Origin of the sequence: Xaviernesmea rhizosphaerae, from assembly GCF_001938945.1 — a bacterium.
GTDB lineage: Bacteria > Pseudomonadota > Alphaproteobacteria > Rhizobiales > Rhizobiaceae > Xaviernesmea > Xaviernesmea rhizosphaerae.
Genome location: NZ_MKIO01000017.1, coordinates 1 through 115343, shown reverse-complemented (window position 1 = coordinate 115343; position 115343 = coordinate 1). Strand labels below are relative to the sequence as shown.

93 protein-coding genes, 3 pseudogenes and 1 CRISPR repeat array (1 of these 97 running past the window's edge) are annotated in these 115343 nt (G+C 65.0%); of the genes and pseudogenes, 46 read left to right on the top strand and 50 right to left on the bottom strand.

All coding sequences use genetic code 11. The features are described from left to right. Positions 1-527, bottom strand: partial view of a bifunctional DNA-formamidopyrimidine glycosylase/DNA-(apurinic or apyrimidinic site) lyase gene (gene mutM / locus BJF92_RS01445; protein WP_075632983.1) — the 5' portion only. Its footprint begins 391 nt before the window's first position; the window shows 527 of its 918 coding nt (coding positions 1-527); its start codon is at positions 525-527; the stop codon falls past the left edge of the window. A 281-nt stretch (positions 528-808) separates the two neighbouring features. Here mutM and ubiE point away from each other — a divergent pair, with 281 nt between their 5' ends. The 7 genes from ubiE (at position 809) to coaBC (ending at position 11652) form a co-directional block, all read left to right on the top strand. Then, positions 809-1585, top strand: coding sequence for a bifunctional demethylmenaquinone methyltransferase/2-methoxy-6-polyprenyl-1,4-benzoquinol methylase UbiE (ubiE, locus tag BJF92_RS01440; RefSeq protein WP_075632982.1), 777 nt, complete (start codon positions 809-811; stop codon positions 1583-1585). Between the two features lie 127 nt (positions 1586-1712). Continuing rightward, on the top strand, positions 1713-3287 hold the full coding sequence (gene ubiB, locus BJF92_RS01435) for a 2-polyprenylphenol 6-hydroxylase (protein ID WP_075632981.1): 1575 nt from the start codon (positions 1713-1715) through the stop codon (positions 3285-3287). 223 nt (positions 3288-3510) lie between these two features. Beyond that, positions 3511-4779, top strand: a complete 1269-nt coding sequence (macA, locus tag BJF92_RS01430) for a macrolide transporter subunit MacA (RefSeq protein ID WP_075632980.1) — start codon at positions 3511-3513, stop codon at positions 4777-4779. A 16-nt stretch (positions 4780-4795) separates the two neighbouring features. Next, positions 4796-6742 carry a MacB family efflux pump subunit gene (locus BJF92_RS01425; protein WP_075632979.1) on the top strand — a complete coding sequence of 649 codons (1947 nt, stop codon included), beginning with the start codon at positions 4796-4798 and terminating at the stop codon, positions 6740-6742. A gap of 446 nt (positions 6743-7188) precedes the next feature. Then, positions 7189-7779, top strand: coding sequence for a biliverdin-producing heme oxygenase (locus tag BJF92_RS01420; RefSeq protein ID WP_075632978.1), 591 nt, complete (start codon positions 7189-7191; stop codon positions 7777-7779). Further along, positions 7769-10309, top strand: a complete 2541-nt coding sequence (locus tag BJF92_RS01415; RefSeq protein ID WP_075632977.1) for an HWE histidine kinase domain-containing protein — start codon at positions 7769-7771, stop codon at positions 10307-10309. Before BJF92_RS01420 ends, BJF92_RS01415 begins: the two co-directional genes overlap by 11 nt. Positions 10310-10359: 50 nt before the next feature. Next, positions 10360-11652, top strand: a complete 1293-nt coding sequence (gene coaBC / locus BJF92_RS01410; protein ID WP_075632976.1) for a bifunctional phosphopantothenoylcysteine decarboxylase/phosphopantothenate--cysteine ligase CoaBC — start codon at positions 10360-10362, stop codon at positions 11650-11652. 43 nt (positions 11653-11695) lie between these two features. Here the strand turns inward: coaBC and BJF92_RS01405 are convergent, their stop codons facing one another. Beyond that, positions 11696-12445 (bottom strand): sulfate transporter family protein, encoded by a 750-nt coding sequence (locus BJF92_RS01405; protein WP_075632975.1) that lies wholly within the window; start codon positions 12443-12445, stop codon positions 11696-11698. 273 nt (positions 12446-12718) lie between these two features. Here BJF92_RS01405 and BJF92_RS01400 point away from each other — a divergent pair, with 273 nt between their 5' ends. Beyond that, the gene (locus tag BJF92_RS01400) at positions 12719-14074 is read left to right on the top strand and encodes an amidase (protein WP_075632974.1); all 1356 of its coding nucleotides are present in this window, start codon (positions 12719-12721) and stop codon (positions 14072-14074) included. 110 nt (positions 14075-14184) lie between these two features. Here BJF92_RS01400 and nagA read toward each other — a convergent pair whose 3' ends face one another. The 4 genes from nagA to BJF92_RS01380 all read right to left on the bottom strand — a co-directional run bounded on the left by nagA (position 14185) and on the right by BJF92_RS01380 (position 18153). Further along, positions 14185-15345 carry an N-acetylglucosamine-6-phosphate deacetylase gene (gene nagA, locus BJF92_RS01395; RefSeq protein WP_075632973.1) on the bottom strand — a complete coding sequence of 387 codons (1161 nt, stop codon included), beginning with the start codon at positions 15343-15345 and terminating at the stop codon, positions 14185-14187. Beyond that, complete coding sequence (locus BJF92_RS01390; protein WP_075632972.1) at positions 15342-16367, bottom strand: SIS domain-containing protein; 1026 nt, start codon at positions 16365-16367, stop codon at positions 15342-15344. The genes nagA and BJF92_RS01390 overlap by 4 nt, the downstream gene beginning before the upstream one ends. Positions 16368-16492: 125 nt before the next feature. Then, the gene (locus BJF92_RS01385; RefSeq protein ID WP_075632971.1) at positions 16493-17260 is read right to left on the bottom strand and encodes a GntR family transcriptional regulator; all 768 of its coding nucleotides are present in this window, start codon (positions 17258-17260) and stop codon (positions 16493-16495) included. Between the two features lie 5 nt (positions 17261-17265). Next, positions 17266-18153 (bottom strand): glucosamine kinase nucleotide-binding domain-containing protein, encoded by an 888-nt coding sequence (locus BJF92_RS01380; protein WP_075632970.1) that lies wholly within the window; start codon positions 18151-18153, stop codon positions 17266-17268. Between the two features lie 310 nt (positions 18154-18463). Between BJF92_RS01380 and BJF92_RS01375 the strand changes: the two genes are divergently transcribed. From BJF92_RS01375 to BJF92_RS01365, 3 genes are read left to right on the top strand one after another with little or no spacing between them, the layout of a single operon-like run. Beyond that, the gene (locus BJF92_RS01375) at positions 18464-19888 is read left to right on the top strand and encodes an efflux RND transporter periplasmic adaptor subunit (protein WP_078057788.1); all 1425 of its coding nucleotides are present in this window, start codon (positions 18464-18466) and stop codon (positions 19886-19888) included. A 12-nt stretch (positions 19889-19900) separates the two neighbouring features. Beyond that, entirely contained in the window at positions 19901-23047 is a 3147-nt protein-coding gene (locus BJF92_RS01370; RefSeq protein ID WP_075632969.1) for an efflux RND transporter permease subunit, read from the top strand. A 4-nt stretch (positions 23048-23051) separates the two neighbouring features. Then, a complete protein-coding gene (locus BJF92_RS01365) occupies positions 23052-23672 on the top strand; it encodes a TetR family transcriptional regulator (RefSeq protein WP_075632968.1) in 621 nt (206 codons plus the stop codon). A 4-nt stretch (positions 23673-23676) separates the two neighbouring features. Here the strand turns inward: BJF92_RS01365 and BJF92_RS01360 are convergent, their stop codons facing one another. After that, positions 23677-24657, bottom strand: coding sequence for an isopenicillin N synthase family dioxygenase (locus tag BJF92_RS01360; RefSeq protein WP_075632967.1), 981 nt, complete (start codon positions 24655-24657; stop codon positions 23677-23679). A 291-nt stretch (positions 24658-24948) separates the two neighbouring features. Then, positions 24949-27972, bottom strand: a complete 3024-nt coding sequence (polA, locus tag BJF92_RS01355) for a DNA polymerase I (protein ID WP_075632966.1) — start codon at positions 27970-27972, stop codon at positions 24949-24951. Between the two features lie 166 nt (positions 27973-28138). Here polA and BJF92_RS01350 point away from each other — a divergent pair, with 166 nt between their 5' ends. From BJF92_RS01350 to BJF92_RS01320, 7 genes are all read left to right on the top strand, one after another. Then, positions 28139-28513 carry a hypothetical protein gene (locus tag BJF92_RS01350; RefSeq protein WP_075632965.1) on the top strand — a complete coding sequence of 125 codons (375 nt, stop codon included), beginning with the start codon at positions 28139-28141 and terminating at the stop codon, positions 28511-28513. 1096 nt (positions 28514-29609) lie between these two features. Continuing rightward, on the top strand, positions 29610-30041 hold the full coding sequence (locus BJF92_RS01345) for a MarR family winged helix-turn-helix transcriptional regulator (RefSeq protein ID WP_075632964.1): 432 nt from the start codon (positions 29610-29612) through the stop codon (positions 30039-30041). A gap of 160 nt (positions 30042-30201) precedes the next feature. Then, positions 30202-31590, top strand: a complete 1389-nt coding sequence (locus tag BJF92_RS01340) for a dipeptidase (protein WP_075632963.1) — start codon at positions 30202-30204, stop codon at positions 31588-31590. Between the two features lie 282 nt (positions 31591-31872). Continuing rightward, entirely contained in the window at positions 31873-32817 is a 945-nt protein-coding gene (locus BJF92_RS01335) for a lysylphosphatidylglycerol synthase domain-containing protein (RefSeq protein ID WP_075633019.1), read from the top strand. Between the two features lie 115 nt (positions 32818-32932). Further along, positions 32933-33124: a hypothetical protein gene (locus BJF92_RS01330; protein ID WP_075632962.1), complete on the top strand. Its 192-nt coding sequence runs from the start codon at positions 32933-32935 to the stop codon at positions 33122-33124. A gap of 235 nt (positions 33125-33359) precedes the next feature. Then, the gene (gene gshB / locus BJF92_RS01325) at positions 33360-34307 is read left to right on the top strand and encodes a glutathione synthase (RefSeq protein WP_075632961.1); all 948 of its coding nucleotides are present in this window, start codon (positions 33360-33362) and stop codon (positions 34305-34307) included. 285 nt (positions 34308-34592) lie between these two features. Further along, the gene (locus BJF92_RS01320) at positions 34593-36125 is read left to right on the top strand and encodes a YifB family Mg chelatase-like AAA ATPase (protein WP_075632960.1); all 1533 of its coding nucleotides are present in this window, start codon (positions 34593-34595) and stop codon (positions 36123-36125) included. A 38-nt stretch (positions 36126-36163) separates the two neighbouring features. Here the strand turns inward: BJF92_RS01320 and BJF92_RS01315 are convergent, their stop codons facing one another. The 4 genes from BJF92_RS01315 to dut all read right to left on the bottom strand — a co-directional run bounded on the left by BJF92_RS01315 (position 36164) and on the right by dut (position 39028). Further along, positions 36164-36556 carry a VOC family protein gene (locus tag BJF92_RS01315; protein ID WP_075632959.1) on the bottom strand — a complete coding sequence of 131 codons (393 nt, stop codon included), beginning with the start codon at positions 36554-36556 and terminating at the stop codon, positions 36164-36166. 101 nt (positions 36557-36657) lie between these two features. After that, positions 36658-37653: a cysteine synthase A gene (cysK, locus tag BJF92_RS01310; protein WP_075632958.1), complete on the bottom strand. Its 996-nt coding sequence runs from the start codon at positions 37651-37653 to the stop codon at positions 36658-36660. A gap of 198 nt (positions 37654-37851) precedes the next feature. Next, positions 37852-38463 (bottom strand): LysE family translocator, encoded by a 612-nt coding sequence (locus BJF92_RS01305; protein WP_075632957.1) that lies wholly within the window; start codon positions 38461-38463, stop codon positions 37852-37854. A 106-nt stretch (positions 38464-38569) separates the two neighbouring features. Next, entirely contained in the window at positions 38570-39028 is a 459-nt protein-coding gene (dut, locus tag BJF92_RS01300; protein ID WP_075632956.1) for a dUTP diphosphatase, read from the bottom strand. A gap of 108 nt (positions 39029-39136) precedes the next feature. Between dut and BJF92_RS01295 the strand changes: the two genes are divergently transcribed. Then, complete coding sequence (locus tag BJF92_RS01295; RefSeq protein WP_075632955.1) at positions 39137-40720, top strand: peptide chain release factor 3; 1584 nt, start codon at positions 39137-39139, stop codon at positions 40718-40720. A gap of 12 nt (positions 40721-40732) precedes the next feature. On the opposite strand, the gene otsA is transcribed toward BJF92_RS01295, so the two are convergent. From otsA to BJF92_RS01235, 12 genes are all read right to left on the bottom strand, one after another. Further along, positions 40733-42118: an alpha,alpha-trehalose-phosphate synthase (UDP-forming) gene (gene otsA / locus BJF92_RS01290; protein ID WP_075632954.1), complete on the bottom strand. Its 1386-nt coding sequence runs from the start codon at positions 42116-42118 to the stop codon at positions 40733-40735. 269 nt (positions 42119-42387) lie between these two features. Beyond that, positions 42388-43191, bottom strand: a complete 804-nt coding sequence (otsB, locus tag BJF92_RS01285) for a trehalose-phosphatase (RefSeq protein ID WP_075632953.1) — start codon at positions 43189-43191, stop codon at positions 42388-42390. Positions 43192-43307: 116 nt separating this feature from the next. Then, entirely contained in the window at positions 43308-43988 is a 681-nt protein-coding gene (locus tag BJF92_RS01280) for an HAD family hydrolase (RefSeq protein ID WP_075632952.1), read from the bottom strand. A gap of 187 nt (positions 43989-44175) precedes the next feature. After that, positions 44176-44787 (bottom strand): LysE family translocator, encoded by a 612-nt coding sequence (locus BJF92_RS01275; RefSeq protein WP_075633018.1) that lies wholly within the window; start codon positions 44785-44787, stop codon positions 44176-44178. Between the two features lie 170 nt (positions 44788-44957). After that, a complete protein-coding gene (locus BJF92_RS01270; RefSeq protein WP_075633017.1) occupies positions 44958-45767 on the bottom strand; it encodes an AraC family transcriptional regulator in 810 nt (269 codons plus the stop codon). A 44-nt stretch (positions 45768-45811) separates the two neighbouring features. Further along, the gene (locus BJF92_RS01265; RefSeq protein ID WP_075632951.1) at positions 45812-46216 is read right to left on the bottom strand and encodes a GFA family protein; all 405 of its coding nucleotides are present in this window, start codon (positions 46214-46216) and stop codon (positions 45812-45814) included. A 116-nt stretch (positions 46217-46332) separates the two neighbouring features. Further along, entirely contained in the window at positions 46333-47688 is a 1356-nt protein-coding gene (locus BJF92_RS01260) for a metallophosphoesterase (RefSeq protein WP_075632950.1), read from the bottom strand. Between the two features lie 158 nt (positions 47689-47846). Next, a complete protein-coding gene (gene iolB, locus BJF92_RS01255) occupies positions 47847-48659 on the bottom strand; it encodes a 5-deoxy-glucuronate isomerase (RefSeq protein ID WP_075632949.1) in 813 nt (270 codons plus the stop codon). 217 nt (positions 48660-48876) lie between these two features. Beyond that, a complete protein-coding gene (iolE, locus tag BJF92_RS01250) occupies positions 48877-49779 on the bottom strand; it encodes a myo-inosose-2 dehydratase (RefSeq protein WP_075632948.1) in 903 nt (300 codons plus the stop codon). A 59-nt stretch (positions 49780-49838) separates the two neighbouring features. Beyond that, positions 49839-51692, bottom strand: coding sequence for a 3D-(3,5/4)-trihydroxycyclohexane-1,2-dione acylhydrolase (decyclizing) (gene iolD / locus BJF92_RS01245; protein ID WP_075633016.1), 1854 nt, complete (start codon positions 51690-51692; stop codon positions 49839-49841). Between the two features lie 216 nt (positions 51693-51908). Beyond that, positions 51909-53846: a bifunctional 5-dehydro-2-deoxygluconokinase/5-dehydro-2-deoxyphosphogluconate aldolase gene (locus BJF92_RS01240; protein ID WP_075632947.1), complete on the bottom strand. Its 1938-nt coding sequence runs from the start codon at positions 53844-53846 to the stop codon at positions 51909-51911. 122 nt (positions 53847-53968) lie between these two features. Beyond that, positions 53969-54829: a MurR/RpiR family transcriptional regulator gene (locus BJF92_RS01235; protein WP_075632946.1), complete on the bottom strand. Its 861-nt coding sequence runs from the start codon at positions 54827-54829 to the stop codon at positions 53969-53971. Between the two features lie 435 nt (positions 54830-55264). Between BJF92_RS01235 and BJF92_RS01230 the strand changes: the two genes are divergently transcribed. After that, positions 55265-56074 carry a class II glutamine amidotransferase gene (locus BJF92_RS01230; RefSeq protein WP_075632945.1) on the top strand — a complete coding sequence of 270 codons (810 nt, stop codon included), beginning with the start codon at positions 55265-55267 and terminating at the stop codon, positions 56072-56074. A 9-nt stretch (positions 56075-56083) separates the two neighbouring features. Here the strand turns inward: BJF92_RS01230 and BJF92_RS01225 are convergent, their stop codons facing one another. From BJF92_RS01225 to melA (BJF92_RS01195), 7 genes are all read right to left on the bottom strand, one after another. Beyond that, positions 56084-58510, bottom strand: a complete 2427-nt coding sequence (locus BJF92_RS01225) for a membrane-bound PQQ-dependent dehydrogenase, glucose/quinate/shikimate family (RefSeq protein WP_245294625.1) — start codon at positions 58508-58510, stop codon at positions 56084-56086. 477 nt (positions 58511-58987) lie between these two features. Next, positions 58988-60361, bottom strand: a complete 1374-nt coding sequence (gene melA / locus BJF92_RS01220; protein ID WP_075632943.1) for an alpha-glucosidase/alpha-galactosidase — start codon at positions 60359-60361, stop codon at positions 58988-58990. Between the two features lie 56 nt (positions 60362-60417). Further along, positions 60418-62082: an ABC transporter ATP-binding protein gene (locus tag BJF92_RS01215; protein WP_075633014.1), complete on the bottom strand. Its 1665-nt coding sequence runs from the start codon at positions 62080-62082 to the stop codon at positions 60418-60420. A 41-nt stretch (positions 62083-62123) separates the two neighbouring features. Continuing rightward, positions 62124-63260 carry an ABC transporter permease gene (locus BJF92_RS01210; RefSeq protein WP_078057783.1) on the bottom strand — a complete coding sequence of 379 codons (1137 nt, stop codon included), beginning with the start codon at positions 63258-63260 and terminating at the stop codon, positions 62124-62126. After that, positions 63257-64267 (bottom strand): ABC transporter permease, encoded by a 1011-nt coding sequence (locus BJF92_RS01205; RefSeq protein WP_075632942.1) that lies wholly within the window; start codon positions 64265-64267, stop codon positions 63257-63259. The genes BJF92_RS01210 and BJF92_RS01205 overlap by 4 nt, the downstream gene beginning before the upstream one ends. A 133-nt stretch (positions 64268-64400) precedes the next feature. Next, entirely contained in the window at positions 64401-66482 is a 2082-nt protein-coding gene (locus BJF92_RS01200) for an ABC transporter substrate-binding protein (protein WP_075632941.1), read from the bottom strand. Positions 66483-66615: 133 nt separating this feature from the next. Further along, positions 66616-68070, bottom strand: a complete 1455-nt coding sequence (gene melA / locus BJF92_RS01195) for an alpha-glucosidase/alpha-galactosidase (RefSeq protein WP_075632940.1) — start codon at positions 68068-68070, stop codon at positions 66616-66618. Between the two features lie 209 nt (positions 68071-68279). Here melA (BJF92_RS01195) and BJF92_RS01190 point away from each other — a divergent pair, with 209 nt between their 5' ends. Continuing rightward, complete coding sequence (locus BJF92_RS01190) at positions 68280-69224, top strand: helix-turn-helix transcriptional regulator (RefSeq protein WP_075632939.1); 945 nt, start codon at positions 68280-68282, stop codon at positions 69222-69224. Positions 69225-69469: 245 nt separating this feature from the next. Then, positions 69470-69844, top strand: a complete 375-nt coding sequence (locus BJF92_RS01185; protein WP_075632938.1) for a response regulator — start codon at positions 69470-69472, stop codon at positions 69842-69844. A 42-nt stretch (positions 69845-69886) separates the two neighbouring features. On the opposite strand, the gene BJF92_RS01180 is transcribed toward BJF92_RS01185, so the two are convergent. Genes BJF92_RS01180 through BJF92_RS01170 form a run of 3 tightly spaced genes read right to left on the bottom strand, consistent with a single transcriptional unit; the run spans position 69887 to position 73596 of the window. Then, positions 69887-70960, bottom strand: coding sequence for a sensor histidine kinase (locus BJF92_RS01180; protein ID WP_075632937.1), 1074 nt, complete (start codon positions 70958-70960; stop codon positions 69887-69889). Further along, positions 70947-71405 (bottom strand): response regulator, encoded by a 459-nt coding sequence (locus tag BJF92_RS01175; RefSeq protein ID WP_075632936.1) that lies wholly within the window; start codon positions 71403-71405, stop codon positions 70947-70949. Before BJF92_RS01175 ends, BJF92_RS01180 begins: the two co-directional genes overlap by 14 nt. Further along, positions 71398-73596: an ATP-binding protein gene (locus tag BJF92_RS01170; protein WP_075632935.1), complete on the bottom strand. Its 2199-nt coding sequence runs from the start codon at positions 73594-73596 to the stop codon at positions 71398-71400. The genes BJF92_RS01175 and BJF92_RS01170 overlap by 8 nt, the downstream gene beginning before the upstream one ends. A gap of 357 nt (positions 73597-73953) precedes the next feature. Here BJF92_RS01170 and BJF92_RS01165 point away from each other — a divergent pair, with 357 nt between their 5' ends. Next, positions 73954-74958, top strand: a complete 1005-nt coding sequence (locus tag BJF92_RS01165; RefSeq protein WP_158032174.1) for a sensor histidine kinase — start codon at positions 73954-73956, stop codon at positions 74956-74958. Between the two features lie 169 nt (positions 74959-75127). Next, positions 75128-76267 (top strand): M24 family metallopeptidase, encoded by a 1140-nt coding sequence (locus tag BJF92_RS01160; protein WP_075632933.1) that lies wholly within the window; start codon positions 75128-75130, stop codon positions 76265-76267. A gap of 71 nt (positions 76268-76338) precedes the next feature. Here the strand turns inward: BJF92_RS01160 and phnF are convergent, their stop codons facing one another. Then, on the bottom strand, positions 76339-77100 hold the full coding sequence (gene phnF / locus BJF92_RS01155; protein ID WP_245294624.1) for a phosphonate metabolism transcriptional regulator PhnF: 762 nt from the start codon (positions 77098-77100) through the stop codon (positions 76339-76341). 150 nt (positions 77101-77250) lie between these two features. On the opposite strand from phnF, the gene phnG reads away from it, so the two are divergent. The 13 genes from phnG to phnN all read left to right on the top strand — a co-directional run bounded on the left by phnG (position 77251) and on the right by phnN (position 88880). Further along, on the top strand, positions 77251-77712 hold the full coding sequence (phnG, locus tag BJF92_RS01150; RefSeq protein WP_280938369.1) for a phosphonate C-P lyase system protein PhnG: 462 nt from the start codon (positions 77251-77253) through the stop codon (positions 77710-77712). Continuing rightward, on the top strand, positions 77712-78317 hold the full coding sequence (gene phnH / locus BJF92_RS01145; protein ID WP_075632932.1) for a phosphonate C-P lyase system protein PhnH: 606 nt from the start codon (positions 77712-77714) through the stop codon (positions 78315-78317). The genes phnG and phnH overlap by 1 nt, the downstream gene beginning before the upstream one ends. A gap of 157 nt (positions 78318-78474) precedes the next feature. Beyond that, positions 78475-79599 carry a carbon-phosphorus lyase complex subunit gene (locus tag BJF92_RS01140; RefSeq protein ID WP_075632931.1) on the top strand — a complete coding sequence of 375 codons (1125 nt, stop codon included), beginning with the start codon at positions 78475-78477 and terminating at the stop codon, positions 79597-79599. After that, positions 79596-80471, top strand: coding sequence for an alpha-D-ribose 1-methylphosphonate 5-phosphate C-P-lyase PhnJ (locus BJF92_RS01135; RefSeq protein WP_075632930.1), 876 nt, complete (start codon positions 79596-79598; stop codon positions 80469-80471). Before BJF92_RS01140 ends, BJF92_RS01135 begins: the two co-directional genes overlap by 4 nt. 37 nt (positions 80472-80508) lie before the next feature. Then, positions 80509-81288 carry a phosphonate C-P lyase system protein PhnK gene (gene phnK, locus BJF92_RS01130; protein ID WP_075633011.1) on the top strand — a complete coding sequence of 260 codons (780 nt, stop codon included), beginning with the start codon at positions 80509-80511 and terminating at the stop codon, positions 81286-81288. Between the two features lie 24 nt (positions 81289-81312). Further along, entirely contained in the window at positions 81313-82023 is a 711-nt protein-coding gene (gene phnL / locus BJF92_RS01125) for a phosphonate C-P lyase system protein PhnL (RefSeq protein ID WP_075632929.1), read from the top strand. Further along, positions 82020-82634, top strand: coding sequence for a DapH/DapD/GlmU-related protein (locus tag BJF92_RS01120; RefSeq protein ID WP_075632928.1), 615 nt, complete (start codon positions 82020-82022; stop codon positions 82632-82634). Before phnL ends, BJF92_RS01120 begins: the two co-directional genes overlap by 4 nt. Positions 82635-82745: 111 nt before the next feature. Continuing rightward, positions 82746-83597: a phosphonate ABC transporter ATP-binding protein gene (gene phnC / locus BJF92_RS01115; protein WP_075632927.1), complete on the top strand. Its 852-nt coding sequence runs from the start codon at positions 82746-82748 to the stop codon at positions 83595-83597. A 98-nt stretch (positions 83598-83695) separates the two neighbouring features. Continuing rightward, positions 83696-84601, top strand: a complete 906-nt coding sequence (gene phnD / locus BJF92_RS01110; RefSeq protein ID WP_075632926.1) for a phosphonate ABC transporter substrate-binding protein — start codon at positions 83696-83698, stop codon at positions 84599-84601. A gap of 68 nt (positions 84602-84669) precedes the next feature. Further along, positions 84670-85629 (top strand): phosphonate ABC transporter, permease protein PhnE, encoded by a 960-nt coding sequence (gene phnE / locus BJF92_RS01105; RefSeq protein WP_075632925.1) that lies wholly within the window; start codon positions 84670-84672, stop codon positions 85627-85629. A gap of 5 nt (positions 85630-85634) precedes the next feature. Then, positions 85635-86972 carry a phosphonate ABC transporter, permease protein PhnE gene (gene phnE / locus BJF92_RS01100; protein WP_075632924.1) on the top strand — a complete coding sequence of 446 codons (1338 nt, stop codon included), beginning with the start codon at positions 85635-85637 and terminating at the stop codon, positions 86970-86972. Positions 86973-87099: 127 nt separating this feature from the next. Further along, positions 87100-88236: an alpha-D-ribose 1-methylphosphonate 5-triphosphate diphosphatase gene (locus BJF92_RS01095; protein WP_075632923.1), complete on the top strand. Its 1137-nt coding sequence runs from the start codon at positions 87100-87102 to the stop codon at positions 88234-88236. Beyond that, entirely contained in the window at positions 88233-88880 is a 648-nt protein-coding gene (gene phnN, locus BJF92_RS01090; RefSeq protein WP_078057782.1) for a phosphonate metabolism protein/1,5-bisphosphokinase (PRPP-forming) PhnN, read from the top strand. The genes BJF92_RS01095 and phnN overlap by 4 nt, the downstream gene beginning before the upstream one ends. A gap of 124 nt (positions 88881-89004) precedes the next feature. On the opposite strand, the gene BJF92_RS01085 is transcribed toward phnN, so the two are convergent. Further along, the gene (locus BJF92_RS01085) at positions 89005-89907 is read right to left on the bottom strand and encodes a proline iminopeptidase-family hydrolase (protein WP_075632922.1); all 903 of its coding nucleotides are present in this window, start codon (positions 89905-89907) and stop codon (positions 89005-89007) included. Positions 89908-90054: 147 nt separating this feature from the next. Continuing rightward, the gene (locus BJF92_RS01080) at positions 90055-90819 is read right to left on the bottom strand and encodes a helix-turn-helix transcriptional regulator (protein ID WP_075633009.1); all 765 of its coding nucleotides are present in this window, start codon (positions 90817-90819) and stop codon (positions 90055-90057) included. 144 nt (positions 90820-90963) lie between these two features. On the opposite strand from BJF92_RS01080, the gene BJF92_RS01075 reads away from it, so the two are divergent. The 6 genes from BJF92_RS01075 to BJF92_RS01045 all read left to right on the top strand — a co-directional run bounded on the left by BJF92_RS01075 (position 90964) and on the right by BJF92_RS01045 (position 99601). Next, positions 90964-91854, top strand: coding sequence for a proline iminopeptidase-family hydrolase (locus tag BJF92_RS01075; protein WP_075632921.1), 891 nt, complete (start codon positions 90964-90966; stop codon positions 91852-91854). 2 nt (positions 91855-91856) lie between these two features. After that, complete coding sequence (locus BJF92_RS01070) at positions 91857-92795, top strand: ABC transporter permease (protein ID WP_075632920.1); 939 nt, start codon at positions 91857-91859, stop codon at positions 92793-92795. Further along, positions 92792-93613 (top strand): ABC transporter permease, encoded by an 822-nt coding sequence (locus tag BJF92_RS01065; RefSeq protein ID WP_075632919.1) that lies wholly within the window; start codon positions 92792-92794, stop codon positions 93611-93613. Before BJF92_RS01070 ends, BJF92_RS01065 begins: the two co-directional genes overlap by 4 nt. Next, positions 93610-95304 carry a dipeptide ABC transporter ATP-binding protein gene (locus tag BJF92_RS01060; protein ID WP_075632918.1) on the top strand — a complete coding sequence of 565 codons (1695 nt, stop codon included), beginning with the start codon at positions 93610-93612 and terminating at the stop codon, positions 95302-95304. Before BJF92_RS01065 ends, BJF92_RS01060 begins: the two co-directional genes overlap by 4 nt. Continuing rightward, complete coding sequence (locus tag BJF92_RS01055) at positions 95301-96812, top strand: ABC transporter substrate-binding protein (RefSeq protein WP_075632917.1); 1512 nt, start codon at positions 95301-95303, stop codon at positions 96810-96812. The genes BJF92_RS01060 and BJF92_RS01055 overlap by 4 nt, the downstream gene beginning before the upstream one ends. Before the next feature lie 749 nt (positions 96813-97561). After that, positions 97562-99601, top strand: a complete 2040-nt coding sequence (locus BJF92_RS01045) for a putative bifunctional diguanylate cyclase/phosphodiesterase (RefSeq protein WP_075632915.1) — start codon at positions 97562-97564, stop codon at positions 99599-99601. An 18-nt stretch (positions 99602-99619) separates the two neighbouring features. On the opposite strand, the pseudogene BJF92_RS25915 reads toward BJF92_RS01045, so the two are convergent. The 3 genes and pseudogenes from BJF92_RS25915 to BJF92_RS01030 form a co-directional block, all read right to left on the bottom strand. Then, positions 99620-99877, bottom strand: a pseudogene (locus tag BJF92_RS25915) (DUF6429 family protein). A 710-nt stretch (positions 99878-100587) separates the two neighbouring features. Continuing rightward, entirely contained in the window at positions 100588-101352 is a 765-nt protein-coding gene (locus tag BJF92_RS01035; RefSeq protein ID WP_075632914.1) for an SDR family oxidoreductase, read from the bottom strand. 37 nt (positions 101353-101389) lie between these two features. After that, positions 101390-102184 (bottom strand): SDR family NAD(P)-dependent oxidoreductase, encoded by a 795-nt coding sequence (locus BJF92_RS01030; protein WP_075632913.1) that lies wholly within the window; start codon positions 102182-102184, stop codon positions 101390-101392. 122 nt (positions 102185-102306) lie between these two features. On the opposite strand from BJF92_RS01030, the gene BJF92_RS01025 reads away from it, so the two are divergent. The 3 genes from BJF92_RS01025 to BJF92_RS25905 all read left to right on the top strand — a co-directional run bounded on the left by BJF92_RS01025 (position 102307) and on the right by BJF92_RS25905 (position 103892). Beyond that, a complete protein-coding gene (locus tag BJF92_RS01025; protein WP_075632912.1) occupies positions 102307-103248 on the top strand; it encodes a GlxA family transcriptional regulator in 942 nt (313 codons plus the stop codon). Positions 103249-103379: 131 nt separating this feature from the next. Beyond that, complete coding sequence (locus tag BJF92_RS25910) at positions 103380-103541, top strand: helix-turn-helix domain-containing protein (RefSeq protein WP_245294623.1); 162 nt, start codon at positions 103380-103382, stop codon at positions 103539-103541. A 72-nt stretch (positions 103542-103613) separates the two neighbouring features. Beyond that, positions 103614-103892 (top strand): hypothetical protein, encoded by a 279-nt coding sequence (locus BJF92_RS25905; protein ID WP_075632911.1) that lies wholly within the window; start codon positions 103614-103616, stop codon positions 103890-103892. Between the two features lie 78 nt (positions 103893-103970). Here the strand turns inward: BJF92_RS25905 and BJF92_RS25690 are convergent. The 10 genes and pseudogenes from BJF92_RS25690 to BJF92_RS00960 all read right to left on the bottom strand — a co-directional run. Then, positions 103971-104509: pseudogene (locus BJF92_RS25690) on the bottom strand (IS3 family transposase); the annotation flags it as partial. Between the two features lie 89 nt (positions 104510-104598). Continuing rightward, positions 104599-105488: a CRISPR direct-repeat array (repeat unit 32 nt; unit sequence GTTTCGATCCACGCCTCCGCGAGGGAGGCGAC). 216 nt (positions 105489-105704) lie between these two features. Then, on the bottom strand, positions 105705-105995 hold the full coding sequence (gene cas2, locus BJF92_RS01000; RefSeq protein ID WP_075632910.1) for a CRISPR-associated endonuclease Cas2: 291 nt from the start codon (positions 105993-105995) through the stop codon (positions 105705-105707). A 9-nt stretch (positions 105996-106004) separates the two neighbouring features. Then, a complete protein-coding gene (gene cas1c, locus BJF92_RS00995; RefSeq protein ID WP_075632909.1) occupies positions 106005-107039 on the bottom strand; it encodes a type I-C CRISPR-associated endonuclease Cas1c in 1035 nt (344 codons plus the stop codon). After that, positions 107036-107686 carry a CRISPR-associated protein Cas4 gene (cas4, locus tag BJF92_RS00990; protein WP_075633008.1) on the bottom strand — a complete coding sequence of 217 codons (651 nt, stop codon included), beginning with the start codon at positions 107684-107686 and terminating at the stop codon, positions 107036-107038. The genes cas1c and cas4 overlap by 4 nt, the downstream gene beginning before the upstream one ends. 25 nt (positions 107687-107711) lie before the next feature. Continuing rightward, positions 107712-108662 (bottom strand): type I-C CRISPR-associated protein Cas7/Csd2, encoded by a 951-nt coding sequence (gene cas7c / locus BJF92_RS00985; RefSeq protein ID WP_075632908.1) that lies wholly within the window; start codon positions 108660-108662, stop codon positions 107712-107714. A 5-nt stretch (positions 108663-108667) separates the two neighbouring features. Further along, on the bottom strand, positions 108668-110440 hold the full coding sequence (gene cas8c / locus BJF92_RS00980; RefSeq protein WP_075632907.1) for a type I-C CRISPR-associated protein Cas8c/Csd1: 1773 nt from the start codon (positions 110438-110440) through the stop codon (positions 108668-108670). Further along, a complete protein-coding gene (gene cas5c, locus BJF92_RS00975) occupies positions 110437-111105 on the bottom strand; it encodes a type I-C CRISPR-associated protein Cas5c (RefSeq protein ID WP_075632906.1) in 669 nt (222 codons plus the stop codon). Before cas5c ends, cas8c begins: the two co-directional genes overlap by 4 nt. A 139-nt stretch (positions 111106-111244) precedes the next feature. Then, the gene (locus BJF92_RS00970) at positions 111245-113515 is read right to left on the bottom strand and encodes a CRISPR-associated helicase/endonuclease Cas3 (RefSeq protein WP_075633007.1); all 2271 of its coding nucleotides are present in this window, start codon (positions 113513-113515) and stop codon (positions 111245-111247) included. 74 nt (positions 113516-113589) lie between these two features. Further along, a pseudogene (locus BJF92_RS00965) lies at positions 113590-113958 on the bottom strand (helix-turn-helix domain-containing protein); the annotation flags it as partial. A 124-nt stretch (positions 113959-114082) separates the two neighbouring features. Continuing rightward, a protein-coding gene (locus BJF92_RS00960; protein WP_143523850.1) for an IS3 family transposase occupies positions 114083-115182 on the bottom strand; the annotation gives its coding sequence in 2 pieces (ribosomal slippage) (positions 114083-114930 and positions 114930-115182; 1101 coding nt in all). Positions 115183-115343 lie beyond the last annotated feature (161 nt).

Below are 115343 nucleotides of genomic sequence, written 5' to 3'. Positions count from 1 at the left end.
TTGAAACGGGCCGCGAGATAGTCGGGGCTCAGGCCGTTGCCGGTCGGCTCCTCGCCGAGGCCGCGGAAAAAGGGATGCGCATCCAGCGCCGTGCCCTCGGCCAGATCCATGAAACCGAATCGCCGGGGGTCATTATAGACCACCTGCAGGATGCGGCCCTCGCGCTCCAGGTGGAAGACGACATGGTCGTGGCGGGCATCCTTGCCGCGCGGGAGATAGAAGAGACCGGGAGTATCGCCCGTCTCGCCCGGCAGCGCATCGGCGAGCGCCGCCGGCTCCTCCACCCGGAAGGAGCCGGACATGCCCAGATGGGCGAGGATCGCCGCGCCGTCCGAGAGGTCGATCACCAGATATTTCGCCCGGCGCTTGAGGCCGAGAATGCGCCGGCCCTCCACCCGCGCGGCAAAGCCTTCGGGCAAGGGAAAGCGCAGATCCGGCCGGCGCAGCTCGGCGCGCGCGATGACAGCCCCTTCCATGGCCGGCGCCAGCCCGCGCCTGACCGTCTCGACCTCAGGCAATTCCGGCATAGTTCTTTCCTTTCCAACGCCCGCGACCGCAGAAGGCGCGACGGGTCGGCACTTTGTCCATCCGCTGGATTTCTCCCCATGCCGGCGCGCCGCAAAAGCCGTCGCAGCGGCGCTTTGCCGCGGTGTCGTCAGCACCGCGCGCAAAACCGGGCTTGAAGAACCGAGGGGAAAAGACCTAAGTGCGGCCATGCGCCTGAGATAGCGTGCCCGGAGGGCTTTCGCTATAGGATCGGCCGAACGGCCGCCCGAAGGCACAGGAAGAATGAAGAGCGAGGTGACGCATGACACGTGAGCGCGTTTCGGCCGAAGGCGGCATGGAAACCTCCTATGGCTTCCGCCAGGTCGGCGAGAGCGAAAAGCAGGTGCTCGTCAACGACGTGTTCCACCGCGTCGCCAAGCGCTACGACATCATGAACGACGTGATGTCGCTCGGCCTGCACCGCGCCTGGAAGGATGCGATGATCGCCGCCCTGAACCCGGCCAAGCGGACGGATTACCGCACGCTCGACGTTGCCGGCGGCACCGGCGATATCGCCATGCGCATCGTGGAAGCCTCCGGCCGACAGGCGCACGCCACCGTGCTCGACATCAACGGCTCCATGCTGGCCGTCGGCACCGAGCGGGCGAAGAAGGCGGGGCTTGCCGATCATCTCGATTTCGTCGAGGCCAATGCCGAGGAGCTGCCTTTCGAGCCGAATTCCTTCGATGCCTATACGATCGCCTTCGGCATCCGCAACGTGCCGCATATCGATGTGGCGCTGAAGGAGGCCTATCGCGTGCTCAAGCGCGGCGGGCGGCTGCTGGTGCTGGAATTTTCCGCCGTCGACCAGCCCTTCCTCGAAAAGATCTATGACGCATGGTCGTTCAACGCCATTCCGCGCTTCGGCAAGATGGTCACGGGCGATGGCGAGCCCTATCAGTATCTGGTGGAATCGATCCGCAAGTTCCCCAACCAGCGCGACTTCGCCACCATGATCGAGAAGGCCGGCTTCTCGCGGGTGAGCTTCACCAATTATACCGGCGGCATCGCGGCCCTGCATTCGGCCTGGAAGATCTGATGCGGATTTCCAGCGCCTGCGGCGCGCGCCTGCCTGATGCTGTCCGCCCGGCCCGCCGGATGCTGTCCCGCTTTGCCCGGAAGGCCCTCTTGACGCAGAAGGGCCTCTTGACCCAGAAGGGCTTGGCATGAGCACGCCCGCGACCTATGCCCGCCTGATCCGCATCGGCTGGGTTCTCCTGCGCGAGGGCGTGATCAGCGCCATTCCCAGCGAGAACCTGCCGCCGGCCGCGCGGCTTGCCCAATCCGCGGCCAAGCTGTTTGAGCGCCGCCATGCGCAGAACGAGGAGCGCAGCCAGCGCCTGTCGCGCGCGGTGGCGCGGCTGGGGCCGTCCTATGTCAAGATCGGCCAGTTCCTGGCCACAAGGCCGGATGTCGTCGGCGCCGAGCTTGCCGCCGATCTCGCCTTCCTTCAGGACCGGATGAGCACCTTCTCCCCGGCCGAGGCCCATCAGGCGGTAGAGGCCTCGCTCGGGCGCAGCGTCACGGAGCTGTTCGAGAATTTCGGCGAACCGATCGCCGCCGCCTCCATGGCCCAGGTCCATCCCGGCCTGGTGCGCAAGGGCGATGCGCTGGCCAAGGTGGCGATCAAGGTGATCCGCCCCGGCATCCGCCAGCGCTTCACCCGGGATCTCGAGGCCATGTATCTGGTGGCGCGGATGCAGGAGCGCTTCCTGCCGCATATGCGCCGCCTGCGCCCCGTCGAGGTGACGAAGACGCTGGAACAGACCACCAAGGTGGAGATGGACCTGCGCCTGGAAGCCGCCGCGCTCTCCGAAATCGCCGAGAACACGAAGGACGATCCGGGCTTTCGCGTGCCGGCGGTCGATTGGGAGCGCACAGGGCGCGATGTCGTCACCATGGAATGGATCGAGGGCACGCGCATGGCCGATGTGGCGGCGCTGAAAGCCGCCGGTCACGATCTCGAACGGCTGGCCACCACGCTGATCCAGTCCTTCCTGCGCCATACGCTGCGCGACGGCTTCTTCCATGCCGACATGCACCAGGGCAATCTCTTGGTGGAGGCCGACGGCACCATCGTCGCCGTCGATTTCGGCATTGTCGGCCGGCTGGGCAAGAAGGAGCGCCGCTTCCTGGCCGAGATCCTCTTCGGCTTCATCACCCGCGACTATCTGCGCGTGGCCGATGTGCATTTCGAAGCAGGCTATGTTCCGGCCCATCACGATATGGCGAGCTTCGCCCAGGCGATCCGTGCCATCGGCGAGCCGATCCACGGACAGCCGGCCGAAACTATCTCCATGGCCAAGCTCTTGACGCTGCTCTTCGAGGTCACCGAGCTCTTCGACATGGAGACCCGGCCGGAGCTGGTGATGCTGCAGAAGACCATGGTCGTGGTCGAGGGCGTGGCCCGCACGCTCGATCCGCGCTTCAACATGTGGAAGGCGGCCGAACCGGTGGTGGGCGACTGGATCCGCACCAATCTCGGCCCGAAGCGCGTCATGGCGGATCTGCGCGACGGGCTGCATGCGGCCATCCGCGTGGCCGAAGCCGCGCCCGAGATCGCGCTGAAGACCGAGCGCCTCTCGCGCGACATCACCGCCATGGCGGAAAAGGGCCTGCGCTTCGACCCCGAAACCGCCGAGGCCATCGGCCGGGCCGAAGCCCGTCACGCCCGCTCCGGCCGCGTGGCGCTCTGGGTCATCGCGATCACCTTGATCGTGATCGCCTGGGAGCTGTTGTAAGCCCTCCCGGTGCAGGCCTCACGCGCCCCTGCATCTTTACTGATACGGGCAGTTTTTATACGGGCAGTTTTTACGGATCGGGCGCGGCTGACGGCCGCGTTTCTCGAAAGCTTACGAAGAATTCATGCTGGCGCCCTGCCTTCGCCGTGAAGGACTCCCCATATGCGTCCGGGGATATCGTGCATGTCGCGCGCCGGTCCATCCCCGGAGGATGCGTGAGTACATGGCAGAGGCCTACCCCAAGATCGTCGAGAACCAGCCGGAGCCGCCGGCACAGGAAGCGGCGCGCCCAAGCACCGGCAGGCGCCCTGCCCGGCAGCGGCGGCGGCCGGGGCGACTGATCGCGGGACTGGTGATCCTGGCCCTGATCGGGGTGGGCGGGGCGTATGGTCTGCAGCGCTACCGTTCCCTGGAAAAAACGGAGGCCGTGGTCACCCAGGCGGTCGCGCGCGGCGATATCGAAAACAGCGTTACGGCGACGGGGCTTCTGACCCCGATCCGCGATGTCGATGTCGGCGCGCAGGTTTCCGGCCAGCTGAAGAGCGTGCGGGTCGAGATCGGCGATCAGGTGAAGGAGGGCGACCTCGTGGCCGAGATCGATTCGGCCTCGATCGAGACCCAGATCGAGATCGCCGAGGCCGAGATCGCCAATCTGGCGGCGCAGATGCTGGACAAGCGCGCGCAGGTGGTTCTGGCCAAGGCCAATCTCGCCCGGCAGCAGACGCTGGTGGCCGGCAACACCGCCGCCCGCTCGGCACTGGACGAGGCGGTGGCGGCGCTGGCCACGGCAGAAGCGAATGTGGCGGCGCTGGAGGCGCAGACGCGCAAGCAGCAGGCCTCGCTGAAGGATGCCCGCATCAGCCTGGGCCACACCAAGATCTTTTCGCCGCTCTCCGGCACGGTCGTGGACATCGCCGCCAAGGAAGGCCAGACGCTGAACGCCAACCAGTCGACCCCGACGATCGCCACGGTCGCCGACCTCTCGACCATGACGGTGGAGGCGGAGGTGTCCGAGGCCGATATCGGCAAGCTGACCCCGGGGATGGAGGCCTATTTCACCCTGCTCGGCCAGCCGGGCAAGCGCTATGAAGGCAGGCTGCGGCAGATCAAGCCGACGCCGCAGACCGAAAACAACGTCATTCTCTATTACGCCCTGTTCGACGTGCCCAATCCGGAAGGAAGGCTGATGATGAACATGACGGCGCAGGTCTTCTTCGTGCGCGATCATGTCGAGAACGTGCTGACCGTGCCGGTCGCCGCGCTGAAAGGAAAGCCCGATGGCGGCGAGGCTAGGGTGACAGTCGTCAAGCCCGATGGCAGCCGCGAGATGCGCGAGGTCACGGTCGGCGTGCGCAACCGCGTGGTTGCGGAGATCAAGAGCGGGCTTGCGGAAGGCGAAACCGTGGTGGTGGGCACCGGCACGGGCGGGGCCTCCCCCGCCTCGGCGCGCGGCAATGGCGGCCGGCGCGGCATGCCGCCGCCGCCCTTCTGATTGCGGGAGACGCGTCATGGCTCTGCTGATCTCGCTGAAATCCATCCGCAAGACCTTCACGTCAGGCGAAGTCCCTGTCCATGCGCTGAAGGATGTCTCGCTCGATATCGAGGAAGGCGATTTCGTCGCCATCATCGGCCAGTCGGGCTCGGGCAAATCGACGCTGATGACCATTCTCGGCTGTCTCGACCGGCCGACCTCAGGGCAATATCTGCTGGATGGCGAGGATGTCTCCGATTTCTCGCCGGACGAGCTGGCCGAGCGGCGCCGGCGCATGTTCGGCTTCGTGTTCCAGTCCTACAATCTCGTGCCGACGGCGAGCGCCGAGGAGAATGTCGAGATCCCCGCGATCTATGCCGGCATGCCGGCCGAGGAGCGGCGCGACCGGGCGGAGGCCCTGCTGGAGCGGCTCGGCCTTGGCGACCGGCTCGACCATCTGCCGAATCAGCTCTCCGGCGGGCAGCAGCAGCGTGTGTCGATCGCCCGCGCGCTGATGAATGGCGGCCAGATCATCCTGGCCGACGAACCGACGGGTGCGCTCGACAGCAAGAGCGGCCGCGACGTTCTGGCCACGCTGCGGCAGATGCATGCCGAGGGCCACACCATCATCATCATCACCCATGCGCCGGAGCTGGCCGAATCCGCCGACCGGGTGATCGAGATCCGCGACGGGCAGATCGTCGCCGACCGGCGCCTGCGGCCCCTGCCGAAGGCCCGTCAGACCACGCCGCAGGCTCTGGCACCGGCGCAAGCCTCGGCCGCCGTCGCGGCCGATGTCCTCGAGGCCATGCGCATGTCGATGCGGGCGCTCAGGGCCAATCTCTTCCGTACCGTGCTGACGCTGCTCGGCATCGTCATCGGCGTCGCCTCCGTCGTGGCGATGCTGGCGATCGGCAATGGCGCGCAGCAATCGGTCTTGAGCCGCATCGCCGCCATGGGGTCGGATCTTCTGATCGTCCGGCCGAACATGGCCAATTTTCGCGGCGGCGAAGGCGGCAGCATCGTCTCGCTGATCCCTTCGGATGCGGATGCGATCCTGGAGCTGCCGAATGTCGCCTTCGCCGTGCCGGAAATGTCGAGCACCATGACGGTGCGCGCCGGCAACCGCGACACGCAGACGACGGTCAATGGCACGGTGCCGCAATTTCCCGCCGCCAAATCCTGGGAGGTCGGCACCGGCACCTTCCTGAGCGCCGCCGACATGACCAGCTATGCCCCCGTGGCCGTGATCGGACAGACAGTGGCCGACACGCTGTTTCCAGAGGGTGAACAGGCGCTCGGCCAATATATCCTGATCAAGAACATTCCCTTCCAGGTGATCGGCATCATGGCCCGCAAGGGCGCGACTGCCGGCGGGCAGGACCAGGACGACGCGGTTCTGGTGCCGCTGTCGACGGGAAATCTGCGCCTGTTCGGCGCGCGCAATGTCCGCTCCATCACCGTTCAGGTGCAGGATGACAGCGCCATCAACGTCACCCAGGACCAGATCCAGGCGCTGCTCGACGCGCGCCACAAACGCCAGGACACGCAGATCACCAATATGGCGGCGATCCGCGAGACCTTCACCGAGACCTCCAACGTCCTGAAGATCTTCCTGGGCTCGATCGCCGCCATCTCGCTCATCGTCGGCGGCATCGGGGTGATGAACATCATGCTGGTGAGCGTGACCGAACGCACCCGCGAAATCGGCATCCGCATGGCAACCGGGGCGCGTGCGCGCGACATCCTCACCCAGTTCATCGTCGAGGCGCTGGTGGTCTCGGCGCTTGGCGGCGTGATCGGCATCGCGCTCGGCCTGTCGATCGGCGGCGTGGCCCAGGCCTTGGGCGTGCCGGTCAGCTTCGCGCCCGGCCCGGTGGTGCTCGCCTTCGGCAGCGCCTTCCTGACCGGTCTCGTCTTCGGCTACCTTCCCGCCCGCAACGCCTCGCGGCTGCAGCCGGCCGTCGCCTTGTCCTCGACCTGACGAAGCCGCCGGCCTTTTGAAGCAGCGGAAGACGGGTGCGGGCCATCGTCCGGACGATGCGCTGCGAAAGTCCGCAGCAAGTCCGATCAAGACCATCGCCTCGGGACAGACAAAAATTCGTCGCCGCCCGATTTCCGCCGTGAAGATTATCCTTTAAAGGCAGCGCGACAGACGTCGGCAACGTTGCCGCACGGATATCATGACATGCCGATGCTTTGTGTCCCCATCGCGCCTGCGATGGAACGCTAAATTTCTTCCTTCTGAAGTCCCTTTGATAAAAAAGGGGGGAGAACTGCCGGAAACCGTGAGGGTCCACGGCATCTCTTTTGTGTTTTCACGGATGTGCCGTCATGCCGGAAGCACGCACAAGAACGCAGGAGGACGGAACAAAAGTCGCGGCATCGCATTTTTAAACATTTGGCAGTGCTGTGGATAATTGCTGACCTGTGTCCCGATCTTCTTCTCAAGCCGGCTCGAGCCGGCGTTTCCTCCTGCGCGAACGCACGGCCGAGGCCCATGAGGCTCTCGACCGGATGATCGGTCCATTCGACAGTCTCGATGCCTATAAGCGGTATCTGGTCGGTATCGGCGCCTTTCGCGCGCCAATCGAAGCACGATTGCGCCAGGCCTTGTGGCCTGCGGCACTCGAAACCTTTCCGCTGCAGGAATTCAGCCTGCTGATCCAGCGCGACCAGGAAGATCTCGGCATCGTGCTGCCCGTCTCCCCGGCCGTCGCAGATACGGCCTCAGACGGCCAAGAGCACTCTGCCGCCACGCTTCTGGGCACGCTGTACGTTCTGGAAGGCTCCGCGCTTGGCGCCCGCCTGCTCTATCAGCGCGCCCAGGCGTTGGGGCTCAGCGAGGTCTATGGCGCACGCCATCTGGCCGTGCAGGCCATGCGCAGCGATCGCTGGTCGCGTTTTCTCCACACACTCGAAGCCGCCGACGCGATCGAAATCGACGAGGTCGCGCTGGCGTCCCGCGCCGCCTTCGCCGAAGCGCGAGAAGCCTTCAGGCAGGCCCTTCATGGCGCATGACACCGTCGATCTGACCAATTGCGACCGGGAACCCATCCATATTCCCGGCAACATCCAGCCACATGGCTGCCTGATGGCGCTCGATGCGCGCGCCGGGCAGATCCTGCGCCATTCGGCCAATCTTTCCGCGCTCACGGGCATCGAAGGTTCGGTCAATGGCCGGATGCTCGAAGACGTTCTCGGCGACGACGCCGCACACACATTGCGCAATGTCGTGGCCGCACTCCGGGAGGGCGCGCGGCCAGCCCTGCTGCAGGGACTTCAGACGCGCTGCGGCCCGTTCGACATCGCCGTCCATCTCTACAAATCGGTGGTGACCATCGAGCTCGAGCCGGAAACGGTCGGCCAGCCGCTGCAGATGGCACGCATGCTGATCGGCCGGATCGGCGAGATTACCGACACCGATCTCCTGGTGCGCCAGGCGTCGCGCCTCGTGCGCGGCATGCTCGGCTATGACCGGGTGATGGTCTATCGATTCGAGGAGGACGGCGCCGGCCGCGTGGTGGCCGAAGCCCGGCGCGGCGATCTCGAAAGCTTCCTCGGACAATATTTCCCCGCCGGCGACATTCCACGCCAGGCGCGCGAGCTCTATGTCCGCAACACCATCCGCATCATCGGCGATGTCGATGCGGCGCGCGTGCCGATCGAGCCCGTCATCGACATTTCGGGCGAGCCGCTGGATCTGTCCTATGCGCATCTGCGCAGCGTGTCGCCGGTGCATTGCGAATATCTGCGCAATATGGGCGTCTCCGCCTCCATGTCGATCTCCATCATCATAGATGGCAAGCTATGGGGATTGATCGCCTGCCATCATTATCGTCCTCTGGTGCTCGGCATGGCGCACCGTGTGGCGGCGGAGATGTTCGGCGAATTCTTCTCCCTGCATCTTCAGTCGCTGAAGCAGAAGGAAAAGCTGAAGACCGCCAGCCACGCCCGCGCCTCGCTCGACCGCTTCCTGCGCATCGCGTCGCACCACAGCGATATCGGCGCGCTTCTGAAGGAGAGCCTGGCCGATTTCGCCACCCTCATGCCCTGCGACGGCGTGGGCCTTTGGTTGAACGGGAGCTGGACCGTCTTCGGCACAGTGCCGCCCGCCTCCGCTGTGCCCGGCCTGCTCCGGATGATGGGAACGGTGGCGGAAGGCCGGGTCTGGGCCACCCACAGCCTGGCGCAGCGCCTCTCCGAGGCGGAAACCTATAGCGCGCAGGCGGCGGGCGTTCTCGCCGTGCCGCTGACGCAGATCCACCGCGACTATCTGTTCTTCTTCCGGCGGGAGTTCATCCAGACGCTCGACTGGGCCGGCGATCCTACCAAGACCTATCAGAGCGGCCCGCTCGGCGACCGGCTGACGCCGCGCAAGAGCTTTGCCATCTGGAAGGAGACGGTGCATCTCCAGGCGCAACCCTGGACCGAGGCCGAGCGCGAAATCGCAGAGGTCACGCGTTCGGCGCTGGTCGAGATCGGCCTTCGCCATAGCGAACTCATGGCCGAAGAACGCAGCCGCGCCGATGTGCGCCAGCGCATGCTCAACGAGGAACTGAACCACCGGGTCAAGAATATCCTCGCGCTGATCAAGTCGCTGGTCAGCCAGCCCGTTGGCCAGGATCGTGGCTTGGAGGATTATGTGCGCTCGCTCAAGGGCCGAATCCAGGCTCTGTCCTTCGCCCATGATCAGGTCGTGCGCGGCGATGGCGGCGGCATCCTGCTGGACCTTCTCGACGCGGAACTGACGCCTTACCGCCAGAATGCCGATTCTATTCTGCTGGGCGGGCCCAAGGTGCTGCTCGATTCCCGCGCCTTTTCGGTCATGGCGCTGGTGCTGCACGAGCTGTCGACCAATGCCGCGAAATATGGCGCGCTCTCGAAACAGGGCGGCCATCTCTCGGTCACCTGGCATGAAGACGAGCAGGGCGATTGCGTGATCGACTGGCGCGAAAGCGGCGGCCCGCCCGTTCTGCCGCCGACGCGCACGGGCTTCGGCACCGCGCTGATCGACCGCAGCCTGCCCTATGACCTCGGCGGCAAGAGCCGCGTGCTCTATGCCCGCAGCGGTGTGGAAGCGCAGTTCAGCATTCCGGCCCGCCATGTGACGATCACCGCGCCAGTTGTTGCGGGCGAGCAGAGCCTCGGCAACGCGATGGACGCCGCGACCCGGCTCGATCCCGGCATTCGCGTGCTGCTGGTCGAAGACCAGATGCTGATCGCCATGGATGTCGAGGGGATGCTGGCCGATCAGGGGGTCGATCAGGTGGTCACGGCCGCCTCGGTGGTGGATGCCATCGCCAAGCTGGCGGATTTCCGGCCTGATGTGGCGATTCTCGATGTCAATCTCGGCGCGGGAACCTCGATCGAGCTGGCGGAGATCCTGATCCGCAACGGCACCCCCTTCCTTTTCGCCACCGGATACGGCAATAGCACGATGATCCCGAGCGCCTTCGCAAGGGTGCCGGTGGTGCGCAAGCCCTATGACAGCCTATCGCTGACGGGCGCCATCGCGGCGGCCGTCGCGGCGGGCAAGCCGGAGAGCTGAGACGGATCAGGGTCAGGCGCCGGCATCGGGCGTGGGGCAGAGGAGAAGGCATGGACGGCTTCGCGGAACAGGATCTGGGCAGCCTTTCCGGCCGAAGGATTCTCTTGATCATCGCCGGCGGCATCGCCGCCTATAAGAGCCTCGACCTCATCCGCCGCCTGCGCGCCGCTGGCGCTGAGGTGCGGCCGATCATGACGGCGGGCGCGCAGGCCTTCGTCACGCCGCTCGCCGTCGGCGCTCTCGCCGCAGACAAGGTCTTTACCGATCTCTTCTCCCGCGAGGACGAGCAGGATGTGGGCCATATTCGCCTGGCGCGGGACTGCGATCTGGTGCTGGTTGCGCCCGTTACCGCCGATCTCATGGCCAAGATGGCCCATGGCCTGGCCGACGACCTCGCCTCCACCGTGCTTCTGGCCACCAACCGGCCGGTGCTGATCGCCCCGGCGATGAACCCGGTGATGTGGGCCAAGGCGCCGACCCGGCGCAATCTGATGCAGCTGAAGGCTGACGGCATCCATGTCGTCGGTCCCGGCATCGGCGAAATGGCGGAAGCCGGCGAGCGCGGCGAAGGCCGCATGAGCGAGCCGGCGGAGATCGCCGCCGCGGCAGCAGCACTGCTTCGTCCTGCGGGAGCGGGTGACGCGCGGCGCGACCGGCCGCTGGCGGGCCGGCGGGCCATCGTTACCTCAGGCCCGACGCATGAGCCGATCGACCCCGTGCGCTATATCGCCAACCGCTCCTCAGGCCGGCAGGGGCATGCGATCGCGGCGGCCCTGGCAGAACTCGGGGCGGATGTCACCCTCGTCTCCGGTCCGGTAACGCTGGCCGATCCCGCAGGCGTGACCGTGCATCATGTGGAAACGGCGCGCGAGATGCTGGATGCCGTGCTCGCCGCCCTGCCGGCCGATATCGCCGTGATGGTGGCGGCGGTGGCCGACTGGCGGGTCGATACGGCTGCCGGCGAGAAGATCAAGAAGAAGGCAGGCGAAGGCGCACCCCTGCTCAGCCTCACCGAAAATCCCGATATCCTGAAGACCATCGGCCATCATGCCCAGCGCCCCGCCATGGTCGTCGGCTTTGCCGCCGAAACCCAGTCTGTGCTCGACAATGGCCGGGCCAAACTCGCCAGCAAGGGCGCGGATCTCATCGTCGCCAATGATGTCTCGCCCGGGACCGGGATCATGGGCGGCCCGCGCAATCAGGTGGCGATCCTCTCCGCAGCCGGCGTGGAGCACTGGCCCGAGCTGGACAAATCCGCCGTGGCCGACCGCCTTGCCCTGCTGATCGCGCAGCGGCTTTCGCCTGCTCCGGGGCAAGAGGCCTCTGCGGCACAAGACGCCTGACACGCCGGCTTCGCGCGATCCGAACTCACCGGCCAGGCCCGCCTCAGGCCGGCGGGTTGAGGCTGCCCGCCGCGGTGGCCTGAGCCAGCCTTGCACCATCGCGCGCCGTCAGCGCCTTGTGCAGATGCACCATCATGCCAGCGGCAAAGAGCGGCGTCAGCAGATTGAGCAGGGGGACGGCCAGGAAGGCGGCCAGCACCAGGCCGGCCAGGAAGACCGTGGTGCCGTGGCGAGCGCGGAAAAGCCGCGCCTCTTGCGGGCTGCGATAGCGCATGGCCGCGAATTCGAAAAATTCCCGGCCGAGAAGATAGCCATTCACCAAAAAAAACGCGACAAGGTTGATGCCCGGCAGAAGCAGAAGCAGGAGCGCGACGATGTTGCCCAGGATGACCACGCCGAAAAAAGCGATCGTGCCACGGATGGCCGTTCCGAGCGGAAGGGCTTGGCCCACGGGTTCGCCCGGATAATCCCGCCGCTCGATCTGTTCGGCGATGTCATCGAGAAAGAAGCCGGCGACGAGCGCGGTGGCAGGTGCAATCATCACGGCAAGCGCCAGCGCGAGACCAAGACTGGCCAGGATGGCGACGACGAAGATCAGCCATCCTTCCCAGCCGGCCATGCCAGGCAGCCACTGCTCCAAGAGCGGCGTTGCGTAAGCCACGAATAACTCGCGCAGGAGGAACCATAAGGCGACGAGAATTAGAATTGTCAGACCAATAACTTTCCAAAACACCGCGCGCGTTTCCGGCGCAAGCAGATTTGTAAAAGAAAGCCGTGCCGATTGGAGAATCATTTTTTGTTTCCATTGATGGTATAGCAACTATCCGGACGCTGAGGACTTTGAAGTTATGTAATAATGTGGCAGATACAAGTGTGCGGCATCGCATAAGAATTTTTTATTAGAAAAATATAATTCGAAATTGTGTTTTCCATTGGTGATCCAGGAGATGCCATCGTGATCAAGCCCTCGGACGTCAGCGCTCTTCTCCCGCGCACGTCTGGCCCGTTTGAAAAATTCGGTTCTGCTGCGACGCACAAGTCCCGATCGGAGAGGACCGAGCATGAGATGATGGCGGGCTCCTCGCTGTGCAGTCTCGCCTTTCTGCTGCAGATGGGCGCATTATGCCCGGTGGACCTTGTCGAGTCGATCTATGATCGGATCGACCGCGAAGACATGGACGGGGTTTTCGTGACCCTGACACGAGAGCGCGCGCTGGCGGAGGCGCATGCGGCCCGGCTGCGCCTGCGCGAGGGACGCTCGCATGGATTGCTCGACGGCGTTCCGATCGGCTGGAAAGACCTGTTCGACATGCACGCCTCGGTAACGACGGCGGGCTCGACGGTGCTTGCCGACCAGCCGAAGGCGCGGATCGATGCCGATGTGGTGGCCACGCTGGCCGACGCCGGCATGGTCAGCATCGGCCGGACCAATATGAGCGAATTCGCCTTTTCGGGCCTGGGCATCAATCCGCATTACGGCACGCCGATTAATCCCCATTCGATCGACGAGCCGCTGATCCCCGGCGGCTCCTCTTCCGGCTCCGGCGTCGCCGTGGCCACGGGCCTGCTTGCGGTGGCCATGGGCAGCGATACCGGCGGCTCGGTGCGCATCCCCGCCGCCCTGACCGGCATTGTCGGCTACAAGGCAACCCGCGGACGCTATTCGATGCGCGGCGTGTTTCCGCTGGCCATCAGCCTGGATTCGCTCGGGCCGCTGACGCGCAGCGTGCGCGACACCGTGATGATCGATGCCGGTCTGCGCGGCTGTCTCCTGGCCCTGCCGGTGCGCCGTGCCTGCCCCACGCGCCTGGTCGTGCCGACCAACATCGTCTTCGACAATTGCGAGCCGGCTGTGGTCCATGCCTTCGATGCGGCCATCGGGCGGATCGCGGACAGCGGCATCCCGGTCGAGCGCCGTCCCATGTCCTGTTTCTCGACCATCTTCGAGCTGATGGGTCGCCATGGCGCGCTCGCCTCCGCCCAGGCCTTTGTTCTGCATCGCGAGCGCCTGTCGAGCCCGAATGTGGTGGAAATGGACCGGCGCATGGTGGCGCGGGCGCGCCAGGGCGAGCGGATGGCGCTCAGCGACTACATGACGCTGCAGGCCGAGCGGGAAAGGCTGATCACCGAGTTCAACAGCCTTCTCGCCCCGGGCGAACTCCTGGCCCATCCAACGGTGCCGCAGCTGGCGCCGCCGCTCGTTCCGCTTCTGCTTGACGACGATCTGTTCAACCACACCAATGCGCTGATGCTGCGCAACACGCTGATCGGCAATTTCCTTGATATGTGCGCGATCTCAATTCCCTGCGGCCCGGAAGGCAGCCTGCCGATCGGCTTCCAGCTGGCCGCGCCGCGCAACGAGGACGACCGGCTGCTGAGGGTCGCGATGGAACTGGAGCAGCTGATTCGTGCGGCCGGATGAGAGCCCCGTCGGATCTCCCCGCGCTTGGCAGAGGAAGCGTTTGACAAACGGCCGGGAGCTGCCTTCTTCTGAATGCCGGCACCCGACGGGCGCGCGTGCCGGCTCTTTTCTCAGGCGCGGTAGACCTCGCGGCCGCCGATCACGGTGGCGACCATCTCCAGCTCCGGCGTCAAAAGGACGAAGTCCGCATCGAGACCGGGCAGCAGCCGGCCCTTGCGCGCCGAGATCCCCATGACATCGGCCGGATAGCTCGCAGCCATGCGCAGCACCTCGTCCAGCGCCACGCCGACCTCGTCATGCAGGAACTGGATGGAGGAGAGCATGTCGATATCGGCGCCCGCCAGAGTGCCGTTCTCCAGCGTCAGCCGGCCATCCTTGCGGAAGATCTCGCGGCCGTTGAGCAGGAAGCCGGACATGTCGGAGCCGATGGTCGACATGGCGTCGGTCACCAGGAAGACCCGGCCAGGTCCGACCTTGGCGCGCAGCGCGATGCCGATCGCGACGGGATCGACATGGAAGCCATCGGCGATCAGGCCGGCGGAGAGGCGGCCATCGGCAAGGGCAGCGCCGACCATGCCCGGCTGTCGATGGCCGAGCGGGCTCATGGCATTGTAGAGATGGGTCACTGTCGTGGCGCCGGCCTCGGCATAGCGCAGCACCGTCGCATAATCGGCATCCGTATGGCCGAGGCTGACTATGATGCCGGCCTCGCGCATGCGGCGGACCTGGTCGGTGGTGACGTTCTCCGCCGCAACGGTCACCATCAGATGCTCGACCAGATGGGCGCAACCGAGCATGGCGTCGAGATCCGCCTCGCTCATGGGCCGGATCAGGCTGGCATCATGCACCCCCTTGCGGGCGATGGACAGATGCGGCCCTTCCAGATGCAGGCCGAGAAAGCCCGGCACATGGGCGAGGCGAGCCTGATGGCCGGCCTCGATCGCGCGGGCGCGCACCTCCAACCCGTCGGTGATCAGCGTGGCCAGCAGCGCCGTGGTGCCGAAACGGGCATGGGCGGCGCAGATCCGCTCGATCGCGTCGATCTCCGGCAGGTCGTTGAAGAGCACGCCGCCGCCGCCATTGACCTGCAGATCGATGAAGCCCGGCACCAGGAGCGCGCCTGCCGCATCCACCCGCCGCGCGGCGGGCGGCACCTCCTCCGGCAGAACGATGCCGGAGACCTGGCCGTCCTTGACGACCAGCACGGCCTCCTCATGCCAGGACTGCCCGTCGAAAATGCGGGCGCCGGCGATTGCCTTGATGTCGCTCATCGTGTCTCCGTCACTTTCTTCAGCGCGACCGGCTGATCGGGGTTGAAACCGCAGGCCCGGGACCAGGACTCCACGAAGCCATAGAAGGGCACGACCAGCGCCAGCGCATCGGTGAGCGGATGCCCCGTTTCGACATAGGGCAGCTTGACCGCCCCGGCAGCCCGGCCCGACGTGGCAAAGGCGCGTGCGCCTTTGGCCTGCAGGCCGTCGAGAATCTCCACCACCGACCCCTCCGCCGCATCGCGCGCCACCAGGCCGATGACGGGGAAGGCGCCTTCCACCAGCGCCACCGGTCCATGCAGCACCTCGGCCGAAGAATAGGCCTCGGCATGCAGGCCGGAGGTCTCCTTGAACTTCAGCGCCGCCTCGTTGGCGATCGCGAGTGCCGGTCCGCGTCCCAGCATATAGAGCGAGCCGGCATCCTTCAGCGGCGCGGCCAGCCGGCTCCAGTCGAGCGAGACCGCCTCGTCCAGATGCTGCGGCAGCGCGGCCAACGCACGCTCCAGCGCCTGATCCTGCGTCCACGCCGCCAGGATGGCGAGACCGGCGACGATGGAACTGACATAGGACTTGGTGGCCGCCACCGCCAGTTCCGGGCCGGCGGCAATATCGATCGCATGGCCCATGGCCGTGGCGATCGGCGAGGGCAGCGTGTTGGTCAGCGCGATGCCCAGCGCGCCGCTGTCGGTGGCGGCCTGCGCCAGCGCGACGATGTCGGGGCTCTTGCCGGACTGGGAGATGGCGATTGCCGCGCCGCCGGCCAGATTGAGCCGGGCGCCATAGATCGAGGCGAGCGACGGGCCGATTGAGGCGACCGGCCGTCCGGCCGTCAGCTCGATGGCATATTTCAGGAACAGGGATGCATGGTCGGAGGAGCCGCGGGCAATGGTGACGAGAAAGGCCGGATCCTTCTCGCGCAGGGCCGCGCCGGCAGCCGCGACGGCCGGGCCGGACTGATCGAGAAAGCGCTGCACGGCCTCAGGGATCTCGTTGATCTCTCGGCGCATATGGGTCTGGGTCATGATGCTGTCCTTCGGGTCGGGCCTTGCATGGCCGCGGTTTGGCAAAATTGCGGTTCAGTGTGCGCGAAGGCTGGCGGCGGATCTCAGCCGCGCGCTTCCCCTCGCAATGTGTGCGGACGCCGTCATCACGCCGTCTCCGGCAGCGTCAGTTCCGCCACGAAATCATAGGCATCGCCGCGATAGATCGACCGGGTGAACTCCACCACCCGGCCGGAGGCGAGATAGGCCACCCGCTCGATCACCAGGCTGGCGGAGCCGGGCGCGACCTGCAGAAGGGCGGCATCCGCCTCTTTCATCCCCTGCGCGAACATGCGCTGTACGGCTCGAACCGGCCGCGCGCCGATACGGGTCAGCTCCGCATAGAGCGAGCCGGTCACCTGCATCGGATCGGGAAGGAATTCGGCGGCGATGCTCGCCCATTCCAGGGCCAGCGGCACGTCATCGGCGATGCGCAGACGCGACAGGCGCGCGACCTGAGCATCCGCCGCCAGCCCCAGCACCATCATCTCGTCGGGCGAGGGCGGAAAAAGGCCGCGCTCCAGCCATTCCTGCCGGCTGATCAGCCCGCGCCGGGCCATGTCCTCGGTAAAGGAGGTGAGCCGCGAGACGGGTTTGCCCACCGGCGTGGCGCGGCGGGCGACGAAGGTGCCGGAGCCCTGGCGCCGCTCGAAAAGGCCCTGGCGAACCAGTTCGTCCACCGCCTTGCGCAGGGTGACGCGGCTGAGGCCGACAGCCTCCGCCAGATCGCGCTCCGGCGGCAGCGCATCGCCGGGGGCAAGCGCGCCGGTGGCGACGGCCTGCTCCAGCACATGGCGCAGGCGGCGATAGAGCGGGCCCGGACCGGCCGCGTCCAGCGCTTGCGGCGAGAGGATCGTCGTCAGGCCCGCGCGCATCCTGGTTAAATCCCCGCCGGATCCGACAGGCCGCGCTGCCAGGCCACGCAGAGCGATACCGCTCCGCTCAGCGCATCGGCGCGGGCGGGCGCAAGGCGAAAGCGGTGACGCTCGGCCAGATGGGGCTGATAGGCCTGCGACAAGCCGCCAAGCAGGCAGATGGGCGCTGCGCCCTCGCCGGCTGCGGCATCGAGCGCCTGATCGATCTGCCGCGCGCCCGCGGCCACAAGATCGGCGGCCACGGCGTCCCCCTCCTCCAGTGCGGCGAAGATGCGCGGGGCAAAGCGGCCGTAATCGGCCGGCTGGGCGGCGCGGGCGAAGGTGACGATGGCGCCGGGGTCATCGCCGAAGTCGGAGAGTACGGCGGCGGTCAGCGGCGAGCCCGGCCGCATGCCGTCGAAGGCGAGCAGGCTTTCCTGCAGGAGGGCATGGCCGAGCCGCGCGCCGCTGCCCTGGTCCCCCAGCTGAAAGCCCCACCCGCCGAGCGTGCGCACGGCGCCGGCGCGGCGGGTGAGATAGACCGTGCCGGTTCCCAGGATCGCCATGGTGCCGTCCTCAGGACCCAGCGCGCCTTCCAGCGCGATCAGGCCGTCGGAGACGATCTCGCTTTCGCGGAACGGCAGCGCGGCCGCCATGTCACGGGCGACGGTGCCGACATTGGCGCCGGCCAGGCCGAGAAGAGCGGGCATTGAAGAGAGCACCGCCGGGTCGAGACCGGCCTCACGGCAGGCCGCCTCGGCCGCGGCGAGGATGTGGCGGCGCGCGGTCGGCGAATCGCTGAGAATATTGGCGGCACCGCTCAAGCCGCGCCCGACGATCTGCCCCTGTAATGTCGCCACCGCCGCGCGGCAGCTGGTTCCGCCGCCGTCGATGCCAATGCACCATTCGGACATAGGGCCTCCAGACAATACCAATTTAAACCAAAGCGCTGCCAGCATCTGCAGAGACGTGCGGCTTCGGTTTGGTTTCACTCCGATTTCCCTGCCAATGCAAGCAATTTCTCGCATATATTGGTATTTATTTGGTCTGTTATTCTTCGCCGGCTGCCCACCATGACGCAGCTCACGAAATTGTGCAGTGCGCATAGAGGCCGTAACCGCTACCGGTAACATACAAACTTGCTTGTATATTAGACATGCGACGCGGCTTCGGACAGCTGCGGCGCCGCTTTGACGTGACGCCAAGGAGCCTTTCATGCAGACGATGCGCATCGTCCGTCTCACCCCTGCCCTCGCGCTGACCGCGCTCCTTCTGGCCGCCTGCCAAAAGGAGGAGGCCAAGCAGCAGGGTGCGCCCGCCATGCCGCCCGCCCAGGTGGCGGTCGTCACCGCCAGGACGGAAAGCCTGCCTGTCATCAATGAGCTGCCGGGCCGCATCGCCGCCACGCGCGTGGCCGAGGTGCGCCCGCGCGTCTCCGGCATCATCGTCGAGCGCGTGTTCGAGCAGGGCTCCACGGTCAAGCAGGGCGACGTGCTCTACCGCATCGATCCCGCGCCGTTCGAGGTGCAGGTGGAGAGCGCCCAGGCGACGCTCGAGCGCGCCAAGGCCGTGCAGCTGCAGGCGCGTCAGACCTCCGAGCGGCAGGAGCAGCTGCGCCGCTCCAATGTCGCCACCCAGCAGAATTATGACGATGCGCTCGCCCAGCTTGCCCAGGCGGATGCGGATGTGCGCGGCGCCGAGGCAGGGCTCGCCACCGCCAGGCTCAATCTGCAATATGCCAGCGTCACCGCCCCGATCAGCGGGCGCATCGGCCGGGCGCTGATCACCGAAGGCGCGCTGGTCAGTGCCTCCGGTTCGGAAAACCTCGCCACGATCCAGCAGCTCGACCCGGTCTATGCCGACTTCACCCAGTCCGCCACCGACCTGATGCGCCTGCGCCGGGCCCTGCAGGACGGCCAGCTGATGACGGCGAAGGACGAGGCCGAGGTGCAGCTGGTGCTCGATGACGGCACGCTCTATCCGCAGAAGGGCAAGCTCCTGTTCAGCGAGGCGGCCGTGGACGAGACCACCGGTCAGGTGACCCTGCGCGGCGAATTTCCCAATCCCGATGGCGACCTCCTGCCGGGCATGTATGTGCGCGTGCAGGTACAGCAGGGCGTCGACCGCAATGCCATCGCCATTCCGCAGCAGGCCATCCAGCGCGATGCCGGCGGCCGCGCACTCGCCTATGTCGTCAATGGCGACAACAAGGTGGAGATGCGCTCGCTCGGCCTCGGCCGGACGGTGGGAACCCGCTGGGTCGTTACCGACGGGCTGAAGCCCGGCGACAAGGTGATCGTCGAAGGCGTGCAGAAGATCGGCCCCGGCGCCCCGGTCGAACCCAGCGAATGGAATCCGAACGCCGGCGGCCAGGGCGGCTCAGCCGCTCCGCAGAAGGGCGACGACGCGAAGCCGCAAGGCAGGCAGGAGAACGGCGGGCAGGAGAACGGCGGCCAGCCGCAGGCCGGCCAGGCACCCGCCGGCAATCCGGCTTCAACGGGCCAAGCGTCATCGGGCCAATCCCCGTCCGAGCCGTCTTCTTCAGGCCAATCTTCTTCAGGTCAGGCCCCGTCCAGTGCGCCCGCCGATGGCAAGGCCGATGCGGCGGCTCCGTCCGGTGGCGCCGCGCCGGCCGCCGGCCAGAACTAAGGGATCCGTCCGATGCCCAGTTTCTTCATCGACAGGCCGATCTTCGCCTGGGTTGTCGCCATCTTCATCATGGTCGCCGGCGCGCTTTCGATCCCGCAGCTGCCGATCTCGCAATATCCGCAGGTCGCACCGCCGCAAATCACCGTCAGCGCCACCTATCCCGGCGCCTCCTCCTCCGACACCTATCAGAGCGTCACCCGGCTGATCGAGGACGAGCTGAACGGCATCGAAGGCATGCTCTATTTCGAGTCGACCTCCAATGCCTCGGGCGCGTCGGAAATCACCGTCACCTTCGCGCCTGGTACGGAGTCCGGCCAGGCGGCCGTGGACGTGCAGAACCGCGTGCGCCGGGTGGAGGCGCGCCTTCCGGCTGCCGTCAACCAGCAGGGTGTCCAGGTAGAAGAAGCCGGCTCCGGCTTCCTGCTGATCATCTCGCTCACCTCCACCGACGGGTCGCTCGACGCGATCGGCCTCGGCGATTATCTCAATCGAAACGTGCTGAGTGAAATCCAGCGCGTGCCCGGCGTGGGCCGCGCCCAGCTCTTCGCCAGCCAGCGCGCCATGCGCGTCTGGCTCGATCCCGACAAGATGGTCGGCCTGAAGCTGACCTCCAGCGACGTGACCGCCGCCATCCAGGCGCAGAACGCCCAGGTCGCCGCCGGCTCGATCGGCGCCCAGCCCAATCCCATCACCCAGCAGATCGCCGCGCCCGTGCTGGTCAAGGGCCAGCTCTCCTCCCCGGAAGAGTTCGGCGCCATCGTTCTGCGCGCCAATTCCGACGGCTCGCTCGTGCGCCTGCGCGATGTCGCCCGCGTCGAGGTGGGGGCGGAAAGCTACGGCTTCTCCACCCGCCTGAACGGCCAGCCCTCCGCGGCCATCGGCGTGCAGCTCTCGCCAACAGGCAATGCGCTGGCGACCTCCGAGGCGATCAAGGCGCGCATGGACGAGCTCGCCGCCTTCTTCCCGGCAGGCGTCGAATATTCGATCCCCTACGACACCTCGCCCTTCGTGCAGGTCTCGATCGAGAAAGTGCTGCACACGCTGCTCGAAGCCGTGGGCCTCGTCTTCCTCGTGATGTTCCTGTTCCTGCAGAACATCCGCTACACGCTGATCCCGACCATCGTCGTGCCGGTGGCGCTGCTCGGCACCTGCGCCATCATGCTGGCCATGGGCTTCTCCATCAACGTGCTGACCATGTTCGGCATGGTGCTGGCGATCGGCATTCTCGTCGACGATGCGATCATCGTCGTGGAAAATGTCGAGCGCATCATGTCGGAGGAAGGGCTGACGCCGAAGGAGGCGACGCGCAAGGCGATGCACCAGATCACCGGCGCCGTCATCGGCATCACGCTGGTGCTGTGCGCCGTCTTCATTCCCATGGCCTTCTTCCCCGGCGCCGTGGGCGTGATCTACCGGCAGTTCTCGCTGACCATGGTGGTCTCCATCCTGTTCTCGGCGCTGCTCGCCCTGTCGCTGACGCCGGCGCTCTGCGCCAGCTTCCTCAAGCAGGTGCAGAAGGGCCATCACCATGAGAAGCGCGGCTTCTTCGGCTGGTTCAACCGCGGCTTCGACCGCGCCTCGCATCGCTATTCCGGCTGGGTCTCCTGGCTGATCCGGCGCACCGGCCGCTTCATGGCGATCTATCTCGTGGTGCTGATCGCGCTCGGCTATCTTTTCGTGCGCCTGCCCTCCTCCTTCCTTCCGGATGAGGACCAGGGCTTCGTCATCGTGCTGATGCAGCTGCCCTCCGAAGCCACCGGGCACCGCACCGACGAGGTGATCGAGCAGGCCGAAGGCATTTTCGGCAAGGAGCAGGGTGTCAGCCGCATCGTCGCAATCAACGGCTTCTCCTTCTTCGGCGCGGGCCAGAATGCCGGCCTCGCCTTCGTCACGCTCAAGGACTGGGGCGAGCGCGGGCCGCAGGATGCGGCGCAGGCGATCGCCGGGCGCGCCACCATGGCCATGTCGCAGATCAAGGATGCGATCAGCTTCGCGCTGTCGCCGCCGCCGATCCAGGGCCTGGGCACGACCGGCGGCTTCTCCTTCCGCCTGCAGGACCGCGCGGGGCTGGGCACGGCCGCGCTTGCCCAGGCGCGCGACCAGCTGCTCGGCCTGGCGGCCAAGAGCCCGATCCTGGCCGGTGTGCGCGTGGAGGGCATGCCCGACGCCGCGCAGGCCGTGATCACCATCGACCGCGAAAAGGCCAACACCTTCGGGGTGACCTTCGCCGATATCAATGCGACGATCTCGACCAATCTCGGCTCCACCTATGTCAACGACTTCCCCAATGCGGGGCGGATGCAGCGCGTGACCGTTCAGGCGGACCAGAACCAGCGCATGCAGACGGCGGACCTGCTCAACCTCAATGTCCGCAATGCCAATGGCGGCATGGTGCCGATCTCCTCCTTCGCCACAGTGGACTGGATCAAGTCTACGACGCAGATCGTCGGCTATAATGGCTACCCCTCCATGCGCATCAGCGGCGACACCAAGCCCGGCTATTCCTCGGGCGATGCGATCGCGGAAATGCAGCGGCTGATGGGGCAATTGCCGCGCGGCTTCGGCTATGAATGGACCGGCCAGTCGCTGCAGGAAATCCAGTCCGGCAGCCAGGCGCCGCTCCTGATCGCGCTCTCCTGCCTCCTGGTCTTCCTCTGCCTGGCGGCGCTTTATGAAAGCTGGTCGATCCCGGTTTCGGTCATGCTGGTGGTGCCGCTCGGCGTCATCGGCGCCGTTCTGGCGGTCACGCTGCGCGACATGTCGAACGACGTCTACTTCAAGGTGGGCCTGATCACGATCATCGGCCTCTCGGCCAAGAACGCGATCCTGATCATCGAATTCGCCAAGGAGCAGATGGAGGCCGGCAAGTCGCTTGCAGACGCCACCATCGAGGCCGCGCATCTGCGCTTCCGGCCGATCCTGATGACCTCGCTCGCCTTCACCCTCGGCGTGCTGCCGCTGGTGATCGCGACGGGGGCGAGCTCCGGCAGCCAGCGGGCGATCGGCACGGGCGTGATGGGCGGGATGATCTCGGCCACCATTCTGGCGATCTTCTTCGTGCCGGTGTTCTTCGTGTTCATCATGAAGGTCTTCGGCCGGCGCAAGACCGAGCCTGCGGCGTCCACGCCGCCGGCCTCTCACGGCCAGCCGGCAGAGTAGAGCCATGCGGCGCACCAAGGCCGAAGCCGAGGAGACCCGGTCGCGGATCATCGCCGCGGCCGAACAGGTCTTTTACGAGAAGGGCGTGTCCACCTCCACGCTGGAGGAGGTGGCGCGCGCCGCCGGCGTCACCCGCGGAGCGATATACTGGCATTTCGCCAACAAGAGCGACCTGTTCCTGGCGCTTGCGGATACGGTGCCCCTGCCGCAGCAGGACATGGTGCATGGCGACTGCTGCGGTGAAAATTGCGACGTGCTGGCCTGGATCGAGCAGACCGTCGGCGGCTGGATCGCGCTGATGGCGGGCAACGCCCAGCGCCAGCGGGTGCTGACCATCCTTCTGCGCTGCGACTATTCCGGCGAACTGGCGCCGGTGCTGGCCCGGCAGCAGGAAATGGCCAAGGAGCATGACGCCCTGTTCGAAGCCGCCTTCCGCGAGGCCGACACGCGCGGGCTCCTTTCCCCCGTGTGGACGCCCGCCTGCGCCACCCGCACCCTGCACTGGATGGCGCAGGGGCTGGTGACCGACTGGCTGCTGTTCGGCCGCCACTTCGATCTGGAGGCAGAGGGACGTGCCGCGCTCCGGCGGCTGTTTCAGAGCTTCAGGGCCATGCAAGCCGCCTGATGGCTCAAGCCGCCGTCGCGGTGAACTTGCTCATCAGATAGGGGCCCGAGAGCACCGGGGGATATTTCGCCGGCTCACCATTCGTGCAGGCATCCAGCACCCGGATTTCCGCCGGCCAGTTTGGCTGGTGGAAGAAGGCGAGCGACTGGCGCCGGTCCATGCCGCCCTCCTGCGACGGCGGGTTGACGACCCGGTGCAGGGTGGAGACCCAGCGGTCATTGGTCCAGCGGGCCATGAGATCGCCGATATTGATGACGAAGGCGCCCCGCACCGGCGGCACGGCGATCCATTGCCCGTCGGGCGTGATGATCTCCAGCCCGCGCGAGCCTTCCTGCGGCAGCAGAATCGTCAGGCTGCCATAGTCGGTATGGGCGCCGGCCCGCAATTGTCCTTCCCGGGGCGGCACGTGCTGTTCGGGATAGTTGAGCGCGCGCAGGGCCGAGATCGGCGCATCGATGAAGGGCGCGAAATAGTCTTCCGGCAGGTTGAGCGCGACGGCGAAGAGCCGCATGATCCGGGCCGCCAGATCCTCCATCGCCTGGTAGTAGGCGGTCCAGGCGGCGACGAAGCCGTCCGGCGCCTGCGGCCAGATCGTCGGCGCATAGCAGAAGGACAGGGCCTTCTCGTCGCGCATGCCCTCCGGTACGGACAGCGGGCCGCCATTGAAGCTCTCCTTCAGGTCCGGCGGGCTGTCGACATCGCGCGAGCGGGCGAGCGCTTCGAGTTCAGGGCCGAGATAGCCATAGGGATAGCCCTTGTAAGGCGCGCGTGCCGCCTGCTTCTCTTCCGGCGGCAGGTCGAAGAAGGCCCTGGCCGCCTGCCAGACGCCGTCGATGACCGCCTGCGGCACGCCGTGATTGCGGATCGCCAGGAAGCCGGTCTCGCGGCAGATGCGATCGACCTCGGCCCCGAGCGCCGCACGCGCCGGCCCCTCGGAGGCCTCGAAGGCCCCGAGATCGAACACCGGAAAGCTGAAGGATGTCACGGTCTTTCTCCTTTATGGCGGGGATGAAAGGCTGCGCACCGCCTGACGGCGGCGCTTTGCCTTGCCCCATTGGTTCCCCACACCCTCTGCGGCCGCCTTTCCGGCGGCTCTTCTGGTGCGTGTTCTGCGAAAGGCTTTCCTGTCGACGGACGCGGCAGCGCGCCCTCGGCGCCGCTTCGCCCGGACCTGGATCTTAGAGCGCCGATCTGATTGACTCAGACCAGCGCCCCCAGCCCTTTTAATCGAGGCACGATCCGATCGGTCCTCGTTTCCCTGCGGTCGGATGATGCTCTAATGCGCCTCGTCCCAGTTCTGGGCGGCGCGCGCGTCCACCTTCAGCGGCACGCGCAATTCAAGCGCCGGCAGGGCGGCCTCCTCCATGATTCCCGTGATCAGCGGAATGGCGCGAGCGACATCCTCGTCCTCGACCTCGAAGATCAGTTCGTCATGCACCTGAAGGAGCATGCGCACCCGCTGGTCGAAGCCGGCCTCGGCCAGCGCCGGTTCCATGCGCACCATGGCCCGGCGGATGATGTCGGCGGCCGAGCCCTGGATCGGCGCGTTGATCGCCGCGCGCTCGTTGAAGGCGCGCATGGAAGGGTTGGAGGAGCGGATCTCGGGATAATGCGCCCGCCGGCCGAAGATAGTTTCGACATAGCCGTGCTCGCGGGCAAAGGCCTTGGTCGCCTCCATATAGTCGCGAATGCCGGGGAAGCGCTCGAAATAGCGCTTGATGTAATCGCCCGCCTCGCTCCGCTCGATCGACAGCTGGTTGGCAAGGCCGAAGGCGGAGATGCCGTAGATGATACCGAAATTGATGGCCTTGGCCCGGCGGCGGATTTCGCCCGGCATACCCTCAACCGGCACGCCGAACATTTCCGACGCGGTCATGGCATGAATGTCGATGCCGTCGGCAAAGGCCTGGCGCAGCTGCGGGATCTCGGCGACATGGGCGAGCACGCGCAGCTCGATCTGGCTGTAGTCGGCCGAGATCAGCTTGTGGCCCTGTGTCGCGACGAAGGCGGTGCGGATCTTGCGGCCTTCGGCGGTGCGGATCGGAATGTTCTGCAGGTTCGGCTCGGAGGAGGAGAGCCGGCCCGTGGTGGTGGCGGCGAGCGCGAAGGAGGTGTGCACCCGGTGCGTCTGCGGATGGACGAAGCCCGGCAGCGCATCGGTATAGGTGGATTTCAGCTTGGTCAGCTGGCGCCAGTCGACGATCTTGCGCGGCAGCTCGTGGCCGGCCGCCGCCAGATCCTCCAGCACCTGGGCCGAGGTGGACCATTGCCCCGTGCGGGTCTTGGAGGCGCCGGGCAAGCCCATGCGGCCGAAGAGAATGTCGCCGAGCTGCTTGGGCGAGCCGATGTTGAAGCTCTCGCCGGCCAGCGCATAGATCTCATGCTCGATGGCGGCCGCCTTCTGCGCCAGCTCGCCCGACAGGCGCGACAGGATCTGCCGGTCGATCGAGATGCCGCGCGCCTCCATGTTGGCCAGAACCGGCACCAGCGGCCGCTCCAGCCGCTCATAGACGGTGTTGAGCCGCTTGGCGGCGAGCCGCGCCTTCAGGACGAACCAGAGCCTGAGCGTCACATCCGCATCTTCCGCCGCATAGGCGGTGGCGCGGTCGATCGGCACATGATCGAAGGTGACCATGGACTTGCCGCTGCCGGCAACGTCCTTGTAGGCGATCGGCTGATGGTTCAGCCAGCGTTCCGACAAAACGTCCATGCCATGCGTGCCGGTGCCGGCATCGGCGACATAGGACATCAGCATGGTGTCGTCGAAGGGGTGGATCGTCACCCCTTCGCGCTTCATGACGAGATAGTCGTATTTGAGATTCTGGGCGACTTTCAGAACCGTGCGGTCCTCAAGCAGCCCCTTCAGTGCCGCGATCGCCTGCGCCGCCGGGATCTGCCCTTCGACGAGACCGCCGCCCAGAAGATCGCCATGGCCCTGTTTGTGGCTGAGCGGCACGTAAGCCGCGCGGATCGCAAGACCCGAGGGATCGGCGGCGAGATCGGCGTAGGCAAGCGAGAAGCCCACCAGATCGGCGCGCATGGCATCGAGCGAATTGGTCTCGGTGTCGAAGGCGACCACGCCGCTCTCGCGAGCGGCGGCGACGAAGGCTTCGAGCGCGCCGATGTCGGTCAGCGTCCGATAGGCCGCGCGGTCGATCTTCGCCGCACCGAAGGCATTGGCGCGCTCATCGGCCAGGCTCTCCGGCGTGAGGGCGGTCTCGGCAGGCGCAGGCGGCTTGCCGGCAAAGACGGCGGCGGCATCCGCGGCGCTGTCGCCAGACGCGCCTTCGGCAAGCTCGCCTGCGGCCAGATCGCCACTCGCTGTAACAGTGCCCTTGTCTAAATCGGGGCCATGGGCGGCGGCACCCCATTCCACCGGCACGCTTGCGGCTTCGACGGCTTCGGCATCGCTTTCGGTGGCGGCGGCGACGCGGCGCGTCAGCGTGGTGAATTCCATCGCCTTGAGGAAGGCGATCAGCTTCGGCCCGTCCTGCGGCTCCAGATGCAGCTCCTCCAGCGCCATCGGCACCGGCACATCGGTCTTCAGCCGTACCAGTTCACGGGAGAGACGCGCCAGATCGGCATTGGCGACGATGTTTTCCCGGCGCTTGGCCTGCTTGATCTCGCCGGCGCGGGCCAAGAGCGTGTCGAGATCGCCGTAATCGGCCAGAAGCTGCGCGGCCGTCTTCGGCCCGATGCCGGGAATGCCGGGCACGTTGTCGGTGGAATCGCCCGTCAGCGCCTGCAGGTCGACCATCTTTTCCGGTGGCACGCCCCATTTCTCGACGACCTCGGCAATGCCGATCTGCTTGTCCTTCATGCTGTCATACATCGACACGCAAGATGTCACGAGCTGCATCAGGTCCTTGTCGGACGACACGATGGTGACATCGCCGCCCGCCTCTTCGGCAAGCCTGGCATAGGTGGCGATCAGGTCGTCCGCCTCGAAGCCCTCCATCTCGATACAGGGCAGGTTGAAGGCGCGCGTGGCATGGCGGATCAGGCCGAACTGCGGCACCAGATCCTCCGGCGGCGCGGTGCGGTTGGCCTTGTACTGGTCATAGAGCGCATTGCGGAAAGTCTTCGAGGAATAGTCGAAGATCACGGCGAAATGCGTGGGCGTGACCCCCACGGAGGTGTCCCGGGCATCGGTCAGAAGCTTCCACAGCATGTTGCAGAAGCCCGAGACCGCATTGACCGGCAGTCCGTCGGACTTGCGGGTCAGGGGCGGAATGGCGTGGAAGGCGCGGAAGATGAAGCCCGAGCCATCGACGAGGAAGAGATGATCGCCTTTTTTCATGGGGCAAGGGATAGCGCGGCGGCGGGCAAAGGTCCATTGCAGGGCCGTGCGCGGCCCCTTATAATTGCGCCATGGTGCGCCTCGCGCAGCGGTCCTGTCCGGGAGGGGCGGCGCCGGCGGGCAGGTGGGCGCGCCCTCCCCTTGAAGCCCGCAGCTGACGGTTTGCATGAAGACGTTCGACACTCTCGAAAACTATCTGATCGCCGCGGGCCTTGCCTGCCTCGTCGGGCTCCTGTCGGTCTGGATGGGCGATCCGTCCAGCACCGTCTTTCACAAGATGCTGTTCGCCCCGGTCTTCCTGCTGGCGAGCCGGGGCCTGCGGCACCTGTTTCCCGAAGCCAATGACGGCAAGCGCGGCGTCGTCGCCACGATCGAGCTGCAGCTTCTCACCGCCGGGCTGATCGCCGCCTTCGTGCTGTTCGTCGGGCCCTTCGAGCGCACGGACGGCACGCGGCTGGTCGAGCTGTTCACCCTGATGACGCTGGTCATGGCCAGCATCAATCTCGTGCTCGGCCATCTCGGCCCGCGCGACAAGCGCTGAACGCATTTTCTCATAGGGCATCGGCCTGTGCAGGATTGTCAGCCCGATGCGCGCGCCGGCCAGCCGGTGCCAGAATGTGATTGCGACCCGCAGCAGAAGGATGCCGCGTCCTAATGCCGCGCAGGCAAGCCTGGCGCGGAGCGGCCCGCTGAAATCGCCATCCGCGCGATCGGCAAGCTCCTGTTTTCGCATCAGACTTGGCGGGTCGACCTGTTTTCGTCCTTCCCCTAATCCTTCTGGCGACGCTGCTTGCAACAGCATAGCGGAATTTGCCGAGGACCCGGTTTTTCGGTAGGGCTCCGCAGGATCGAAAGACTGAATCAACAAGCGGAATGACCAAAACACCATGGACTGGTTTCTTGTCGTCTTCATTACGTTCAAGGTCGTGGTCTTGGGCACGGGCATGTTCTTCGCCATCAAATGGCACTACGACCAAGGCAAGAAGAGCAAGTAACGAGACCTTGACGACCACGCCACCTTGACTGATGGTGTGGCGCCCCTGATTGACCCGCCGCAGCTGTCGCCCGGCCTGGGCCGACACTGCCGCGGGCCCTGATCGTCGCGAGCCCTTTCGCACCGGTTTCCCTGGACAGGGCACGCCACCCGGCCGCCCCGGTCGCAGGCTGCTGCATTCGGACCGTCCATCACCGATCGCTCACAAAAAGCTTACGAATTTGTAATCGTTCCGGCCGCCGCAAATCCTTGAATTGCCACAATTCAAGCCGCAAATCTCACTCGTGGACGGCAGCCGAAAAGGCCGTCCCGATCCGATCCGCGGCCCCGTCCCCCGCCGCGATCCGGATCCGAGATGGCCTTATGTGCCTACCCCCTCTCCGGGCCGGCCATCTCCAACCAAACCGCCATGGCGCCGCCTCTGCCATGGCGGTTTCCGGTTTTATGGATCGGCCGGGCTTGAGGATTGCAAGGAGGCTTTCCGTCATCCTTTCCGAAAATTCCAAGCGTCTGTTCTACGGGCGCTTAAGGAATTGCCGTTAAAGTCGGTTGCAGTGCAGCCGTGACACGGCTCCGTTTGCCGTGTTGCGTGCCGATCCTCGTCAGTCTCGCAGGAGGCAGACCCGTCAGGCCATTCGATCATATGACATTCAGACGCGACCATTCCGCCACCTATCTCGCAGGACTCCTGGCCCGCAACCTCGCGCGGGCCCTTCAGGAGCGCGCCCGCGCGCTTGGTTTCGCGCCGGGGCAGTTTCCCGTCCTCCTGGAATTGTGGAGCGAGGAGGGGCTGACGCAGAAGCAGCTCGTCGACCGGCTGGACGTGGAGCAGGCGACACTCGCCAACACCCTGTCGCGCATGGAGCGAGACGGCCTGGTGGAGCGCCGGCCGCATCCCAATGACCGCCGCGCCCAACTGATCTTTCTGACAGAGCGTGCGCGCGGCATGGAAGAACAGGCCAAGAAGGCCGCCGAGGATGCCGATGCCGCGGAGCTTGCCGGACTGCGCCAGTTCGAGCGCGAGCTGATGATTGAATATATGCGCGTGGCCATCGAGCGCGGCCAGCAGAAATAGCGCCAAGGGCACAAAACCGGTTTCCTCGACCAGCGGGTCTGTGTACTCCAATGCAAAGTCCGCAGCGCCTTGCCACTTGGCGGCTTTGCGAGCGACCCTTGCCGCAGCTCCTTCCCTCCCTTCCGAAGGCCCGCGCGGCTGACGTTGAAGGAGACCCGCCATGACAGACCTCACTCCCGTTCTGAAACAGGCCGATGACGGCCTTTCCGCCAGCCTCGAGCGGCTGTTCGAGCTTGTGCGCATCCCCTCGATTTCCACCGATCCGGCCTACAAGGCCGATTGCCGCAAGGCCGGGGAGTGGCTCGTCGCGGCGCTGAGCGAGCTGGGCTTCGACGCCCGCCTCGACGACACGCCCGGCCATCCCATGGTGCTGGCCAAGGATCTGAGCGCCGGCGAAGCCACGCCGCATGTGCTGTTCTACGGCCATTACGACGTGCAGCCGGTGGATCCGCTGGCGCTGTGGGAGGCGCCGCCCTTCGAGCCGGCGCTGAAGGAGCTCGCGCCGGGCAAAACCGTCATCACCGGCCGCGGCACCTCCGATGACAAAGGCCAGCTGATGACCTTCATCGAAGCCTGCCGGGCGCTGAAGGCCGTGCATGGCCGCCTGCCCTGCCGCGTCACCATCCTGTTCGAAGGCGAGGAAGAGTCCGGCTCGCCCTCGCTCAAGCCCTATCTCGAAGCCCATGCCCAAGAATTGAAAGCAGACTATGCGCTGGTCTGCGACACCAGCATGTGGAATGCCGAGACCCCGGCGATCGCCGCCGCTCTGCGCGGCCTCGTAGGCGAGGAAGTGACCATCGAGGCGGCGGACCGGGATCTGCATTCCGGCATGTTCGGCGGCGCGGCGGCCAATCCGATCCATGTGCTCGCCACCATCCTCGCCGGCCTGCATGACGAGACCGGCCGCGTGACCCTTCCGGGCTTTTATGACGGCGTCGAGGAGACCCCGAGCCAGATCAAGGCCTCCTGGGAGACGCTGGGCGAGACCTCGGAGAAGTTCCTGGGCGAGGTTGGCCTCTCGGTGCCGGCGGGCGAACAGGGCCGTTCGATCCTGGAGCTGGTCTGGGCGCGGCCCACGGCGGAAGTCAACGGCATCACCGGCGGCTATACCGGCGACGGTTTCAAGACGGTGATCGCCGCCAGGGCGAGCGCCAAGGTCTCCTTCCGCCTGGTCGGCGCGCAGGACCCGCAGGCGATCCGTGCAGCCTTCCGCGCCTATGTCGAGGCGCGGCTTCCGGCCGATTGCAAGGCGCATTTCCACGAACATGGCGCATCGCCCGCCATCCAGCTGCCCTATGATTCGCCGCTCTTGCAGTCTGCCAGGACGGCGCTTTCGGACGAATGGCCGAAGCCGGCGGTGATCATCGGCATGGGCGGTTCCATCCCGATCGTCGGCGATTTCCAGCGCATGCTCGGCATGGACTCGCTCCTGGTCGGCTTCGGCCTGTCTGATGACCGCATCCATTCGCCAAATGAGAAATATGCGTTGACCTCGTTCCACAAGGGCATCCGCTCCTGGATCCGCATCCTCGACGCCATCGGCGCCTGAGGCTGATCACAACGTCCGGCTCGCAGACGCAGGCGCCTGGCAAGGTCTGCGTCTGCGCCTGCGGTACGGATAAGACTTACTTTCACAATTTCTGATATTCACGCGGGTTTTGATCCGCATGGCCTTGACCCCATGCAAGCGGCGGGGTCATCATCGCCGCATGAGCATGATCCTGCGCAAAATCCCCCCGAATCGCCGCCCTTTGCCGCCTGAGGCAGGACAGGCATCCTTCACGCGTCCGTTCATCCGGAACGGGCATCCGGCGCATGGGTGCTGCGCGGCATGAAGACCCTGAAATCTCTTTTCTGGCCGCTGATCGGCCTCCTGGCGATCGGCTTCTCGCTCTATGGCCTGTTTCATGAGCTGCGGGATCTCTCGGCCGCCGAGTTCATGGCCAGCATCAAGGCGGTCTCGCTGCATGGCTGGATCATGGCGGCGCTTTCCACGCTGCTCGCCTATGCCGCGCTGGCGGCCTATGACCATCTGGCGCTGGAACATCTGGGACGCCGCATCTCCATCCCCTTCATCACCGTCTGCTCCTTCACTGCCTATGCGCTGTCGCACACGATCGGCGCTTCGGTCTTTTCCGGCGCGGTCGTGCGCTACCGCGCCTATGGCTCCAAAGGGCTGACGGCGGGCGAGACGGGCATCCTCGTCGCCTTCTGCTCCATGACTTTCGCCCTCGGCACGCTGATGCTCTCGGCGATCGTGCTCCTGATCGAGCCGGAGATCACCACCCGCTTCGCCAGCTTCCTGCCGGAAGGCCTGTCGATCACCACCGCACTCGTGATCCTGGCGGGCATCGGCCTCTATCTCGCCGGCAGTTTCATCGGCTTCCGGCCGCTGCAGACGCGCTGGCTGAAGCTGGAATATCCCAAACCGTCGCTGGCGCTGCGCCAGCTGGTCATCGCGCCGGTGGAGCTGATCGGCGCGGCGGCGATCATCTATTTCGCGCTGCCGGTGGAAAACAATCCCGGCTATCTGGTCGTGCTCGGCGTCTTCCTCGCTTCCTTCTCCGCCGCGCTGCTGAGCCATGCGCCAGGGGGCATCGGCGTGCTCGAACTCCTGTTCATCAGCGCCCTGCCGGAGTTGAACCCGGCGGACGTTCTGGCGGCGCTGGCCATCTTCCGCCTGTTCTATCTGATCATTCCCTTCCTGGCGGCGCTCGTCGTCGTCATTATCTTCGAGCGCCAGCAGTTCATCCTGCGCCGCCGCCAGGGCTTGTGACATGCAGGCTCGACCACGCCCGGATTTCTTAGCCGGGAGGTGGAACGAAGAAGATCGTCGGTCATTCTTTCTCCTGCCAGGGCCGATCAACGGTCCGTCACAAAGGAGAATGACAATGGCAAATCAGGGTGGAAGCCACGAGCAGCACGTCAAGGCCGGCCAGCAGAGCCACAAGAACCAGGGCGGCAAGCAGGCATCCGGCATGGACGACAAGCAGATGTCGTCCAAGTCCTCCTCCGGCAAGCAGGGCGGCTCGCATGAGCAGCATGTGAATGCCGGCAAGCAGAGCCACAAGAATTCCCACTGATAGGTGGGTCAAACCCACCCCAGAACCTTCCCGGACGGTTTGAGGCCGCCAGGGAAAGTTTCGGGGCGGAGCAGAGGCGCATCCGGTCCGTCGCTGGCACCGGATGCGCCTTTTTCATGCGCGCAATCCTGTTCCCGATGGTGCCGGCGCCGCGAAAATTGCGCCCTTGCCTTCCGCCCCCGCCGCTTCTACATCTCGCGGGCCCGCTTTCCGGATATGCGCAAAGGCCGAACCCATGGCGAAAATCACCCGTGTCGCAGTGCAGATGGATCACGTCTCCACGATCAACATCTCAGGCGACTCGACCTTCGCCATGAGCCTGGAAGCCCAGTCGCGCGGCTATCAGCTGTTTCATTATACGCCGGACAAGCTCTCCCTTCGCGATGGCAAGCTCTATGCCACCGGCCAGGCGATGACGCTGCGCGACGTCAAGGGCGACCATTTCACGCTGGGGGAACCGGAGCGCGTCGATCTCTCCTCCATGGATGTGGTGCTGCTGCGCCAGGACCCGCCCTTCGACATGGCCTATATCACCTCCACCCATTTGCTCGAGCGGATCCATCCGAAGACGCTGGTCGTCAACGATCCGGCCTGGGTGCGCAATTCGCCGGAGAAGATCTTCGTCACCGAATTCGCCGATCTGATGCCAGCCACGCTGATCACCCGCGATCCGGCCGAAATCGCCCGCTTCCGCCAGGAGATGGGCGACATCATCCTGAAGCCGCTTTACGGAAATGGCGGCGCCGGCGTGTTCCATTCCACCCGCGACGACCGCAACATGACCTCGCTCTTGGAAATGTTCTCGCAGATGTATCGCGAGCCCTTCATCGCCCAGCAATATCTGCCAGCCGTGCGCAAGGGCGACAAGCGCATCCTGCTGGTCGATGGCGAGCCGGTGGGCGCCATCAACCGCGTGCCGGCCGAGCATGACAGCCGCTCCAACATGCATGTCGGCGGACGGGCGGAGGCGACCGAGCTGACAGCCCGCGAGCGCGAGATCTGCGACCGCATTGGCCCGGCTTTGCGCGAGCGCGGCTTCCTGCTGGTCGGCATCGACGTGATCGGCGACTATATGACCGAGATCAACGTGACGTCGCCGACAGGCATCCGCGAGGTCAAGAAGTTCGGCGGCGCCGATATCGCCGCCCTGCTCTGGGACGCGATCGAACGCCGCCGCGGCTGAGCTCTGCGACCTTTGCCTTGCGGCGTTATCGCGCGGAAATTGCGCGACGCGCCGCAGCCCTTCCCTGCCCCTAACGAGGCCCCTCCAGGCGTTTCGTGCTGGCGGGCTGCTCTTGTTCCGCAATCGCAACCGGCCACAACCCGACAACCGATTTCAGGCTGCAGACGTTCGATCTCCGTTCTTGTTTCAGGTCTTTCTTTATGAAAGACTTCAACCGGAAACGAAGCGTGGGCTCCCCCTCGGGCGGGCTGCCCCATGCTTCCGGCAGGCCGGACGGAGCAAGTCATGGTGGCACGGGTAAGGACATTGGCCTTTCATGGCGTGGAAGGTCTTCCCGTCGATGTTCAGGTGATGATCGCGCCGGGGCGCGTGGGCATGCAGATCGTCGGCCTGCCGGACAAGGCGGTGGCCGAAAGCCGCGAGCGGGTCCAGGCCGCGCTGCATGCTTCGGGCCTGGCGCTGCCGGCCAAGAAGGTAACGGTCAATCTCGCGCCGGCAGACCTGCCGAAAGAAGGCAGCCATTTCGATCTCGCCATCGCGCTCGGGCTGATGGCGGCGCTGGGCGCGCTGCCGGGCGATGCGCTGGAGCCCTATGTGGTGATCGGCGAACTCAATCTCGATGGCACGATCGCCGACGTGGCCGGCGCCCTGCCGGCAGCGATCGGCGCGCATGGCCTCGGCAAGGGGCTAATATGCCCGGCGGGCTCGGGGCCGGAAGCGGCCTGGGCCGGCGATGGCATCGACATTCTCGCACCCCGCAGCCTGATCGCGCTCGCCAACCATTTTCGCGGCACGCAGAAGCTTGCGCGCCCGGCGCCTGCGATCCGCAAATCCGCCGGCGCCCTGCCGGATCTGGCCGAGATCAAGGGACAGGAAAGCGCCAAGCGGGCGCTGGAGGTGGCGGCCGCAGGCGGGCACAATCTCCTGATGGTCGGGCCGCCCGGCTCGGGCAAATCCATGCTCGCCGCGCGCCTGCCGGCCATCCTGCCGCCGCTGAGCCCGGCGGAACTGCTCGACGTGTCGATGATCCATTCGGTCGCCGGCCAGATTGCCGAAGGGCGGCTGACCGACCGGCGGCCGTTTCGCGCGCCGCATCATTCGGCCACCATGGCGGCGATGGTCGGCGGCGGCTTGAGGGCGCGGCCGGGCGAGGCCTCACTCGCCCATCATGGCATTCTCTTTCTCGACGAACTGCCGGAATTCTCGCCCACCGTGCTCGATGCGCTGCGCCAGCCGCTCGAAACGGCCGAATGCGTGATCGCGCGGGCGAACCACCGCGTCACCTATCCGGCCGCCATCCAACTGATCGCCGCGATGAACCCCTGCCGCTGCGGCATGGCCGGCGAGCCGGGCCATCAATGCGCCCGCGGCCCACGCTGCGCCGCCGATTATCAGGCGCGGCTCTCTGGCCCCTTCCTCGACCGCATCGACATGCGCATCGACGTGCCGGCCGTTTCCGCCGCCGACCTGATCCGCCCGGCGGCGGCCGAAAGCAGCGCCACCGTCGCCGCCCGCGTGGCGACCGCCCGCGCCCGGCAGAGCGAGCGCGCCGCCCATTTCGGCTTCGCCCCAGGCCTGTGCAATGCCCGCCTCAGCACGGCCATGGTGGAAAGGGTGGCCGAGCCCGATGCGGCCGGCCTGACGCTGCTGCGCGAAGCCGCCGAACGGATGAAGTTCTCCGCCCGCGGCTATCACCGTATCCTCAAGCTCGCCCGCACGCTAGCCGATCTCGACGGCAGCGCCATGGTCGGCCGCCTGCATCTGGCCGAAGCCATCTCCTACCGCCTGCCGGGCGAGCGGCTGACGGCGGCGGCGTGATGGCCGCAAGCACGGAGGAGTTTGAGAGGCCCCGAGGTCTATGACGACTTAAAGACCGCCTCGATCCGATGGCCGTCTGGATCGATGACGAAGGCCGCATAGTAACGCGGGCCGTAATCCGGCCGCAGGCCCGGCGCACCATTGTCCGTTCCGCCCGTTGCCAGAGCCGCCGCATGAAACGCTTTCACGGCCTTGCGATCCGGCGCAGCGAAAGCAAGATGGAAGCCTGGGCCTGGCGGATGGGCCTCATCCGCTTGCTTGAGCGCGAGCCGGTCACCTCCGCCCGGCAGGCCATAACCAACCGCCTGCCCCGCCTCACCCGGACGCAGATCCGACCAGACCCTGACATAGCCAAGGGGCAGCAGGACGGCGTCGTAGAAGGCACTTGCGCGAACGATGTCGCGGACTCCAAGCGAGGCATGATGAAGCAATGGCGAACTCCCGGTTTCAGCTGGCAAGCCTGAAGGCGTACTTCGCTGGAGCATCGGACCGAAAAGCGGGCGCGCTTTCCGGTCCGAGACCTGAGGCAGGTTCAACCCCCAAGTCCCTCGAACAGCGCCGTCGACAGATAGCGTTCGGCGAAGGAGGGAATGATGACGACGATGGTCTTGCCGGCATTCTCCGGACGCTGGCCGACCCGGATGGCGGCGGTCAGTGCCGCCCCGGAGGAAATGCCGACGGGCACGCCTTCCAGCCGTGCCACGTGGCGCGCGGTCTCGATCGCTTCCTGGCTCGCCACGGCGACGATCTCGTCATAGATGCCGGTGTCGAGAATGGCGGGCGCAAAGCCGGCGCCGATGCCCTGGATCTTGTGCGGCCCCGGCGCGCCGCCGGAGAGCACAGGCGATTCGGCCGGCTCGACCGCCACGACCTGAAGGGACCGTTTGCGCGCCTTCAGCACCTGGCCGCTGCCGGTGATGGTGCCGCCCGTGCCGATGCCGGCAACCAGAATGTCGACCGCGCCCTCGGTGTCGTTCCAGATTTCTTCCGCCGTGGTACGGCGATGGATCTCGGGATTGGCCGGGTTTTCGAATTGCTGGGGAATGATCGCGTCCGGCAGGCTCGCCACCAGTTCCTCGGCCTTGGCGATCGCGCCCTTCATGCCCTTCGACGCTTCCGTCAGAACCAGCTCGGCGCCAAGCAGCGCCAGCATTTTGCGCCGCTCGATCGACATGCTCTCGGGCATGGTGAGGATCAGCCGGTAGCCCTTGGCGGCCGCGACGAAAGCGAGCGCGATGCCGGTATTGCCCGAGGTCGGCTCCACCAGCGTCGTGCGGCCGGGCACGATCCGCCCTTCCGCCTCCAGCGCCTCAATCATGGCGACGCCGATTCGGTCCTTGACCGAAGCGATGGGATTGAAGAATTCCAGCTTGGCCAGCAGCGTGGCCTGAACGCCATGCTCCTTCGCCAGCTTGTCGAGCCGAACCAGCGGCGTATCGCCGATCGTCTCGGTGATCGAATTATAGATACGCCCGCGACCGGGCTTGCGCCCCTGATCCTGGGCCGGCTGGCGCGTGATGTCGGACATGGTGGTCTCCCTGAAACAGCCTTTGTCTTTGGCTAACAAGGTAAGCCTTCCAAACCCTCGAAGCGAGACGGGACAGGCGCGCGGCAAGCCTTCCGGGAAAAAAATCAACCTTCGAGCGGCATGGTCTCGAAACGGATTTCCCTGCCTTAAGCGTTCAGCAGAGACGGGTGCCCACGCCGCCCTTTGAAAAACGAATGGCTACCGTGCCGCGATATAGGCGGCAGTACCCGCGAGGATTCCCGCAGCGGAGCGGTTCAGCGCCTGCAAGGCGCGCGGCCTCTTCAAGAGCAGCCGGGCGCGCGAAGCGAGCAGGATATAGGGCAGGAGCACCGCCAGCAGAACCACGGCGGTGATGGCGACCAGCGTCAGATAATCGGTGAGCGTGATGTCACGCAACGGGATCAGCGTCGGGGCCAAGGCGACATAGAACAGCATGGTCTTCGGATTGCCGAGCGTGACCAGCAGGCCGGAGAGGAAGGACAGGCCGATATGCGGCATGCGCTCGGCCTCGATCGTCTGGCCGAGGAGCCCGACCGTCCAGAGCTTCCAGGCGATGTAAAGGAGATAGAGCACGCCGAGGAATTTGATGATCAGGAAAGGCGTGGTGAAGTTCTGCGCGACGAAGGCGAGGCCGAGCACCACGGCGGTCAGATAGGTGAGATCGCCGAGGATCAGGCCGAGCCCCATGAAGAAGGTCGGGCGGAAACCGGAGCCGAGCGCGCGCGCCACGATGGCGGTGATGCCGGGGCCGGGAATGGCGGCGGCGATAAACAGCGCGGCCGCATAGGCAAAGAGACTGGTCAGGCTCATTGGATCGTCCCCTTCGAGAGAGTCTTATGCCGTGTCGGAGAAGGCTTCAAGCGACGGCACCGACCGTGGAGGGTAGCGAAGACCGCCTGCCGGCGATCGGGATCGGTCACACCCCGGTCGAGCCGAAGCCGCCCTTTCCGCGCGCCGTCTCGCTCGGCTCTGCCCGCTCCTCCAGCCGTGCCTGTGGCGCGGGCGCGATCACCATCTGGGCGATGCGCATGCCGCGCTCGATGGTGAAGGGCTCGGCGCCGAGATTGATCAGGATCACCTGCACCTCGCCGCGATAGTCGCTGTCGATGGTGCCGGGCGTGTTGAGACAGGTGATGCCGTGGCGCGCGGCAAGGCCTGAGCGCGGGCGCACCTGGCCCTCGAAACCATCCGGAATCTCGAAGATGAAGCCGGTGGGCACGAGGGCGCGCGCCATGGGCGCGAGCACCAGCGGCGCCGCGTCTGCCACGGCGGCGCGCAGGTCGAAGCCGGCAGCCCCCGTCGTCTCATAGGTCGGAAGGGCCAGCCCCGCCGCATGCGGCAGCCGGACCAGCCCGACGCTCTGTGCCTCGCCCATCGTTCTCACCCCGTCTTCATCGCCCCAAGTCAGGGCGCAATCCGCCTCGTCAATTGCATATCGGCCGCCAAATCGCTAGATACGCGGCAACTCAAAGGATTGCACATCATGGCCGAAACGCTTGCCGAGGCGGTCTCCCGCCGCCGCACCTTCGCGATCATCGCGCACCCGGACGCCGGGAAGACCACGCTCACCGAAAAGCTCTTGCTGTTCGGCGGCGCCATCCAGCTCGCCGGCGAGGTGAAGGCGAAGAAGGACCGGATCCAGACCCGTTCGGACTGGATGAAGATCGAGCGCGAGCGCGGCATCTCGGTCGTCACCTCGGTGATGACCTTCGAATATGACGGCAATGTCTTCAACATTCTCGACACGCCCGGCCACGAGGACTTCGCCGACGACACCTATCGCACGCTGACGGCGGTGGATGCGGCCGTGATGGTGATCGACGCCGCCAAGGGCATCGAACCCAGAACGCTGAAGCTGTTCGAGGTCTGCCGCATGCGCGACATTCCGATCATCACCTTCATCAACAAGATGGACCGCGAAAGCCGCGATCCCTTCGAGATCCTGGACGAGGTGGAGGAGAAGCTGGCGCTGGACACCGCCCCGGTCACCTGGCCGATCGGCCGCTCCAAGACCTTTTGCGGCTCCTACAATCTCGCTGAAAACACCGTGCGCGGCTCGGATACGGAGGTGGCGGGCACGCCGGTCAACGGTCCGCAGGCCGTGGCCGGCCGGCTGCCGGAAAACGAGCGCGACGACTTCGTCAACGAGGTGGAGCTGGCGCGCGAGGCCTGCCGGCCCTTTAACCGCCAGAGCTTCCTCGAGGGACATATGACGCCGGTGTTCTTCGGCTCGGCGCTGAGAAACTTCGGCGTGCGCGACCTGATCAACGCGCTCGGCGATTTCGCCCCGCCCCCGCGCGATCAGGTGGCGGATGTGCGCACCGTGCATGCGGCCGAGGAGAAGATGACGGCCTTCGTCTTCAAGATCCAGGCCAATATGGACCCCAACCACCGCGACCGCATCGCCTTTGCCCGCATCTGCTCCGGCAAGCTGGAACGCGGCATGAAGGCGCGCCTTGCCCGCACCGGCAAGCAGCTGGGCCTGACTGCGCCGCAATTCTTCTTCGCCTCGCAGCGCCAGCTCGCCGACACCGCCTATGCCGGCGATGTCGTCGGCATTCCCAACCATGGGACGCTGAGAATCGGCGATACGCTGACCGAGGGCGAGGCGCTGGTGTTCCAGGGCGTGCCGAACTTCTCGCCTGAAATCCTGCGCCGCGTGCGGCTCGAAGATGCGATGAAGGCGAAGAAGCTGAAGGAAGCCCTGCAGCAGATGGCCGAGGAAGGCGTGGTTCAGCTCTTCTCGCCGGAGGACGGCTCGCCTGCCATCGTCGGCGTGGTCGGCGCGCTGCAGCTCGACGTTCTGAAGGAACGTCTGTCGGCCGAATACGGCCTGCCGGTCTCCTTCGACATCGCCCGCTTTTCCGTCTGCCGCTGGATTTCGGCCGACAAGCCGGAGGATCTGGAGAAATTCATCACCGCCCGGCGTGGCGACATCGCCCGCGATCTCGACGGCGACCCGGTCTTCCTGGCGCAGGACAGTTTCTCGCTGCGCTACGAGGCCGAGCGCTATCCGGCGATCAAGATGGTCGCGATCAAGGAATATCACGTCGCCAAGGCGGCGTGATATTAGCTCTTCTCAGCTTTCGCCTGGCGGCACCAGATCCTTCAGGAAATCGTCGCACCAGCGCGTCACGTCGTGCTCCAGCAGAAAGTCCATCATGCCGCGCCAGCGGGCGCGGCGTTCTTCCGGCGGCATGGCGAGACCGCGGGCGATCGCATTGGCGGTGCCCTCTATGTCGTAGGGATTGACCAGGAGCGCGCCGGACAGCTCGCGCGCCGCCCCGGCGAAGCGGGAGAGCACGAGCACGCCGGGATCTTCAGGGTCCTGCGCGGCGACATATTCTTTGGCCACCAGATTCATGCCGTCGCGCAGCGGCGTCACCAGCCCCACCTTCGCCATGCGATAGAGGCCGGCAAGGATCGGGCGGGAGATCGAGCGGTTGATGTAGCGGATCGGCACCCAGTCCACCTGGCCGAGCGCGCCGTTCACCCGGCCGGCCTGCTCGGCCACGGTGCGCTGCATCGCCTCATATTCCGGCACTTCGGAGCGCGATTTCGGCGTTATCTGCAGATAGGTCACCTTGCCCTGCTGGGCGGGATTGTCCTTGACGAAGCGCTCGAAGGCATCGATGCGCTGGGTGATGCCCTTGGAATAATCCAGCCGGTCGACGCCGATGATCAGGTCGCGCCCCTCGATGCTGTCGCGCGCCTTGCGCACCATGGAATGGCTGGCGGATTTCTGTGCGAATTTGGCGAAGGCCGCCGTTTCGATGCCGATGCCATAGGCCGCGCCCTTGAAGCGGCGGCCATGGGAGGAAAAGAGGCCATCGCCCAGCGCCTCGCCGATCCCTTCCCGCTTCAGCCCGCCGGCGAAATTTTCGAGATCGTGATCGGTCTGGAAGCCGATCACATCATAATGGGAAAGCCCGCGCATGATCTCCTCATGAACCGGCATGGCGAAGAGCACATCGGCCGGCGGCCAGGGAATGTGCAGGAAGAAGCCGATGCGGTTCCTGAAGCCCATTTGCCGCAACTCGGCGGCCAGCGGGATCAGATGATAGTCATGCACCCAGATCACGTCGTCTTCCTTGAGCATCGGCGCGAGCCGATGGGCGAAGAAGCGGTTGACGCGGAAATAGCCGGCCATTTCCTTGCGTCCATATTCGGCGAGATCGAGCCTGTAATGGCAGATCGGCCAGAGCACGCGGTTGGCGAAGCCGTGGTAGTATTCCTCGACATCGGTCTTGGTCAGGTCGGTGAGCGCGTAGGTGATCTTGCCACGCTCTTTCAGGTCGAGCGGGCCGGGCTCCTCCTCGCCGCTGGAATTGCCGGACCAGCCCATCCAGATGCCGCCGCGCTCTTCCAGCGCAGCCTGCAGCGCCACGGCAAGGCCGCCGGCAGGAGCGGCGCCGGAGCGCTCGGGAACGGAAACACGGTTGGAGACGATGACAAGACGGCTCACGCGGGACGGTCCTTTCTTTCGGGAGCACCTCGGCAAGCCGCAGCATCGAACCGAAAAGCGGGAACCAGCTTTCGGATCGATGCTCAAGACCCGGGCGAAGGCACTCCAGTCTTTCGTCAAGATCCCGAGGCCCGACGGGGCCGGGCTCGGGAGGGATCAAGGGCCGAACCGGCGCAAGCGCGCCAGGTTTCAGCCCGGTTTAAAGGTTTCCCCGGGTTTCATGCGACCGGAGTTTCCCGAAAAAAGCGAACAGCCCGGCCGATCGCGGCTCAGGCTTCGGCCAGCGTACGCAAGGCATCGCGCAACAGGGGAACCGAGGCGATGGTGCCTTCGGCGGTTGTTTCCGTCACCGGCTGGCCCACGCGGATCGCCCGGCCACCGAGCGAGCGGGACACGCGGAACATCGCCTCGTCGGTGATGTCGTCGCCGATGGCCAGCGGCTTGCGCCCGGCAAAAGGAGGATGTTTGAGGAAGGTCGAGACGGCATGGCCCTTGCTGGCGCTGGCGGGGCGCAGCTCCACCACCATCTTGCCACGCTGCAGCGTCCATTTGGCGCCGATCTGCGTGGCAGCGGCCTCCATCATCGCCTCGACATCCTGCTGGTGTTGCGGCGCCTGGCGGTAATGCGCGGCCACGGCTGCGCCCTTGTCCTCGATCAGGACGCCTTCCCAGCCGGCACTGCGCGCCCGCAGATCGGCCTTCAGCGCGTCGAGGGCCGGCGTCGCTTCAGCGCGCTGCAGGCTGCCATCGGCCAGCCGCAACTCGGCACCATGCAGCCCGGCGATCGGCAGGGACAGGCCGGGGAAAAGCTGAGAGGCGAAATCGAGCGAGCGGCCGGTGACCAGCGCCAGGGCGCCGCCAAGCCTGAGCGAGATGCGGGCAAGAAGATCGGGCAGATCCGGCGGCACCACGATGGCCTCGGGCGTTTCCGCCAGTTCAAGCAGCGTGCCGTCAATGTCGAGAAACAGCGCCCAGTCCTGCGGCTGATCGATCAAGGCGGCAAAAAGCGGCGGGTCCTTGGCGCGGTCGGATCCGGTCGTATCGCGGAAGGTGAGGTCGTCTTCGGCTTGCATGCGGCTCTAGATAGGCCACGCCCGCGCCAGGAAAAGCCCCCGATGCCGCATTATGCCGCAGCGGGGTTGTGATCAGGGGTCCGGAACAGCCTCTGAAGGCTGCTCCCAGCCGGCTCTCAGCCCCTGGCCTCGCCGAGAATGCGTAGCCCCTCGGGATCGGCCTCGACCGACAGGCCGACATAGCCTGGGATGGCGGGATGGCTGGTCTCAAAGGGATGGTCATGCGTGGCGGTGATGACGACGACGTCGCAGCCGGCGCTTTCCCCTGCCAGCACGCCGGCCGGCACATCCTCGAAAACCAGGCAATCGGCGGGATCGACGCCGAGCCGCTCGGCCCCCAGCCGGTAACAGTCCGGCGCGGGCTTGCCCTTCGTCACATCCTCGGCCGTCACCAGCAGGGTGGGCGGGGTGACGCCGGCGGCCTTGAGCCGGGCAAAGGCCAGCGCGCGTGGCGAGGAGGTGACGATCGCCCAACGGTCGGCCGGCAGGCCCTTGAGAAACTCGATGGCGCCGGCGATCGGCACCACGCCCTCGGTATCGTCGATCTCCTCCTGCGTGATCCGGGCGGCCTCGGCCACGGGATCGACGCCAGGCAGGTTCAGCTGCGAGATGGTATCGACACCGCGCTTGCCATGCATGGTCGGCAGGAAGGCCTGCACATCCAGGCCATGGCGCTCGGCAAAGCGGCTCCAGACCCGTTCGGCGGCGGCGATCGAATTGATCAGCGTGCCATCCATATCGAACAGGAAGGCGCGATAGCTGCGTGCGCCGAGCGGGCGGGGCGAAACCTCTGACACGGGGAAGGAACTCCTGGAAGGGGACGAAAGGGAGTGGACAGGATGGCCTGCGGCCGCTCTTCCTCAGCGACCGCCCACCGCCGGCAGGCCGGCCAAGGAGAGACCGGCTTGCGCTGCCCTGCTCTAGCGCAGATTGGCGCAAAACCGAAATCGTTTTGATGACAGGAAGCGGGAAATGACAGCCTGTTCAACGGCCGGCAAGCGCAAGCCGCAGCCCCATCAGCGCGAAGGCGCAGGCGAAGCTGCGGCGCAGCCAGACGAGAATGGCCGGGCGGCGGATGAGGAGATTGCGCGCCGAAGCGGCAAAGGCGCCATAGACCGCGAAGACGGCGAAGGTCAGCCCCATGAAGCCGGCGCCGAGTTCCACCATGCGCAGGATCGGCCGGGGATCGAGCGGATCGATGAACTGCGGCAGAAAGGCGAGGAAGAACAAGGGAAGCTTGGGATTGAAGAGGTTCAGCCCGATGGCGGCAAGCACGATCCCGAACGCCGCCGGCCGGTCCTCGGCGGCCTCCACCGAGAAGGCCTCCCGGTCTCGCCAGGTACGCCAGGCCATCAGCAGGAGATAGAGCACGCCGGCAATCTGGATCGCGCGAAACAGGGTCGCGCTCGCGGCCAGAACGGCGGAGAGGCCAAGCACGCCGGCGACCAGATGCGGCAGGATGCCGAGCGTGCAGCCGAAGGCAGCGATCAACCCGGCGCGCAGGCCCGCCTTGAGGCCGAGCGACAGGGTGTAGACGACGCCCGGGCCGGGCAGCAGGACGATGACCAGGGCGGTCAGCAGAAATTCAAGCGACATGAGACACTCCGAAGCGAGAGGATGCCAGGCAGACAAGCGCTTTCGGATCTCGGGGTCTTGAAGGAAATTGCAGGCGGTCAGCCGTGCTGCACTTGAGGGCACGGGGCCGGACATCATATGCAGCCCGATGCTCTGGAATTTTGTTCTGGCACCGGATCTGTCCGAAAACATCAAGTCACTTGTCTGTCCGATGCTGCAGCAAAGCGCGCCGGAGTGAAGCCATAGGCGCGGCGGAAGAGGCGCGTCATATGGCTCTGGTCGGCAAAGCCGCAGGCGATTGCGGTCGTCGCCGGCGGCTCGCCTCGGGCCAGCAGCCGGCGGGCCTTCATCAGCCGGCGCTGGACCAGATAGGCATGCGGTGTCAGGCCGGTGGCGGCGGCAAAGGCGCGCAGGAACTGGAAGCGGCTGAGCCCACTCATCGCGGAGAGCCGCGCCAGACGGTGGTCCTCTTCCGGTGCGTCGTCGATCGCGGCACGAGCTTGCGCCAACAGGCTGCCATTTCGCTCGGAAGGGCCGTCCGTCCGGCTGCCGAGCCCGCCGAAGAGGAGGAGCAGCGCCTCCTCGGCGGCAAGCGCTGCGGCATCGCGCGACAGGAGGCGGCGATAGAGCATGGAAAAGCTGCAGGCAAGATCGGCCCGCGCCATGACGGGCGCTTCAAAGCGATAGTCGCCGCGTGAAGTGCCGGGCAGGTCGCGTGTCGCCTCGATCAGCATGGCCGGATCGAAATAGAGCATGCACCAGTGACGGCCACCACCGATCGGCGCGCCGTCATGCACCTCCCCGGGATTGACGGTGATGAGATCGCCCGCGCCGGCTTCCACGGGGCCGCGTCCGCTGGCCGAGCGCTGGGCACCCGACAGGATCAGACCGATGCCATACTGATCATGCATATGCCGGCCGAAGACATGCGGGCTGCGCGCCTCCACCGCCTCCATTCCGCCAAGGCAAAGGCTGTGCCGGCGAAATTCCTGATGCTTCATCGGCTGCCGCCCGAGCGTTTCCATTTGCCCGCTCATGACCGCTTTCAATCGCGTGGACGGGCCGGCAGCCTGACAATGCTGTCGAGCCAGTCCGCGGCGGAGTTGCACCAGATCTGATGGTTCGGGGCGAGGCTCCGGCGCTGGGCGATGCCGCCCCAGCGAATGCCGACGGCTTCGGCATCCTCATCCACCCCTGTGGTATAGAGCGGCGATCCGCACTGGCGGCAAAAGGCCTGGAGGCGCGGGCGGCCATTGTCGCCCTGCTTGCGGTAGATCGTCGGCTCGCCCCTGGTGATGCGAAAATCCTGCGCTCGCGCCGTAACCGTGACCCGGAAGGCCGAGCCGGTCAGCGCCTGGCAATCGGTGCAATGGCACAGGCCGACGGCTTCAGGATCCACCTCCGCCTCATAGGCAATCGCGCCGCAATGGCATCCGCCGTCGATCCGCATGAAAGCCTCCCGCTGTGAGAGGACAAGGCTAGACCGGATTGACGATCATGGCGAGTAGGGTCTTTTCACCGCCAGCTGCCGCCCCGCTGCCGGTCGCCTCACACGATCCTCGCCGCTTATGCCTTGTTCAACGCCTCGATCACCAGCGGCTTAAGCTTGAGATCGGGAACCTCCGTGAAGGCGAGATCCTCGCGGCCGAAATAGCTCTTGCGGTTGATCGCAGACCAGTCGTTGCAAGCGATGACATAAAGCTCTTTGCCTGCGGCCGGCGCCGGTGCGGCATGGAGATAGTCACCAGTGCGGGCGGCGAGCGGAATGTCGCCCTCCTGGTTGCAGCGGGCGAGGAGGACGGCGAGCGTGGCGGCATCCACCTGCGCCTTCATGATCTTGCCCTCGAAGCGCACGGCGGCATTGTAATCGAAGCGGCTGACATCGCCCTCCGGCAGCCCCGTCCCGAAGGAGGTGTGGCCGATGAAGCCGACATCGGCCCCGGCTTTCTCCGCGATGGCGGCCGCGGTGAAGCGCGCGGTTTCAAGGAGCGTGAAGGGTCGCTTCGTCCGGGCGACCACGGCCCTGTCCTCGGCGGTCAGGTGCTTGGCCAGCACGGCGTCGATCACCGCCTTCAGCTCGGGAGCGGAAGGACCGCCGCGATCAATGGCGATCTGTTCGATCCGTGCCGCCTCTCCCGGCGCGGCGATCGTCGCCACGGTGAGCAGCGCGCCCCAGGAGCCGCTATGGACATAGCGCGTATTGCCGGCCTCGTGGGTGAAGACGAGATGGTCATGCCCGCCGACAACAAGCGTCCCATCGGGGAGCATCGGCAGGATATCGCGGTCGGGCACGACGCCGGCATGGCTCAGCACGATGTTGACATCGCCGGCCTTGAGCAGGACCGGCAGGTTTTCGCGCGCCCAGTCCACCGGCTGGGGAATGTCGAGCATCTCACGCGTGGCCTTGGGATAGGTGCCGAGCGCATTGGTGGCAAGGGCTGCGATGCGCAGCGTCATGTCGCCGGCGGCAAGCGTGGCGCCGGACTCGGCATAGGGTTTGCCGGTCCGCTTGTCCTTGATGTTGCTCAGCACCGTCACGCCGGCGGCGCGGGCGCGCTCGACGAAATGGGCGAGATCATTGTCGAGATCGGCTTCGTGATTGCCGAGGTTGAAGACCACAGGCGCGAGTTTTGCCAAAGCCGACAGGAAGGCCCAGTCCGCCTCGCCGCCCGAGCGAACGGCGGCAACATTGCCTGCCTCGAACAGATCGCCATTGAACAGGATGACCTGCGGACGGCTTGCCGCCGCCACCCGCGCCTGCACCGCCAGGAGAAGCTCGGCCATCCGCTCATAGGCCGAATGCAGATCCGACAGGATGATCAGATCGACGCCCGGCCCGGCCGCACGCGCCGCCTGCGGGAGAAGCGGCAGCAGCAGCGTGGAGGACATCAGGCCGAGAAGGGAGCGGCGGGTGAGCGACATCGGGGCATTCCTGTTTCGATTTGCCCTGCGCCTAGCAATGCTCTGCAAAGCCCATGTGACATGAGAGGGACAAGTTTTTGGAGCGTCCTGAGCCGGGTGTGGTCCTCAAAAAAACGCGCCGGGCCCCGCCGTCAACAGGCCTGCCCCTTGCCTGTCCCTCAGACGCCGGTGAACAGCCAGGCGTGCTCCGGCGCATTGTGGAACTTCCAGACGCGCGATGGGCCGGCCATGACGTTGAGGTAGTAAAGATCATAGCCGTGGATGGCGGCGACGGGGTGATAGCCGCGCGGCACCAGCGTCACGTCGCCATCCTCCACCGCCATGGTTTCATCCAGCGACCGGTCGTCGGTATAGACGCGCTGCATGGCAAAGCCCTGAGCCGGATTCAGGCGATGATAATAGGTCTCCTCCAGGAAGCTTTCCGCCGGCAAATTGTCGGCATCGTGCTTGTGCGGCGGGTAGGAGGAGGTATGCCCGCCCGGCGTGATCACCTCCACCACCAGCAGAGACTGGGCGGCGCCATCATCCTCCGGCATGATGTTGGTGACATAGCGGGTGTTGGTCGCCTTGCCGCGCGTCATCTGCGGATGGCGACCGGGCGCGATCAGGCGCGGAGGGAAGCCCTCGCCGCCTGGTGCGGAGCAGATGGCGAGCTCCAGGGCCGTGGTGGCGGTCACCGTAAAGCGGCTGCCCTTCGGCGCATAGACGGCGAAGGGTGCGCCCTCGAAGGGCGTCATCCGCTCGCCGATCTCGCCAAAATCCTCCGTCCGGCCCTGATGCTCAACCGTCACTTTCGCCTTGCCCGAGACCAACACGAGGCAGACCTCGCGCTCCCCGGTCTCGGCCGAAACGGCCGCGCCTGTCGCCAGCTTGTGAAGCGCGAAGCCGACATAGGTCCAGCCGGCGCTTTCGGGCGTGATCTCCTGAACGAGGCCGCTTTCGGCCTTCGGCTTGACGAGAAGGGTGGGCATAACAAGCTCCTTGGTTTTCCGTCTTCATCTGCTGGTGCAGTGGTCCGCCAGCCCCCTCACCCTGCCCTCTCCCCGCTGGGGAGAGGAGGCTGGTGCCACAAGCAGCCGCCGTCGATTGCGGGTAGCGTGATCCTGGTCTCTTCTTCTTGTCGGGAAGACGGGCCCGGCAGGCAGATGCGGGGCCTTCAAGCCCAAAGCGCCGTTCGCCCGACCCGGATCAGCCCCGGTCGAGCCCAGCTTCCCGCGCGAAGGCCTTGAGCGACTTCAGGCCCAGCGACTGGTATTCGAAAGGGTTGCGCACGGCCGAGTCCTGCTCGGCCTCGATCACCAGCCAGCCCTGATAGCCGTGTTCCGCGGCGATCTTGAGGACGGGCAGGAAGTCCACCCCGCCCTCGGCATCGCCCGGTACGGTGAAGACGCCACGGCGCACGCCTTCGAGGAAGGACAAGCCATCGGCTTCCACTTGCTTGCGCACGGCGGTGCGCACGTTCTTGGCATGGATGTGGCGGACGCGGTCCATATATTTACGCGCGAGTTCGGCCGGATCGGAGCCGCCAAACCAGGCATGGCCGGTGTCGAGCAGGAGCTTGGTGGCCGGACCCGTGACCGCCATCAGCCGGTCGATCTCTTCGCCTGTCTGGACGATCGTGCCCATGTGGTGGTGATAGACGAGGTCGATCCCCTGTTCGGCGCAATAGGCGGCGATGGCTTCGAGGTCGGCGCCGAATTTTTCCCACTGGTCCTCGGGCAGAACCGGCTTGTCTGCCACCAGTCCCTTGGCGTCATCGCCATGGATGGCATTGGAGGTTTCGCAGACGATGCAGACCTTGCAGCCATTGGCCTTGAGCAGGTCGAGATGCGGCTGGATCGCCCGCTTCTCGGCCTCGACATCATGGGTCAGCAGGTTGGTCGAGTGCCAGCCCGAGACGAAGACCAGGCCATATTCGGCGAGCTTGGCCTTCAGGGCTTCAGGGTCGGTCGGCATCTTGTGGCCCTTCTCGATGCCGTCGAAGCCGATCTTCTGGCAATCGGTGAGGCAATCCTCAAGGGTCAGATGGGCGCCGATCGTCTGGTCGTCGTCATTGCTCCAGGCGATCGGGTTGGTTCCGTAACGGATCATGGGGTCTTCTCGTTCAGGAGGATGTGTGGTTCAAAAAGGATGGAAAGACGGAAGGACTTTCAGCCGAAGCGCTGGGCCGATAGGGCCTTTTCGTAAGCCCCGCGCGCCGTGTTGACCGGCTCGCGCGTGGACACCTCGGGCACGGCGACATCCCACCAGTGGCCGCCTTCGCGCGTGGTGATCAGCGGATCGGTGTCGATGACGATCACGGTGGTGCGCGTTTCGGCGCGAGTCTCTGCGAGCGCGGCTTCGAGCTCGGCGATCGAGGCGACCTTGCGGGCAACAGCGCCCATGGCGGCGGCGTGGGCGGCAAAGTCGATCGTCGGCAGTTCGACGTGATGCGTGTCCTTCAGGAGATTGTTGAAGTTCGCGCCGCCGGTGGCCATCTGCAGCCGGTTGATGCAGCCATAGCCGGCATTGTCGAGCAGCACCACGGTCAGCTTGGCGCCAAGCATGATCGAGGAGGCGATCTCGGAGTTCAGCATCATGTAGCTGCCGTCCCCGACCATGACGATGACGTCGTCTTCGGGCTTGGCCAGCTTGACGCCAAGGCCCCCGGCCACCTCGTAGCCCATAGTGGAGAAGCCATATTCCATATGATAGCTGCCGGGCTTTTCCGCCCGCCAGAGCTTGTGCAGCTCGCCCGGCAGGCCGCCGGCGGCGCAAACGAGCGTGGTCCGGCTGGCGCCGCGTGCGCGCAGCACCGCGCCGATCACCTGGGCATCGGAGGGCAGCGCCGCATTGGTCGGGGCGATCGCCCGATCGGCGGCCTCGATCCAGCCGGCCTTTTCGTGCCGCGCCTTGTCGGTCCAGGTCACAGGGGCGCGATGGACGCCGAGGCCGGCGCTCAGGGCCTCCAGCCCGACACGGGCATCGGCCACCAGCGGCAGGGCCTCGTGCTTGGCAGCGTCGAAAGGCTGGATATTGAGGCCGAGGATCTTGAGGTCCGAATTTTTGAACAGCGCCCAGGAGCCGGTGGTGAAATCCTGCAGCCGGGTGCCGACGGCCAGCACGAGATCGGCCTCTTCCGAGAGCGCATTGGCGGCGGAGGTGCCGGTGACGCCGACCGAGCCCATGTTGAGGTCGTGATCATGCGGCAGGCTGGACTTGCCGGCCTGGGTCTCGACCACGGGAATGCCATGGCGCTCGGCAAAGGCGGAAAGCGCGGCGCTGGCCTCAGAATAAAGCACACCGCCGCCGGCAATAATCACCGGCTTTTGCGCCGCCGCGAGCGCGGCAATCGCGCCGGCCAGTTCGTCCGCGTCAGGATGCAGCCGGCGCGGCAGCCAGATCTTCTCCGCAAAGAAGCTCTCGGGATAGTCATAGGCCTCGGCCTGCACATCCTGGCAGAGCGCCAGCGTCACCGGCCCGCAATCGGCGGGATCGGTCAGCACCTGCATGGCCCGGCGCAGCGCGGGAATGATCTGCTCCGGCCGGGTGATGCGGTCGAAATAGCGCGAGACCGGGCGGAAGCAGTCATTCGCCGTGGCCGCGCCATCGCTGAAATCCTCGATCTGCTGCAGCACCGGGTCCGGACGGCGGTTGGCGAAGACGTCACCGGGCAGGAAGAGCACCGGCAGGCGGTTGACATGGGCCAGCGCCGCCGAGGTCACCATGTTCAAGGCGCCGGGGCCGATCGAGGTGGTGCAGGCCATGAAGCGGCGGCGGAAGCTCGCCTTGGCGAAGGCGATGGCGGCATTGGCCATGCCCTGCTCGTTCTGGGCGCGGAAGGTGGGGAGTTCGTCTCTGATGCCATGCAGCGCCTCGCCGATGCCGGCGACATTGCCATGGCCGAAAATGGCGAAGACGCCGCCAAAGATCGGCACGATCTCGCCATCGATCACGGTCTTCTGCCGGGTCAGGAAGCGCGCCACGGCCTGCGCCATCGTCAGGCGCACGGTGCCCCGGTCAATCGTCTGGCTCATCGGTGTCTCCTCCGGCGCGCGCTCCCCGGCGCCCGCTCCTTTGCAGGGGTCTTAGCATAGAGTGCCGCACAAGATCCGGCTCGGCACTCTCATTTTGTTTTTGCATCGGATGTTCCGAAAACCGGTTCCCACTTTTCGGTCCGATGCACCAGCAGGCGCCATCAGCGCAGCGCCTGTTGCCTTCGTTGTCGCAGACAGGCCCGCTCAGGCGGCCTTGGACGCATCCAGCCCCAGCCAGAGATCGACCAGCGCACGGAAGCGCCCCGCCATATCGGCCACGGCCTCCTCGTCGCCCATCGTGCCGTCGAGCCAGGCACGGCCGGCCTCGGCGAAGATGGTGCGTCCCACGGCAAAGCCCTTGACCGAGCGGGCCGAGCGGGCGGCGGCAAAGCCGTCCTTCAGCACCTCGTAAGGCGCCTCCAGGCCGAGCAGCACCACGCCGCGGCAGAGCGGATCGCGCGCCTCGATCACGGCGTCGATGGCGGCCCAGGCAGCGCGGCTCGCCTGCGGCTCCAGCTTCCACCAGTCGGGCTTGAGCCCGGCATCGTAAAGCTCCTCCAGCGCGCGGGCGATGGTGCTGTCGTCAAGGGCTCCGTGCTTGCCGGCGATGATCTCGATCAGGATCTCGCGGCCGACCTTGCGCGCCGCCTCATAGGCCGAACGCAGCTTGGCGATCTGCGTCGCCTTCAGCTCCGCCGGGTCGTCGGGATGGAAGAAGCTTAGAACCTTGATGCAGTGATCGACCGGCCAGTCGATGAGCCGGCTGCCGAGATCCTGGCTGAACTCGAATTGAAGCGGGCGCGAGCCCGGCAGCTCGATCGGCTTGCCGATCCAGAAATCCTTCTCGCTCCCTGCGGCAAACAGCGCCTCGCGGCCATATTTGTCGTCGATCAGCATGCCGAAGCCAGGCCGGCCGGCGGCGACCTGGCGCGCGGCCTTGACGGCCAGCACCTTGAAGGCGGGGACGCGGGCGAGCTTCTTGGCATCGCCGCCGGCCATGTCTTCCAGCTGGCTGCGGTGGTCGATGGCAAATGCCATCAGCGCGGGGATGTCGCGCCGCCGGGTCGTGGCCCAGTGCACATGGTTGATCGCCTCGTCCTGGCGCAGCGCCCGCTCCTTGCTGCCATGCTCCAGGAAATAGCTAAGCTCGACCCAGGTCGGGATCTCCGGCGCGCAGAGCAGGCGCGAGACGGCAAAGGCCCCGCAGGCATTGGCCCAGGTGGCCGACGTCGCATGCGGCTCGCCCTTCAGCCAGCCGCGCAGGAAGCCGGAGAGGAAGGCATCGCCGGCGCCGAGTACGTTATAGACCTCGATCGGAAAACCCTTGCCGACGATGCCGTCCTCCAGATTGTCGGAGATCGGCCCGTCATAGACGATGCAGCCCATCGGCCCGCGCTTCAGGACGATGGTGGCGGCCGACAGCGCGCGAATGGTCTTGAGCGCCGCCAGAAGGTCGCTCTCGCCCGAAGCGATCAGCACCTCTTCCTCCGTGCCGACGATCAGGTCACAATCGGCCAGCACCGTCTTCAGATGCGCCGAGACGCGCTCGGAGGCGATGTAGCGGTTGTCACCCGCATCATGCCCGGCCAGGCCCCAGAGATTGGGGCGGTAATCGATATCGAACACGATCTTGGCGCCAGCCTCCCTGGCGATGCGGATCGCCTTGCGCTGGGCGGCATCGGTGTTCGGCCGGGAGAAGTGCGTGCCGCTGACCAGAACCGCGCGGGCCGAGGCGATGAAGGCGGGATCGATATCGTCCTCGCACAGCGCATTGTCGGCGCAATGGTCGCGGTAGAACAGCAGGGGGAAGGAGTGGGAATTCTCGACAGCGAGGATCGCCAGCGCCGTCAGCCTTTCGGGGTCGGTGACGATGCCGCCCGTCTCCACGCCCTCGCGCGTCAGCTGCTCGACGATGAAGCGGCCCATCTGCTCGGCGCCGACGCGGGTGATGAGCGCGGATTTGAGCCCGAGTCGGGCCGTGCCGACGGCAATGTTGGTCGGGCAGCCGCCGACGGACTTGGCGAAGCTCGCCACATCCTCCAGCCGCGTGCCGATCTGCTGGCCGTAGAGATCGACCGAGGCGCGGCCGATGGTGATCAGGTCAAGCGGCCTGGTGGCGGCATCGTGGGTCGTCTGGCTCATGGTCCCGTTCCTCCCGAGGCGCCGCGCCGGCTGCTTTTGAAGCGGCAGACGACGGGACGCCCGCATTCCATCCCGATGACCTTATGAAACATAAATTCCGCTATCTCGTCAATATGGAATTTTCATTCCATATGCTGCGAAGCCAGCCGACGCCGGCGCTCCGCAACGGCAACCGTCAGCGCCATGGCGAAGGCCATGCTGGCCGAGAGCGAGCGAAAGCCGGCATGGTCGGCCTCGACGATCTCGAACCAGAACCGTGCGCTTTCGCTCAAAGGGGAAAAGGCGGAGTCGGTGAGCGACACCACCGGCACGCCGCGCGTGGCCAGGAGCCGCGCCTGATGCACGGTCTCGGTGGCATAGGGCGAAAAGCTCACCGCAAAAGCGGCATCGCGTGGGCTGGCCATGGAGAGGAGATCCTCGTCGATCCCGGCGGCGGTGCCAACGGTCTGGCAGCGGATCTTCAGCTTGCCGAAGGCATAAGCCATGTAGCTCGACAGCGGATAGGAGCGGCGGCGGGCGATCAGGTAGATCGTTTCCGCCCGCGCCAGCAGATCGGCCGCCGCCTCGAATTTTTCTGGATCCACCGAGGTCGCGACATTGTCGAGCGAGCGATGGGCAGCGGCCACGAAGCCGTTGAGGATCGCGCCGCTTTCCAGGCGGCTGTGATCGTTATCGCCCAGGGATTTCAGCCGGTCCTCATAGGCCGGCGCTCGCTCGCGCAGCCGCGCGCGGAAGATCTGCTGCAGGCTGGAAAAGCCCTCGAAGCCGAAATGCTGGGCGAAGCGGACAAGGGTGGAGGGCTGAACCTCAGCGCTGGCGGCGATGCTGGCGGCCGTGCCGAAGGCGATCTCGTCGGGATGATCGAGCGCATAGGCCGCCACCTGCTTCAGCCGCTTGGGCAGGCTCGCCTTGCGCTCGAGAATGGCCGCCTTCAAGGCGTCGAAATCCTGCGGCACGTCCTCGGCCACTTCAGCGTCAGACATGGGCGCTACGGTCCTTCTTCTGCCCTCTTGCTCAAGGGCTGTCCTGTCTCAGGCAGAAGATGAAATTCTTTGTGCAGGTAAAGTCAATATGGAATGTTTGTTCGATTATTTGCCTGGGGTCTTCAGCGTTCACGGCATGCGGTCCCCGGACCTGGGACAGGCCGCCGGCGATCCGGCACCTGAGCCTTCCGGCCTTTCCGGTCGAAGATTCAGAAGCCGGCTTATGAATTCGGGCCTCACCCAGGAGGACAGGCGGGTGCTGCACGCGTGACGACTTCTTAACGAATTTTTACCTCTTCGGGCGGATCATCGGTCAAAACAGGGTTAATGAAATGCTGCCGGCCGCTGATTCGGCCCTCCCCTTTCACACCACTGCCAGACCACAGACAGACCGATCGCCCGAACCGACCCCGATCAAACAAGGAGCATGACACGATGTGCCGCTGGGCTGCCTATCGCGGAGAGCCTCTCTATCTGGAGGAACTGGTGTCGTCTCCGGCCCATTCGCTCATCGCCCAGTCGCATTGCGCCACGCGTGCCACCACGGCCACCAATGGCGATGGTTTCGGCATTGCGTGGTATGGCGATCATCCCGAGCCCGGCCGCTATCGCGACATCCTGCCCGCCTGGTCGGACTGCAATCTGAAAAGCATTGCCCGGCAGATCCGCTCGCCTTTGTTTCTCGCCCATGTGCGCGCCGCCACCGGCGGCGGCACCCGCCGGGACAATTGCCATCCCTTCACCCATGGCCGCTGGTCCTTCATGCACAATGGCCAGGTCGGCCATTTCGACACGCTGCGCCGGCCGATGGAGGCCATGCTCGACGATGAGCTCTACAGCCAGCGCCAGGGCACGACCGACAGCGAGCTTCTGTTCCTGATGGCCCTGCAATTCGGCCTGGACCGCGATCCAATCGGTGCGGTGGGCGAGACCATCGCCTTTGTCGAGCGGCTGGCGGGTCATCTCGGCCAGGAAGTTCTGGTGCGCTTCACCGCCGCCTTTTCCGATGGCGAGACGCTCTATGCCATCCGCTATGCCAGCGACTGGCGCGCGCCGACGCTTTATGCTGCGCCCATGGGCCCGAGCGGCGGCTATTGCCTCGTTTCCGAACCGCTCGACGACGATCACAATGCCTGGGTGGAAATTCCCGACGGCACGGCGGTGATCGTCAGCGAGAATGGCGTCGACGTGCGCCTGTTCTCCCCCGGCGAGCCGGCGGAGCCGGCCCGCACACAACAGGTCTGACGGCCTTTTTTATCTCTCCGGCAGGGCATAGGCGATGACGGCATCGCCGATCGGCGTTTCCATGAAGTGATGGCCGCCGGCCATGATGACGAGATATTGCCGCCCGCCCATCTCATAGGTGATCGGCGTCGCCTGCCCTCCGGCCGGCAAGGTGTCCTGCCACAGCGTTTCCCCAGTACGCAGATCGATGGCGCGGATCAGGTCATCCGTGGCAGCGGCGATGAACAGGATGCCGCCTGCGGTGATGATGGCGCCGCCATTGTTCGGCGTGCCGATCGTCACCGGCAGCATCGAGGGAATGCCGAAGGGGCCGTTCCTGCGGGCCGTGCCGAAAGGCCGGTCCCACAGCGTGCGGCCGCTGGCCACGTCGATGGCGCGGATGCCGCCATAGGGTGGCTCCTTGCAGGAAAGCCCGGTGCCGGACAGGCGCCAGCCGGCATTGATGTCGATGGCATAGGGAGCGCCGGCCTGCGGATCGCCCGCGCCTTCCGCCTTCGAACCTGAACGGCCGCCGCGTGCCTGCGACCGCGGCGTCCAGCCCTTGGCGTCGGCCTCGGCGCGCGGCACCAAGCGGTTGAGGTTGGGAATGTCGTTGTAATTGGCGATGATGACGCCGCGCGAGGGATCAACGGCAATGCCGCCCCAGTCCGAGCCGCCATTATAGCCGGGATATTCGATCCAGGGCTTGTCGGCCGAAGGCGGCGTGTAGAAGCCGTGGTAATTGGCCATGCGGAACTGGATGCGGCACAGCATCTGGTCAACCGGCGAGATACCCCACATCCTGTCCTCGCTAAGCGACGGCTTGCGCAGCGTGTGATAGATGGAATGGGGCTGTGTGCGGGCGCGCCGGTCCGGCTCCACCCCGCCCTGCGGCGCTAGACGCTCCTGCACCGAAGTGATCGGCTTTCCGGTGCGCCGGTCGAGCACATAGAGATCCCCCTGTTTCGACGGCAGGAGCAGAGCCGGAACCGAGCTGCCGCCGGGGCCGGGGAAGTCGATCAGCGTCGCCTGCGAGCCGAGATCGTAATCCCAGACATCGATATGGACGGTCTGGAAATTCCAGACCGGCTTGCCGGTCGTCACATCGATGGCCACCAGCGAGGTAGCATAGCGGTCCTCCTCCGGCGAGCGGTCGCCGCTCCAGTAATCGACGGCGGAATTGCCCATGGGCAGGTAGACCAGGCCGAGGGCCTCGTCGCCGCTGGCCGTGGTCCACATGTTCGGCGTACCGCGCGCATAGGTCTGTCCTTCCGGCGGCAGGCCGGTCTTCTCGGGCTGCTTCATGTCCCAGGCCCAGCGCAGCGCGCCGGTCACGGCGTCGAAGCCCTGGATCACGCCCGCAGGCGCGGAGCGCTCCTGCCCGTCGAGCACCTGATGGCCCGTGACCACCACGCCGCGCACGATGGTGGGCGCAGAGGTGATCGACACCATGCCGGGGAAGACCGCGCCCATGCCCTTCTTGATATCGACTTCGCCGCCCTCGCCGAAATCGGCGCAGGGCTTGCCGTTATTGGCATCCACCGCGATCAGGCGGCCGTCGAGCGTGCCCTCGATGATGCGCCGGCCGCAGACCTCGCCATAGGTCGTGCCGGGCTTCTCGTAGAAGGCCACGCCGCGGCAGGCGGCGGTGTAGGGAATCCAGGCATCCGAAACGCCGGGATCATGGCGCCAGCGCTCCTTGCCATTGGCGGCATCGAGCGCGATCAGGATGTTCTTCGCCGAGCAGAGATAGAGCGTGTCGCCGATTTTTAGCGGCGTTGTCTCGGCGCCATATTTGCTGTTTGCGGGATTGGCCGGCATGTCGCCGGTATGGGCCGTCCAGACCCGCTTGAGGCTGCCGACATTTTCCCGCGTGATCTGGTCGAGCGGCGAGAAGCGGCGCGCGGCTTCCGTGCCGCCATAGGCGGGCCAGTCACGCCCGGTCATACGCAGGGAGGGATCGTCCATCCGGAAGATGCCGGCCATGGGAAAGGTGAGAAGCGGCGGCGCGACGGGCGCATTGCGCAGCGAGATGCCCACGCCGCCGACCACGAGCACGGCGGCCAGCGCCAAGGCTCCACCGATGCTTCTGCGCGCGGTCACGCGGCCCGGCATGAGCGTGGGCAGGGCGAGGATCACCAGCATCATCATCAGCGCGGGCGGGATGATGCGGGGCACCAGCGCCCAGCCGCGCAGGCCCACCTCCCAGAACGCCCAGAACAGGGTGAGCGCGAAGACGACAGCGTAGATCAGCGCGCCCTCGCGCTTCAGCCGCAGAAGCTGGACGCCTGACGCGATCAGGCCGAGACCGGCCAGCACGTAATAGGGAGAGCCGCCCAGGAAGGCGAGCGTGGTTCCGCCGATCGCCAGCATCACGCCAAGGGCAACGAAGAGCGCGCCCAGCGCCCGCACCGCCCAGACCTGCCACCCGCCTCGGGTCGCTTCGCTCGTCGCCACCACCATGCGTCTCCCTGTGCTGCATCGCCGGTGACACCCGGCAACCAGAGGCAAAAATTGGCGCAGATGCGAAGGATGGCAAGCGAGAAGATATCAGGGCTGCACGATCCAGCCCTCAAGGCTGGGGATGAGCAACGGCCGGAAGCAGGGCGCGCGAAAGCGGGCATCGGTTTCGCGATAACGATACGCGACGAAACAGGGGCTTAAAGCGCGGCGAGCGACTTCCAAGAACCGGTCGAGAGAAGCGGCGCAAAGGGCCGCTGTCCGGCCCTCGCAATCGGCGGGACGGGTCTGCGGTCCGATGCGGGAATCGGTCAAGCAGCGGGGCGGCCGCAGCCGCCCCGCCCCTGATCGAAGCCCTTGGGGACAGAAGGAATTTCGCGAGCGCGCAGGGAGTTGAAAACGCGCTTCGCCTGCCCCGGGGCTTTTGCCATGCCGGGAAACCCCGGCATAGGCGGCTGTCTGAGCGGGAGGATCTCAGGCAGCCTGGATCTTGCGGCGGCCGCGGGCCCATTCCGGCAGGAAGGCGCCATGGGCGGCGATCAGATCGTCGGTCAGCGACCAGATCTGGTCGAGATCGAGCTCGGCCGCCGTGTGCGGGTCCATCATCGCCGCGTGATAGATGTGCTCGCGGTTCTCGGTCATCAGCGCGGCGACGGTGAGTTCCTGCACATTGATGTTGGTGCGGATCAGCGCGGTGAGCTGCGGCGGCAGCGCGCCGATATAGGTCGGCTGGATGCCCGAGGCATCGACGAGGCAGGGCACTTCCGCCGCGCAGTTTTCCGGCAGAGAGGTGATGCAGCCATTGTTGCGGACATTGCCGTAGATCACCGAGGGCTCGCCGGTCCAGACCGAGTTCATGATCGAGGAGGCGTATTCATGGCTCTCCTTGACCTCGATGGTCTCGGCCTCCTGATAGGCGGCCGCCTGGCCCTTCCAGCGCTCGATCTGCTCGACGCAGCGCTTGGGATATTCGTCCAGCGGAATGCCGAATTTCTCGATCAGGTCCTCGCGGCCTTCCTTGATGAAATAGGGCGTGTATTCGGCGAAATGCTCCGAGCTTTCGGTGACGAAATAGCCGAGCCGGGTCAGCATCTCGTAGCGCACCTTGTTCGGGCAGCGCGGGTTCCAGTGGCTTTCCTTGGGGAAGCGCCCCTCGCGATAGCCGCGCAGCAGATCCGGATAGAGGTTGCGGAAGCTGCCATCGGCCTGGCGATGCTCGAAGGAGAGGTAGAAGGCCATGTGGTTGATGCCGGCGGCGCGGTAGCGGATCTCGTTCACCGGAATGTCGAGGTCGCGGGCAAGCTCGGCGGCGGTGCCCTGCACCGAGTGGCAGAGACCGACCTGCCGGATGGTTGGATATTTCTCGGCGATCGCCCAGGTGTTGATCGCCATCGGGTTCACATATTGCAGGAGGATGGCATTGGGGCAGACGGCCAGCATGTCCTCGCAGATCGACCAGAGATGCGGCACGGTGCGCAGGCCGCGCATGATGCCGCCGACGCCGAGCGTATCGGCGATGGTCTGGCGCAGGCCGTATTTCTTCGGCACTTCGAAATCGGTGACGGTCGCCGGCTCATAACCGCCGATCTGGAAGGCGACGACGACGAAATCCGCCCCCTCCAGCGCCTTCTTCTGGTTGGAATGGGTCTCGATCTTCGCCTTGGTGCCGAGCGTGCGCACGAGCTTGCCGGCGACGATCTCGCTTTCGGCGAGACGCTGCGGATTGATGTCCATCAGCGCGATGGTGGCGTCGGCCAGCGCTTGGCGCTGCAGCACGTCGCCGATGATGTTCTTCATGAAGACGGTGGAGCCGGCGCCGATGAAGGTGATCTTGGGCTGTCGGGTCATGGAAGATGCCTTTCTGTCTGTCTTGTCAGTCTTGGGAGCGGGGTCAGGGCACATGGTCAGGCGGCCACCTCGAAGGCGGCGCGCACGAGGCGCTCGGTATAGGCGGTCTTGGGCCGGCTCAGGATCTCCTCCACCGGCCCCTCCTCGACGATCTTGCCGTGCTGCATCACCACCACGCGGTGGCAGAGCGCGCGCACGACCTTCAGGTCATGGGAAATGAACAGGTAGGAGAGGCCGCGCTCGGCCTGCAGCTTGCGCAGGAGCTCGATGATCTGCGCCTGAACCGAAAGATCAAGCGCCGAGGTCGGCTCGTCCAGCAGGATGAATTCGGGCTCCAGCGCCACGGCGCGGGCAATGGCGATGCGCTGGCGCTGGCCGCCGGAAAACTCGTGCGGGAAACGCTGCAGGATATTGCCCGGCAGGCCGGCATCCTCCAGCGCCTTGCGCACGCGGGCATGGCGCTCCTCCTTGGTCGCGCCGAGCCCGTTGACGATCAGCCCCTCCTCGATGATCTGGCCGATCGACATGCGCGGATTGAGCGAGGAGAACGGGTCCTGGAACACGATCTGCATGCGCGATCGCAAGGGGCGCATCTCCTCGCGCGTGCGGTCCTGGATCGGCACGCCGTCGAACAGGATCTCGCCGCCATCGGCGCGCATCAGCTTGACCAGCGCCTGGCCGAAGGTGGTCTTGCCCGATCCGCTCTCGCCGACGAGGCCAAGCGTCTCGCCCCGCCGGAGCATCAGCGAGAGGTTGTCGACCGCGACCAGCGGCTTGAACCGAGGACGGAAGAAGCCGCCATGCTTGAGCATGAAGGCGACGCGGACATCGCGCCCTTCGAGCACGGGGGCTGCACCCTCCGGCAGCGGATTGGCACGGCCGCGCGGCTCGGAGCCCAGCAGATGGCGGGTATAGGGATGCTGGGGGGCTGCAAAGAGCGCTTCCGTCGTATTGTGCTCACGCACCTCGCCCTGCGACATGACGTAGACATAGTCGGAGAACTGCCTGACCACGGTCAGATCATGGGTGATCAGGATCACCGCCATGCCCAAGCTCTTCTGCAGGTCGCGGATGAGGTTGAGGATCTGCGCCTGCACGGTGACGTCGAGCGCGGTGGTCGGCTCGTCGGCGATCAGGATGTCGGGATCGTTGGCGAGCGCCATGGCGATCATGATGCGCTGGCGCTGACCGCCGGAAAGCTGGTGCGGATACTGGTCCAGCCGCGCCTCGGGGTCGGGGATCTGCACCTTTTTCAAAAGGTCGAGTGCGCGCGCTCTTGCCTGCGCCCCGCTCAAGCGCTGATGCACCCGGATCGCCTCCACGATCTGGCTGCCGATCGTATAGACCGGGTTGAGCGAGCTCATCGGCTCCTGGAAGATCATCGAGATGCGGTTGCCGCGTAGCGACCGGCGCCGGCGCTCGCTGAAGGCCAGCACGTTCTCTCCGTTGAAGGCGATGGTGGCGTCGCCCTCCACCCGCGCCCGCTTGCCGAGCAGGCCCATGATGGTGCGGGCCGTGACGGACTTGCCCGAGCCGCTCTCGCCGACGATGGCGATGGTTTCGCCGCGATAGAGCTGGAAGGAGACGTTCTTGACCGCCGCCACCTCCCCGCCCTCCACCTTGAAGCGCACGGCCACATGGCGGGCATCGAGGATCGGCGCGTCCGTGCGGGTTCCAAGGTCGTGGCGCTCCAGCGGAGCGTGGGGATTGGCCTCTGCCATGCGGCTCTTGTCGGTGGAGAGAATCATGGGTTCAAGCCTCCTCAATAGGGATCGACCGCATCGCGCAGACCGTCGCCCAGCGCATTGAACGCGAAGACGGTGACGAGCACGAAGGCCACGGGCGAGAGGATCCAGGGATAGGAGCCGATAACGGAATAGGTCGCGGTATCCTGCAGCATCAGCCCCCAGGAGATCAGCGGCGGCTTCACCGCGAAGCCGAGAAAGCCGAGGAAGCTTTCGAGCAGCACGACAGAGGGGATGGCGAGCGTGACGGCGACGATCACATGGCTCAGCACATTCGGCAGGATGTGCTGGAAGATGATGCGCCGGTCGGTCGCGCCGACCGCGATCGCCGCGCGGACATAGTCGATGCGGGCGAGCGCCAGCGTCTTGCCGCGCACCTCGCGCGACATCTGCGCCCAGCCGAGACCGGACATGACCAGAATGACGAAGGCGATGAAGACATGTGTCGGCGCGGTCACCGGGATCAGCGAGGTCAGCGCCAGATAGAAGGGCAATTGCGGGAAGGCGAGGATCAGCTCGACCAGGCGCTGGGTCCAGGCATCGAAGCGGCCGCCGAAATAGCCCGAGACCATGCCGACCGTCGTGCCGATGACGGTGACGATGGTGACGACCGTCAGCGCGATCATCAGCGAGATGCGCGAGCCGTAGAAAATGCGCGAGAGCACGTCGCGGCCGAACTTGTCGGTGCCGAGGAAGTGCACCGGCGTGCCGTCCACCGCGCCGATCAGATGGCGCTCGGCCGGGATGAGGCCGAAGAGGTGATAGGGCGCGCCCTTGACGAACAGGCCCAGCACCTGCGGATTGTCATAGTCGGGGCCGATCACCGGCTGGAAGGTGATGGGATCCAGATCCTGGCCATCGGCCAGCGGATAGGAGCGCGGCGAGACGAAGTTCCCGTCGCGGTCGGTGATGTGGATGGCCTGCGGCGGGGCGAAGCCGACGCCGGTCGCCTTGGGATCAACAGGCGCGAGGAAATCGGCGAAGACCGCCATGAACAAGAGCAGGCAGACGAGCACCAGCCCGATCATGCCGGTCCAAGAGCGCTTCAGGCGGCGCCAGACGAGCGCGCCATAGCTTTCGTGCTGGCGGGCATCGGCTTTGGTCGGGGTTTTTGCGGGCTGGACAACCACGGTGTTGTGAACCTCGATGCTCATGCCGGCGCTCCTCCCAGCCGCACGCGCGGATCAAGAGCGGCGAGCAGCATGTCGGCGATGATGTTGCCGACGATGAGGGTGGCCGAGAGCACCAGCATGAAGGTGGCTGTGACATAGACATCGCCCACCCACATGGAGCCGACGATCGCCGGGCCGACGGTGGGCAGCGCGAAGATGATCGCGGTCTCGATCTCGCCGGTCAGCATGTAGGGAAGAACCACGCCCTGATACATGATCAGGGGATGCAGCGCATTGGGAACGGCATGGCGCAGGATGACCTTGCCTTCCGACAGGCCCTTGGCCCGCGCGGTCTCGATATATTGCGCGTTCAGCGTATCGAGCAGGTTTCCGCGCATCACCCGCATATTGTAAGCGAGCCCGCCGAAGGTGGCGATGGCGATCACGGGCCAGACATGCTGGAGGAGGTCGACGAACTTGCCCCAGCTCCAGGGCGCGCCACCATAGCGGGCGGAGTTGAAGGCGCCGATCTCGCTGACATTGAAATGGAACACCAGGACATAGACGATGATCAGCGCCATCAGGAAGCGCGGCACCGTCATGCCGAGGAAGGAGATACCGGATAGCAGGCTATCCACCCAGGAATATTGCCGCGTCGCCGCCAGAATGCCGAAGGAGATGCCGATGACGGAGGCCAGGATGTGGCAGACGAGCGCGAGCGCCAGCGTGCGCGGCAGCCGCTCGGCCACGACATCGGCGACGGGCTTGTTGTAATAGAGGCTCTGGCCGAAATCGCCGCGGGTGACGATGCCCGTGATCCAGTTCACATATTGCAGCGGCAGCGGCTTATCGAGGCCATGCTCCACGCGATAGGCCTGGGCCTGAGCATCCGCCGCCTCGAAGGAGGCGCCGCCCTGGTTGATCAGCTGCGAGCGGATATAGTCGCTATAGTCGCCCGGCGGGGCCTGGATGATCGCGAAGGTCACCACGCTCAGGACGAAGAGCACGGGAACGGCCGAGGCGATGCGCATCAAGAGATAGGCGAACATGAGCTGTCCTGCCTCCTGTTTTCCTTGGCTTCGAGGGTCCGCGGGCCAGGCGCCAGGGCAGCCCGCGGACTTGGACACGAGACGGGGACGAGGCCGGCGCTGTCTTTCGCGACGGCGCCGGCCGCGTCAGGGCTTAGTTCAAGAGCCCCTTGGTCCCCGGCTTGCCGGGCAGCTGGTCCTTGAACAGCTGGTAGTCGCCCTGCTTGTCGGCGGCCACGAACAGGCGCTCGCGCAGAACCGTGTCTTCCGCCCAGTTGAACATGAAGATCGGCGCACCCGGGGGAACGTTGGAGAAGCGCTTGTTGATGATCAGCGCGCCCGGATATTCGGTCAGGCCGACCGTATCGACATGGGTGGTCACCAGCTTCTGATATTGCTTCATCAGCTTGGCCCGCTCATCATTGTCGCTGGAGCGGATGAAGGCGTTGACGGTCTCGACCATCTCCTTCTCATGCGGCATGAGATCGACCTTGCCGTCCTTGCCGGCGCGGTGATGCGGGCTGGTCTGCGGGCCCGTCGGGGCAAGCTGGAAGGTGTTCTGCACGACGGCCGTCAGTTCCTGGTCGTTGCGGCGGATCATCCAGTCGAAGCGGCCGCCGGCCTGGGTGGCGTCGCGCTTGGTGCCATCGAGCGCATTGAGCACGACGCGCAGGCCCAGCTTCTCCATCTGGCCGATCACGCCTTCGGCAAGGCTCTTGTCGGTGGTGTAATCCGAGGTGGCGAGCAGGACGATTTCGACATCGGCGCCGTTCATGATGTTCTTGGGATAGTTGACGATGCCGTCGCCATCCGTGTCCTTCAGCCCGGCCTTGGCGAGCAGCGCCTTGGCGCCTTCGAGGTCGAAGGGATAGTAGACGGTGGACTGGCGGTCGTAATAGCTGGAGCCGGAGGAGAGGCCGCCCGGATAGATCGCAGTGAAGGGGCCCTTGACCAGGCTTTCGCCCAGCTTCTTGCGGTCCAGCGCCATGGTCACCGCCTTGCGGAAATCCTCGTTGCGGTTCAGCTCGCGCACGGCCTGCATGCGCGCATCCGGATCGCCCCAGCCATTGGCCGAGAAGTTCATGCGCAGATTGTAGCCGATGATGCGCGGGCCGAAGGCGAGACGGGCGGGGGCGCTCTCGGAGGCCGCGCGCTTCAGGCTTTCGACGAAGTTTTCCGGCTGTTCGAGGTTGGAGAAGTCGCCGGACCCTGCAATCGCCTGCACGTCACGGTCGGCCCAGGTCGAGAGCTTGTAATGCAGCTCGTCGATATAGGGCAGCTGATGGCCCTGCTCGTCCACCTTCCAGTAATAGGGGTTGCGGCGCAGGACGATGATGTCGTCAGGGCGATATTCCACCGGCACCCAGGCGCCCATGACCGGCATGTTCATATATTCCGGCGGGAAGGCGTTGCGGTACTGGTTATAGGTGTTCTTGGAATATTTCGGATGCTGGGGCTTCAGAATATGCGCCGGGCCGGGGCAGAAGGTGCCATAGGCCATGGCGTAGAGATATTGCTTGGGGAAGGCGTCCTTGAAGGTCCATTCGACGGTGTAGTCGTCGATCTTCTTCAGCTCGGTGCCCTCGCCAAAGGTCTCGCGGGTGGCGCCGTTGAGCGGGCTTACATTGGGATCAACGACATTGTCGTCCCAGTAGAACATCAGGTCATCGGCGGTGAAGGGCACGCCGTCGGACCATTTGGCGCCCTTGACCAGGTTCATGGTCAGTTTGTGGCCGTCCTGCGACCAGGTCCAGCTCTTGGCCAGGTTCGGCAGCGGCTCCATGTCCTTGGCCTCCACCTGGTAGAGCGGCGCGGTGCGCGTCAGGCATTCCGACATGGCGATGTCGATGCCGCCCCAGCCCTGGGTCTGGCCGGCGGAATAGTTCCAGCCTTCCGGACGGCCGCCGATCACATGGCGCATGGTGTCGCCATAGACGCCGATGCCGTCGGGCATGTTGCCGGTCTTGAAGACCATGGGTTCTTCGGGCAGGCGCTCGGCCACGGGCGGCAGCTTGCCGGTCTTGACATATTTCTCCGTGACCCAGCCCGGCTCCTGATAGGCGGGGAGCTTCTTGAATTCGAGGATCGAATCACGCGGCACGAAGGTGATCTTGCCCTGGGCCGGGAATGGCGGCGGCTCGGGCACGGTGGTGGGTTCGGAAGCGGAGGCTGCAAGCGCCAGCGTCGAAACGCCGAGCGCGAGCGAGGCCGCGAAGGTCAGGCCGCGAAATGTCATGGTTCAACTCTCTCCCGTGGTTCATCGGCCTGACGTCGCTGTCGGGACGCCCGGCCTCCTCCTGATGATCTCTGTGAGGGTCCGCCCGCCCGGCTCGCTCCTCCAAGCACCGGACGGACGGGCATTTATAAATTTAGCCGGCGAGCTTTTCCGCACGCAGCTCGTCGATCGAGCGCACGGCCCGGCGGGCCGCACCCGCCCAGTCGCGGGTCTTGACCGTGCCCTTGGCCAGCCGCGCCTTGGCGTCGTCCACGGCATGGGCATATTGCGGAAGCCAGCGGGCCTCAGCCACCACCATCTCGTCCACCATCTGCCAGACCTCTTCCGGCGTGCAGATGGCGCCGACAAGCGGATCATGCAGCACGGCCAGCTTCAGCAGATCGATATCGCCTGAAATCGCCGCATGGACCGACATGCGCTGGACATTGATCGAGGACAGGCAGGTCGCCGCGCAGGCTTCCGGCAGCGTGATGCCGGAGACCATGTTGATGCCGAACCGATCGACGAAGCCGGGCGATTCGATAATGGCGTCGGCCGGCAGGTTGGTGATGACGCCGGTGTTCTTGACGTTGAAATGGCCGCGATAGACGCGCCCCGTTTCCAGCGCCTCGAGAATGTGGCTGGCATGTTCGTTGGAGCGCCTGGCCGGATCGATCGGCTTGCCGGCGCTGTCGAGGAAGCGGGGAAACTCGGTTTCGAACCAGTTGCGCGTTTCGGTGGAGTGGCGCAGATAGCCGCCGGTCTCGCCATGGATCCAGTCGGACATGTCGATCCAGCGCGCCGTCTCTTCCGGCCGCTTGCGATACCAGGGCAGATATTCTGACAGGTGGCCGTTGCTCTCGGTGGAATAGACGCCGAAGCGCTTGAGCACGTCGATGCGCAGCTTTTCCTGCTGGGAGAACACCGGATGGGCCTCGAAGCCGGCAATCAGCTCGTCCTTGCCGATCCTGCGGCCGTTGACGCGCAGATCGACGAACCAGGTCTGATGGTTGATGCCCGAGCAGATATAGTCGAGTTCGCCGTCCTTGACGCCGAGCACCTCGGCGATCTGCTCGGCCCCATGCTGCACGCCGTGGCACAGGCCGACGGTATCGACCTTGCCATATTCGATCGCCGCCCAGGTGTTCATGGCCATGGGGTTGGCATAGTTGAGGAACTTCGCGCCCGGCTCGGCCACCTCGCGGATGTCCTTGCAGAAGTCGAGGATGACGGGGATGTTGCGCTGGCCATAGAGAATGCCGCCGGCGCAGATCGTGTCGCCCACGCACTGGTCCACCCCGTATTTCAGCGGAATGCGGATATCCTCGGCATAGGCCTCCAGCCCGCCGACGCGCACGCAGCTGATGATGTAGCGCGCGCCCTCGATCGCCTTTCGCCTGTCGGTGGTGGCCGTCACCTTGGTCGGCAGGCCGTTGGCCTCGACGATCCGGTCGAGGATCGTCTTGATCATGGCGAGATTCTGCTCGCTGATATCGGTGAGCGCCACCTCGATCTCTGCAAATTCCGGCACGCACAGAATGTCGGTAAACAGCTTCTTGGTGAAACCGACGCTGCCGGCGCCGATGATGGCAATCTTGAATGAAGTCATGGCTTCCTCTTGCGGACACGCGCTGTCCTGCTCCGCCCGCAAACATTGCAGCCGGATTCAGGGTAAAATTGCGTCAAACCTCTGTGAGCCGCTTAGTGAATGGCCTTGGCAGGCCTCCTCGTGCACTTGGCTATTTCCTGCGGCTCTTGCTCCCTGAGGCGGCATTATGCGAAGATTGCCGCGCTTGAACAGGAGGCATTTGTGCTTTCATGGGTAATTCTATGCTCAAATCCTTGATGGCTGAAGGGCCTGTGATGCGCACGGTTTCCCTGCCGCGCGGCCGCCAGAGCCTGCACACCATGCCCACCAGCACGGGCTATGAGATCCGCAATCGCGGCCTTTATGACTGGGATGGGCGCAAGCGCGGCCAGACGCCGTTCACCGTTCTGCAGCACACGATTTCCGGCGCCGGCAATCTGCGCTACGAGAACCGGACCTATCGTGTGGAGGCCGGAAAGACGCTTTTGGTGCTGGTGCCGCACAACCATCGCTATTGGCTGGAAGAGGGCGGGCACTGGGAATTCTTCTGGATCTCGATGAATGGCGAGGAGGCGCTGCGCATCCACAAGGCCATCCTCGACGTGACAGGCCCGATCCTGACGCTGCAGCCCGGGACCGTCGATCATCTGGCCAGCTGCGCGCATCGGCTGATCCATCAGGGCGGCGCCGACCGGCCCGGCTCGGCCTCGGCCATCGCCTATGAAGCGGCCATGGCGCTCTATGACGACGTGTTCGGCGCCCATCCCGTCATCGGCCAGGAATACCGGGCGATGCAGCATGTCATCACCCACATCATGGACAATCTCGACCGCGCCCTGCCGGTGGACGAGCTGGCGGCGGTCTCCGGCCTCAGCCGGGCGCATTTCTCCCGCGTCTTCGCCGCCAGCGAGGGCATGCCGCCAGCGGAATTCGTTCTGTCCAGGCGCCTGCAGCGCGCCACCAAACTGCTGGCCCGGGCGGATCTGTCGATCAAGGACATTTCCGCCCTGTGCGGCTTCGACGATCCGAACTATTTCGCCAAGGTCTTCCGCCGGCATTTCGGCGCCAACCCGACGGAGTTTCGCACCACGGGCATGTATGCCAGCATCGAGCCCTCGGCGCGGACGGGCGCTTCCCGGATCGACAGGGACGATGCGCAAAATCCGCAATCCTGAGAAGCATTGCCGCCGATGTCCTGGGATCAAGACGCGAATCGAACAGAATCAATGGCCTTGACCCCGTCGCGGCGGCGGATCAGGGGTGGATATTTCCCCCATTTGCCTTAGGTGAGAGCGCTGATGTGAGGATCCGCGCGCCGGGCAAAACCGGGAGCGCCGGCATCACGGGAACGACGACAGACCGTCCTGCGGCGCCTGCAAGAAAAGCACCGTCGATCCCGGCGTGCGAAAGAGGAGCAAGAATGCCGGAGACGAAAACAATTCTCGTCCTGGAAGACGATGGTCTTCTGGCGATGGACATGGAGGATTTTCTCCTGGACGAGGGTTATGCGGTTCTCGGGCCCTTCTCCACCATCACCCGGGCGCTCGAGGCCTTGGGCAAGGCCGCCGTTGACTTCGCCATCGTCGATCTCAATCTCAACGGCCTGTTTTCCTTCCCCGTCATCGATGCGCTTCAGGAGCGCGGCATTCCGCTGATCGTATGCAGCGGCTATGCCGAACTGCCGGAGATCAAGGCCCGGCTGTCCGGCCTGCCGCTTCTGCCCAAGCCCTGGAATGCCGCGCGGCTGTCCAGCCTGATCGAGACCGTGTTCATCAACGGCACGCAGGCCAGCTGACGCGCCTCGGCACCGACGCTCGATCCTTTCGGGCGCAACGCGTCAGAGTTCGATCACCTTCGGAATCAGGATTTCGCAGAGGAATCCCGTCGCGCGATAGTTCAGCGTGACGCTGCCCTGCAGTTCATATTCGACGCTGCGTTTGATCAGCGTCGTGCCGAACCCCTCGCGCTCCGGCCGCTCGACCGAGGGACCGTCGATCTCGCGCCAGATGATGCGGACGTGATCCGGCTCGCCGGCATCCTCGTTCCAGCTGATCACCACGCGGCCGCCTTCATGGGCGAGCGCGCCATGCTTGACGGCATTCGTCGCCAGCTCGTTGAAGACCATGCTGAGCGCCAGCGCCGGCTTGGGCGAGAGCGGGACGAATGCATCCGCGTGAATTTCGATGCGGCGCTCCTCGGCCTCGCCATTGCCCAGTCGCGCAGGTCCGGTGCGCGTTGGAATGCGGCCGATGCCGCTGCGCAGATAGGGCTCCATGGTGCGGCGTACGACCTCGAGAAGGTCGGTCTCGCTCCAGTTGGTCTCGAACAGCAGGGCATGGGCATCCGCCATGGCGCCGAGCCGCTGCAGCAGGTTGGCAACGTAATCCTCAGCCGGCTGTCCGCGCACCAGCGTGCGCCGCACCAGCGACATGACCATGGCCATGGTGTTCTTAACCCGGTGGCTGAGTTCGCGGACCAGCACTTCCTTCTGCCGCTCCGCCCGCAGGCGCTCGGCCTTTTCGCGCGCCTCGGCCAGCGCGCGCTCCACGGCCGCCGGCAGGCGGATCAGCCGCTGCTTGAGAATGTAGTCGGTGGCGCCGCGGCGGAAGGATTCGATCGCCACCTCCTCGCCCAGCACGCCCGAGACGAAGATGAAGGGCAGATGCGGCGCCAGCTCGCGCGCCATGTCCAAGGCGGACATGCCGTCGAAATCCGGCAGCGAGAAATCGGCCAGAATGAGATCGATGCCGCCTTCGGCCAGCGCCGCCGCGAAATCATCGCGCAGCGAGACCCGGACGATCACCGGCGGCGGGACGATATCGCGCAGGAATTCGCAGATCAGCTCGGCATCGAGCGCGCTGTCTTCGAGCAGCAGAAGACGCGCAGCCGTGGAATTTTCATGGGCGGCCATTGCGGCGCTGTCCTGGTGGCGGTTCGTTCAGGATGCCCCAGAACACGCCGAGATCCTTGATGGCCTTGAAGAATTCGGAGAATTCGACCGGCTTTACCACAAAGGCGTTGACGCCCAGCTCATAGCTGCGGACCAGATCCTGCTCCTCGCGCGAGGAGGTGAGCATGACGATCGGGATATGCTTGCGGTCCTGGTCCTTCTTCACGCGCTCGAGAACCTCGAGCCCGTCGATCTTGGGAAGCTTGAGGTCGAGCAGCACCACGGCCGGATCGCCGGCCGGGCGGCCGCGATGGACACCCTCGCAAAAGAGATAGTCGATCGCCTCGGCACCGTCGCGCGCCACGACGATCTCGTTGGCGAGCTGGCACTTTTCCAGCGCCGTCAATGTCAGCTCCAGGTCTCTTGGACTGTCTTCGACCAAAAGGATGGGGCGCAGTTCAGACAAGGGCACGGCCTTTCTTTTGCGGAAGGGGAAGCGCGAAGGTGAAGCGGGCGCCTTTGCCGACTTCGCCCGTTGCGGTGATGGATCCGTTGTGGCGATCGAGAATGCGCCGGACAAGGGCCAGGCCGATGCCTGTCCCCTCGAAATCCTCGGCACGCTGCAGACGCTGGAACACGCCGAACAGCTTGGCGGCATAGGCCATGTCGAAACCCACGCCATTATCCTCGACCGTATAACAGGTCTTGCCGTCGTGTTCCTGTCCGTGGATCGTGATAATGGCGGGGTCGCGCGGGCGGGTATATTTTACCGCATTGTCGATCAGATTGTACCAGACCTGCCGGAGCAGTGTCTGATCGCCGAAGGTGTGCGGCAGGGACGAGACGCGCCACTCGATATTCCTTCCCTCGGTCGAAAGATTGATGCTGCGCATGACTTCGTTGACGACCTTGTCCATGTCAATCGCGCTCTTGGACAAAGAAGCACGACCGAGCTGCGAGAAATTCAGGAGATCGTCCACGAGGCGGCCTGCGGCAAGGGCCGAATCGGAAATGGTCTGCAAATAATGCCGGGACTTCGCATCCATATCCGCCTCGCGCTCGCGCAGGAGCTGGGCGAAGCCGACGATATGGCGGAAGGGCGCGCGCAAATCGTGGGAGACCGAGTAGGAAAAGGCTTCCAGCTCCCGGTTTGAACGCTGCAGCTCCCGCGTCAGCTGCGCCATCTCTTCCGCGCGCCGCAGGACGACGCCGACGATGGCGGTGCGCAGATTGCGCGCGGCCGACCGCTCCGCCTCGCTCCAGGCGAGTGCACGCCCGCGCACCTGCTCGCGCCAGGCCTCGAAGGAATTGCGCGGGTGGATACGGCCCTCCTCCCGCACGATCTTGTGCGGATTGCCGGCCCAGGTCACGGTTTCGATCACTTCAGGGCGGAACCAGAGCAGCCAGTTGGAGGTCAGGTCCGAAATGCGCAGGGCAAGCAGACCGCTGGCGATCCGGCTGAAAGCCTCTGCCTGCGGCATGTCGAGCATCAGCCGGTCGGTGGTGTAGATCTCGCTGACGCCGCGGGCATCCAGCCAGTGGACGATGGCGCCGATCGCGTCGTCGTCCGGCACCTCGCCGGCCACTTCCAGCCGTCCCTCGGTCAGCATGGCGACGCCGGTCGCGCCGACCTGGGCCAGCAGCCGGTCGGGATCCGACATCAGCCCCGCCACCCAGTCCGGCGCGCCGGTCATGGCGGTCAGCAGCTGCGTCTCGATGGCACTCAGCCGCTCGCGCGCGGCCGCATCCTCGGCCCGCTCCTGTGCGCCGATGCGCATGGCAAGCGACTGCACCACGAAATCGCAGGCATCGTGCAGCATCGGCGAGAGATTGCGTGGCGCGGCCGAATGGCAGGCGACCAGGCCCCAGAGCGCGCCATCCACCATGATCGACACCGACATGGAGGCGCGCGTTCCCATGCTGCGCATATATTCGAGATGCACGGGAGACACGCTACGCAATTGCGCGAAGCTCAGATCCAGCGGCTGGCCGCTGCGCGGATCGACGGAGGGCTCGATCGGCACGGCGCGGTAATCGGCATCGGGAATGGAGCGAAGCCGGTTCTGGGCGTAGAGACGCCGCGCCTGGGCGGGAATATCGCCGGCGGGAAAGCGCAGGTCGAGATAGGACGGCAGACGGTCGTTGACCGATTCGGCCATCACCCGGCCGTTCCAGTCCTCGTCGAAGCGATAGATCAGCACCCGGTCGAAGCCGGAGAGCATCTGCACCACCCGGGCGCAGGCATCGAGCGCGCCGGTGACGGTCTGCTGGCCGGCAATCTCCTGGACGAAATTGTTCAGCTGCGAAAAGATGGAAAAGGCCGAGGAATCATTTGCGAGTTCCAGCTCGACCACGATCAGCCCTTCGGAGCGATGCGCCGTGATCACCGTCCGTTCGTCGCGGGCGATGACGCGCAGGAAAGGCTGGTCGCTCTCATGCCAGAGCGCGATCTCGTCCAGTTTCTCGCCGATTGCGCCGCCAAGCCTGGAGCCGATCACCGCCTCGCAGCCCAGGATGTCGGAAAGATTGGCGCTTGCGGCCAGCAGCGTCAGATCTGCGGGATCGAGCACCGCCAGCGCGCCATGCGGCTGGATCGCGCCTGGAATGTGAATCGGCTCCCGCTCACAGTCCGTCAGATCTTTTTGCGGTTTATCCATTTCGGCATCCTACCTCGAAGGGAAACCGCAGCGTCAGCGCGAGATCCCGAGTGTTGAGGCAGCGCCTCGAAAGGGATCGCCGGCGCCGCCGACATGCCCCATCAGATATGTCTTGCCCCTATCATATACCGCCGTCGGCGCGAAAGCACAGGAGGCTTCGGACGGAATCCTGTCTGCCACCGGCCCCAGCGCCGCGAGATAAAAATGAGAGAGGGAAAGGAAAGCGAAGAGAATAGGTGTCTGGCGACTCGCTTTCATGAAAGAAGCTTCTATATGAGCTGTTCTGTGTGATATGAAATCTGCATCGCGGACGTGACATCCCCGTGGCAGAGCCTTGCAAGCGATATGGATCGGCCCTTGCCAACGCAATTCGACGACGATCATCCTGCCGGCAATGCCCGCTTCATGCAGGCTGTCATGTCAGCATCCGACGACTGCATCAAGATCCTGTCGCTCGATGGGAAGCTGATGTTCATGAGCGAGGGCGGGCAGCGCGTGATGGAAGTCACCGACTTCGACAAGCTGCGCGGCTGCCCCTGGCCCGATTTCTGGGCGGGCGACGGCAATGTCGAGGCGCGCAATGCCATTGCGGCCGCGCAGGAGGGGCGCAGCTCGCGCTTTCTGGGCGCGGCCAACACCGCAAAGGGCACGCCGAAATTCTGGGACGTGAAGGTCTCGCCGATCCGCGGACCGGATGGCCAGCCCGAAAGCATCCTGTCGGTCTCGCGCGACATCACCGAGCTGAAGACGAGCGAGGACGAGCAGCGGCTTCTGGCGCAGGAGCTGCGCCACCGCGTGAAGAACATCCTGATGCTGGTGCGGGTGATCGCCAACCAGACGATCCGCGAGGACACGCCGGCCGACGAGGCGCGCGAGAAGCTTTCCGCCCGCCTGACCGCCCTTGCCGAATCGCAGGACCAGCTCAATTCGGCCAATGGCGCCCGGGCGGAGCTGCATGCGCTTCTGGAGGGCATTGCCGCCACCCATGGCGGTGACCGGCTGCATTTTTCCGGTCCGAAGCTGCAGCTGAACTCGCGCTGTACCCTGGCCATGGCCATGGCGCTGCATGAACTGGCCACCAATGCGATGAAATATGGCGCGCTCTCCAACGATACCGGCCATGTCGAAATCGCCTGGACTGTGGCCCGGAAGGACGATGCCGTCGAGACGTTTCAGTTCATCTGGCAGGAGCAGGGCGGCCCATCCGTCTGCCCGCCCAAATCCACGGGCTTCGGTTCGCGGCTGATCGAGCGGGCGCTCGCCGGCTATTTTCTCGGCACCGCGCGGATCGACTATCGCCCGGAAGGGCTGTTCTTCCTGCTCGAAGCCCCGCTGGAAGCGCTGACGCGGGAAGAAGGCTGAGCCTCCGAATCCCTGGGATCGACCGGCGCAGGGCTGTGGCACTTTCGGCAGGGCGCTGTCCGGAATTTTTTGGCAGCAGTGCTTGTCCACAAACTGTCTACCGTGACAAGGTGCGCACCATTGCTTCGGCCTTCGAGGTGCCGAGGCCACCAACGTGCAGGACAGGACCATGACGCTCGCCCCTCCCCCCGCCTTCATCACTGACGCGGAACGCCTGGAACGGCTGACCCGCCTGCGCGCCGCCATGGAAACGGCGGGCGTGACCGGCCTGCTGCTCGGCTCGACGGACAATCTGCGCTATTTCACCGGGCTGGTCTGGCATGGCAGCGAACGGCTGCTCGGCGCGCTGGTGACGGCGCAGGACCTCGTCTACATCGTGCCCGGCTTCGAAGAGAGCAAGGTCGAGACGCTTCAGCACCTGCCCGGCCGGACCGCGCTCTGGCAGGAGGAGGAAAGCCCGGCCGCCCTTGTCGCCCGGCTGCTCGGCGGCCAAGGCCTGCTGGCCATCGACGATGCGATGCCGCTGTTCTTCTATCATGCGCTGGCATCCGTGCTTTCGCCCGAACGCCTCGTCAATGCCGGGCCGCTGATGCGCCCCCTGCGGCGGATCAAGTCTCAGGCCGAGATCGATATTCTGCACTATGCCATGGGGCTGACGCTGGAAGTGCACAAGCGCGCCCATGCGATCCTGACGCCGGGCATCCGCGCGTCCGACGTCGTGCGCTTCATCGATGAGCAGCACCGGGCGCTGGCCGGCCATGCCTCCACCTTCTGCATCGTCTCCTTCGGCCAGGCGACCGCGCTGCCACACGGGGCCGAGGGCGAGCAGGTTCTGGAAAAGGGCGATGTCATCCTGGTGGACACGGGCACGCGCATCGACGGCTATCATTCAGACCTCACCCGCACCTATGTGCTCGATGGCCCGGATACGGATTTCGCCGCCCATTTCGCCATCGAGCGGGCAGCACAGCAGGCCGTGTTCGACGCCGCCCGCCTGGGCGCGCCGATGCAGGCGCTGGACGCCGCCGCGCGCGCGGTGCTGGCGGAAAAGGGCCTCGGCCCGGATTACCGCCTGCCGGGACTGCCCCACCGCGCCGGCCATGGCATCGGCCTGGAGATCCACGAGGAGCCCTATGTCGTGCGTGGCAACGAGACCCTGCTGGAGCCGGGCATGTGCTTCTCCAACGAGCCGATGATCGTCTTCCCCGGCCGCTACGGCATTCGTCTGGAAGACCATATCTACATGACCGAGGCCGGCCCCGCCTGGTTCACCCCGCCGCAGGAGAGCCCCATCGAGCCCTTCGCCTGAGCAGGTGAAAAGCAGAAGCCCAGAGCGTCGGATTTTTCCGAAAACCTGACACCACGTTTCGGTCCGTTGCTCTAAGCTGGCTCCTCCAGCGGCGCGCCCAGGCTCAAGGTGACGCGATCGGCGGCAAAGGCGGTGATGGCGAATTGCAGCGGCACGCCATCCGGCGTGTCGTTGACGGCGCGTGCCTCCATCACCACCGCCCCGGGCTTCAGCTCCAGAAGCGCGCGCTCGCGCTCGTCGGCGAGACGCGCAGTAATCTCGGTGGAGCGGCGGACATAGTCCGCGATCCCCAGCGCGGCATAGGCGCGGGTGATCGAGCCGGTCTCGCGCACCTGCGCGCCCATCTGCCCCAAACGCTTGGCATCGAAGTAGTTGGTCGAGTTCGACAGCGGCAGTCCGTCGACCCTTGAGACCAGCACGAGCCGCAGCAGGGGATGGCCGGGCGCCAGCCGCAGCTCAGCGGCGATCCGCTCGCTCGCCGGAACCGTCGTCTCCTCGATAACGGTGACCTGCCGGTCGCGGAACTGGCCGGCCAGCCCTTCGGAAAAGCGCGTGCGCCGGGAAATCGGGAAGGTATAGCGCTTGATCGAGCGCACCCGCGTGCCCCGTCCCTGCACCGTCTCGATCAGCCCTTCTTCGACCAGCCCCGCCAATGCGGCGCGCACCGTGTGACGGTTGACGGCGAAGCGCGCCGACAGCGCCATTTCGCCCGGCATCGCCCCCTCCTCGCCAAATTCCCCGTCGACAATCGCCTGTCGCAGACGATCGGCAATCTGGCGCCACAGCGCCACGCCGCTTCCCCGGTCAATCCCGCCCTGCGGCAGCATGTCCATCGATGACCTCCCTTTCCTGCGCAGCTGTCATGCCTTCGTCATGATCTAGGATTAAACGACGGCTCTGTCGAGTTGTCTAGATAAATAGACAAATGGAGAGTGATCGTGAACAAGCCTCAGCCTCATGCCGGCCCCGTGCCGGGACCCGGCATCGCCCCCGGCGAACAGGGCAGGCCGGACCTGCGGCGCCGGGCCTGGATGGGCCTCTTTGCCCGGGCCGAGCGCGGCCAGCTGGAAGCCTTTCTGAAACGCGAGGCGAGCGACGTCGCGGTACATCCCGTGCGCGGCCCGGAAACCGGCCTGGTCATGGTGCGCGGGCGCATCGGTGGCGGCGGCGCGCCCTTCAACCTCGGCGAGGCCACGATGAGCCGCGCCAGCATCCGCCTCGAGGACGGCACGATCGGCCATGGCCAGCTGCTCGGCAGCGACCGGGCCCATGCCCGGCTGGCGGCCATTCTCGACGCGCTCGGCCAGACCGCGGCCTTCACCGCCAGGGTCGCCGCGCTCACGCAAGAGATCGAGGCGCGCCTGACGGCGGATGACGAAGGCCGCGCCGAGGAAACGGCCGCGACCCGGGTCGACTTCTTTACCATGGTGCGGGGAGAGGACTGATGCCGCAGAAAGCCGCCAACGCCGCCTATTACGGCGCCTTCCAGGATCCGGTGACGAACGCGCAGGCCGCCTTTCGCGGGATCATGGACGCCATGGCCCGGCCGGGCCGCATCCATGTCTTTGCCGATCCCGCCCGCCCGCCGGCGCCGCTTTCGCCGGCTCAGGGCACGATCGCGCTGACACTGTTCGATCAGGATACGCCGGTGCATCTGACGCAGGGCCTTGCCGCCACTGCGGTCGCCTCCTGGCTCTCGTTCCAGACAGGCGCACCGATTGCCGCCGACCGGCTGCAGGCCCGTTTCGCGCTGGTGGAGAAGGCCGCGGCCCTGCCGCCGCTCTCGGGCTTCGCCCAGGGCACGCAGGATTATCCCGATCGCTCGACCACGGTCATCATCGAGCTCGAGGCCCTGTCCGGCGGCACCGCACGCCGGGTCGCCGGCCCCGGCATCGACGGGGAGACGACGATCGCGCCGCTCGGCCTGCCCGATGCCTTCGATGCGCTTTGGGCCGAGAACGGCGCCCAGTTTCCGCGCGGGGTCGATCTCATCCTCACGGCGGGCGATGCCTGCCTCTGCCTGCCGCGCACGCTGCGCATCCTGCGCTAAACGCATCGGACCGAAAAGTGGGAACCGGTTTTCGGAAAAATCCGATGCGCTGACAGCATCTCGCGCCGGCCGCCTTTCAGGGCGGCGGCGCACCGATCCAATCGCTTCGCGGACCGACGCGCCGATCCGGCCGTGTCCGCCAGAATGGAGGCGTTCCATGTATGTCGCCGTCAAGGGCGGGGAAACCGCCATCGCCGAGGCCCACCGCCTGCTTGCCGACCGGCGTCGCGGCCCGCGCGATCTGCCCGCCCTCTCGCTGGCGCAGATCGCCGGCCAGCTCTCGCTCGCGGTCGACCGCGTCATGGCCGAGGCCTCGCTCTACGATCCGATCCTTGCAGCCCTTGCCGTCAAGCAGGCGCGCGGCGACATGATCGAGGCGATCTTCCTCCTGCGCGCCTACCGCACCACCCTGCCGCGCCTGGCGATCTCGCAGCCGCTCGAAACGGCGGCCATGCAGATCGAGCGGCGCGTCTCGGCCACCTACAAGGATCTGCCGGGCGGCCAGTTGCTCGGCCCCACCTTCGACTATACCCACCGCCTGCTCGACCCCGATCTCGCGGGCGAAGAGGCCGAGCCTGAGACCCCTGCCCGCCGCGCCGTCTCGGGCGAAAAGGTCATGCGCGTCTCCGACATTCTCGACGGCGAAGGCCTGGTGGAAGGCGATGGCAGCTTCGGCCCGGATCATGTAGCCGGCGACATCACCCGCGAGCCCTTGGACTTCCCCATGCCGCGCGACACGCGGCTGCAGGTTCTGGCGCGCGGCGACGAGGGCTTCCTGCTCGCGCTCGCCTATTCCACCCAGCGCGGCTATGGCCGCACCCATCCCTTCGTCGGCGAAATCCGCATCGGCCTTGCCGATGTCGAGATCGAGCTGCCGGAGCTCGGCTTTTCCGTCCCGCTCGGCCGCATCCGCATCACCGAGTGCCAGATGGTCAACCAGTTCAAGGGCTCGGCCAAGGAGCCGCCGCAGTTCACCCGCGGCTACGGCCTGGTCTTCGGCCAGTCGGAACGCAAGGCCATGGCCATGTCGCTGGTCGACCGGGCGCTGCGCGCCGACGAATTCGGCGAGGACATCGTCGCCCCGGCGCAGGACCAGGAATTCGTTCTGTCGCATGCCGACAACGTCCAGGCGACCGGCTTCGTCGAGCACCTGAAACTGCCGCATTATGTCGACTTCCAGGCCGAGCTGGACCTCGTGCGCCGCATGCGCGCGGAATACGAGGCCAAGCGTGCCGGCCAGGCGGGCGACGAGGACGCCATCACCAGCGAGGCCGCACAATGAGCGCGATCGAGGGCATCGCCCGCACCAATTTCGCCTATCTCGACGAACAGACCAAGCGGATGATCCGCCGAGCCATCCTGAAGGCCATCGCCATTCCCGGCTATCAGGTGCCCTTCGCCTCGCGCGAAATGCCGATGCCATACGGTTGGGGCACGGGCGGCGTGCAGGTGACCGCCGCCATCATCGGGCCGGAAGACCGGCTGAAGGTGATCGACCAGGGCGCCGACGACACCACCAATGCCGTCTCCATCCGCGCCTTCTTCGAGAAGGTCGCCAATGTCGCGGTGACGACCCATACGCGCGACGCCACCATCATCCAGACCCGCCACCGCATTCCCGAGGCGCCGCTTAGCGAAGGCCAGGTGCTGGTCTATCAGGTGCCGATCCCCGAACCCTTGCGCTTCCTCGAGCCGCGCGAGACCGAGACGCGGATGATGCACGCGCTGGAAGAATACGGCCTGATGCATGTGAAGCTCTATGAGGACATCGCCCGCAACGGCCATATCGCCACCACCTATGCCTATCCCGTGCAGGTGGCCGGCCGCTATGTGATGGACCCCTCGCCGATCCCGAAATTCGACAATCCGAAGATGGACCGCTCCCCGGCGCTCCAGCTGTTCGGCGCGGGCCGCGAGAAGCGCATCTATGCCGTGCCGCCCTTCACCGAGGTGAAGAGCCTGGATTTCGAGGATCACCCCTTCACCATCCAGCGCTTCGACAAGCCCTGCGCGCTCTGCGGATCGACCCACTCCTATCTCGACGAAGTGGTGCTCGACGATCGCGGCGGGCGGATGTTCGTCTGCTCCGACACCGATTTCTGCGAGGAGCGGCGCGAGGCCGGCCATGTGGGCCCGCTCGGCGTGCCCGCCTGATCCCTGTTTCCTTTCTGCAGCTCCCCAGGAGGAGATGATGACAGCAGAACAACCGCTTCTCAAAGTCAGCAACCTGTCGCGCTTCTATGGCGGGCGGATCGGCTGCCTCGACGTGTCCTTCGACCTGTGGCCCGGCGAGGTGCTGGCGATCGTGGGCGAGTCCGGCTCCGGCAAGACGACGCTGCTCAATTGCGTCTCCAGCCGGCTGCAGGCCCAGGCCGGCCGCGTGGAATACCGCATGCGCGACGGCCGCCTGCGCGCGCTGTCCGACATGGGCGAGGCCGAGCGGCGCTTCCTGATGCGCACCGACTGGGGCTTCGTCCACCAAAACCCGGCCGACGGGCTGCGCATGACGGTTTCGGCCGGCGCCAATGTCGGCGAGCGGCTGATGGCGGTGGGCGCGCGCCATTACGGCCATATCCGCGAGACGGCGGTGGACTGGCTGCAGCGCGTGGAGATCAACACCGACCGCGTCGATGATCCGCCGCGCGCCTTTTCCGGCGGCATGCGCCAGCGGCTGCAGATCGCCCGCAACCTCGTCACCGCCCCGCGCCTGGTGTTCATGGACGAGCCGACCGGCGGCCTGGACGTCTCGGTGCAGGCGCGCCTGCTCGATCTCCTGCGCGGCCTCGTCAGCGATCTCGGCCTGGCCGTGATCCTCGTCACCCATGACCTCGCCGTGGCCCGGCTGCTTTCGCACCGGATGATGGTGATGAAGGACGGGCGGGTGATCGAGGCGGGGCTGACCGACCGCGTGCTCGACGACCCGCGCGAGCCTTACACCCAGCTGCTCGTCTCCTCCATCCTGCAGGTCTGAGGCCTGTTTTCGAAAGGACATGCCATGTCGACGCCTCTCGTCGTCAGCGAGGTTCGCAAGAGCTTCACCATGCATCTGCGCGGCGGCCTGGTGCTGCCCGTGGTCGACAATGTCAGCTTCTCGCTGAAAGCCGGCGAATGCGCCGTGCTCGGCGGCCCCTCGGGCGTAGGCAAATCCTCGATCCTGAAGATGCTCTACGGCAATTACGCCATCGATGCCGGGCAGATCCTGATCGAGCATGCGGGCGGCTTCGTCGATCTCGCCACGGCCAGCCCGCGCGCGGTGATCGACATCCGCCGCGCGACGCTCGGCTATGTCAGCCAGTTCCTGCGCACCCTGCCGCGCGTGGCGGCGATCGACGTGGTGGCCGAGCCGCTGATCGCCCGCGGCGAAGCGGCCGAAACCGCACGCGACAAGGCCGCCGAACTCCTAAGCCGGCTCAATCTTCCGGAAGCGCTCTGGCGCCTGCCGCCGGCCACTTTCTCAGGCGGCGAGCAGCAGCGCGTCAACATCGCCCGCGGCTTCATCACCGATCACAGGATCCTGCTGCTCGACGAACCCACCGCCTCGCTGGACGCGGTTAACCGCGCCGTGGTGGTCGAGATGATCGAAGCCCGCAAGCAGGCCGGCACCGCGCTCCTCGGCATTTTCCACGATGACGACGTGCGCGCCCGCGTAGCCGACCGCATCATCGACGTCTCCGCCTTTTCCGCCCGCAAGGACGCTGCCGCATGACCAAGCTCTCCATCGAACCCCTGATCGACCCGACCGCGCGCGTCAGCGCCTGCACGCTCGGCCGCTATACCGAAGTGGCCGAGTTCTGCCGCATCTCCGAGACCGAACTTGGCGATTATTCCTACATCATGGAGGGCGGCCGGGTCTGGTGCACCACAATCGGAAAGTTCGTCAATATTGCTGCGGACGTGCGCATCAACGCCACCAATCATCCGATGGACCGGGCGACGATGCATCATTTCACCTATCGCGCCGGCGACTACTGGCCCGATGCGGAAAACGAAGCGGACTTCTTCGCCGCCCGCCGGGCAAAACGCGTGGTTATCGGCCATGACGTCTGGATCGGCCATGGCGCCACGCTGGTGGCCGGCGTCACCGTCGGCAATGGCGCGGTCATCGGCGCGGGCGCCGTCGTCACCCGCGATGTCGCGCCCTATACGGTCGTCGGCGGCGTGCCGGCCCGGCCGATCCGCCCGCGCTTTGCCCCCGAAATCGGCGCGCGGCTCGACCGGCTGACCTGGTGGGACTGGGAGCACGACCGGCTGCGCGCAGCACTCGAAGACTTCCGCAGCCTGTCGGCCGAGGATTTCCTGATCAAATATGATGGCTGAGGTCGGGCTTTTCGCCAGTTTTACAAAACTGACATCAAACTGACACGACCAGTTCACGGATCGGGTCAAAGGCATAGGCAGCCCATCCCGATCCAATTAAAGAGCCGGCTCATGAATTTCGAGCTTCAACAGGTCACCCGCCGCTTCCATGGCAAGACTGCCGTCGATCAGGTGACCCTGACCATCCCGCATGGCCAGATGGTCGGCATCATCGGCCGCTCCGGCGCCGGCAAATCGACGCTCCTGCGCATGATCAACCGCCTGGTCGATCCGAGCGAGGGCGTTATCCGCTTTGGCGATCTCGACGTGTCCAAGCTCAAGGGTGCCGCGCTTCGGCGCTGGCAGAGCGACTGCGCGATGATCTTCCAGCAGTTCAACCTGGTGCCGCGCCTCGACGTGCTGACCAATGTTCTGCTCGGCCGGCTGAACCGCCGCTCGACGCTGTCCAGCGTGCTCGGCCTCTTTACCCGCGAGGAGCGCATCCTGGCGATTGCCGCGCTGGAACGGCTCGGCATCGAGCAGACGGCGCTGCAGGCGGCCGGCACGCTTTCGGGCGGCCAGCAGCAGCGCGTGGCGATTGCCCGCGCGCTGATGCAGGAGCCGAAGATGCTTCTGGCCGACGAGCCGATCGCCTCGCTCGATCCGCTCAACGCCAAGATCGTGATGGACTCGCTGCGCGACATCAACGAGCGCGAGGGCATCACCGTCATCACCAACCTGCACACGCTCGACACCGCCCGCAGCTATTGCGAGCGCATCATCGGCATGGCCCAGGGCCGCGTCGTGTTCGACGGACCGCCCGACGCGCTGACCGCGCAGGCGGTCTCGGCGATCTACGGCACGGGCCGCGACGGCGTCGGCATCGATGAGAGCATGACCTCCACTGCCCTTCCCGCCTCGGCCATCGCCGCCCAGGTCGGGGCGACCCCATCCGCGCGCGAAGGATCGATGGCGAACGCCTGAGATCCGGCACGACGCGGCGACTGCCACCCGCCGCCTCCGGCGGGACGATATCTCATGATCCGCTTCCGGCATGATGCCGGACAAACAGGAGAGCAACCATGCTGAAGAAGACCCTGCTCGCCGCCGTCGCGCTCGCCGCGCTCGCCGGCTCCGCTGTCGCACAGGACCTCAAGGAATTCCGTATCGGCATTCTCGGTGGCGAAAACGAAACCGACCGTCTGCGCAACTATGCTTGCCTGGCCGACCACCTGAAGAAGGAATTCGGCTTCGAGAAGGTCTCGCTCTTCCCGGCCGCCGATTATGACGGCGTGATCCAGGGCCTGCTCGGCGGCACGCTCGATTTCGCCGAACTCGGCGCCTCCGGCTATGCCAAGATCTATCTGAAGGATGCCAAGGCCGTCACCCCGATCCTGACGACCAAGCAGGCCGACGGCTCGACCGGCTACTACTCGATCGGTCTCGCCCGCAAGGATTCCGGCATCAAGTCGATCGCCGACGCCAAGGGCAAGACGCTCGGCTATGCCGATCCGGACTCCACCTCGGGCTACCTCGTTCCCCTGACGCAGATCCCGAAGACCACCGGCATGCCGAACGACAAGTATTTCGCCAAGACCCAGTTCAATGGCGGCCACGAGAACAACCTTCTCGCCGCCTATGACGGCAAGGTCGATATTGCCGTCGACGATTCCTCGGGTATCGGCGACTTCAAGGATGGCTTCACCTCCGGCACCTTCCACAAGGTCGTCGCCAAGGGCACGGTCGATCCGAACAAGCTGGTCGAAGTCTGGCGCTCGCCGCTGATCCCGAACGGCCCGCTCGTCGTTCAGAACAAGCTCGACGACCAGTGGAAGACCAAGCTGACCGACTTCTTCATGGCCCTGCCGAAGAAGGACGCCAAGTGCTTCAACGCCGTCGAAGGCGGCGACTATGTCGGCTACGTCAAGGTCGAACCGGGCTTCTACGACGCCATCATCGACGTCCGCAAGCAGTCGATCGGCGGCTGATCCGGCGCGGTCTTGCATTCTGGACGGCCGCAGGTCACGCGGCCGTCCGTTTCCGGAAAGTTCCCGCCATGACGTCTTCTCGCGCTCATCACATCTCGCCCGCCGTCCATTCCGTCCACACGGAATGGAGCCGCATGATCTTCACGCGGCGGCTTTACACGATCATCGGTCTGCTGATCCTGGCCTATGCCTTCGTCGCCTCGGTCCAGTTCGCCGACGAGAGCAATGCCGGCCACTTCTTTGACCGGTTGCCGCATCTGTTCGACTTTACGAGCTGGCTGATGCCGCGCGAATGGTCGGATGTCTGGCGTGCTCTGTTCGATCTGCCGAGCGTGCACGATACGGGCAGCGAGGAGTATAATTTCGATGTCGGGCGGGTCTATGTTTTCGGCTCGTTCTACATTCCGGAATATTTCCAGCTGATGTTCGTCACGCTCAACGTGGCGATGGTCGCGACGCTGATCTCGTTTTTCGTGGCGGTGCCGCTGAGCCTACTCGCAGCGCAGAACCTTTCGCCTTCGCGCCCGGCCTGCTTTCTTGCCCGGCGAACCCTGGAATTCCTGCGCGCTTTTCCGACAATCGTCATCGCCGGTCTTTTCGCCGCCGTTCTTTCCATTGGCCCGGTTTCCGCGATCATCGCCGTGTCCTTGCATGCCATCGGCGCGCTCGGAAAGCAGTTCTACGAGGTGGCGGAAAACATCGACATGAAGGCGCATGAAGGGGTCGGCGCCGTGGGCGCCAACTGGTTCGAGCGCATGCGCTTTGCCGTGCTGCCCCAGGTGCTGCCCAACTATCTCTCATACGGTCTGCTGCGGTTCGAGATCAATGTCCGCTCCTCCACCATCCTGGGTGCGGTCGGCGCGGGCGGCATCGGTGAGGAGCTGAAGCTGGCGATTTCACGCGGCTTCGGTGCCAAGACGCTGGCGATGATGCTGCTTCTGTTCCTGACCGTCGTCGCCGTCGATCAATTCTCCGCCTGGCTGCGCCGCCGTCTTGTCGGCGACGACCTCATCCTCCAGCACGTGTGACCGTCATGAGCCAGATCACCGCCGCCCACCGCCAGGAGATCGAAGCGCGCCACGCGCATCTTCTCAAAAGCAAGCCGCTTCAGCGTCTGATGCCGCTGATCGTCGTCATGGCCACGCTGCTTTACGGCGTCTATGCGCTCTGGTTCTTCGACATTCCGCGCATCGTTTCGGAAGCGCAATGGTTCCGCATGGGCCTCTATCTGCGCCAGTGGGTCAGCTATGACGTTCAGCCGGAGTTTCGTTTGGGGAAAGATGGCATCACCATCCGCTACCCGCGCTTCTCGCCGCTTGGCGACGACCCGCATCCGGATTGGGTCGTGACGAAGCCCGACGGCTCGAAATTCATTCCTTTCGGCAGCGGCGGCGTGACGATCGCCACCACGGGCACAACGATCGTGGCGCGCGGCGCCACCGTCCACATCGATGTGACCAGCGGCAAGCCGGTCATCGAGGGGAAGCCGCCAGCCTGGGTGACGGTCTATGACGAGGACGTGCTGGCCGATCTCGGCTTTTCCGGCGATGTCAGCCTCTCCGCAGATCGCGTCAAGGTTCGCAAGCGCTTCTTCGGATGGGCGAATTTCGTCTTCGACACCAGCTCGCCCTTCTTTGGAAAATCCGCCTCCGAAACACTTGGCCTGATATTTTCCGACGCGCGGCTCGATCCCAGTCAGTCTAACCTGTCTCTGGCTCTGGACAATATCTGGAACAACTCCGCCTGGCAGCATGGCGATGTCTGGGTGAAGCTCGCACAGACCGTGGTCATGGCCTTTCTCGGCACCTTGCTCGGGGCGGTTCTGGCCTTTCCGTTGGCCTTCATGGCCGCGCGCAACATCACGCCGAACCATTTCCTCGGCAGCTGCATCAAGCGCTTCTTCGACTTCCTGCGCTCGATGGACCTTCTGATCTGGTCGCTGTTTCTCACCCGCGCCTTCGGCCCCGGCCCGCTGGCCGGCGCCGGCGCGATCTTCCTCACCGAGACCGGCACGCTTGGCAAGGTCTATGCCGAGGGGCTCGAAAATATCGACAAGAAGCCCGGCGAGGGCATTCAGTCGACGGGGGCATCGACGATCCTGACCCACCGCTATGCCACTATGCCCCAGGTGGCGCCCGTCATGGCCGGCCAGACACTCTATCAATGGGAATCAAACATTCGCGATGCGGCCACCATCGGCGCGGTTGGCGCTGGCGGCATCGGCCTGAAGCTCTGGGAAGCCATGCGCACCAATTCGAACTGGGCCAATGTCGCCTATATGGTGCTACTGACGCTGCTCGTCACCTTCCTGTTCGACGTCGCCTCCAGCCGCCTGCGGCAGAAGCTGATGGGCACCGATCCCCGTCGCTGAGGTAAAGAGCCGCCGAGACCGGAAGACCTTGTCCGGGCGAACCGGCTTCGCCCGAACCGTGACCTATTTTTGAACATTATCTTGTGGCTGACCCACATCATCCCTGCCGAAATGGAAAGACTGCGCAATGACCCAGGAAACCATCTTCACCAACGCCACGCTGGTTCTGGAAGACCGGCTGATCGAGGGTGGCACGCTCGTGCTGCGCGATGGCAAGATCGCCGAAGTGAACGAAGGCAGGGTGGCCGCCGGCGAGGATCTGGGCGGCGACTATCTGCTGCCGGGTCTGGTGGAGCTGCATACCGACCATCTGGAAAGCCATTATTCCCCGCGCCCGGGCGTGCGCTGGTCGATGATCTCGGCCATCCAGGCGCATGATGCCCAGGTGGTCACCTCAGGCATCACCACGGTGTTCGACTGCCTGCGCATGGGCTCGGACGAGGATGGGGGCTTTGTGCCCGGCGAGATGCGCGAAATGGCCGATGCGCTGGCGCTCGCCGCGCGCGAGGACCGGCTGCGCGCCGACCATCTGATCCACCTGCGCTGCGAGGTCTCGTCTGCCGACGTGCTCGAGCATTTCGAGGCCTTTCACGATGTGGAGACCGTCCGCCTCGCCTCGCTGATGGACCATGCGCCCGGCCAGCGCCAGTTCCAGACCATGGATCAGTATACGCTCTATTATAAGACCAAGCGCGGCCTCTCCGACGAGGCCTTCGCCCAGTTCGTCGCGCGCCGGCAGGCAGCCTCCGCGCTCTATGCCGCCCATCATCGCGAGGCGATCGCCAGCGAATGCCACCGCCGCGGCATCACTATCGCCTCGCATGACGACGCCACGCTCGATCATGTCGAGGAGGCCAAGCGCTATGGGGTGCGTCTCGCCGAATTTCCAACCAGCCTCGAAGCCGCCAGCGCCTCCCATGCCGAGGGCATGAGCGTGCTGATGGGCGCGCCGAACATCGTGCGCGGCAAGTCGCATTCCGGCAATATCGCCGCGCGCGATCTGGCCGAGCGCGGCGTTCTCGACGTGCTCTCATCGGATTATGTGCCGCTGAGCCTGATCCACGCGCCCTTCATCCTGGCGGACAGCGGCATGGACCTGCCCACCGCCATCCGTCTGGTCACCGCCACCCCGGCCAGGACCGTGGGGCTCGACGATCGCGGCCGCATCGCCCCGGGCCTGCGCGCCGACCTCGTGCGGGTGCGCCACGCCGGTGGCATGCCGGTCGTGCGCTCCGTCTGGCGCCAGGGTGCGCGCGTGGCATGAGCGGGCAGACCGAGGCAGGGCAGCCCGACACCGTGCCGTCGGCGGCCGCGTCCGCGACGATCTGCGCAACTGGCCGTCTGATCGTGGTCGTCGGCCCCTCCGGGGCCGGCAAGGACACGCTGATCGATCACGCGCGTGCACGCCTTGCCGAGGAAGCGGCCCCGGCGGTCGATTTCGATGTCGTTCGCCGGGTCATCACCCGACCGGTCGAGGCCGGCGGCGAGGCGCATCACGCCACTGACAAAACGGAATTTGCGCGCATGCGCGACGAGGGCCGCTTCTGTGTCGCCTGGGAGGCGCACGGGCTGGCCTATGGCATTCCTCGCGAGACCTGCCGGGCAGTGGCCGAGGGCGGCATCCGCCTCGTCAACGGCTCGCGCCATGCGCTCCCACATTTCCGCGCCGTCTTTCCCCGCATGGAAACCGTGCTGATCACGGCCAGCCCGGCCGTGCTGGCCGAACGCCTGGCCGCACGCGGGCGCGAGACGGTTGCGGAGATCCATGCGCGGCTTGCCCGCCGGGTCGAGGATCGACCGGAGGATTATGATCTCGTCATCGTCAATGAAGGCCCGGTGGCGGAAACGGCGGCGCGCCTGCTCGCCTTCATCCGCGATCCCGGAGTAGCGGACCGAAAATCGGCATAAGGCACGCTGAGACGAAAAAGACGCCGCCGGTCGTGCGAACCGAGCGGCGCCTTCAAAGGGCTCGAAAGCCGGATTCAGCACAGAGGGCGGGCGATCTCAATGCTTTCGCCGGCCCCGCCGCACCTCAGTCATGCTCCTTCAGGAAGTCGGAAACGGCCTTGAGGCAGGCCGCCTTTTCCTCGACATGCGGCATGTGGCTGGATTCCTCGAACAGCACCCAGCGAATATTGGGCACGCGCTCGCGATAGGGGCGGACCACCTCCGGCGTCGCCTCGTCATAAGCGCCGGAGATCAGAAGCGTCGGCGCCGCGATCTGCGGCAGCCGCTCCTCGATCGTCCAGTCCTTCATCGTGCCGATGACGTGGAATTCGGTCGGGCCATTCATGTGGCGATAGACCGTGTTGTCCTCGTCCATGGCGGCGAAGGTGCGCGCCACATCCTCCGGCCAGGGCGTGACGCGGCAGACATGACGATCATAGAACACGCGCGAGGCGGCGATATAATCGGGATGGGTCAGTGTGCCGGCCTCTTCATGCGCCAGAAGCGTGGCCTGAACCTCGGCCGGCAGGTCGCGCCGCAGGCGGTTCGCCTCGGCCACCCAAGTGTGCATGTTGGCAGGCGAATTGGCGATGACGAGCGCCTTCAGCCCCTCGGGCTTCAGCACCGCATGTTCGGCCCCCAGCATGCCGCCCCAGGACTGGCCGAGAAAGGCATAGCGGTCGCGAATGCCGAGATGGGAAAGCAGCGCGTCCAGCTCTTCCAGAAAGAGGGCCGGCGTCCAGAAATCCGCGCCCTTGTCCGGCAGATGGGTCGATTTGCCATTGCCGAGCTGGTCGTAATGGATCACGGCGCGGCCATCGAGCGCGCTGATGCCCTTGAAGCTGTCGACATAATCATGGGTGCAGCCCGGGCCGCCATGGGCTACCACCAGGGGCAGCGGACCGCTCTGCAGATTGCCGGTCACACGGTACCAGGTCTTGTAGTCGCGGAAGGGCAGGAAGCCTTCCCTGGTTTCGACAGCGCTCAACGCCGATCTCCCTTATGCTCGCGATGGTTCGATGCGGGGGAGCATAGGCGGGGCGGCGGGGCGGCGGCAGCTATCACAACTGATAGGGTGGCACCCTGTCAGCGGGTCGTCCCGGCATCGCGCCGCGGCCGGAGCGGCGGCGCGGCCTTACGAAGCGTGCGGCGGATCGAGAAGCCGGAAATGCGCGGCCCTGGCCACGGCCTGGGTGCGGTTCTTGGCGCCGAGCTTGCGGGTGGCGGCGTTGAGATGCATCACCACCGTCGGCACCGAGCGATCGATCAGGCGGGAAATTTCCTTGGCAGACAGGCCGTCGGCGGAATGGCGCAGGCATTCGCGTTCGCGCGCCGTCAGCCGTGCAAGGCCGGTGGCCTGGCGGGCGACCTGCGCACCGACGGCGCGCTGGAACAGATGCGCCATCAGGCTGAACTCGCCGAGACACAGCCGCGCCTCGCGCTCAAGCCGCGCGGGGTCGCCGGCGCGGATGCCGGTCACCGTGGCATAGTCGCCGCCGGGCAGATGGACCGGCACGGTGACACCGGCGGTCAGCCCGCGCTCGGCCAGGAAATCGGCGACGCAGGCGGTGTCCTCGTTCATGAAGGCGCGGATGCGGGTCTCGGCCTTGGGATCGTAGTTCCAGAAGAAGGGGGCGGTGGTGCCGAGCGCCACGTGCTGCACCGGATCGTGGCGGAAATAACCGCGGCCGAACCAGTAGTCGCGCATGGTCTCGTCGATATTGCGCAGCTCCAGCACGGTCGGCATCATCAGCCTGCCGTCGAGATCGTAGCGCACGGGCGTGTAGTCGTAGATCAGCGTGTCGAAACCGAAGGCCTGCATGGCGGAAAACAGCGTGTCGATCTGGCCGGACAGGCTGTCGCCGGCCGCGAAACGCTCCTCGATCTCGATGATGTCCATCACGCGCCCCGTCACCTTCACCGGTGCCGCCTGATCTGCTTGCGACGGCTTCAGCACCCTATCACTTGTGATAGCTGGTTTTGAGGGGAAATTCCTCTAAAAAATAGGCTTGCATAAATGTTGTGCATCGCGGAAGGCAGGACCATGTGGCACGAGATCGCGCCGGACGAACGGCATGAGATATTGGTCGATGGGCACAGGGTCGTCACCTATGTCTTCGGCGAAGGGCCGCAGACGCTGCTCTGCCTCAATGGCGGCCCCGGCCTGCCCTGCGACTATCTGCGCGAGGCGCATTCCTGCCTGAAGGATCACGGCTTCAAGGTGGTGGCCTTCGACCAGCTCGGCACCGGCGCCTCCGACCGGCCGACCGACCGTGCACTCTGGACGATCGACCGCTATGTGGCGGAAACGGAAACGGTGCGCCAGGCCCTCGGCCTCGGGCCGGTGCATCTGCTCGGACATTCCTGGGGCGGCTGGCTGGCGATCGACTATGCTCTGACGCATCCCGACGCGGTCAAGAGCCTGATCCTTGCCGACACCGTGGCCGACATGCCGCATCTGGTCAGCGAGCTGGAGCGGCTGCGCGGCGCGCTCGGCGCCGAGACCGTGGCGATGATGCAGGCGCATGAGGCGGCCGGCACCTTCAGCCATCCCGAATATCAGGCGGCGATCACGCTGTTGAACTACCGCCATGTCTGCCGCCTGCCGGAATGGCCCGCGCCGGTCAACCGTTCCCTCTCGGACTGGAACATGGGGCCCTACGAGACCATGCAGGGCCCGAACGAATTCCTCTATATCGGCAATCTCAAGGACTGGAACCGCATTCCCGACCTGCCCAGGATCACCGCGCCGGTGCTGATCGTCGTCGGCGAGCATGACGAGCTGACGCCGGCCTGCGCGCTCAGAATGAAGAATGCGCTGCCGCCGGGCGCCACCGTCAATGTCGTGCGCAATGCCAGCCACATGCCCTTCTATGAAAATCCCGAGGGCTATTATCCGCCGCTCCTCGCCTTCCTCTCGCAGGTCTCGGGCTGACGATGCATCGCTACCGCTTCATCCTCACGCGCCCCTTGCAGTTCCTGCCAGTGATCTTCGGCGTCAGCATCATCACCTTCGTGCTGGTGCGGCTGATCCCCGGGGATCCGGCCCGCGTGCTGCTCGGCGCCCGCGCCACGCCCACGGCGATCGCCAATGTCCGCGCGCAGTTCGGGCTGGATGAGCCGATCTGGATGCAATATTTCTACTTCCTGCAAAATCTCCTGAAGGGCGAGATGGGCAAGTCGATCACCTACAAGATCGACGTTCTGCCGCTGATCGCCACGCGCATCGAGCCGACTTTGGCGCTGGTATTCTCCGCCGTCCTGCTCTCGGTGCTGATCGCCGTGCCGCTGGCAGCCCTTGCCGCGCGCAACCATGGGCGGCCGGTCGATCATCTCGTGCGGGTCGTCTCCACCTTCGGCATCGGTTTTCCGCCCTTCTGGGTGGCGCTGATGCTGATCCTGCTGCTCGCGGTCGCCTTTCCGGTGCTGCCCGTCTCAGGCTATGGCAGCACGCTCGGCGACAAGCTCGTGCACCTGATCCTGCCCTCGCTCACCATCGCCTTGTCGCTGTCGACGGTGCTGATGCGTTCTTTACGCGCGGCCATTGTGGAATGGCTGAAATCGGATGTCGCCACCGCCGCCCGCGCGCGCGGCATGCCGGAAAGCATCGTCTTCTGGCGTCATGTCCTGCCCAATGCCGTGGCGCCGACCATCAATCTGCTCGCCGTCAACATCGGCTGGCTGATCGGCGGCACGGTGGTGGTGGAAAGCGTCTTCGCCCTGCCGGGCATGGGCCAGCTCCTGGTGCGGGCGATCTTCTCGCGCGATTACATGGTGGTGCAGGGCGTGGCCATGGTCTTTGCCTGCGCGACCGTGCTCGTCAATTTCCTGGCCGACATCGCCACCGTCGCCGCCGATCCCCGGGTGAAGCTGTGAGCGCCGCGGCCCTGAAATCCCGCCCGGCCACGCTGGTCACGGGCCTCGCCATTCTCGGCGCCTTCGTGCTGGTGGCACTGCTGGCGCCCCTCATCGCGCCCTATGATCCGATCTATCAGGATGCCGCCGCCCGGCTGCAGCCGCCGAGCTTTGCCCATCCCTTCGGCACCGACAATTTCGGCCGCGACATCCTCTCGCGCGTGCTCTATGGCGCACGCATCGATCTGCAGATCGCCCTGATCGGCGTCGCCTTCCCGCTTGTGATCGGCACGGTCATCGGCGCCTTTGCCGGCTTCTTCGGCGGGCTGATCGACACGGCGTTGATGCGGCTGATCGACATCATCCTCGCCTTCCCCTTCCTGGTGCTGATGCTGTCGATCATCGCCATTCTCGGCCCGGGCCTGACGAGCTTCTATATCGCCATGGCGCTGGTCGGCTGGGTCTCCTATGCCCGGCTGATCCGCGCGCAGATTCTCGTGCTGAAGAACAGCGATTACGCCATGGCCGCCGTCAGCCTCGGCTTCTCGCGCCTGCGCATCCTGTTCCGCCATCTCCTGCCCAATGCGGTGGCCGGCTCGCTGGTCTTCTCCATGTCGGATGCGGTGCTGGTGCTGCTCTCGGGCGCGGCCATCAGCTATCTCGGCCTCGGCGTCCAGCCGCCCATGGCCGAATGGGGCGTGATGGTGGCGGAAGGCCAGAGCTTCGTCACCCAGGCCTGGTGGATCACCCTGTTTCCCGGCCTGTCGATCGTCGTGCTCGCCTTCGGCTTTTCCATGATCGGCGATGCGCTGGGCGAATTGATGGGAGTGAATGAATGACCGCCGCCCATCCGCTTCTCAGCGTGCGCGATCTGACTGTTACCGTCGAGGACGGCGACACGCCGCGCACCCTGCTCGACACGGTGTCGCTCGATCTGAACAGGGGCGAAATCCTCGGCCTCGTCGGTGAAAGCGGCTCGGGCAAGAGCCTGTTCTGCCGCAGCCTGGTCGGCCTTCTGCCCTCGCGCAGCCTGAAGCGCACGGGCGGCGCGGTGCTGCTCGACGGGCAGGACATTGCAGGCGCGTCCGCCGTCGAACTTCAGGCGATCCGCGGCGCGCGCATCGGCATGATCTTCCAGAACCCGACCAGCCATCTCGACCCCGTGATGCGCATCGGCGACCAGATCACCGAGGGCATCCGCTTTCACCAGGGACTTGGAGGGGTCGAGGCCAGAACGGCAGCGCTCGAGATCATGGCTCAGGTCGGCTTCACCGATCCGCCGCGCCAGTTCAGCAATTACGCCCATGAGTTTTCCGGCGGCATGCGCCAGCGGGCGATGATCGCCATCGCGCTGGCCTGCAATCCGGAAATCCTGATCGCCGACGAGCCGACCACCGCGCTCGACGTCACCATCCAGGCGCAGATCCTCACGCTGCTGCTTGAGATCCGCAAGGCGCGCGGCCTCTCCATCATCCTGATCACCCATGATCTCGGCGTCGTTGCCCAGACCTGCGACCGCATCGCCGTGATGCGCCATGGCCGGCTGATCGAGGTGGGCGAGAAGCGCCGGATCCTCTCCGCGCCGGCAGAGGCCTATACGCAGGCGCTGATTGCCAGCCACCCTTCCATGCCGGCCGAGGTCGCGCCCGGCCGCAGCCCGCAGTCAGAGATCGTATCGCCCCGGCCGCGCGCTTTGGTCGAGATCGATGACCTGCATGTGCGCTTTCCCGTCGGCGGCGGCCTTCTCTCCCGCCGCAAGACCTTCAGCGCAGTCGGCGGCGTCTCGCTGCAGATCCTGCCGGGCGAGACGGTCGGCATCGTCGGGGAAAGCGGTTCGGGCAAGTCGACGCTCGCGCGTGCCATGCTCGGGCTGACGCCTCTGTCCGAGGGTCACGTCACCTTCGATGGTCACAGCCTGTCCCTGAAACGCGCGGAAACGCTGAAGGCCCTGCACAGCCAGGCCGCCATGGTGTTTCAGGATCCCTACAACTCGCTCAATCCCCGGCTCACCATCGGCGAGACGCTGGCGGAGGTGCTGCGGGTGCACAGGAAGGTGCCGGACGCCGCCATTAACGCCCGCGTCGGCGAACTGCTCGATCTGGTGGAACTCGATCGCTCCTTCGCCGCACGAAAGCCCCGCTCCTTAAGCGGCGGCCAGTGCCAGCGCGCCGGCATCGCCCGGGCGCTGGCGGTGGAGCCGCGCCTGATCGTCGCGGATGAGTGCATCGCTGCGCTCGACGTGACCATCCAGGCCCAGATCGTCGCGCTGTTCCGCAAGCTGGTCGCGACCATGGAGCTGACGCTGGTCTTCATCGCCCATGATCTCGCCGTGGTCCGCTCGCTCTGCCAGCGCGTGGTCGTCATGCATCACGGCAGGATCGTCGAGGAGGGCCCCTCCGATCGCGTCTTCTCCGCACCTTCCCAAGCCTATACCGCCAATCTGATCGCCGCCATTCCCGACATCGACCCGGACCGGCCGCTGTCGGGCGCCCCCCTCTCCTCCCCGCTCACCAAAGGACAGCCCGCATGAAATCGCAGATGACGAAAGCCAAGCTTGCCGCCTTCGCCACCCTCCTGTCGCTCTCGGCCTCTTATGCCGAGGCCGCCGGCGTGCTGACCATTGGCCGCAACGAGGATTCCACCACCTTCGATCCGATCAAATCGGCGCAGAACGTCGACAACTGGGTGTTCTCCAACGTGTTCGACGTGCTGGTGCGGGTCGACCGCACCGGCACCAAGCTGGAGCCGGGGCTTGCCGAAAGCTGGACGATCTCCGATGACGGCCTGACCTATACGTTCAAGCTGCGCGACGCCAAGTTCTCCGACGGGAGCCCGGTAACGGCATCCGACGCCGCCTTCTCGCTGACGCGCATCCGCGACGACAAGGGCTCGCTCTGGTCCGACAGCTTCAAGATCATCGACACGGCAACGGCCGCAGACGACAAGACGCTGGTGGTCAAGCTCAAGGGCAAGTCGGTTCCCTTCATTTCGATGATGGCGCTGCCGAATGCTTCCGTGCTGCCGAAGGGCGTGGTGGAGGCCGATCCGGACGGCTTTGCCGAAAAGCCGATCGGCTCGGGCGCCTTCACTGTCGAGGAATGGCGCCGCGGCGACCGCGTGATCCTGAAGAAGAACCCCGGCTACTGGGACGCCTCCCATGTCAGCCTCGACGGCGTGGAATGGATCGTCGTTCCCGACGACAACACCCGCATTCTCAATGTCCAGGCCGGCCAGCTGGATGCGGCGATCAACGTGCCCTTCTCCCGCGTTTCCGAACTGCAGAAGAATGCCGACCTCACCGTGCGCATGGATCCCTCGACCCGCGAGGATCACATGCTGATCAACCACGAGCACGGCGCTCTGGCCAAGAAGGAAGTGCGCCAGGCACTCGACATGGCGATCGACAAGAAGGCGATCGTCGACGCCGCCACTTTCGGCATCGGCGAAATCGCCAATTCCTACATTCCGAAGGGCGCGCTCTATCACTATGCCGACAATCTGCAGCGGCCCTATGACCCGGAAAAGGCCAAGGAGATGCTGAAGGCCGCCGGCGCGGAAGGGCTGACGCTGAACTATCTCGTCAATGCCGGCAAGGAGACCGACGAGCAGATCGCCGTGCTGGTCCAGCAGCAGCTGGCCAAGGCCGGCGTGACCGCCAATCTGCAGAAGGTCGATCCCAGCCAGAGCTGGAACATGCTGATCGACGGCGATTACGACATCTCGGTCATGTACTGGACCAACGACATTCTCGACCCCGACCAGAAGACCACCTTCACGCTCGGCCACGACACCAACATGAATTACATGACTCGCTACAAGAACGATCATGTGAAGGATCTCGTCGCCGCCGCCCGTCTCGAAACCGATCCGGCCAAGCGCGAGGCCATGTATGTCGAGCTGCAGAAGATCGCCAAGGACGACGTCAACTGGATCGATCTCTACTACAGCCCCTACATCAACGTGATGCGCAAGAACGTCACCAACTTCTACCAGAACCCGCTCGGCCGCTTCTTCCTCGAGGACACGGTGAAGAACTAACCTCCCGCACCCGGGGATGCAGGGCGAGCCCTCTGATCGCCATCCCCTGGCTCACGACGATGCCCCGCTAAACAAACAAAGGCCCTGCCGTCCCGGCGGGGCCTTTGCCATGCCGGCCATGCCGACCCTGTCACTCGCACGGCAGCCAGCGCGTCTGCGCGGCAAGCCGGCTACCGCATATCGCGCAGAGAGGGGAACGGGTTTTGCGGGACAGGCGGCATAGCAACGAGCTTCAGCGTGACAAGAGACCCCGCATGCCCCGGGCAATCGCACCCCGCTGCGTCTTGACATCGCCGCGACGGCGGTGAGCGCCCATCCCCTGAGAAAAGGGCCGATATCCGTCCTTCGCCGGCAACCGCCAGGAAACACGCGCGTCTAAGGTTAAATGAAGCCCGATTCGCCTGCCGAGTTTCAGTGTTTTGCAACCTTTTTATTGGACGAATTGACCATCTTGCGGATGTCCGGCCGAAGCATGAGGCTTTTGGTGCAGGACAAAGCGTCAGAAGGAGGACAGGGCCTTTCGGCTCCCGCTTTCCCGGATAGGCGCAATCTGCAAGCCCGCGCTTTCGCGGCGGACACCGTGCCGTAAAAGACGATTGCCGGATCGGGCCCTGGCTCGGTCCTGTCATTCTTTTGAGCGACTGCCCCCGGCAGTGTTTCATAGCCACGTCATCGCCGCTGTTTGGCGATCCATCGGTCAGCGGTGCTTTGCCTCGAGAGCCGCCGACATCGAGAATGAGAGAGTTGCCATGACGGCTTCAGCTCTGAACGACGCGATCGTTCTGGACAAGTTGCGGGCCGTCCGAAAAACGGTTGCGATTTCCATCCCGGTGAACATGCTCTTAGGGGTGGCCGCCCTGGCGGTGGCGATCCATGCCGGCAAGGGCGCGGCGGGCGCCTTGTGGTTTTCCTTCTCGCTCGCCATCAATATTACCCGGCTTCTCTTCTGCCGTTATCCGATCGGAAATGACCGGCGCGAGCCGGGCGAAGCCACAGGCGCGCGCGCATCCCGCAGGGCCCTGTCCGTCGGCAGGCATTTGACTCTGCACTGCGTCTTCGCCTTTCTCTCCGGCTTTGCCTGGGCGCTCATTCCCTTTCTTTGCGACGGCTACACCACGCCAGAAACCGTGTTCTACCTCGCTGTCGTCTGCGGCATCACCGCCGGCGCCGTCACCCATGGCTTTGCCTATGCCGTCATTCCGATCGTCTTCATCACGCCGCCGCTCGTCTCCCTCATCGGCTGCCTGCTCTATAGCGGCGGCTATGATCGCAATTGGCTCGCCGCGACGGTCCTTCTTTACCTCCTGGCGCTGATCCGCGGATCGCGTGTAGGAGAGGAGCTCGTCGACAACCAGAGCCGGCTCAAGAACGAAGCGACATTCCTGTCCCGATCGCTGGAGACGGCGAACCATCGCATCACGCTGTTTGCCCGGGACATGCGCGAGCGGGCCACCCATGATGATCTCACCGGCCTGCTCAACCGGCGGGGTTTTGCCGAGGTTCTGGTCTCGCGGGGCCAGACAGGACAGGAGACACTGTCCGAAGGCGCAGCCAGGCGAGACGAGCACGTCGCAGGGCGGCACTTCCTGCTGCTTTTCGATCTCGACGGCTTCAAGACGATCAATGATGCTTTCGGCCACAAGACAGGGGATATGATTCTGGTCGAGGTCGCGGGCCGCCTGCGGGCCTATCTGCCCGCCGATACGCCGCTGGCCCGGCTGGGTGGCGACGAATTCGCCGCGCTGGTCGATCTGCCTGCGGGAGATGCCGGCCCCGAGGCGATCGCCAAGGATCTCATCGCCGCCATCGCCGCCCCCTTCGCCCGACTTCCCGCCGGACGCATTGGCGTCAGCATCGGCATTTGCGAATGCGATGACGACAATCTCGACACGCTGCTCGTGGCCGCGGATGTCGCGCTTTACGCCGCCAAGAACACAGGGCGCAACCGCTTCCGGATCTTCGACGAGGCGCTTCGCCGCCGGGCACAGATGACGCGCGACATCGAGCGCGACCTTGCGGCAGCCATGGCGCAGCAGGCGCTGACCATGTGGTATCAGCCGATCATGGCCGAGAACGGGACGCGCGTGGACACGCTCGAAGCTCTGGTGCGCTGGCAACATCCCGCACACGGTTTCATACCGCCGATGGAACTGGTCGCCGTTTCCGCCCTGTCCGGTCTGTCGGGCGATCTCCTGCGCTATATCCTGCGCGAGATCACCGAAATGGTGGCGCTGCTCAGACAAAACGGCTTCGACGACGTCCGTGTCGCCATGAATGTCTCGCCGCGCGAAATGACGCAGATGTCCGTCGACGAACTCGTCATCAGCGAGTTTAAGGCTCTCGGCCTGCCCTTGAGCATGCTGGAAATCGAAATCACCGAGGAGGTCGCCATCGATCCGGCGGCGGTCAAGGGCAAGCTCGACCGCCTGACGCAGGCCGGCGTGCGCCTTGCGATCGACGATTTCGGCACAGGCTATTCATCGCTCAGCGCGCTGCAATCGCTCCCGATCCACAGGGTGAAGATTGACCGCGGCCTAATCCACAGCATTGCCGCGTCGCCGGAGCGCCAGGCGCTGGTCGATGCCGTTCTCCATGTCTCGAAGTCGTTTGGTTTCGAAGTGGTGGGCGAAGGCGTGGAGACGCCGGAGGATCAGGCCACTCTGGAAGAACTCGGCTGCCCGCTGATGCAGGGCTACGCCCTTTCACGGCCGCGGCCGCGCGAGGAGATTGTGGGCTGGATGGAAAGCGGGAGAAAAGCCGGCCCAGCAAATGAAGAGTTGGCGCCGTGATGACCCGACAAGGCACGCCTATGGCGACGGGCGCATAAACAGCTTGCCGAACAAAGCCTCCGAGCTCATCAGGCCTTCATCGGTCAGCATCAACGACTTGGACCTGTTGGCAGGGTTGCCGATCAGGCCCTTCCTGTGAAGCCGGTCCGTTGTCTCCCAGTCGAAAGCCTTCTATGCGCGACGCTCATCATGCAGCGTCAGCCACAGGCGTGGCACAACGGCACCGTCAATTTTATCCTCATCGGTCTGTCTCCATGGGCTAACAGCAGCAGGCAAGCCAGCAAAAAACCTTGGGTGCCTTGGGGCCTTTTACCGTCCCGTCAAACAACATACCGTCGCGCCGTTCGCCTTGTCTCTCCAACGTCCTCACCAGGATCGTTAAAGGGCATTCGGGTTCCCCGACAGATGGCCTGGTGCCGTCACCCTGCGCCGATAAGTGCGAACTGCAAGCAGTGGCCTGAGAACACTGCTTCGGTCGGCTTTTTCTGCGGTTATAGCGATATGCGTTGGATGGTTCTGCTCGGTCTTGCCGCGATCTTAAACGCCGAAAGCCTCCCGAGGGAGGCTTAATGTGCGTTTCAGGCATGTTTTGGTTGCGGGGGCCTGATCAAACGGGGGCTTGCAAATTCGGCGGCCCTTCGGAGTACCCTGCCTTGCCCGTTCGATCTTCTCGCGGGTGAGGTTGGAAAACGTGTAACCTGTGAAGGTGGTAGCAGCATTGCAGCAGCCGTTGACCAAGGCAACCGCCAGCGCGAGCCTCCACTCTCGGATCTTGACGTCAAACGCCTTGCTTAGCCCCGGTTCAGACCGACATGCGCACCGATGACGGCTTGGCTGCTGGACAGCACGCGGAGAAAGTTCGGGGCGCGGCCGAGCTTTCCAATGATCATGTTGAATGTCGGCTGACGTGCCTCTGAAGCCGGCCAAGCTCAGGGATGAAAATGCCGACAGGCAGGATGCCGCCGCTTGCAGCGGCATCCTTTGCGTCAGGCGCCGACGGGAATGGGGTTGTCGACGATGCTCTGGTTGAACGCGTGGAACAAGGTGTGTTCATTGGAGCCGGGATTATCCCGGAGCGGCCGGATGGCATCGACGATCACCTCCGGATCATCGGTCGCAAGTGCTGCGAGCGTCTGTTCAATGAACTGCGGCAGGGGCATCGCCCGCGGATCGCCGCTCTTGTAAATGAGGTCCGTATCCACCCACGGCGGTGCGATTTCCTGCACCCTGACGCTGGTATCGCGCAGTTGAAAGCGCTGCGACAGCGCGTAGGAGTGAAGGGCCGCCTTGGTGGCAGAATAGATCGCATTGCTGGCAATCGGCACAAAAGCCAGAACACTGCTCGTGTAGAGAACGGTTGCTTCCGGCTGCGACTTAAGGTGTTCGATGAAGGCGGACGTGACACGAATGGGACCAAGCAGGTTTGTCGTGATCAGGTCTTGTGCCACGGCGTCGTCGATCGGGCCGGAGACATCGTCGAAGGGCATGAAGCCGGCATTGTTGAACACCACGTTGAGAGCTGGATAGGTGTCGATCAGGTGGCGTGCGGCCGTCTTGATGCTGTCCGGATCCGTCACGTCGAGCTCTATCGATGCCATGCCGGGATTGGCTTCCGTAACCTCCTTCAGCAGGGCAGTCCGCCGCCCTGAAATGATGACCTGGTTTCCGAGCTTGTGAAACGCTTCCGCCATGCCGCGACCTATGCCGCTGGTGCCACCGGTAATGAAGATGGTATTGCCCGTGAGTTTCATCGCAATTTTCCTTTGCAAGAGGGGGAAGGGAAAACGTTCAGAGCGTGGATCTGAAGCGGGGCGCTGCCTGCGTTGCAGACAGTTGCGGGCCCAGCGCCCGCCGCGCGGCTTCAAAGGCCCGCCACAGGTCCACATCCCTCAGCGCGGGGATCGTGGTGGTTTCGCCGTGATCCAGTCCTGCAAGAGCGGCATCGACCATATCGTCCGCCTGCATGACGATCTCCGACGGCAAGTGCTCGACGGGCAGGCCGCCAAGCGCCCAGAAGTCGGTGCGAGTGGCGCCGGGCAAGACCGCCTGTGCACGAATGCCCTTGTCGGCAAGTTCGTGGTTCAATGACGTCGTGAAGGCCTGGACGAAGGCTTTCGTGCCGCCATAGACGCCGTTCAGCAATTCCGGTGCGACCGCCACGATCGATGAGATATTGATGACGGTGCCGCCGCCGCGCGCGACAAAGCCCGGAACCGCCGCATAGGTCAGCCGCATCAGGGCGGTGACGTTGAGGCGCACCATCGCGTCCATCCGCTCGACATCGCTGTCCAGCAGCGTCGCATGGGTGCCGATCCCGGCATTGTTGACGAGCATGGTGATGCTCGCATCCTCGCGCAGTGTCTTCTCCACGCGGGCCAGATCAACAGGCCTGCCGAGATCGGCGGCAAGCACGTCCACGGCGCGCCCCGTCTTGTCCGAAATCGCCGATGCAAGCGCCTGAAGCTTGTCCGCGTTGCGGGCAACGAGCGTGAGATCGTAGCCGCGGGCGGCAAGGCGATCAGCGTAGATTGCGCCGATGCCGGTCGAAGCGCCGGTGATAAGGGCAGTTCCCAAGGTGGCCATGCGTCTAATCCTTTTGAGGAAGGAGAGCGTCAATCGCTCCCGACGCGATTGTTATGGACGAAGAGCGCGACGTCCGATATGACGTATAAACTACGTTTTCAGGACGCGAAGGCAGAGACGGCATGCCGCATGTTTCCATGGTGCTCACACCTGGTTTTCAGTTTCTGGCGCTTGGCGTGCAGGCGGCCTTCGAACTGGCCAATACCCTGAGAGGGGACAGCTATTACGCTATGTCCATTGCCTCGGTCGGCGGTGGCCCCGTTGTCTCCTCCAGCGGCTTTGCCGTGCCGACCACGAAGCTTTCCGATCTGGACACTGTCGATACGCTGCTACTTCTGGCAGGACTGGTTCCGCCCCCGCAGCAGGATGAGGCTACGCTTGATACTCTCCGCGCGACGGCACGGCAGGCGCGGCGCGTTGCCGGTCTTTGCACGGGCTCGTTCCTGCTCGGGCAAATGGGGCTTCTCGACGGGCGACGGGCCACCACCCACTGGTCCTATGCCCGGCAGATGCGCGAGACGTTTCCCAATGTGCAGGTCGAGGAGGATCGCATTTTTATCAACGAGGGTGCTGTGTGGACCTCTGCAGGTCTGACGGCAGGTCTCGATCTCGCCGTCGCCCTGATCGAGAAGGATCTGGGGCGAGACATGGCCAGTGCCATTGCCCGGCGACTGGTGATGCACCATCGCCGCGCGGGCGGGCAGTCCCAGCATTCGGAACTGCTCGAACTCGCGCCAAGCAGCGACCGTATCCAGAAGGCCCTGATTCATGCGAAAGCGCATCTCTCCAATCCTTTGACCGTAGATGAACTGGCAGACGTGGCCGCCCTTTCGCCTCGGCAGTTCAGCCGCGCCTTCCGCGCCGAAACGGGGCAGACGCCTGCCAAGGCTGTGGAGCAGATCAGGCTCGATGCGGCGCGGCTGATGATCGAAGAAACACGTCACTCCTTCGATCAGATCGCGCAACAGGCGGGTTTCATCGATCTGCGGCGGATGCGCGAGGCGTTCATGCGCCAATACGGCCAACCGCCCCAGGCTCTGCGACGGCTGGCACGGGCGTCATAGTGCCGTCCCGGCGAACGATTGTCGGCATCACGTGAGCCAGATCTCGGACAGATCGATCGACACCACCTGAATAGCCCCGACATTTGTTGGAGCACCCCCGAGGTTGTGCTGGCAGCCCGGACGACATGGGAATGGATGCGATCGCCGCCCAGGCGGGTGTGCAACACCGGACGATTTTCCGGCATTTTGAGAGCAAGGAAGAGTTACTGCGGGCGTTCTGGCCTTGGCTCAACGCGCGCGTTGGATCCTCCGTCAAGCCGACGACGGTCGAGGATGTATCGGACGGGCCATGAAGAGCATTCCCGCTCTTCGATGCCCATGAGGCAGCCATTCGGGGAGCGATCCACTCCCGGACTAGGCGGGAAATGCGCACAGGGACGATCATCGAGCGGCGCCAGGACTTCTCGGCGGCTCTCGCTCCGAAACTCGAAGCACTACCGAATGCTCAACGCAAGAAGATCGAAGCACTGGCACATCTGCTCTATTCCGCCTGCGCATGGGAGGTCGTGAAAGATTACGGCGGCCTCGACGGCACCCAGGCCGGCGAGGCTGCCTCCTGGGCGCTCGAACTGATCCTGTCCGCGATCAGCTCAGGCGAAACTGCGGCGGACGCAACTATCGCAGCCAAAGGAGACGGGCGATGAACATAGACATAAACCGTCCTTCCAACACAGACTGCCGCTGTGTCGTCGCGGACCAGATACGCTTTCTTGGCAAGGTCAAAGCCGCCCTACACTCTGCCCTTCTCCTCTCAAAAGCCATTGCAACATCCGACTGCCCGCGGATGGATATTCGAGCTGCAATTCGTTAATCCACGGCATCAGGGCCAGATCTCTGTCTGATACCGAACGCGGCAGATAATAGACGCTTCCACGACTGAAGCCGAGAAGCTTCGCCTGGCGAACCACGGATAGCTTTTGCGAGCGGTCAATCATTTCTTTCCGCCCGACAATCCTGCCTTGCCGAGCGCATTGGATAAAAATTGTTCTCCAGCGTCAGTTCTCCGATCTTGGCGTGAAGCGTTCTGACATCGACAAGTGGACCCGCTGGTTCCGACTTGGCCTCATCGCCGAAAACGCTCGTCGCCCCCTCAAGAAGTTGGTCTTCCACTGCTTGATCTGGTTGGCGTGCACGTCGAACTGCGGGGACATTCCGCCAGGGTCTGCTCAGCTCGGATGGCGGCAAGTGCCACCTTCGCCTTGGAAGCCGGGCTGTGGTTCCGGCGCGGTCGCCCCGTCATGGTCTCTCCTGTTCCCGGCATCTAAGCCGAAGTCAGGCAGAAATCCCCCTTATCCCCGCTGTGCAGATTTCCCGAGCCAGCTCTATCCACCATGCGTCGGACGGCACCAAAGTTCGATCCACGCCTCCGCGAGGGAGGCGACTTTTGAGCAGTTTCCGCCGCCTTCGCGCATGCGCGTTTCGATCCACGCCTCCGCGAGGGAGGCGACTGCGAGAGCGGCGGCAGGCTGATCGCGGACAACAGTTTCGATCCACGCCTCCGCGAGGGAGGCGACAGGCCAGCGGGACGAACGTCAACACCTGCGTCGTGTTTCGATCCACGCCTCCGCGAGGGAGGCGACCACCCGACAACCTATGACGTGCTCTCCAACACGAGTTTCGATCCACGCCTCCGCGAGGGAGGCGACCGGCGAACCATATCTGCCGTGCCTCTACCACCAGGGTTTCGATCCACGCCTCCGCGAGGGAGGCGACCATCGACCGCATTAAAGAGATCAGGGTTGCGTCATGTTTCGATCCACGCCTCCGCGAGGGAGGCGACATTAGCGTCCCTGCTCCAGGAGGCGGATCGAAGGTTTCGATCCACGCCTCCGCGAGGGAGGCGACCTTATGTCGATTATTCCCGTATATGTGGTAATGGGTTTCGATCCACGCCTCCGCGAGGGAGGCGACCTTACGGCCTTGCCTTCCCGATTTCGTCAGGAAAGTTTCGATCCACGCCTCCGCGAGGGAGGCGACCGATTATGTCGTGTCAGTCAAAACGGTCAGCGGCGTTTCGATCCACGCCTCCGCGAGGGAGGCGACCTCCGTCGCCAGTCACCGCCGATGACCTGATGAAGTTTCGATCCACGCCTCCGCGAGGGAGGCGACGCACGGCGCCGATGGCCTCGATGTGGTGGGCGAAGTTTCGATCCACGCCTCCGCGAGGGAGGCGACCCACCCGAGCGCATCGGGGCGCACCGTCGAAGCGTTTCGATCCACGCCTCCGCGAGGGAGGCGACTGGCTTGCTCTAAAGCACGGATTTTGCTGGGTCGTAAAGGTCGCCGTCGCGAACGGGGGTGGCGAAGGGGTCATGCCGGAGCGGTGAATGCGCCGCACCGCAAAAAACTTCACGATTTCAAGGAGCGGTTCGCGGTGCGAACATGGCGGGCTTTTGCGACACGCTTGGGGTTCGCGCCAGGATTTCGGTCGCGATCTGCGAGGCGGCGGCGGGCGGTCATATGATGAGGGCGCCATTGAGATCGGTGGCGGGCTTGGCGCCCACATGTTCCACGCGCCGCTGCCAGTTTGCGCCAAGATAATAATAGCGCAAGCTGTCCACATCCGGATTGATGATGCTCTCCAGACGCGCCTTCAGCGTCACCCATTGGGCCGGGTCCACCTCAATCTCGAAGACCGAAAACTGCACGCGCTGGCCGTAGTCGCGGCAGGCTTTCGCCACGGCGCGCAGGCGTGCGGGGCCGTTTCCCTCCAGCGTATGCACATCATAGGTGACGAGAACCAGCATGGTCGTGCCTCACTTCCAGAACCAGGGTGGATAGGCGTCGAGGTCACCGCGCAGGTGGCGCGCCAGCATCTGGGCTTGCAGGTAGGGCACGAGACCAAGGGGGGCCTTTTCCTCAAGGAACGGATGAAGGCGCTCTTCGCGCTTTCGTTCCTGCCAGGCGGTCAGCACGGTTTTGCGCGCCTCATCGCGCATCAGCACGGCGCCGCCCTCCTGCCGCTCGAAATCGCCGGCCCGCAACTGGCGGCGGTTGATCAGCGAGAGCGCCAGCCGGTCCGCAAGGACGGGGCGAAGCTCCTCCATCAGGTCGAGCGCCAGGCTCGGGCGGCCGGGCCGATCGCGGTGGAGAAATCCGGCGGAAGGGTCGAGCCCGACGCTTTCCAGCGCCGAACGGCAGTCATGCGTCAACAGCGTGTAGAGAAACGAAAGAAGCGCATTGACCGGATCGAGCGGCGGGCGCCGGGAGCGCGCCGCAAAGCGCATCTCGTGATCTGGCGACCGGATCAGCGTGTCGAAGACGGAGAAATAGAGATTGGCCGCCTCGCCTTCCGAGCCGCGCAGCCGATCCAGCGTGTCGTCGGACAGTTCGACACGGCGCAGAATGCGCGCCAGCCTGTCGGTGACATCGACAACTTTGGCGCGGTCCTGCGGGGCATGATCGTCCCCGTAGTCGCGCAGCGACCGCATCAGGACGGCGCGCTGATTGGCGATCTTGCCGATGAGGAGGGAACGGACGACCTCTTCCGGCTGGTCACACGCGCGGTATTGCGCCCGCCGCAGCAGAATATTGCCGCTGACCGGACCTTCCAGCCGCGCCTGAAACCGTCCGTTGCGGTCCAGAAAGGTGAGTGTGATGCCGGCCGCAGCCAGGGCGCCCATCAGCGGCGGCGAGACGTGGATGGCACCGAAGACGACGACGGCGGAAAGCATATGGAACGGCACGCGGCTGCGCTCGACGCCCTCGATCTCCGCAACGAGATTTTCACCGTCCTTGCGAAGTGCGGCACCCTCGGTGGTCACGTAGATGGTGTTGAGGAGCTTTTTCATCCGTCGCCTTCGCCAGCAAGGCTGCGTTCGACCATGCGCGTCCGCCAGGCCCGCACGGGACGTTGAACGGCGTCAGGCCGGCAAATCTCGATCAGCGAGCAGGCGCGACACCGTTCGCGCCGCGTGGTCGGCGGCGGGGTGCTGCCGGACCGAAACACCTCCGCAAGCGCGCCAACCGTATCCTCCGTCAGGCGACGCAGGTCATCGTCGATGGGCACCACGACCCGCCGTCTGGTTTCCGCATAATACAGCGCCCCCTCCGGCACGAGCCTGCCGGTCATCTCCTCCAGGCAAAGCGCCTGCGCGCAGAGCTGCACCTCGTCGGCCCGGTGGAGCTTTGGCTTGCCCCGCTTGTATTCCAGCGGATAGGCCGTCTCGGCCTCGCCGTCGGCCAGAAATTCCACCACGTCGGCAATGCCCGACAGGTTCAGCCGGGCGCTGGCAACCGGCAGGGCCATCACCCGGCGCACGCCGCGGACCTTGCGCTTGCCGCCCTTGTCGGCCACCGCGTGCAGCACGTTTCCCTCCGCGGTAAAACGGTTCTCGGCCCAGGCGCGCTCGATATGGATCAGGGCCGCCTGCCGCAGGCAGTAGACCGCATGCTGGAGGGCAGAAAGCGGAATCGGCTCCTGCTCCTCCACTGCCATGATGCGCGCCCCGCCGGTCACCGCGTCAGAGCCTTTCGATGATCTCGACACCGGTGGGAAGGTTGTCCCGGTCGATGGTGACGATGTAGTCGGAGAAGGCGCGTGCCGGCGGCAGATTGTCGAGGCGGCTGTCGATGGTGCGGAACGCCCCGTCCACGCTTCGGCCGATGTGAATGCGGTCGAAAAGCGCATGGGCCGGTGCATTCCCAAGCGCGCTGTCGTGCTTGAAAACGATCAGCTTGCGGGTTGCCATCTCGCCGCGCGCCGCTGATCTGTCATGCTCGAACATGGTGCCGAGCGCCTCGAACAGAAGGTCGAGATCCGCCTCGGAGAAACCGGTCCGTTCGGCGAATTTGGCGGAGATGAAACCATGGGCGACGTAGAGCCCGTAGGGCACGATGTGCTTGCGGCCCATGGTGCGGTTGTCGGTCCGATCGCTGGAATCGTCGCCTTCGGCCTTCTGCTTCTTTTCCGCCTCATTGGTCGCGGCCATGCGGGTGATGGAGATTTCGAGCGGCAGGATCGGCTCCACGGAGCGGGCAAAGCTCATCTGCACGGGCCCCTTGACCTGCCCGCAATTGACGCCGGTGGACATGACCGCGCCGAAGGTGCGCACATCGAAGAAGTTCCTGCACATGAAGGCCGTCAGCTGCCGGGCTTCGGCATCGTCCTTCGGGTTCAGCTTGGCATCCTTGCCGACCTTGACGTCATCAGGGCGCAGTGCCCTGTAGGCCTGACGATGCTTGTCGTTGAGAATGGCGCCTTCTTCGACGTAGATATGGAAACCCTCCTCACCATGGCGGGCAAGATCCACATAGTTGCGGATCTTGCGTTTGAGGCTCACATCCGTCACCAGGCCCCGGTTGGTTTCCGGATCCAGACGCGGCAGGTTGCCCGCATCGGGATCCCCGTTCGGATTGCCGTTGATGACCTCGAAAACCAGGGCGAAATCGTAGCGGTTGGTGATCGTGTTCATGCCTCTTACCCTTCGGATGCGGTTTCGGTGATTTTCTTGAAGAAGTCGCTGCGCTGGTGATGGTAGCCGAGGCCGAACCAGGCTTGCTCCTGCGCGGTCAGCGAGACGGGAAAGGGGTCCCTCGCCGGATCGTCGTTGGGCCTCATCAGATCCATGACGCCGCGCAATGCCCGTTGAAGGTTCACCTCCCGGCCCGGGTTGGTCTTGCGCACTTTGGCAAGGTGATTGGCCGATCCGCTTTCCAGCACGGCGAAGACCTTGCGCGGGGTGGCCGACGCCGAGCCGTAGAACTTGTCCTTGATCGTGGCATTGACCTTGCCGCCCAGCGCGGCGCGCTGGATTTCCTCGTAAAGGGCGAAGAGCCGCCCGAGCACATAGCCCCTGTTGGTATTGTCCGCGTCGAGTGCCACGGGTGCCTCCATCTTGAAATTTCGGATCAGCAAAGCCTTGAGAATGCCGGCCCGCAGCGCATTCACCTCCCCATCCGCGCGGATGCGCGTCAGGACGGAGGACATCAGCGTCAACGGAAAGCGGCTGCCGGCAAGGATGGCACGCATCCACTCCCCCGCCAGATTGGGCGTGATGTTCTCCCGCTTGCCGAGGACAGCAGTTTCCTGGAGGTAGCGCCAAAGCGGCGGCGTGCCGCCGCGCGGGGGCGGCTCGATGTGCATATCCGCGATGAAACGCTGGTAGTTTTCGGTGAGCTGGCCGAAATCGTCCTCGAAATAGAAGCGGACCGACAGGCGTGCCGCATTGGGCGCCAGACCGAGCACATAGAAACGGACGCCCTTTCTCAGTTCCGGCTCGACATCGCCAAGCGGAAGACCCTGGCGGATCTTCTCCAGCGTCACGCCGATCCTGCGCGTCGAGGCCTTTTCCTCCGCTTTCATCTCCTCGCAGGCAGCCGCATCCGCCTCGAACAGGAAGCCGAAGACCGCCTCCGCCAGATTGGCCGTTTCCATGTCCTGCGCGTCGGCCCAGAAGACGGTGGAGGCGTCGGCAATCTGGATGCGGTGGCCGCTGTCGCGCTCCAGAAAGCGGTTCAGCGCCGTGATGTAGGCAAAGGCGGCCGCTTCCGAGACGGGAGCGTTGTCTCCCTTTTCATGACCATAGGAGGTGAAAGCGTCGAGGTTGAAAGAAACTATAGATCCCCCGGCGACCTGCCCTCCCCAAACACCTTTGATAGCTTGGTGCAACCGAGCGACCGGAGCCTTTTCGCCCGTAACCAAGCAAATCTGCAGATCGCTTGTTTCACTAGCGGAAATGCGAGCCCATAAAGAGCGTGCCTCTGCACTTTGATGGATGAACCGAGTTTGCCGCTCACTTTCGAGCGCAAAAATGATGTTTTGATCTTTCAGCTCCTCAGACCACTGAGGTAGCTGAAATTGATCTGGTGTCCATTTTTCTAAAAAGGACCGAACCGCCACCAGTCCAGGATCAACCGAATCCGCCAAGGCAAGGACGTGAAAGTCTTTGAAGGCAGCATGCCGAGCTGAGCAATCTTTTGAATCATCAGCGCTTACTCCCAAGACATAAGCGGAATTGTCCCATAGGAAAAAGGCACGCGGCGTTATTCCCGGGCGTTTGTAAGACGCCGGCACCTCGACCAATCGTGGCCTGGCCTTCTTCCCCTCCCCCTCACGCCAGTCGATGACCTGCGCCACCGTTCCATCCTCGTTGAGCGAAATGACGAAGCCGATCTTTTCAGACGAGTAGCCGAAGGCCGGCGCATTCGGCAGCCGTTCGTAAGCCTTGGCCAGCGAGGCAAGAATGCTCATCGACGCACCTCCGCCGATGCGGGATGCGGCACGCGCACCACGCCCTTTTCCATCTGCGCCCGGAAGAACAGCGAGGGCCTGCCCTTCGCCTGATGATCGATATCGAACAGCATGAAGGCAAGGTCGCGCGTCTCGTCGATGGCGGGCGGCAGATCGGCGCTCGGGTCCAACAGCTCGAAATGGGCGGCAAACTCGCGGGTGCCGAGACAGGGCTGGTGAAAGCACTGGCCGCGGGCGGCGCGGCGGTTGAACGTGTCGAGATGCTTGCCCTCATTATCTTCCGCGCCGGCCCTGTCCGTCATCTCGAAATGCGCGGCGATGACATAGGCGGGCCTGACCAGAACGAGGGAGGCGCGCTGCTGGCGGTCCTCGTCCACCAGCAGGTTCAGCCCTTCCAGATCGCCGCGCTTCATGGCGGACTTGATCTTGCCGGCCGGCGCCTTGTGGCCCACCTCGTTGCGGCGGATCGACTGGAAGCGGATGGGCTCCAGCACATGGATGGCATCCACCACCCAGCGGATCGCCGGCTTCCAGTGGATCGCTTCCAGAATGCCGCGTGCCGCCGATGGTGTCATGACGTCGTAGGAGACGCGCTCGACCTTCATTTCAGGCCGCGTGAAACAGGCATAATCGCCCGAAACCTTGAGACGAATTCCGTAGGTCACATCTCCCCCTGTCTTTTCTTATGTTCAATCTCTTTCACGGATCGCCGAACGACCGTCGTCAGCCCTCACCGCGGCTCTTGCGCCAAACATTCGAAACACAGACCCATCGCGCACTTCGGACCTCCCGCGCACGATATGGTCACCACAACAGATCCTCCGCAGCCAGATAATCCGCATCCTCCCAGATCAGCCCCAGCTGCGGATCGTAGAGGCTGGCCTTCTGCAGCACCGCGAACTGATCGCCGCGCAGATGCGGCGCAACGAACGCCACATGGCCGCAGACACGCAGTCGTTCACGCGCCTTCGGGGGCACCTGCACGGTAAAGGCCTGGAGCTTTCGGGCCAGCAGGCCGCTCGGTACATCCGCCAGCCCAAGCTTATCGACCCAGAGCTTTGCCTCGTCCTCGATCGCGATGATGACCGGTGCGAGCCCGCTTTCGATCATGCGGAAGTCCTCGCCCACCTTGCGATAGGCGAAATCAGTGCCGCCCGACGCCAGATTGAAGCGACCGAGAATATCTTTCGCATCGAGCCCCACCCTGCCGACGCGCCAGTAGACCTCGCCGAAATAGTCGGCGATGGCGGCCGGCGCCGTCAGGTCCGGGTGCTTGTCGATGATCCGTTTCATGTCGCCGATCAGGCCGGCGATCTCCCGCGGCGGCTTGTGGTCCGCTGGCGTGAAGACCGTCACCACGCTGTCGTCGCGCGGGCGTTTTCCCTCGCGGTTCACGCGGCCGGCCGCCTGGATGATCTGGTCGAGGCCGGCTTCTGCCCTGAGGGCGGCCGGGAAATCCACGTCCACGCCGGCCTCGATGAGGCTCGTGGCGATCAGCCGGCAGGGCAAGCCGTCATGTAGCCGCCTGCGAACCTCGGCGAGAATGCGTCGCCGGTCGCTTGCATATTGCCGTGTCGTCAGGTGCACCAGCCCGTCGAGATTAGCCGCCTTCGCCTGGCGGTAAAGGTCGAGCGCGTGGCGGCGGCTGTTGACGATCACCAGCATCTGCTCGCGCACGCCGAGCGTCTCCACCAGCGCGGCATCGTCCAGCACACCCTGATGGCGAATGCGCGTGCGGGCCAGTTGCCGGGCCAGCCCCTCCGGATCCGGCGCCAGCTCGCGATCGGCATCGAGCGGCAAACCCAACTCGAACCCCTCGCGCCGCGCAAGGGCCGGCTGGGTGGCGGTACACAGAACGACGGTGCAGCCGTATCGCAGGACCAGTTCCTCCAGCGATTGCATCACCGGCAGAAGCAGGCTGCGCGGCAGGGTCTGCGCCTCATCCAGAATAATGATGGAATTGGCGATGTTGTGCAGCTTGCGCGAGCGCGACGGACGCGCGGAAAACAGGCTTTCGAACAGTTGGACATTCGTGGTGATCACAACCGGCGCCGCCCAATCCTCCATGGCGAGTTTCAGCTTGTCGCGACGTTCGCGCGCATCGAATCTTTCTTCATCGATGTTGGCGTGGTGCTCCAGCACATGCTCTTCGCCGAGCACGCTGCGGAAAATCGCCGAGGTCTGGTCGATGATCGACGTAAACGGGATGGCGTAGATGATCCGGTCGTGGCCGTGGATGCCGGCATGGTCCAGCGCAAAGCCCAGCGACGCCAGCGTCTTTCCGCCGCCGGTCGGGACGGTCAGTGTGAAGAAGCCCGGCCCCTTCGCAGCGCCGGCCCGCACATGGGAAAGGATGTCGGCACGCAGGGCATTCAGCGTCTGCGACGTTTCCGAAGCCACCGCCCTCGACGCGAAGCGGCCCATATGCGCATCAAATCTGGCCTGAAAGCCGGGCAACAGACCCTGCAACCGAGGCCAGTCGCGATCCACCGCCCTCTGGCCAAGAGAGACGTAGAAGCTTTCGGTATCCTTGAAATCCGCATCGACGAGGCAGGAGAAGATCATCCGACCCAGGAACGACAGGGTAAATGCATAGCGCTGCAAATCCTTGTCCACAGGCTGCGGCAGAGCGCGCGCAAGCCCGTCGATCTGCCTGGCGACATCCGGGCCCAGTTCGGCCTGCCAGGCGGGATCGAGAAAGAGCGGCTTTTTCATCCGCATGTCGAAACACGCACCCGTCTCATTCAGGCGATCGGGCAGCCCGGCATGGTGGCCCAAAATCGCATAGGCGATGATCTCGGCCATGGCCTTGTCCCTGCCTTGTGCAAGGTCACACAGAACCCGCGCACCGGCCGTCGAATGATCGACAGACTCTCCGATGCCGGCAATGTAGGCCTGGAAGGCCGGGTCATATTTGCCAAGATCATGGAACAGCCCGGCAATGAAAGCGGCCTGCTCCAGCCCGCTTGCGCGCGCGAAACCGCCTGCCATTTCGGCTACCGAAGCCAGATGATCGACAAGCGTCTGCCATCCGTCCCGCGGCGTCTCCTTGTCGCTATGCCCGTAGAACTGCATGCGCGCCCCCACATCCCAAACGCGTGCCGGGCATCATACATCTTCAAGGTCGCAATGCCACCATAAATTGCAGTTCATTCGAAAGATAGACCAACGGACAGCCGCGCTGGACCGTGCAGGCCATTCGGGTTTAAAGCCCCCCACGCCCGAAACCTCCCCCTGCGCGTCATCTCACGCAGCCCGAGCTCTTCAAAAATTCTGAGCGCCGCCTCCGGCGTGACCTCGAGCGCCTTGGCGATGGTGCCGGTATGAACCAGCGGCCGCGCCATCACCAGCTCGATCAATTCTGGCAGTTTCGACGACGCCCGTCGTCCGACCAGCTTGCGCTCCATCATCGTTTTCGCGACCGCCAGCCGGTCATGCGCCTTCAGGTCGATCTCGGCGGCTGCTATCAGCCCTTGAGCAATGGCGAGCAGTCGGCTCTCGTGATCGCGATGCCGGCGCCATTGCTATAGAACAGTCGGAACGGTGTCGGCATCACGATCCCCCATGCTGTTGGCTGTCAGGACGCATGACGTGCTCCCCGATTTTGGGCCAGCGGGAGCTGGAATCTTCCGGGGTTATGGCTCAGGTCGGCGGTGGTGCCGATGAGCCGTTCATGAGCGAAATCGGCGCCTTGTTGCCGATGGCGCTGTGTGGCCGGAATTCGTTATAGTCTCTGCGCCAATCCTCCATTTTTACCCGCGCGTCGTCAAGATTCATGAACCAGTGGGCATTCAGGCACTCCGCCCTAAACTTGCCGTTGAAGCTTTCGATGAAGCTGTTGTCCGTCGGCTTGCCAGGCCGGGAAAAGTCGAGCACAACGCCCTTGTGATAGGCCCACAGATCGAGATCGCGAGAGATGAACTCGCTGCCGTTATCGACACGAATGACGGCCGGGTAGCCAATCTGGCGACATGTGCGTTCCAAGGTCTGGACGACGTCTTCCCCCTTGTCGCTGAACCGTGCATCAACCACCGGCGAGAAGCGGGAGAAGGTATCAACGACCGTCAGGACCCTGATCTTGCGGCCGGTCGCCAACTGGTCATGCACGAAATCCATGGCCCAGACATGGTTGAAATGGGTCGCAGCGGTCCGGTCTGACCGTAGCTTTGCCTTCACGCGCCGTTTCGGCACCTTGTTGCGCAGCTGCGGGCTCATCTCCTTATAAAGGCGATAGATTCGCTTCGGATTGACCGGCCATCCATCCCGCTTCAGCAGAACATGGACGCGCCGATATCCATACCGGACGCGTGTCTGGCAAATATCCCTGATCCTCAGCTTCAGTTCAGCCTGCTCGCCGCGTTTCGACTTGTAGACATAGAGCGACCGGTCGATCTTCAGGACCGCGCAGGCCCGGCGGATGGATATCTTCCAGTCGGACCGGACCTTGTCGACAAGTGAACGCTTGCGGGCAGGCTTCAGAGCTTTTTTGACAGCACATCCTGAAGCATTGCCTTGTCCAGCGACAGGTCGGCGACGATCCGCTTCAGCTTGGCATTCTCCTCCTCGAGCTGGCGCAACCGCTTCATCTCGGAGGGCATCAGACCTGCATACTTCTTGCGCCAATTGTAGAACGTCGCATCGGAAATGCCCGCCTTTCGGCAGACCTCGCCGATCGGTGTGCCGTCCTGCGCCTGCTTCAGAACGAACGCCATCTGCGCCTCGCTAAACTTTGATGCCTTCATCGGAATTCTCCTCTCTCCCCGCAGGGATGATAAATCGAAAATTCCAGTTCCAAATGGCCGAATTTATTGGGAGCACGTCAAAGATCGCCGAACTGGGGGCGCAGTTCAATGCGGAGAACACCGAAACGCATCGGCTTTTTTCCGGCATCCCAAACGCAAAA

What these genes read in the sequence shown, in the direction of transcription:
- BJF92_RS01365 (WP_075632968.1), top strand. Translation starts at nt 23,052, where the DNA reads ATGCGGCGCACCAAGGCCGAAGCCGAGGAGACCCGGTCGCGGATCATC.
- iolB (WP_075632949.1), bottom strand. Translation starts at nt 48,659, where the DNA reads ATGCCCACCCTTCTCGTCAAGCCGAAGGCCGAAAGCGGCCTCGTTCAG.
- BJF92_RS01075 (WP_075632921.1), top strand. Translation starts at nt 90,964, where the DNA reads ATGTGGCACGAGATCGCGCCGGACGAACGGCATGAGATATTGGTCGAT.
- BJF92_RS01265 (WP_075632951.1), bottom strand. Translation starts at nt 46,216, where the DNA reads ATGCGGATCGACGGCGGATGCCATTGCGGCGCGATTGCCTATGAGGCG.
- iolE (WP_075632948.1), bottom strand. Translation starts at nt 49,779, where the DNA reads ATGATCCGTTACGGAACCAACCCGATCGCCTGGAGCAATGACGACGAC.
- BJF92_RS01370 (WP_075632969.1), top strand. Translation starts at nt 19,901, where the DNA reads ATGCCCAGTTTCTTCATCGACAGGCCGATCTTCGCCTGGGTTGTCGCC.
- BJF92_RS01080 (WP_075633009.1), bottom strand. Translation starts at nt 90,819, where the DNA reads ATGGACATCATCGAGATCGAGGAGCGTTTCGCGGCCGGCGACAGCCTG.
- cas2 (WP_075632910.1), bottom strand. Translation starts at nt 105,995, where the DNA reads ATGCTGGTTCTCGTCACCTATGATGTGCATACGCTGGAGGGAAACGGC.
- BJF92_RS01045 (WP_075632915.1), top strand. Translation starts at nt 97,562, where the DNA reads ATGACGGCTTCAGCTCTGAACGACGCGATCGTTCTGGACAAGTTGCGG.
- BJF92_RS01390 (WP_075632972.1), bottom strand. Translation starts at nt 16,367, where the DNA reads ATGACCCAGACCCATATGCGCCGAGAGATCAACGAGATCCCTGAGGCC.
- BJF92_RS01140 (WP_075632931.1), top strand. Translation starts at nt 78,475, where the DNA reads ATGTATGTCGCCGTCAAGGGCGGGGAAACCGCCATCGCCGAGGCCCAC.
- BJF92_RS01215 (WP_075633014.1), bottom strand. Translation starts at nt 62,082, where the DNA reads ATGGCAGAGGCCAATCCCCACGCTCCGCTGGAGCGCCACGACCTTGGA.
- phnD (WP_075632926.1), top strand. Translation starts at nt 83,696, where the DNA reads ATGCTGAAGAAGACCCTGCTCGCCGCCGTCGCGCTCGCCGCGCTCGCC.
- BJF92_RS01330 (WP_075632962.1), top strand. Translation starts at nt 32,933, where the DNA reads ATGGCAAATCAGGGTGGAAGCCACGAGCAGCACGTCAAGGCCGGCCAG.
- BJF92_RS01260 (WP_075632950.1), bottom strand. Translation starts at nt 47,688, where the DNA reads ATGTCGCTCACCCGCCGCTCCCTTCTCGGCCTGATGTCCTCCACGCTG.
- phnL (WP_075632929.1), top strand. Translation starts at nt 81,313, where the DNA reads ATGTCGACGCCTCTCGTCGTCAGCGAGGTTCGCAAGAGCTTCACCATG.
- dut (WP_075632956.1), bottom strand. Translation starts at nt 39,028, where the DNA reads ATGGGCGAGGCACAGAGCGTCGGGCTGGTCCGGCTGCCGCATGCGGCG.
- BJF92_RS01375 (WP_078057788.1), top strand. Translation starts at nt 18,464, where the DNA reads ATGCGCATCGTCCGTCTCACCCCTGCCCTCGCGCTGACCGCGCTCCTT.
- BJF92_RS01200 (WP_075632941.1), bottom strand. Translation starts at nt 66,482, where the DNA reads ATGACATTTCGCGGCCTGACCTTCGCGGCCTCGCTCGCGCTCGGCGTT.
- BJF92_RS01170 (WP_075632935.1), bottom strand. Translation starts at nt 73,596, where the DNA reads ATGGATAAACCGCAAAAAGATCTGACGGACTGTGAGCGGGAGCCGATT.
- ubiE (WP_075632982.1), top strand. Translation starts at nt 809, where the DNA reads ATGACACGTGAGCGCGTTTCGGCCGAAGGCGGCATGGAAACCTCCTAT.
- BJF92_RS01350 (WP_075632965.1), top strand. Translation starts at nt 28,139, where the DNA reads ATGAAGACGTTCGACACTCTCGAAAACTATCTGATCGCCGCGGGCCTT.
- coaBC (WP_075632976.1), top strand. Translation starts at nt 10,360, where the DNA reads ATGGACGGCTTCGCGGAACAGGATCTGGGCAGCCTTTCCGGCCGAAGG.
- BJF92_RS01210 (WP_078057783.1), bottom strand. Translation starts at nt 63,260, where the DNA reads ATGAGCATCGAGGTTCACAACACCGTGGTTGTCCAGCCCGCAAAAACC.
- cas7c (WP_075632908.1), bottom strand. Translation starts at nt 108,662, where the DNA reads ATGAACACGATCACCAACCGCTACGATTTCGCCCTGGTTTTCGAGGTC.
- cas4 (WP_075633008.1), bottom strand. Translation starts at nt 107,686, where the DNA reads ATGGCAGTGGAGGAGCAGGAGCCGATTCCGCTTTCTGCCCTCCAGCAT.
- BJF92_RS01385 (WP_075632971.1), bottom strand. Translation starts at nt 17,260, where the DNA reads ATGCGCGCGGGCCTGACGACGATCCTCTCGCCGCAAGCGCTGGACGCG.
- BJF92_RS01335 (WP_075633019.1), top strand. Translation starts at nt 31,873, where the DNA reads ATGAAGACCCTGAAATCTCTTTTCTGGCCGCTGATCGGCCTCCTGGCG.
- cas1c (WP_075632909.1), bottom strand. Translation starts at nt 107,039, where the DNA reads ATGAAAAAGCTCCTCAACACCATCTACGTGACCACCGAGGGTGCCGCA.
- BJF92_RS01235 (WP_075632946.1), bottom strand. Translation starts at nt 54,829, where the DNA reads ATGTCTGACGCTGAAGTGGCCGAGGACGTGCCGCAGGATTTCGACGCC.
- BJF92_RS01400 (WP_075632974.1), top strand. Translation starts at nt 12,719, where the DNA reads ATGATGGCGGGCTCCTCGCTGTGCAGTCTCGCCTTTCTGCTGCAGATG.
- BJF92_RS00970 (WP_075633007.1), bottom strand. Translation starts at nt 113,515, where the DNA reads ATGCAGTTCTACGGGCATAGCGACAAGGAGACGCCGCGGGACGGATGG.
- nagA (WP_075632973.1), bottom strand. Translation starts at nt 15,345, where the DNA reads ATGAGCGACATCAAGGCAATCGCCGGCGCCCGCATTTTCGACGGGCAG.
- ubiB (WP_075632981.1), top strand. Translation starts at nt 1,713, where the DNA reads ATGAGCACGCCCGCGACCTATGCCCGCCTGATCCGCATCGGCTGGGTT.
- BJF92_RS01405 (WP_075632975.1), bottom strand. Translation starts at nt 12,445, where the DNA reads ATGATTCTCCAATCGGCACGGCTTTCTTTTACAAATCTGCTTGCGCCG.
- cysK (WP_075632958.1), bottom strand. Translation starts at nt 37,653, where the DNA reads ATGTCCGACATCACGCGCCAGCCGGCCCAGGATCAGGGGCGCAAGCCC.
- melA (WP_075632940.1), bottom strand. Translation starts at nt 68,070, where the DNA reads ATGACTTCATTCAAGATTGCCATCATCGGCGCCGGCAGCGTCGGTTTC.
- otsB (WP_075632953.1), bottom strand. Translation starts at nt 43,191, where the DNA reads ATGCAAGCCGAAGACGACCTCACCTTCCGCGATACGACCGGATCCGAC.
- cas8c (WP_075632907.1), bottom strand. Translation starts at nt 110,440, where the DNA reads ATGAGCATTCTTGCCTCGCTGGCCAAGGCTTACGAACGGCTGCCGAAT.
- phnH (WP_075632932.1), top strand. Translation starts at nt 77,712, where the DNA reads ATGCCGCAGAAAGCCGCCAACGCCGCCTATTACGGCGCCTTCCAGGAT.
- BJF92_RS01060 (WP_075632918.1), top strand. Translation starts at nt 93,610, where the DNA reads ATGACCGCCGCCCATCCGCTTCTCAGCGTGCGCGATCTGACTGTTACC.
- BJF92_RS01425 (WP_075632979.1), top strand. Translation starts at nt 4,796, where the DNA reads ATGGCTCTGCTGATCTCGCTGAAATCCATCCGCAAGACCTTCACGTCA.
- BJF92_RS01185 (WP_075632938.1), top strand. Translation starts at nt 69,470, where the DNA reads ATGCCGGAGACGAAAACAATTCTCGTCCTGGAAGACGATGGTCTTCTG.
- gshB (WP_075632961.1), top strand. Translation starts at nt 33,360, where the DNA reads ATGGCGAAAATCACCCGTGTCGCAGTGCAGATGGATCACGTCTCCACG.
- BJF92_RS01030 (WP_075632913.1), bottom strand. Translation starts at nt 102,184, where the DNA reads ATGGCCACCTTGGGAACTGCCCTTATCACCGGCGCTTCGACCGGCATC.
- phnE (WP_075632924.1), top strand. Translation starts at nt 85,635, where the DNA reads ATGAGCCAGATCACCGCCGCCCACCGCCAGGAGATCGAAGCGCGCCAC.
- phnN (WP_078057782.1), top strand. Translation starts at nt 88,233, where the DNA reads ATGAGCGGGCAGACCGAGGCAGGGCAGCCCGACACCGTGCCGTCGGCG.
- melA (WP_075632943.1), bottom strand. Translation starts at nt 60,361, where the DNA reads ATGACCCGACAGCCCAAGATCACCTTCATCGGCGCCGGCTCCACCGTC.
- BJF92_RS01095 (WP_075632923.1), top strand. Translation starts at nt 87,100, where the DNA reads ATGACCCAGGAAACCATCTTCACCAACGCCACGCTGGTTCTGGAAGAC.
- BJF92_RS01135 (WP_075632930.1), top strand. Translation starts at nt 79,596, where the DNA reads ATGAGCGCGATCGAGGGCATCGCCCGCACCAATTTCGCCTATCTCGAC.
- BJF92_RS01160 (WP_075632933.1), top strand. Translation starts at nt 75,128, where the DNA reads ATGACGCTCGCCCCTCCCCCCGCCTTCATCACTGACGCGGAACGCCTG.
- BJF92_RS01240 (WP_075632947.1), bottom strand. Translation starts at nt 53,846, where the DNA reads ATGAGCCAGACGACCCACGATGCCGCCACCAGGCCGCTTGACCTGATC.
- BJF92_RS01035 (WP_075632914.1), bottom strand. Translation starts at nt 101,352, where the DNA reads ATGAAACTCACGGGCAATACCATCTTCATTACCGGTGGCACCAGCGGC.
- phnE (WP_075632925.1), top strand. Translation starts at nt 84,670, where the DNA reads ATGACGTCTTCTCGCGCTCATCACATCTCGCCCGCCGTCCATTCCGTC.
- BJF92_RS01055 (WP_075632917.1), top strand. Translation starts at nt 95,301, where the DNA reads ATGAAATCGCAGATGACGAAAGCCAAGCTTGCCGCCTTCGCCACCCTC.
- phnK (WP_075633011.1), top strand. Translation starts at nt 80,509, where the DNA reads ATGACAGCAGAACAACCGCTTCTCAAAGTCAGCAACCTGTCGCGCTTC.
- BJF92_RS01415 (WP_075632977.1), top strand. Translation starts at nt 7,769, where the DNA reads ATGGCGCATGACACCGTCGATCTGACCAATTGCGACCGGGAACCCATC.
- BJF92_RS01190 (WP_075632939.1), top strand. Translation starts at nt 68,280, where the DNA reads ATGGGTAATTCTATGCTCAAATCCTTGATGGCTGAAGGGCCTGTGATG.
- BJF92_RS01025 (WP_075632912.1), top strand. Translation starts at nt 102,307, where the DNA reads ATGCCGCATGTTTCCATGGTGCTCACACCTGGTTTTCAGTTTCTGGCG.
- BJF92_RS01295 (WP_075632955.1), top strand. Translation starts at nt 39,137, where the DNA reads ATGGCCGAAACGCTTGCCGAGGCGGTCTCCCGCCGCCGCACCTTCGCG.
- BJF92_RS01180 (WP_075632937.1), bottom strand. Translation starts at nt 70,960, where the DNA reads ATGGCCGCCCATGAAAATTCCACGGCTGCGCGTCTTCTGCTGCTCGAA.
- BJF92_RS01230 (WP_075632945.1), top strand. Translation starts at nt 55,265, where the DNA reads ATGTGCCGCTGGGCTGCCTATCGCGGAGAGCCTCTCTATCTGGAGGAA.
- BJF92_RS01275 (WP_075633018.1), bottom strand. Translation starts at nt 44,787, where the DNA reads ATGTCGCTTGAATTTCTGCTGACCGCCCTGGTCATCGTCCTGCTGCCC.
- BJF92_RS01205 (WP_075632942.1), bottom strand. Translation starts at nt 64,267, where the DNA reads ATGTTCGCCTATCTCTTGATGCGCATCGCCTCGGCCGTTCCCGTGCTC.
- BJF92_RS25910 (WP_245294623.1), top strand. Translation starts at nt 103,380, where the DNA reads ATGGATGCGATCGCCGCCCAGGCGGGTGTGCAACACCGGACGATTTTC.
- BJF92_RS01380 (WP_075632970.1), bottom strand. Translation starts at nt 18,153, where the DNA reads ATGTCCGAATGGTGCATTGGCATCGACGGCGGCGGAACCAGCTGCCGC.
- BJF92_RS01070 (WP_075632920.1), top strand. Translation starts at nt 91,857, where the DNA reads ATGCATCGCTACCGCTTCATCCTCACGCGCCCCTTGCAGTTCCTGCCA.
- BJF92_RS01270 (WP_075633017.1), bottom strand. Translation starts at nt 45,767, where the DNA reads ATGAAGCATCAGGAATTTCGCCGGCACAGCCTTTGCCTTGGCGGAATG.
- phnC (WP_075632927.1), top strand. Translation starts at nt 82,746, where the DNA reads ATGAATTTCGAGCTTCAACAGGTCACCCGCCGCTTCCATGGCAAGACT.
- BJF92_RS01345 (WP_075632964.1), top strand. Translation starts at nt 29,610, where the DNA reads ATGACATTCAGACGCGACCATTCCGCCACCTATCTCGCAGGACTCCTG.
- phnF (WP_245294624.1), bottom strand. Translation starts at nt 77,100, where the DNA reads ATGGACATGCTGCCGCAGGGCGGGATTGACCGGGGAAGCGGCGTGGCG.
- polA (WP_075632966.1), bottom strand. Translation starts at nt 27,972, where the DNA reads ATGAAAAAAGGCGATCATCTCTTCCTCGTCGATGGCTCGGGCTTCATC.
- BJF92_RS25905 (WP_075632911.1), top strand. Translation starts at nt 103,614, where the DNA reads ATGCGCACAGGGACGATCATCGAGCGGCGCCAGGACTTCTCGGCGGCT.
- BJF92_RS01320 (WP_075632960.1), top strand. Translation starts at nt 34,593, where the DNA reads ATGGTGGCACGGGTAAGGACATTGGCCTTTCATGGCGTGGAAGGTCTT.
- macA (WP_075632980.1), top strand. Translation starts at nt 3,511, where the DNA reads ATGGCAGAGGCCTACCCCAAGATCGTCGAGAACCAGCCGGAGCCGCCG.
- BJF92_RS01120 (WP_075632928.1), top strand. Translation starts at nt 82,020, where the DNA reads ATGACCAAGCTCTCCATCGAACCCCTGATCGACCCGACCGCGCGCGTC.
- BJF92_RS01305 (WP_075632957.1), bottom strand. Translation starts at nt 38,463, where the DNA reads ATGAGCCTGACCAGTCTCTTTGCCTATGCGGCCGCGCTGTTTATCGCC.
- BJF92_RS01340 (WP_075632963.1), top strand. Translation starts at nt 30,202, where the DNA reads ATGACAGACCTCACTCCCGTTCTGAAACAGGCCGATGACGGCCTTTCC.